Source organism: Cellulosilyticum sp. ST5 (assembly GCF_046529625.1).
Lineage (GTDB): Bacteria > Bacillota > Clostridia > Lachnospirales > Cellulosilyticaceae > Cellulosilyticum > Cellulosilyticum lentocellum.
The window spans coordinates 1,901,463-2,016,805 of the sequence record NZ_CP132338.1; the positions used below are offsets into that span (position 1 = coordinate 1,901,463).

Genomic DNA, 115,343 nt, shown 5'->3' on the forward strand with positions numbered 1-115,343 from the left:
GATTAGTCCTACGACTATAAATTTCTTAGTATTCATCATCTTGTTTTAATACAACCTCCTTTATTTTTTGTATAACCCCATCTTCATCATTACTTTTTGCCGAAAATCTTGCTATTTTCTTTAAGGATGGATGTGCATTGGCCATAGCGTAGCTATGATGAGCTTTTTGAAGCATTTCAAAGTCATTTAAGTAGTCACCAAATACCATGGTTTCCTCATAGGTGATGCCTAACTGCTGCTGAATATCTTCAATAGCTTTTCCTTTATTAACACCATTAGCCATCATATCTAACCAAATGTCTCCTGCTACACTCATTTGAGCCTTACTACGTAAATCCTCATAAGCTAAATAGCTATTATGTTCTGCGCCTTTAAAGTCGCATATTGTCACCTTTAAAATATCTCCCTCAACACTTAGCAAATCATCAATTAATTGACATTTTACATAGTATTTGTTTACTTCTCTTACAAAGTCTTCATCTGCGTTTTCTATATAGGCACCTTTGCTCGTTGCTAATACAATATAGACGTCTTCTATGGTACGTCCTTTTTCAATCAGCTGATGAGCTACTCTCCTATCTAGTGGGTGAACAGCTATTTCTTTGCCACGATAAGCAATGTAGGTACCATTTTCGGCAATGAACAACATATCATCTGATACTGCCTTAAAGTTTTCCACTAAAGTAAAATACTGTCTGCCACTAGCCGCAGCAAAAATAATATTTTTTTCTTTTAACTGCTTAAATACATTGTAGAAATTAGGCGATAGTTCTCCCCTACTATTTAGTAAAGTGCCATCCATATCTGTTGCGATTAGCTTAATCATGTTGTCCTCCTGGCTCTTATAGATGTATCCACTCATTTACATTATACAAGTAGATATACTTATGGGCAACTGTTAACTTTGTAATATCAGATAACGCTAAACTATATAGTTCAAGTTGTTTAATATATTTTTCCTTTATCCTTTGAATGCTGAGTTCCTTTTGTTCTTTATCCACATAGTCTGTTTTATAATCAATTAAAGTAATGCCTTCTTCATCAATGTAAAAACTATCAATAACGCCTTGAATTAAAATTTCTTCTCCTTCAGGATAAGCTTCGTTTACCAACTTCGCATTAGCCAAATAAATAAAGGCTTTTTCCTTTTCTACATATTGTGCTCTTCTCATTTTCTTAACTATCTCAGAATTAGCCATTTCTGCAAGGCGTTTACTACTAACCACCTCTAGTACTTCAGCCGAGAGTTGATGAGAATTCACTAGATGCATAAGTTCTTCCTCTATAGCTGCCACTTCTGTGAATTTAAGAAAATCTAGATGCTCAAACACACTATGAATCAGTGTCCCCCTCTTAGCTCCCTTTAGTTCCTCTTGTCCTTTGATAAAGCTTGGTACTGGCACCTCTTCTTCTACTGGATATAAATTCACTTCATACACTTCATCGTCTATAAGTTGACCCATTGCCTCTCTTTTAATTTCTGAAACAGATACTTTTGTAGGTAATAATACCGCTTCTTCATGAGTGTATTCACTATTTAAGCGATTGAAGATGATTTCTTTATAAGGTCCATAGATCTTTTCTGTATCCCATTCTTCTAACAAATCTCTTTTTTCTTCAATACCTTGCTCTCTACTAGTCTGTAAATCACCTAATTCTTCTTTACTCCATACACGTAGTTGCCATTTACCACGTCCTTCAAATAAATAAGGTGGTGCTTCATGAGTCAGTAGCCTTAAATCTTCTAAATCGCTGTGGGCATATAAGCTTAAACCAATCCAATTTAAATATGAGCCCCCACGTTTAACGCCTAATGGTAAAATAGCTGCTTCTTCTCTACTTGCATATAAGCTCCATTTATAAGCAGCATCTTGGACATCACTAAGTGTTCCTGTAACAAATAATTTTTCTTTAGCACGCGTTAGAGCCACATAAAGCACACGCATTTCTTCAGAAATATTCTCAGAAAGAATTTGATTTTTAATAGCCATTTTAGGAATCGTAGGATATTTGACATACTTACTAGTATCTAAATAATCTGGCGCTAAGCCTAACTCATTATGAAGTAACACAGGTTTCATCATATCATTGTTATTAAAGCGCTTTCCAGTATCACATAAAAAAACGACACTAAACTCTAGACCCTTACTTTTATGAATACTCATAATTTGAACTAAATTCTCATTTTCACCAACTAATTTTGCCTCAGCCAAGCCATCTGGTGTTTGTGCTAGTTGATCTAAATATTGTATAAACCCAAATAACTTACCATTTTGACTATTTTCATAGGCCTCTGCATATTTTTTAAATAGTTCTAGATTAGCCTTTTTCTTAGCTCCTGTTGGCAACATAGCCACATAACGATAATACCCGGTTTCCACATAAAGCCTTGCTAGTAGTTCTTCTAGACTTAATTCACTACTCATATTGCGGTAGTTATTTAGCATGCTCATAAAACGATTTAACAAAGGATTATCTTGGCAGGTTTCTAAATACTTTAAGAGTGCTTCATAAAAACAACCGGTTTCTGCTGCTTTTCGAATGTAAACGAGTTCATCTAAGCTCACACCTACAATAGGTGATCGTAGTACCGTAATCAAAGGGATGTCCTGTAAAGGATTATCAATAATCTTTAACAAACTCATCATTGTTTGAATTTCCAGTGCATCAAAGAAGTTCCCACCAATATCTGCGTAAGCTCCTATCCCCTTTTGCATTAATGCATTTTCAAAGATGCCTGCCTTTTCTTTAGTTGCTCTTAATAAAATGACGATATCTTTTGCTTCTACCTTACGATAGGCCCCTAATGCCTTATCAAAAATATGGGTTGGATTACCTTCTCCTTTAAGGAGCTGATCTACTAAATTAGCCACTAGCATGGCTTCACATTCCACATTCTTTAAATCCTCAAGCCCCGTTTCTTCTGTATTTTCTGGTTCTTTGGTTTCTAAAATGTGTACTTCAATCGCTTCTGATAAAGCTCCTTCTGCTAAAGACTCTGGGTTTCCTTCTTCATAATGATTGCCTACCTTTAGCTCAGCATATTCATCATATTCAAGTTCTCCTACCCTGACACTCATCACTTGCTGAAATAAGTCATTAACACCTTGAAGAATATTATCCCTACTTCTGAAATTCTGAGATAAATCAATACATACGTTATTACCTTTAGTAGATGAAGTCACCTGATGCTTTTCCCAGCTTCCGTACTTTTCCGAAAAAATAAGGGGATTGGCTAATCTAAAGCGATAAATACTTTGTTTCATATCGCCTACCATAAAACGTGTTGGTCCTTCTTCTTTATTAGCCTCAGCTACTGCTTTCAATAAAGTTTCCTGTACTGTATTACTATCTTGATACTCATCAATATAAATCTCTTTGTAAAAACTACTTAGTTCTTTAGCTACATCCGTATAGCTGACCTCTACTAATTCCCCTGCTTCATTAAAAATAGGTTCTACTAAAAGTTGAAGACAAAAATGCTCTAAGTCATTATAGTCTACAACTCCTGCATTTTGCTTTTCTAATTGGTAGCGTTCTTCAAAGGCTTCAATAAGCTTTACTAAAGTAGCCATGAGATCTCCTAACCGAGGTAACTGTGCCATTAAAAGAGGATCTTCAATAAATGCTAAATCATCTTGTAAGCCCTTAATGACTTCTTTACCTAAGTCACGATAGGCTTTTACACGCTCCTTTAAAGCTACATCACATTCTTGCTTTTTTCTTGAAAGGGCAATAAAATGAGTATTTTTAATGCATCTAATCAGTTCTTCTAGTGACATCTCCTGGTGAATATCTTTAATCTCAGCTAAATCACTATGAATAGCTTCTAGGTAAAGCTCTGGTCCATTAGGCTTTTCACATAACGCTATGGCTTTATCATAAATAATGCGTACATCTTGTAATTGACTTAATAAATGGGTACGAATACTTTCTGACCAAGGCATTTCATTTAAACTAGTATACACTGTTTTTAAACGCGACACTTGGTTATGAAGCCATACCTTTGGAAAAGGTGTACTTTTAGAGAATGTAGAAATATCCAAAATCAAGTTTTTTAAACCGTCTAAGCCTTGTACATCCCCATAAACTTCTGCTAATGCCATAAAGTCAGATGCACCGTCTTCAAGACATTCCTCTAAAAGTTCATCTAGCAGTTCCCTTTTCATCACATCTAGCTCTGCTTGTGTACCTACTTTGATATTAGGGTCAATATCCAAGCGATTAAAATACGCTTTAATTGTTTTTAAACAAAATGAATGAATCGTTGAAATTGAAGCCTGTGGCACCAAGGCCATTTGACGTTCAATATAATCTATCTTCTTTAGATTTTCTTCATTTAGATTTTCTTGAAGACCATTCATATAATCCGAAAGCTTTTGCAAGATACGTTCCTTCATTTCTCCTGCTGCAGCACTAGTGAAGGTTACAATTAAAAAGCGATCAATTTCTATAGGTACTTCTTGCTCACTTCCAATGATACGCTTCATGACACGCTCTGTTAAAACTGCTGTTTTTCCTGAACCTGCTGCTGCTGAAACTAAAATATTGGCTTCTCTTTGATCAATAGCTGCCTGCTGTGCTGGTGTCCATGCCATTTATAAGCCCTCCTTCTCTAGTTTTTCCCATATTTCCTCTTTACTTAGTTGTTCTAAGGTATCATAACAGTTATCTACTTGTTCTTCACTGAACTGACAAATGGTATGATAAATGCAATATTCACAAGGGTTTTTACCTTTTAAGCGGTAGGGTTTAGCACTTACTTTACCTTCTAATAATTCTTGTCCTAATCCTCTAATCGTGTCAATAATATGATTTTCCAGTAGCTTAAACTGTTCTGGGGTAGCCACTGAAGAGCCTTTTTTAATACTACCATCTTTATTTAAACTAACGGGAATCGTACTGCCTGTCCCTGACTTATCAAGAGCAGCAATAATTTCTGGTTCATCTAATGCTAAACCAGAAAGTTTAAATTGCTTTAAGCTACTTTCTTGAAGCTGCACTTCATCCATTCCTACTTTGTAGCTTACATAAGGATTATTAATGTGGAAGTAGAAAACCCCACCTGCTTCATAACTATGATGTTTCTTTAAATAAGCATCTAGATATAACAGCAATTGAAGCTGTAAACCATAATATACTTCTAATAAATTAAAGTTCTTTTGCCCTGATTTGTAATCTAAGATTTTAATATATTGCTGATTGTCATCTTTATAATACACATCTACACGATCAATTTGCCCAGTCACTAGAATGGTTCTTACTTCATCAATAGCAATTTCAATTGGAGGAAAGCCCTTACCTTCTCCAAAATTAATTTCATAACCCATAGGTTCGAATTCACCATTTTTGAGATGAGCTGTTAAAGCATGAATTGCCCTAGAAGTCATTTTTTCTACCTTAGCTGCTGTAAACTGAAAACGTCCCGTTTCTCTCTGGGCTTCATTTACTTGCTCTACCGCATAAGCTGTAGCCTTTTTCACCCCTTGCTGCATTTCTTCCCTGGTGGCTTTAGTCCAAGTAGTATTCATTAAGCTGAGTTCTTTAGGATATTGCTCTAAAGCTGCATGAAATAGTGTTCCTACCTTGGCTCTATCAAAACGGAATAAACGGCGCTCTTCTGCTTTAATCCCATAACGCATAAAATAGCAACAAGCACATTGCCTAAAAGTTTCTAGCTTAGAAATACTAGTATCTAACTTATTGCCATAAAGCAAATGTGTTGTTTCTTCTTGTAAATAGTGCTGTTGATTTGTATAAAATAAATAATCGGTTAATCCCTTTAGGCGGTCTTTCCACTCGTCTTTAGTCGCATACCAACTCACTAAGTCTTTCCAGGCTTCTTCTTCTAATCTACCTTCTACGTATTCCCTCAGTAAATTCCCTACATAACCAAAAGTAGGCAGAGGACGATAGATTTGACTTAGAAAATCTCCTTGTAAAGGTTTTGGTGTTTCACCAAATAACTTTTTCAGTTTGTAATAAACGAGAGAAGTTCTTAGAGGCTTACCATTTTCATCAGCCATGGCTGCACTTACAAAAAGCTTTTCCGTAGCTCTTGTTAGCATCGAATAAATACTAAACTGTCCGCCATAAAGAGGCTGGTCAATAATTAGCTCATTTAATCGTCCTTTTGGTCCTTTATCTTCCTTACACATCTGACTAAGAGAAGCTTTATCCATATCCGAAAAAATAGGCGTCGTTTCATCTACTTTAGGAATAACCCCTTCATTGGTTCCTAGTATAAAGCACGCTTTTAAACGAGGAAGTCTCGTCCTATCTACAGACCCAATTAACACTTGGTCTTGTGCTGGTGGAATAACTCCCATTTTCACATAAGAAAAGCTCGTTTCTAAAATACGGCGATAGGTCATTAGATTAAGTTCTTCTTCACCTAAAATATCTACTAAGCGCTCGAAAACTTCCATGATTTTTCCCCATATTTGGGTGTTTTCAATCTCTAATAAACGATTACCTTCTGCTTTATGTTTGGCAATGATTTCATTTAACTTGCTATAAGCACCAATATCTTCTAAAAAGCCATATAAAGCTTTTGTAAGATCTACAACCTTGTTTTTACCCGATGATTTAGTCATTTGAATAGTCATTTCGAGTTTTTGAATAGGTCCTAAAATAGCTTCTCTTGTAATATTAATACGTTCCTGTTTCTCTTCATCTTTTTGGTCAAATCCCCAAGGCTGTGCCCATTTTTTCTTACCCTTAATCCCATAGGCTAATAAATAATTTTCTAATAGATCTATCTCTTCAATTGAGATAGGGAGTATTTGTGTTCTTAAAAGTCCCATAATACTTTTATAGCTGTAATTAGAGGTTAATACTTCTAAAACACCTTCTAAAGCTGCTACTAAACTATTAGTATGAATATTTCTTTTCATATCTAAGAAATAAGGAATTTCATATTCTTTAAAAGCCCCCTCTAATAAAGTCTTATAATCTGCTAAGTCACCTACAATAACTGCCATATCATGATAACGATAGCCCTCTTCCATCACTAAAGTCACAATCTGCTTAGCTACTTGTTCTACTTCTTCTGCTCTAGAACCATAGGTCTGCAGATAAATAGCTTCATTTCCTTTTTCATAAGGGTTAGCATAAGGTTTTAAGTACTGCCCCTCCAAATAAGCCAGAGCTTCATTTTTTTCTCCTGCGCCTTTAACATAGTTCACTTCATAAGCTAAATGCTGTTCTTCACAAATGCCCATAAGTTTTTGTAGCATTTGAATACTTTCATAAAAAGGATAGCTATTTCTTACCTTGTCTGTTCTCGTGTAAGGTTTATCCATAGGTAAAGTAATAGTTAATCCCTTTACCTTCTTCATTAACTCTTTAATGATAAGCAATTGGTTATACGTAAAGCCATAAAAGCCATCAATCCAAAGCCATGCTTTTTCTAGTTTCTTACTTTTCATGATGCTACTTGCTAGTAGCGTCATATTTTTTTCAATGGTCACAAACTGATTTCCCAAATAATCTTCGAAGGCTTCATAAAGCATATGAATGTCTGTTAATTTACTTTTAAATAATAAGGTTGCCTCCTTATTTTCTATAAGTTCGCCTAATTGCTCCTTACTCACACCTGCTTGTTCTAAAACTGTAATAAAACGGTTAATAGCTTCAATAAAACCTGTATTATTCATATTTTTTTTGTAGAAAATAATCTCTTTTTTATGTGCTTCAATCACACGTTTTAAAATAATCATACGTTCTAAATCTTCAATAACAGCCACTTCAGCTTTTCCTACTTCTTTAAACACTTCTCTAGCTAACGTATTAAAACTAATAACCTCCGCTCTTAAGAGACCTGGATAAAGCCTTTTGGCCAAGTCTTTTTGTGTCTGTAAGTTGAATTGTTCTGGCACTAATAAAAGTAGTGGATCAAAACTTTCTTCTTTTAAAGCTGTTTCTATAGCTTCATAACAATAAGTAGTCTTTCCTGCACCCGAACGACCTACAATAAATTGTACTTTCTTCATTTGTTCACCCCTTTTTTCTATTATTAGTTTATCTCTATGTGAATGTTTTATGATATCTATTCTATCCCTGCTTATTTTATCATAGTTTTGCTAAACAGCGATACCAATTTACTGACATAAGCGCTTTCTAAGTTCTTCGATTTCATCTATACGTACATAAGGGTAAACACTTTCCATGCCATCTAATAAATTAAGTGCATCATCTAGATATTTGATGCTTCCCTTAGAACATCCAATGACTTCTAGCTCTAATAAAGCAATTTCAATTAGAAATTTCGTTTTCTCCACAATATAATCCTCATATGTGCCATAAACATATTTATCAAATCGAAAAGCTTCTTTTTCATTTGAAATTGCTTTAAATAATAAATAGGCCTGTTCTTTATTCCCCTCTTCTTTTAAATGTCTAGCCAAATTTAGCCTTGCATACCAATTAGCTGATATTTCTGCCACCATAAGTTCACCTCCTTGACTTTGTCTGCTTAATATAACTGTCTTATCATTTATATTTTTATGACTACTATAGTTTCCTCACTAAAATACAGCTACTTTCTACAAGTAGCTGCTTCATACATCATAGTATGTTAAACTCAGCAAATGTTTCCTTTTTATATTTAATAGCAAATAAATATCATGGTATTTCTTACTAAATATAACAAAAAAGTTAATGCCTAACGACATTAACTCTTTTGTTTATAAAACACCCTTTTCAATTCTTTGTTTTAAATCTATTATTTTTTCCTCTATTATTCTTGCTGTTAAAACAAAGGCTTCATCCTCTTTACCCGAAGGATCTTCTAAACCCCAATCTTCTAAATGCTTACAAGGTAAGTTAGGACAGCTCACGTTACATCCCATTGTAATGACTATATCTACTTCCGGAATATCACTTAATAATTTACTCTTTTGAGTTTCATTCATATCGATATGATATAAATCCTCTATAATTCTTACTGCATCTTGATTAATTTGTGGTCTAAGTTCTGTGCCAGCTGAATAACTTTCAAATACTTCTGCTGCCAAGTGTTTTCCTAAAGCTTCTGCCATTTGAGAGCGGCAAGAATTATGCACACAGATAAAAGCTACTTTAGGTTTATTCATTATTATTTCCTCCCTTATAGCAAGTTATTAAATCTCTTGCTCTTTTAATTTTCCCTGATAATGTTTATAACAAAAATATAAAATACTCCCCTTAAGTAAAGTGGAAATAGAAATACTCCACCAAATACCTTCAAGGCCTAAAGGTATAACCAATAACCATGCCATTGGCAACCTAAGAGCAGTAAAAAGGATACTTATTGTAGCTGGGATTTGTGGTTTTTGAATGCCCGTAAACCAACCATTGGAGACCATTTCTATAGCATTAAAAAGCTGGGAATAAGCAATAATTTGCAGATAAACAGATGTCATTTGAATAGTAGTAGCATCTTTTACAAAGATGTTTGCCATAGGTATTGCAAATATCATAAATAGTGTAGTTGTTAATACTGCATAACTTATACTTAAACCAATAGCTACTTGATACCCTTTTTTAATCCGCTTATAATAATGAGCTCCATAATTTTGACCAGTAAAACTAGCTACTGCACCATTCAACCCTCCTGTTACCATATAGGTGACTGATTCGATTTGAAGCCCTATCTTTTGAGCAGCTATAGCTTCCGGACCAAATTTTGCAATCAGTTTAGCTAGCAGAATATTAATAAGGGTAAACAAAATCCTTTGAAAAGCCACAGCCCAACCTAGATTTACAATAGCTTTTATACGTTCACTGTGAAAGGCCTTTTTCCAGTGAAACTCAAACCACTTACCACCTATCTTCATATAAAGAAAAAACATAATCATTTGTGCTATTAAAGTGGCTAATGCAGCTCCTAATACCCCCCATTTAAAACTATAAATAAAAATAGGATCTAATATCATATTGAGCACAATACCTACTATACTAATTTGAAGAGCACTTTTTGTCTGCCCGAGGCTACTAAAAATTCTAGAAAAAGTAGCATTAAAAAAAGCAAAAAATAACATAGGCGCGCTTCCCAACAAGTAACCATAAGCTTGTTTTTCAATGACCTGATCTCCTATGCCTAAAAAGCCTATTAAATAAGGCCCTACAAATACTAGAAATAAAGCATACATGCCTCCTATCAATAAATTTAAAAGCATGCTTGTTTGTATATATTCTTTTGCTTCTATTTCTTTGTTTTCTCCAATACTGTAAGCAACCTTAATCCCAGTTCCTATAACAATACAAGCATTAATAGCATAACCTAAACCAACAAAAAAACTAGAGGAACCTACACTAGCTACTGCATCCTTGCCTAAACCTCCTACCCAAAACATATCTACTATATTATAAGCAAATTGCAATAACGAACTTCCCATAATAGGAATGGCTAATGCTAATAAAACGCGAACAACACTTCCCTTTGTTAAATCAACTTTCTTCACAGTGTCACCCATTTCATATAGATAATTATCTATATGTATTTTAATTGATTTTAATAATACCGTCAATAGATAAGAAGGGTACTTCTCTACTATATTCATCTATCAGTATCACAAATAAATTACTTAAAATAAAAAAGCTACCTTTATTAGTAGCTTTTAGATCATCTCTTTAAAATAATCACTTAATGCTCCCAGTGTTTTAGTATTAAGTGAATAATGCATCCATTTACCCTCACGTCTTGCTATAACCAAATCACATTCACATAATAATCTCATATGATGAGATAAAGTAGGTTGTGTAATTTGAAACCTTTCAAGTAAGTGACATGCACACATTTCTCCATCCTTTAACATCTCTAAAATCATCACACGATTACTATCAGAAAGTGCTTTAAAAAGCTGTGCTTTTTCTCTACATTCTTGATTCATACGAAACACCTTCCTCTTCTTGTTTCAGTATAAAATCTCCTTTAAAAGTTGTCAACTTGACTTCGTCTTTCCATTAGAATGGTGTTATGCCAATCACCTTTTTGATCTCTTGCAATTTTCTCTCTATAACCAACTTGCCTAAAACCACACTTTTGATGCAAAGCCAAACTAGCCTTATTTTCTTCAATAATACTAGATTGTAAGGTCCATATACCTTCTTGCTCTGAAAGTTGAATTAATTCATTTAAAAGCTTAGTGGCTACACCTTTTCTTTGAGCATTTTGCACTATGTAAATACTTAGTTCTGCTACACCTTTATAAACACATCTACTTGAAGTGGGTGACAAAGCTACCCAGCCAACAACTTCTTCATCAACCACTGCCACTAATCTTCCTGTAGTAAGATGCGCAGCATTCCAAACTTCATAACTCGGAACTTCTGTTTGAAAAGTAGCAATTCCTGAGCTTATCCCCTGTTCATAAATACACCTTACATTAGGCCAATCTTTTTCTGTCATACATCTCATCATTACTGTCATCTCTAATCTCCTTCACGAACTGATTATCGTACTTTTTCTATTATAAAATGGTCAATTTCTATCATTAATTTCTCTACACGCCTTGTTAACTCATCCGCCCCCTGAGAAACATTATTAATAAGTTGATTTTGATTTTTAGTAGCAAGAACGACTGCTTGTGTATTTGTGCTACTAGCTTGAGATATGTCATTAATATTTTGGATAGCATAAAGTACATGAGAAGTTCCTTCTGTCACTTGTTCATTAACTGATTTAACTGCTTCAAATTCTGTAGATACTTCTTTAATATCATTTAAAATAGCTTCAAAGCTTGTACCTGCTTCACTGGCAAAAGTTAATCCCTTTTTTACAGCTACAGTATTTTCGTCCATAGCTGCTGTTGCCTCATTAATTTCCTCATTAATTTCTGTTATAATTTGACTAATTCTAGCAGTAGCATCTGCTGATTGAGTAGCTAAATTTCTAATTTCATCAGCCACCACTGAGAAACCTTTTCCTGCTTCTCCTGCCCTAGCTGCTTCTATGGCTGCATTTAACGCTAATAAATTAGTTTGAGAAGCTATACTTGTAATGAGTGTAATAATATCCTGAATCCTAGATGACTTATCACTTAATAGCTGAATTTGACTTGAAGTACTTTGAACTTTTTGATCAATTGTCGCCATTTGTTCAATGACTGTTTGAAGAATTTGATTACCTTCTTTAGCATGCCTTAACGTACGATTTGATGAAGCTGTTATACTTTGAATACTATCTGCCACTTCTGCTACATCTGTATGCATATGTTCTGTCATTTGTGCTGTTTCAGATGTAAGCTGAGTTTGTTCCTCGCTTCCAGCCACCATAGCTTCCATGGAACTAGCAATAGCCACTGTAGCCGTTTGTGTGGCTATTGCTGCTTCATTAAGCTTTGATGATAAATCCAGTAATCTTCTAGCTTGATGTCCCGTAGCAGCCACTAATTGATTTAAATGGGCTCTCATCATTTCTAGAGTCTGAGCTATTGTTCCTATTTCATCATTATGTTTTAAAAGAATAGGATCTAGTGATTTACTAAAATCACCTGTTTCCATGCATCTACATGAATCAATCAATTGTTTAAAATGTTTAAACAATACGGTGCAGTATAAAAATAAACAAAGACATACAAATATCCCTGTAACCGTATACCCTATACCTTGTCCAATTTTTATGGTCTTCATAATCTCAGCTAATTGTGTTTCTGTACTTAACGTATCATTTTGCAAAATTTGAGTGATTCTAGGCTTTAATTCCTGAGTTGTTCTAATAGCAGATATAGAAAAACTTATAATCACTAAAATAAATGTAATCACCATTACTTTACTTCTAAATGAGATATGCTTCATTATTTATGCCCCCTAATATCAACCACTTTTTTTGTATTTTAAAATAATTCTATCAAATCACTGCTTAAATGTCCATGTTTGTATGGATTTAGTAAAAGATTTTACTCTTTAATTAAATCCTTCTTTAATCTTTGACCTACAATAAATTAAAATAACAAAGGAAGTTATAAACGTATACCTATACATTTATAACTTCCTTTGTTATTTTATCTATTATTATAATACGCGTTTTGCACCAATATATGGTTTTCCACCGCTTGGGAATACATTACTGATACAAATACCCGTTCTTTCATCATTAGCATGAATCACCTGCCCACCACCAATATAAATGGCAACATGCGATACATGTCCGTTATAACCGTAGAATACTAGGTCACCTTTTTGTAGTGAATCACTGCTTACATAATAACCATTATTAGCATATTGCGCACTTGAGCTTCTGTTTAAGCTAATGCCAAAGTTTCTCATAATTTGAGAAGTGAAGCCTGAACAATCTACCCCATTAGTTAAGCTATTTCCACCATAGACGTATGGATTACCTAAGAACTGCTTTGCATAAGCTACAACTGCATCACCTGTACCTGAGCCTGAGCTTGTGTAATTTTGATTACTTGAGTTACTTGAAGACCCACTATTACTTGAAGCACCATTGTTACTTGAAGTACTTCCATTGTTAGAACTACTGTTATCGGTTTCTACCATAATAGCTTGTGCTTCTTCTTGGGTTACTGTCATACGTTCAATTTCTGTTAAACGTTTATTAGGCAAATAGCTTAAGAAGTCTACTTCTGTGCTATTTTTAACGTAGTCCTTACTTACGTAACCTTCAAATCCTTCTTGACTTACTTTATACCAATCTCCTACACTATAGCTTACAGAAATTTCATCTCCATTTGAAAAGCTACCAATTACTTTTCCATTCTCTGTAGAAGGATAATCTCTTACATTTAAACCGCCATTGACATTGACTACTGCTAGTACTCTATGTACATTGATATACTCAGCTTTAACATAAGCTCTTGAATCGTCCTCTAAAATCAATTTTAACCAATCGCCCTCTTCGCATACAATCTCAACTGGTTCACCAAGTCCGACTTGTTTTACAATGCTAGCTTCTAATTTAGCACCATCTCTTACATTAAGTGTTTGTGTTGCTACTGTTCCGTAAGCTTGGCCATAAGCTAAACTAGGCACCATTATTGCTGCAACGCTAACTAGTGTACTCAATACTACCTTTTTTAATCTCATGCTTTAATCCTCCTCGATTGACTATGTTCGACTATATTAACGATAACCTTATCGCATTTTACAATTTATTAAGTAATTGTTACAAAAGTATTATAAAAAACTTTTAAGTTTTTGTCAAGTTATCGTCCTTATTAATCTTATAAAATCTGGTATTTTGTAAAATACTTAACATTATAAAGGGACTATCCTCATGATAGTCCCTTTATTAATCATTTTTATTTGTCATCATTTTTAAAGCTTCATTTTGACATTTAATAAAATAAGCTAATTCATAACGTGAGCTAGGTGCTGTTTCATAAACACAATACATAGGATCCATTAATTCTAATATAGATGCAGCTAATGGATGATCAAAAGGTACATGTCCATCTAAAGCATTAATATGCTTTTTTAAAATCATTAATTGTTGCTTTTTATCTTTTGCTTTTTGATATTGCTCTAATAAGTAATGATGATTTCGTCCCATATAAAATTTGGGAAGCGCCTTATTTAAATGAACCGCCTTAATCCACCTTTTTGTTTCGCCTAGTTGAGTAATCACCTTTTTTATATATTCATAAGCTTGCTTCTCATTTCCAATAGTAGCATTAGTTAATGTTAAGTGTGAAACATCTACTAAATACCCTTTATTTTTATACTGAACCCCCTCAATAAACCACTGTGTGAGTTCTGGATTTAAGTAGGTAAGCCCAGGCCACCATAAGTTTTCAAATAAAAGCATAGGCCCATCTTCCTCAGCTTCAAAAACAGCGTTAACAAGTTCTAAGGTAGCTTCCATTACTTCTTGGTCCGTATAATCGAACTGCCAGGTAAAGGAATCTTCAGGCAATACATGGCTTACATGAAAAACCATGTATTTAGCTCCTAGTGCTTTAGCACGCCGATACTGTTTTTTATAACTTTCAATGAGTACTGCTGGTTCTAAGCCTCCATAATAACTTTTAATAGCTTCTTCATCTTCAAATAATTGTTGTAACTTTACTTGATCTTGTCTCCAAAAATCTAGCCACATCGGATAAAAACTCAAGTGAACACCTTCTACAATACCCGCTGGTATTTGCTCTAACGGATAGTCTAAGGTCAATCCAACCTCTATACCATCCATACGATTTTTTTCAATAAACCCCTTTATCTGTTCCCAGTCTTTATCAAACAAGTCTAATTGTTTAGAAGTGGTTGATAAATGAAATAATCTTTTCATATGTGCCCACTTTCATTTATTTTAATCGGCAAATCCCTGGCTTAGTAGCCGTTTTAATCATTGTTCTGAGTATTGATAATTGATCATCTGTCAGGTTATGTTTTGGTATAATTTGTGCACTCACTTTATTCACATAAAATCTAAAGTCATACTTTGTTTCCACAATATTCACAAACAAATCCCAAGACATTTCTTCAGATGCTTCTCCAATATCTAGCAGTATATGTTTCTCTGAAAAAACATACTTCACACCATAAGCAAAAGCTGGCATCTGCATTTGAGAAGCTGTAACCTGCCATACTCGCCAAGGAATGAGTACAAAAATCAAAATAGGTACTAACAGCAGGGTGATATTTTTAGAAATAAAAATATCTAGTCTTTCAGTTGTTGTACACATTTTATAAAAGAAGAAAATAAGGACTGCTAAGCCTATCCCCAGTACAATATCATTGACTATATTTTTTATAGCCACAGATGTGTTATAACGTAAAACATCTTTAAATTTAAACTTCACATCCAGTGATAAACTGTTTTCTTGTTGTTTTTCCACTTATTTTGCCTCCAGTCTTTTGTAATAGTGCTATTATATCATTATTTGTCTTTTAATACCATAAAAAAGAGCCAACACCAAGTTGTTAGCTCTTTCAAATACTTATTTTAAAGTTGTGCCTAGGAAAGCTGCTCCAATGATCCCCGCATCATTTCCTAAAGTTGCTGCTGTTATTTTGGTTTTAAGGCTTAAACCACCATACATTTCTTCTTGAACATATTTTGTAACAGGATTTGTAAGGTATTCTTTTTGTGCACTCATACCTCCACCTAAAACAATCATACTTGGTTCTAAAACATTAATAATATTGGTTATACCACATGCAATATATTTGAAATAGGTTTCAAGTACTCGCTCTGCGGTTTCATCTCCTGCTTGTGCTGCATCAAATACAACTTTAGCATTAATATTTTCTATTAAACCTTCTTTTGCTAAACTTATTAATTTGCTATCTGGGTAAAGGTGTGCAGCTGCTTTTGCTTGACGAATGAGAGCTGTTGCAGAAGCATATTGCTCAAAGCAACCTTTTCTACCACAACCACAAGGTTCTCCATCACCAAAACGAATGACTTGATGTCCGATTTCTCCCGCTCCAAAGAAGCTACCTCTATTGATTTTCCCTTCTGAAACAAGTCCACCACCTACACCTGTTCCAAGTGTCACAACTACTACATTATCTTCTCCTTGAGCTGCACCACAAATAACTTCACCTAATGCTGCTGCATTAGCATCATTTTCTACATATACGTCTGTTTGAATATATTTTTGAATTTCTTTTCTAACATCAACATGATTAAAGTTAAGATTGCTTGAAGATAAAATAACACCTTCTTCTGGTGACGCAATTCCTGGACTACCAATTCCAATTGAATGGATATCCTTTTCTGTAATTCCTTGTCTTTTTAAAACTTCAAGACATAACATTGCCATATCTTTTAAAACTTCCTCTGCACTTCTTTCTCTACCTGTAGGACCACTTATACTGTGTAAAATATGATAGTTTTCATCTACTAAACCAACTTTAATGGTTGTCCCACCTAAATCCACTCCTAAATAATACATGATGTATCCTCCCTTAACTCTTTAGCTATTAAAACTGACCTTTCTGCAAATTATTCATGACACGGTCATTAAGTGCCTCAGCCGCATTATAACCCATTTTCTTTTGTCTAAAGTTAATAGCTGCTGTTTCACAAATAATGGCCACGTTTCTACCTGGACGAATAGGTATTGCATTGGTTACTACTTTAATACCCATAATATCAGTATATTCATTAGTTAGTCCTAAACGGTCATACTGTTTATTTTGATCCCATGCTTCAAGACGTACAATCAAATCGATATTTTTCATTTCTTTAACAGAACCTACACCAAAGATTTGTTTGATATCTACAATTCCGATTCCCCTTACTTCGATAAAGTGTCTGATAACTTCTGGTGCTGAACCTAATAAAGTATTGGCGGATACCTTTTTGATTTCTACTGCATCATCTGCTACTAAACGATGACCACGTCTAATCAGTTCTAGTGCTGTTTCACTCTTTCCAATACCACTTTCACCTGTGATTAAAACACCTTCACCATAGATATCTACTAATACACCATGCATCGATAAACGTGGTGCTAATTCTACATGAAGCCATCTATTTGCTTCAGCTAGAAAAGTGGTTGTTGGTAAATCTGTTTTAAAAATAGGAATACCGTTTTCTTCTGCGCATTGTAATAAGTATGGAAATGGTTCAATTTCTTCACGACAAATAACAATACAAGGAATATCTTTATAATCTAATAAGCGTTTAATTCTCTTATTACGCTCTTCTTCTTCGATTTTTTCAAGATAGGTATATTCAACCTTTCCTATGATTTGTAGACGTGTAGAATCAAAGTAGTCAAAAAAACCTGCTAATTGTAAAGCGGGCCTATTGACGTCACATTGCGTGATTCTACGTTCTTTGTAATCTACTTGTGGTGTAAGATTTTCTAATTTGAGTTGTTCTCTGAGTTGTGCTACTGTTACAAAATACATGCTTTTTCCTCCTTGGCACACATTAACCCTTCTAGTATAACATTTTCTCCCTTTTTTTCCTATCAGCTTTATTGCCTAATTCCTATGGAAATAATTATATATATTGCTTGCAACATCTGCAGGGATACCAGGAACTTGTTCAATGTCACTAAGACTAGCCTGTCTTAAGTGCTCTATGCTTTTAAAATGTTTCAAGATAATTTTTTTTCGTTCTTTTCCTACACCCTTAATCTCATCCAATAAGGATTGTACTTGAGCTTTACTACGAAGCTTTTTGTGATATTCTATAGAGAAGCGATGAACTTCATCTTGTAAACGTGTAATTAATTTAAAACCTTCACTACCACTAGGTAGTACAATTTCTTCACCTTGGAAAAGAAGTCCTCTCGTTCTATGGCGATCATCTTTAACCATACCACAAACTGGTATAGCTAACCCATACTTCTCAAGCATTTTTTCAGCTACGCTTACTTGGCCCTTTCCACCATCCATCATCAATAGATCTGGCATCTTACTGAAACTGTTTTCCTCTTGCTCTTCTTTAAGGCGATTGAATCGCCTGTCTAATACTTCTTCTAAACTACCATAATCATTAGGACCCTGTATACTTTTAATTTTAAACTTTCGATAATCACTTTTCTTAGGTTTGCCACCTTCAAAAACTACCATGCCACCTACAGATTGTACTCCTTGTGTATTAGAAATATCGTAAGCCTCCATACGATACGGCAGTTTTTCTAATCCAATAGCTTCTTGAAGCTGAGCTAAAGCCCCTTCAGTACGCTCTTGTTCCTTTTTCATCTGATCTCCAAATTGCCCTAATGTTAATTCAGCATTCTTGCTTGCCAGCTCCATTAAACCATGTTTAGTACCTTTAACAGGTGTAATCAGTTGTACTTTACTTCCTTTCTTCTCTGCTAAATAGCTTTCTAACACTTCCTTTTCATTCGGTATCCTTTCGATAACAATCTCTTTTGGAATAAAGGTTGCATTAGCATAAAACTGCACGATAAAATCACGAAAAACTTCTTCTATGACCTCATCTTCTGTATCTTTTAAATAAAAATGTTCTCTTCCCACCATTTTACCTTTCCTTACAAAGTAAACCTGCACTAAGGTATCTTGTGGACTTTTTGCAAAAGCAATAACATCTTGGTCTAACATACTACTCATTGTAGCATTTTGCTTTTGTTCTAATTTCATAACTGCTTGTATTTGATCTCTTAGCTGGGCTGCCTTTTCAAATTGCAAACTTTCTGAAGCAACTAACATATCTGCTTGAAGCTTTTTAATAACTTCTTTATACTTACCATTTAAGAAACTGATGACTTCCTCAATCATTTCACCATAAGCTTGTTCATCAATAAGTCCAGTACAAGGTGCATTACATTTACCAATATGATAATTGAGGCAAGCTCGTTCTTTCCCTATGTCTTTTGGCAAGTTACGTGTGCAAGTACGTAACGGCCAGGTATTTTTAATAATGTCAACAACCTCCCACATAGCTGTAGCGTCTGTGTAAGGGCCAAAATACTTAGCACCATCCTTTTTCATTTGCCTTACAACGCGCATGCGAGGAAAAGCATCTTGCGTATTTATTTTAATATAGGGATACTGTTTATCATCCTTTAATCGAATATTGTACTTAGGATCATACTTTTTGATTAAATTACATTCTAATACAAGTGCTTCTACTTCTGAACGTGTAATAATATATTCAAAGCTCACAATATGCTGCACCATCTTCTTAACTTTAATAGAATGGTTCTTTGAACTTTGAAAATATTGTCTCACACGATTTTTTAGATTAATGGCTTTTCCTACATAAATAATTTGTCCTAAATCGTTTTTCATCAAATAAACGCCTGGTTTTTCAGGCAGTCGTTTCAGCTCATCTTCTATAACAAACATATCTGCCTCCTTCTTGCTAGTCTTTACTTGTCTTAAGATTATTATAGCATATTCTGTTTTATTACCATATTATTTCAGTTTAGTTAAAATAGTATTTTTATACTCGTATTCATTGATATTTTGAGGTATATTGTTTATACTTAGTTTGACGTTAATTAATAAATTCTTTATTTACAGGAGGACTATTATGAAAATAAGTAATAATTACAAAAAATTATGTTTAGTACTTGGTTTAAGCACCGTTTTCAGTGCAGGCATTGTAGATGCAGCTAACTATACAAAAACCTTAAAAGCTACCTACAGAAATATTCAAGTAAGCTATAATGGCGTAGTTAAATCTATTTCTGAAGAGCCATTTGCTATTGATGGTACTACTTATGTACCACTTCGTGCAGTTAGCCAAATATTAGGTGCCGATGTAAATTGGGATGGAACTAATAATCTGGTTAAAATCACTAATACAGCTACAACAGATAACTCTTCACAAGTTACTTCATTACAACAACAACTAGCTACTGCCAATTACAATCTTGCTTTAGCACAACGTGAAGTTGAAACTTTAAAAGCAGAACTTGCTAATTATAAACAAGATACCTCTACTGGGTCTGATATTTCCACTTCTGCTCTTAATAAAACGCTTGCTAGCATTCAAGAAACTTTTGGTACAGAAAATCGTATTGATTGGACATTCGACTTAACACAAAATTCTAGTGGAAAATTAGAATTAGAAATCTCATATGATTCAAGAAATGATGAGTCAAGATTTAATCGTTTAAGCTCTAGTGAATTAAGACTCTTCACACAAGATATTTGTGTTGCTATTCGTAAAAATCATTCGGATATCGAAATTGTAGGTTCTATTACAGACAGTCGCTCTGATTGGGATAAAGCAACTTTTACATACTCTAAAACCAATAAAATTAGTTTCAGCTTAATGTCAGATAATTACTATGATACAGCTAGAGACCTTTCTCGTTACTATACTAGCTTTAGTAATATAGCTTATACAACCTCAACTGAAAATGGTAAATTTACTTTACCTATTGACAGTATTGAATTAGCTACTGGTTCTAGATCTTTATTATTTACTGTAAAAGTAAAACTTTCAACTGTAGATCTTCAAACAAAATGGAAAGGCATCCAAACTAATGATACAGTTATCGAAGATGATCTTTACGATATGCAAATTGATATTGAAAAAGAGTATGACGGTGTAGACGTAGAAGGCCAAGTTGTTGATACAACTACTGGTAATATCATTGCAACTATTGATACAAATGGCCGTTTCTCTTATAGATAATCTGCCTTTTAGTAATTAAGCACACTGATATTTACAGGTTTAACTATTTTTTCTTAGCCAAAAAGGTATTAAAGCAAATTTGCTTTAATACCTTTTTTATGTTTGTCTATAGATTTTCCTATTTATTTTAGTATTTTCTTTAAAAATTGGCCGGTATACGACCCTTCCTTTTTAGCTACTTGTTCAGGTGTTCCCTGGGCTATAATCTGACCGCCTCTAGTGCCTCCTTCGGGCCCTAAATCAATGATATAATCTGCTGTTTTAATGACCTCTAGGTTATGTTCAATAACAACCACACTATTACCACCTTCTACAAGTCTGTCTAAAATACCTACTAATTTATGAACATCAGCAAAATGTAAACCTGTTGTTGGTTCATCCAAAATGTAAATTGTTTTTCCTGTACTACGCTTACTAAGTTCTGTAGCTAATTTAACACGTTGCGCCTCTCCTCCTGATAAAGTCGTAGAAGGTTGTCCCAAACGAATATAACCAAGTCCCACATCTACAATGGTTTGGAGCTTACGTGAAATTGTAGGAATATTTTCAAAGAACTTAAGTGCTTCTTCCACTGTCATATTTAAAACTTCTGCAATAGATTTATCTTTGTATTTAACCTCTAGGGTTTCACGATTGTAACGTTTGCCTTTACAAGCTTCACAGGGCACATATACATCAGGTAAAAAGTGCATTTCAATCTTAATCATCCCATCACCTTGACAGGCTTCACAACGTCCACCTTTGACATTAAAACTAAAACGTCCTTTTTGATAACCTTTCATCTTAGCTTCATTAGTTTGAGCAAATAAATCTCTGATTTGATCAAATACACCTGTATAAGTAGCTGGATTAGAACGTGGCGTACGCCCGATAGGTGACTGGTCAATACTAATGACTTTATCTAAGTATTCTATACCTTTTAGGTCCTTATGCTGACCTGGCTTTAAACGTGCACCGTTTAAATCTCTAGCTAAACGTTTTAATAAAATCTCATTAATAAGTGAACTTTTTCCTGAACCAGATACCCCCGTAATACAAGTTAAGGTGCCTAATGGCAGTTTTAAGGTTACATTTTTTAAATTATTAGCCGCTGCACCTGTTAAAGTTAAACTATGACCATTTCCCTTTCTTCTTACTTCGGGAATCTCAATACATTTACGCCCACTTAAATACGCACCTGTCTCAGATTTTTCACAAGCTAAAATCGTACCAATAGGCCCAGAAGCAATAATCTCTCCACCATGCTCCCCCGCACCAGGACCAATATCAACAATCCAATCTGCTGCATACATAGTATCTTCATCGTGTTCTACGACAATTAAAGTATTTCCTAAGTCTCTCAGCTTAATTAATGTTTGAATGAGCTTATCATTATCTCTTTGATGAAGACCAATACTTGGTTCGTCCAAAATATAAAGCACGCCTACTAAACCAGATCCAATCTGGGTAGCTAAACGAATACGTTGTGCTTCTCCTCCTGAAAGAGTCCCTGAAGCACGCGCTAGATTTAAATAATCAAGTCCCACATCTACTAAAAACCCTAAACGCGCTTTAATTTCTTTAAAAATTAGTTCCCCTATTTTATTTTGGCGCTCTGTTAACTGAAGAGTATCAAAAAATATTTTTAACTCCCCTACAGCTAGATGCGTTAAATCGTCAATATTCTTATCTGCTATCGTTACAGCTAAAGACTCTGGTTTTAGCCTTGCTCCCTTACATACACTACAAGGAATACTTGTCATTAAGCTCTCATACTCCTGTTTAGCTGATTCTGAACTGGTTTCATTATATCGCTTTTTAGTGTTGGCAAGTACACCTTCAAAGGCGTATTCATACTCTTTTGTGCCATATTCCCCTGAAAAAACAAACTTAATTTTTTCCTTGCCTGTCCCATATAAAATCACATGTTGTACCTTTTCTGGTAATTCTTCAAATGGGGTATCTAGGTCAAAGTTATACTTTTTAATCAAAGCAGACATAAGGGCATATGCATAACTACTTGGATTACCTATTGATCCCCAACCGACTACAGCAATAGCGCCTTGCCTTAGGCTTAAACTCGGATTAGGAACAACCAATTCTGGATCCACCTCTAAATGTTCACCTAAACCAGTACAGGCAGGACATGCTCCTTGAGGATTGTTAAAAGAAAAGGATCTTGGTTCTAGTTCTTCAATGCTGATATTACAATCTGGACAAGCAAAACTTTCACTAAATCGCATTTCTTTTCCATCTACAATATCTACTAACATGAGCCCACCTGAAAGCTTCATAACTGTCTCTATAGAATCCGTTAAACGTTTTTCAATACCTTGCTTAATCACTAATCGATCCACAATGACATCAATGGTATGTTTTTTATTTTTGTCTAAATTAATTTCTTCCTCTGATAAGTCATACATCTCTCCATCAATACGTGCACGTATAAAACCTTGTTTACGAGCATTTTCGAGTACCTTCTCATGAAGTCCTTTACGTGCTCTCACAACTGGAGCAAGAAGTTGCACCTTTGTTCTTTCTTCAAGTCCCATAAGGACATCTACCATTTGGTCTATGGTTTGTTTTTTAATTTCTTTGCCACATTTAGGACAATGTGGAATTCCTACTCTTGCATAAAGCAAACGTAGGTAATCATAGATTTCTGTTACTGTCCCTACCGTAGAACGCGGATTTTTACTTGTTGTTTTTTGATCAATTGAAATGGCTGGTGAAAGGCCTGATATACTTTCTACATCTGGCTTTTCCATCTGACCTAAAAACTGTCTTGCATAAGCAGATAAAGATTCTACATAGCGTCTTTGACCTTCTGCATAAATTGTATCAAATGCCAACGAGGATTTACCCGAACCACTTAATCCTGTAAATACAATAAACTGATCACGTTCTAATTCTAAATCTACATTTTTTAAATTGTGCTCTTTGGCACCTTTAATGACAATTTTATTTTTCATAAATTCCCCTTCTCTTATCCTTAGTTTCTTATGGCTTATTATATCATGCAATATTTATTTTTTCAAACATCTGTTCGATTGTTTTTTCTTTTAATTAGTTTTAATAGAAAAACCCCTTTCTATACTCCTATTTTATTCCGATATATAGGTATGTTAATTGATGGTAATTTTTATTTTAGTCTTGTTTTTTTAGTCAAATTCCCTTAGACTAATTTTGTAATAATTATGTAACATTTTGTAACAATTAGTCATCATTACAAATGGAAAGAGGTTTTACTATGAAACACAAAAAACTTACTATTTTATGTCTCTCATTTTTACTTTTATGTTCTTCGCTATTTGCAGCTTCATCTATTCCTATTTATATAGAAGGTAAAGTAATTAACAGTTCTAGTACCCCAGCTTATATTTCTAGTACCCAAAGAACAATGATTCCAGTGCGTGCAGTGGGCGAAGTTCTAGGCCTTCAAGTAGATTGGCAGTCACCAGAGGTTATCTTAACTGGAAAACATCAATCCACACAAAAAATGCTTACTGTTCGTATCAATTCTAAAACACAAAGTTTATGGGTAAATGGCAAATTGCTAACTCAGTGTATTGAAATTAAAGATGGTCGTAGCTACATAACTTTAAGAGTTTTAGCAGAAGCTTTTGGTTATAGCGTAGACTGGAAAAACAAAAGTGTTTATATTACCAAACCTCTTACACCTCCAGTTACAAATAAACCTGAAGTAAATGAACCTACTACAAATACGCAAACAAGCTTTGAAGATCAGGTTTTAGCCCTTGTTAATAAAGAACGTATTGCTGTTGGTCTTACTTCCCTTACAATGGATGAAAGCCTTAGAAATGTAGCACGCATTAAATCAACGGATATGCGTACTAATGGTTACTTTAGTCATACAAGTCCAACTTACGGCTCCCCTTTTGATATGATGAAACAATTTGGTATCAGCTATACAGCTGCTGGTGAAAATATTGCTCAGGGCTATGCTACACCAGAAGCAGTTGTCGAAGGTTGGATGAACAGCTCAGGTCACCGTGCTAATATTTTAAGTAGCAATTTCACACACATTGGTATTGGTTACGATAATAATGGCCATTATTGGACACAAATGTTTATCAAGAAATAATATACTATTGGATTAATAAAGAAAAAAGCATTTGTATAAATACTTTTTTATCTCAAAAATAAATTAAAGAGGTAGAATCTTCGTTCTACCTCTTTAATTTATTTTTGATTAGCTATAAAGTTACGAATTTGTTCTAATAACATAGAAAGTGCTACTGAGTTAAAGCCACCTTCTGGAATAATGACATCGGCACGCTTTTTAGTTGGGTCTACAAAACGCTCATGCATTGGTTTAACCGTTCCAATATATTGATTAATAACTGAATCTAAGTCTCTTCCTCTTTCTTTTACATCACGTAAAAGTCTTCTAATAATACGTAAATCTGCATCAGTATCTACAAATACTTTGATATCCATTAAGTCACAAAGTTCTTGACTCTCAAAAATAAGAATACCTTCAACAATAATAACTTTTCTAGGTTGTACTTCCATAACTTCTTCTAAACGTGTATGTTCTACAAATGAATAAACTGGGTGTGAAATAGGCTCACCCTGTTTGAGTCTACGTACATGTTCAATTAAAAGATCTGTATCAAACGCATTAGGATGATCGTAATTCAATTTTGTACGCTCCTCATATGTTAAGTGCGCATTAGATTTATAGTAATAATCATGAGATAAAACGACAACATCATCATTAAACGCTTCTTTTATTTTTTGGGTTAAAGTTGTTTTTCCAGAACCCGTTCCACCTGCAATACCTATGATTAAAATTTCTTTCATAGTATCCTCCATCTAGTCACATTCTGTTTGCTTGGCTCATAGCCACTATATTTCATCATAACATAGTGATCTATACTTGGCTAGGATTTCATCTAAAAAACTAGATGGAATATATTATAAACATATAAAATACATATGAAATTGTTTTAATAAACTTATAGTATGCTATAAAGGAGTTTGAAAATGATTAAAATTGTTACAGACAGTACGTCTTACATTCCTGAACAAGAACGTTTAAAATATGATATTTCTATTGTTTCCTTAGGTGTACACTTAAATGACCAAGTATTAAGGGAAGTAGATATCAAAAATGAAACCTTTTATGAAGAAATGGCTAAATCTCCTGAAATTCCTACTTCTTCTCAACCTACTCCTGGTGAAATGTATGACACCTTCGAAAATTTAATTAAACAAGGGAATAGTATTGTAGCTATTTTTCTTTCTTCGGAAATGAGTGGTACCTACGCTAGTGCACATTCTACTAAAGATATGATTATAGAAAAATACCCTCATGCAGAAATAGAAATTTTAGACTCTCGCACAAACTGTATGCAACTTGGTTTTACTGCACTTGAAGCTGCTAAAGCTGCTTCAGAAGGTAAAAACATAAGCGAAGTAGTTGCTGCTGCTCAAGCAGTTATTAATCATAGCCGCTTTCTATTCACCCCCGACACCCTTACTTATCTAAAAAAAGGAGGTCGCATTGGGGGGGCTGCTGCTTTATTGGGAACGTTATTGCAAATCAAACCTATCTTAACCGTTAAAGATGGACAAACCTCTGTTTTTACTAAAGTTCGTACTAAGAAAAAAGCTATTGATGCTATTATTCAAGGTTTTATGAGTGATTTAGCTGAATGCGATTTAGGTGATGTCATTGTTCATCATATCAATTGTGAAGAAGAAGGATTAGCATTAGCTAAAGTACTAGAAAACCAATTAGGCCGTAAAATCCAAATTCAATCTATTGGCCCTGTTATTGGCCTTCATGTTGGTCCTGGTAGCATCGGTCTTGCTTATTTTACTAAATAAACTAATATAGTGGAATTCCTTATATCTTCATTAGGTGAGGAATTCCTGCATTTATTGCTTCTAACGTCTAGTATATCGTTAAGCCTTTTTTGACATAAAAGTGAAAACTATATTAATACCAAGTTTTATTCAAAAGTTTTCAAGTCACTTAATTGCATTGTATTACTTTACTTATCTGATATCATTAGTTAATTTGCATCAATACTATTTTTGATACAGTCTTTTAAATACCTCTAGAGCCATTTTCTCTTTAGGTTCAAATGTCTCTGTACTTACATATTTTTTCAAGCTATAGTAAAGCCATTTTGCTGATATGCTATCTTGTAAGTAATCCAGTTCAGCGGTGCAAACTAAAAGTTTCCCTTCACCTATCTTGACTTCAAAAATCAATCCTAGCATATGATTTCTCTCAAAATTATCTATTGTTTGTACTATAGGTGCCGAAATTATACCATCTAATATAGTAGAATTAGATCTACTCACTATATCAAACCATTGAGGTGTCGTATAAAATTCACTCGGGAAATACTTCAATGCTGGATGTTTATAATCAATTAATAAACCCATGGTACCAATAGGTACTGGTTTACCCACACTCTCAGAAATAGACCTAAACATGGGATAATTCCAGAAATTCGTACAATAGGTCCCCTCTATTGAATGAGTATTGTTCTTTATTTCAGGTAAGTACAGTACTCGTTTTCCTACTTGCAATGCTTCACACGCCTTCTCTAAACTTGTAGTAACAATCTCATCTTCATTATTAATCTCTTCCATTAAGCTAGGATAAACCCACAATGTATAGCTATTTTGTATATCCGTGTTATCAATCTCTATTGTTAACGTTATTGCTCTCGGTTCTAGAGTGTTTGGGAATTGAATGGCCAACTCATATAACACCGTATGCCCTATTGCAATCTCTCCTATTGTAACTATTTCTGTATAAATTTCCTCTTCTTGACTAAGTAATTTGATTTTCAGTCTTGCATCATGAACTATTTCAAGTCTAAAATACGCTATTTCTATAGTACTTTTAAAAACTTCATTTAATTCACAAACATAACTGGGAAACTTAGCCATGAGAACTGCATCTGAACAAAAACTTTTCCACTTTTCTGGCGTTATAAGCCCTTTGCTTTCCATAAAAGCATCTAGCATACCTACTAATGCGGTGCCTTGACCTGTAAAATCTTGTAAATCTAATATTTGAAAGCCTGCTAATTCATGACTACGAAAAGCTGTCTCTATTTCATTTTTGTAGCATGCTGCTGCCAATTTCCCCGATGCCTTAAAATAAGCGTCTGCCCTATGTAACATACCTGACTTACTAAGCCTTTTCTCAAATACTTGCAAATTCCGAGGTTCTAATACCCCTTTATACTTCTGAATTTCTTTAAAATTGGGAAACACTTCATATTGTCCAATTTCATGAGCGATCACTGGTACATTGGGAATAAGCTCTTCTGATTCTATCAAATCAACCGTTTTTATACCTGTACCATATTGGATTTCTATAGAGCCTTCTTTATTTTTTGAATGAAATACCCCCATTGTAGGACGTATCTTATCATCATAACAATGTGTTGTGTTCGGCGGCTGCACTTGAATATGTCCTTGTGGTGCGTCGCACATAGCATATGAACCTCTAAACAATCTATCTTCTGAAAATCTAACACCACAGAAAAAATCATCATTTTCTAGAATACAAGGCGAAAATTGAAAGTTATTACATCCTTGTGTATAAAGATGTCTATTATCATAGTTTTTATAAGCTCCAAGAATATCGTTGAGTACCTCTTTATTACCCCATAGTTCATTTCCTAATGACATCATTACAAAAGAGGGATGGTCTCCAAATTCATCTAAAATTCTATATCCCTCATTAACTAAATACTGATGCATCTCTTCATCATGCTGCTCATCTAATGGTGAAGTTATTGTTCCCCAGAATGGTAACTCCGGTTCCATATAAATACCTAGTTGGTCTGCTGCAGTAAAAGCAGCCTTTGGTGGACAGCATGTATGAAAACGATAATGATTAATCCCATACAACTTAGCAGTTTGCATTACTTGTAACCAACTCTCCACATCCGTAGGAGCATAGCCAGTCAGTGGGAAAATAAGACCATCATGCTTTCCTCTGAGAAAAGTATCATTTCCGTTTATAGTAAATCTATTTTTCTCAGCTTTAAACTCTCGTAATCCAAAGCGATATTCACTTCTATCTATACACTCACCTTGTTTTTCTATTTCTATAACTAAAGAATATACTTTAGGGGTATATTCACTCCATAAAATCGCTTTTTCTCCTAGATAGTATAACCAGTCAAGCCGTTCATCTTTTATCTTCATTTTTTGTTTTTCAAAAGTCTCTTTTTCATCTATTACATACGCACAAAGCACCATCTCATTATTGTCCTTGAGGGTGTCTTTTATCTTAAGATCACCTTTTATCCTTACGGATTTAGTATGAATGTCTGTATATAGTTTTATATTTGACAAGTATACATCATCATAAATGATTAGACTTATCTCACCTGTTATACCATTCCAATTCGTTTGCGTATCGGGAGAGGTCATATGCCCTCCCTTTGTAGGATAAGCTGTATTATCAGTCATTATAGTTATCTTATGATGAGTTCTAATAATGTATTTGCTCAACTCATAAATATGTTTTGAACAAAGACCATTACAGTTTCCTACATATTGATCATCTATCCATACATGTGAAATTCTTGTGCGTTCTAATGTTAATTTTATCGTCCTATTGAGATACTGCTTAGGTATTATTATTTCCTTTGCATACCATGCATATCCCTCAAATAAGTAAGGGTCAGTTAGATAACCTACATTTTCTTCCAGATTATACTCTCCCTTTTTGGCTTCTGAAGTTGTTGTAGGTAGTGCCATTTCATCTTTTAAATTTCTCGAAAAATAGCACTCATCAATTCCCTTCATCTGCTGATCTAATTCGAATTGCCACTTCCCTTTTAAATCAATTTTTTCTAACATAAGTCCTCCTCATTTCATTTCTAGAGTTACTTAAAATAATTACGGGTAATTATTATTTCTTCTTCTAAGTGAATATTTCTAGAAGAACCTCCTACTTGTATCATAAATGCACCATCTTCTACCTTAAAACACTTATCTTCAACACTATAAAAACTAAACGCTTCTTCATTTAAAACAAAGTGTATTTTATGTACTTCTTCCGGCTTAAGATTTATCTTTTCAAAAGCTTTTAATTCATGTAAAGGACGTTCTACACTTGCTTCTACATCAACTATATAAAGCTGAACCACTTCTGCACCTTCTAAATTTCCTATGTTTTTTATACTAGCTTCTACAATAACTGATAACTCATTTTCTTTCTCTAATAATTGTACTTTTAAATCATCATATAAGAATTCCGTATAAGATAATCCATATCCAAATGGGAATAGAATGTCTGTACAATACGTATCGTAATAACGATAACCTACCATGATTTCTTCTTTATATGCCACAACATCCTTTTTCCCAAATTCTCCAATAAAATGTGCTGGGCACTGTATTTCTTTTTTTATGAATGTTTCTGGAAGCTTACCAGAGGGATTGACTTCTCCCCATAATATTTCCGCTAATGCAGTACCACCTTCCATTCCTGCATAATAACTCCACACAATAGAATCAGCTTGTTCTATCCATGGCATTTCTACTGGGGCTCCTGCATAAATCACTACTATTGTATGAGGATTAGCTTCTAAAACTGCCTGAATTAATGCATCTTGCTCATAAGGTAATCTCATATGCTCTCTGTCAAGTCCCTCTACATCATAATCATGATTAAGTCCACCAATTAAAATAACCACTTCTACTTCTTTAGCAAGTGCTACCGCTTTTTCTCTCAGTTGATTTTGAATCTGCTTCCTTCTTTCTTCAATTCTATCTTCCGAATTACCTCCTATATTCTCTCTTGTAATATCTGCTATTTCCAAAGACTTGTCATAGATACTAGTTGCTTGCCAGTTTTGATCACTCTCTTCACATTTTTTAGGAATATAGTATCCCTCAGCAAAAACAACTTCTGTATTTCCACCTAATATCTTTTTGATTCCCATAAGTGGAGATATCTCATAGAGTGCTTTAACCTCTGCACTTCCCCCTCCATTAGAATGAATTTGAACTGCATTTTGTCCAATGACAGCTATTTTCTTTAATCCTTTTTTCTTAAGTGGTAGTTCATTGTTATCATTTTTTAACAAAATAACAGATTCTCTTACTACTTCCAATACAGCTTCTTGATGTGTTTTTGTATTGTAAGTTCCAGCCTTTCTTTCTTCCACTTGATCTCCAATCATATGAAGGCGTAGCATCATTCTAAGGATATTTCTAACTTTATTATCGATGCATAATTCATCAATTTCTCCAGATTTCACTTTTTCCAGTAATGGCTTAGACAAACAATAGTCATCAAAATCATTAGTTATATTCATTTCCACATCTAAAGAACATTCTGCTGCTGCTTGGGTGTTATGAACTGCTCCCCAGTCAGATACAATCGTTCCATCATACCCCCATTGTTCACGCAAAACTTCATCTAGCAGTTTTCCATTTTCACAACAATGTTTACCATTAAGTAGATTATATGCACCCATTAGTGAATAGGTATTTGCTCTTTTAACAGCATCTTTAAATGCGGGATAATAAATTTCTTGCAATGTCCTTTCATCAACCAATGTATCTACCCATAATCTTTGCGTTTCTTGAGAATTAGCAGCAAAGTGTTTTACGCAAGCTGCCACATCATATTTTTGAATACCTCTAATCATAGGTACTGTAAGTTCTTTAACCAGATAAGGATCCTCACTCATATACTCAAAATTTCTCCCACATAAGGGGCTCCTTTTTATATTAATACCAGGTGCCAATATAATATCTTTTCCTCTGCCTCTGGCTTCTTCACCTAACACCTCTCCTGCTTTACCTGCTAGTTCTCGGTTCCAAGTAGCCGCAATAGCACTATTACTTGGTAAATAAGTGACATAATCATCTGTATTTCCAATAGCTCTCCACTCTGTATCTGCAAATTCCATACGAACGCCCATAGGACCATCTGACATTTTAAGTGGTGGAATACCAAGTCTTTCTACACCCTTTGTTCTAAATAAACTTGCACCATGAATCATTCCAATCTTTTCTTCTAATGTTAGTTTCTCTAACAACTTGTTTATTAACCTTGTATCTTTCTCACTCATAAGATATGAATTCCTTCCCAATTCTCATATGTATTGTTTGTAAAATAAGCTCATATACCTATCGCTCTCATATGTATTTAAAATTATGTTACTACATAGTTTGCTTATTTAATACATGAATTTTTCTATAAACAACACTTTACTTTTCTTACTATTTCCCCTGCCATTTCTACTTATATTAACTTATTTCTATAAAAAAAAATAATACTTCTTTGATGATTTTGCATATGAATATCATCAAAGAAGTATTAAAATCTTTATCATTAAATCCCGCTATTATACCTAAAATGGTGGTTATGCCATGAATCCCTATCACTTACACAACCACCACTTCTTCTTATTATTAAATTCATTCAACCACTATTTTAAATAAGCTTGCTTAAGCTTAATTAAGACATCTCTTAACTCGGCGGCTTTTTCAAATTGTAATTCAGTCGCCGCTTTCTTCATATCTTTCTCAACTTTTTTCATAGTCTTTTCTAATTCTTCTTTACTCATAGACTCTGGATCTTTTTCGGCTAGCAAGCCTTTTTCCTTGTCTGCTGTCTTAGTGGCAATGATAAGGTCTCTAATTTTTTTCTTAATCGTTTTAGGCACAATGCCATGAGCCTCATTATATTCTTCTTGGATTTGTCTTCTTCTAGCTGTTTCTGAAATAGCATTTTTCATAGATTTGGTCACTTGATCCGCATACATAATAACCCTACCATTAGCATTACGTGCTGCACGTCCTATAGTCTGAATCAGGGAAGTTTCTGAACGTAAAAAGCCTTCTTTATCTGCATCTAAAATAGCGATTAAAGATACCTCTGGAATATCTAAGCCTTCTCTTAAAAGGTTAATTCCCACTAATACATCAAATACATCCATACGTAAATCTCTAATAATTTCAATCCGCTCTAGCGTATCAATATCTGAGTGAAGGTACTTAATTTTAACACCTAATTCACCCATGTAAGTTGTTAAGTCTTCTGCCATACGCTTGGTAAGTGTAGTAATCATGACTTTCTCACCTTTAGCCACAATTTGATTGATTTCTCCTAATAAATCATCAATCTGTCCTTTAACAGGTCTTAACTCAATCACTGGATCTAAAAGTCCTGTTGGTCGAATAAGCTGCTCGGCAATGGCAAGTGAATGTTCTAATTCGTATTGAGCAGGTGTAGCTGAAACAAATAATAACTGATTAATCTTACTTTCAAATTCATCGAATTTAAGAGGCCTATTATCAAGAGCCGATGGTAGTCTAAAACCATAGTCTACCAATACGGTTTTTCTAGCTCTGTCTCCATTATACATAGCCCTTACCTGTGGAATAGTCATATGAGATTCATCAATAATCATTAAAAAGTCTTTAGGGAAATAGTCTAGTAAGGTAAAGGGGGTTTCTCCTTCTTCCCTACCGGATAAATGCCTTGAATAGTTTTCTACCCCTGAACAATAGCCCATTTCTCTTAACATTTCCATATCAAACTGAGTACGTTGTGAAAGGCGCTGTGCTTCTAAAAGCTTATCTTCTTCTTTAAATTCTTTCAGTCTTTCTTCTAATTCTTTTTCAATACGCTGCAAAGCTACTTCCATTTTTTCACTTGAAATAGCATAAAAAGAAGCCGGGAAAATGACCACATGTTCCCTATAGCCAAAAACACTACCTGTCAGAGGGTCTATCTCTGCTATACGATCAATTTCATCTCCAAAAAACTCAATTCTAATGGCTTTCTCAGACATTCCAGCAGGAATAATCTCTACTGTATCTCCTCGCACACGAAAACTTGCTCTAACGAAATCCATATCATTACGTGTATATTGAATCTGTATCAGCTTTCTTAATACATCATCTCTATCCATTTCCATTCCCGTACGAATGGATAAAACTTGCTCAGAATAATCGATAGGGTCTCCTAAACCATAAATACAAGATACACTGGCTATGACAATAACATCCTCTCGTTCGCATAAAGCAGCTGTTGCCGAGTGACGTAATTTATCTATTTCCTCATTAACGCTTGAGTCTTTCTCGATATACGTATCACTAGAAGGAACATACGCTTCTGGCTGATAATAATCGTAATAAGACACAAAGTATTCTACTGCATTATTGGGAAAGAACTCCTTGAACTCACTGTAGAGCTGTGCTGCTAATGTTTTGTTATGTGCTAAAATTAACGTTGGCTTTTGTACCTTTTCTATGATATTAGCCATAGTAAATGTTTTACCTGACCCTGTTACTCCTAATAAAGTTTGATACTTATGCCCTTCATTAATACTTGTTACAAGCTCATTAATGGCCTGGGGCTGATCTCCTGTGGGTTTAAATTCAGAAACAATCTCAAATTTGCTCATTTTTCCCCTCTTTTCTTGTGGTTTAGGCTTATTGTATCACTAGTTTTTCTTTCATTCAATGAGTCGAACAAAAGTTTGGTGTTTTTTATTATATACTTTGCTATTAATAATAAAAGAGCTATCCAGGATAGCTCTTTTATACTTCTTTCATTATTTCGGATAAAAGCTCGAACAACAAGTGTCATCGCAGTTGCATGCATTGTAGCCGCTTACATCAATAGAATCAGCTGCACAATTGCAATTATTATTGTGAGTACAGTTAGTTGCTTCACAGCCCACATTCATTTGAACAGTTGGCTCCTGACTTACTGCATTTCTAGCACCACCTTGATCTTCATAAAAATTAGAACAACAAGTATTTTCAGAATGCTGAGCCGCATTACCTGCTACCTTAATTTCACCTCTACAGCAACATTGCTCTGAGTTATGGGCACAATTTTGTGCGCTACATCTTAATTGTGGCATATTAAGCCTCCTTATTTACTGATTTTCTTACTTAGTTTATCCTCGTCTAGAAAATCTATTCTAATAAAGTAAAAGTAAGCCTAACATCATTCCTAAAATAGTAGCAATGGTTGTCATACGACCATTCCATATTTTCTTAGATTCAGGCAAAAGTTCTTCACATATAATATAAAGAATAATACCTGCTGCAATGCCTAATCCAGTACTTACTAAATTTTCACTCATACTACTTAAAACAAAACCACCTACGGCACCAATCCCCATACATATACCTAATCCCATTGCAATAAATAACATTTTAGATAACTGTATTCCACCTTGTTTAAATGGAATAGATAGTGCAATTCCTTCTGGCACACTATGTAATGCTAAAATCAGTGTAAAATGAAAGATGGATTCGTTATCCACATTGCTAATGGTTCCTAAAGCAAAACCTTCTGGCAAGTTATGCAAAGCAATACCAACTGCTAGAATAAGTCCCATTTTGCTTAAAGGACTGTTTTTTTTACCTAGCCGTTTTTGAATTTCTGGTACAAAATCATCTAGTAGAGTCCCTAATAAGACACCCATTATAATCCCTACAAATACTAAATCAATCCTACCTTTTTCTAAAGCTTCTGGTAAAATATCAAAACAAATCATAGCTAACATTAAACCTGATGTTCCACCAAAAAGCATACCTATTAAACGTTCGTTTTTAATGTGAAATAAATAGAGTAATAGAATCCCAAAGCTAAGACCACCACCCTCTGCTAATAGCCCTAAAGTGCCAACTCTCACTAATTCCATAGCTTATCCCCCTTATATGCAAAAGGGGATTATCTTCCTTATACCCTACTAGATAATCCCTCTAAAATCATTTTATGGAACAAGCTCTTATTTAGAACTACTATTTTTTATTCTTCTATTCTTTGTACACCTATACCAATTAATCCTGGTCCTGTATGTACAACAAGTGCAGGTGTAATTTGCCCTTCTACCATGATTTGAATATTAGGTAGTACTGCTTTAAGCTCTGAAACAATCTTATCAGCTTCTTCCTTTGCACCACCATGCATGACCGTTAAATTATAACGTTTATACTTCTTAGCAAATGCCTCTGCTAGCTCTGTTGCTTTCTTTAAAGACTTATTTCTTCCTCTTACTTTTGTAACAGTATAATAAATGCCATCTTCATTACAAGATATAATAGGTTTAAGATCAAATGCTGTTCCTAGTAGAGAGGCTACAAGACCTATTCTGCCTCCCTTTTGTAAATATTCCAAAGTTGAAACGCAGAAAAATAACTTCGTATGTTCTACATTCTCCATTAAACGCCTACAAACCTCTTCATAGCTCAAACCTTGGTCTAAAAGCTGTCCCGCTAATATAGCACTAAAACCAGCACCTATCCCAATATTTTTAGTATCAATCACTGTGATAGTAAGTCCCTCAAATTCTCTAGCAACACTCGATACCATACTCCATGTATTACTTAAGCCACTAGAAATCGTGACAGCAATCACATGAGTATAACCATCATCTTTAATTTGTTTAAAAGTATTCATTACTGTCTCTGGGCTAGGTAAAGAGGTTGTAGGTATTTCATCATTAAAGCGTTCATATACTTCTTCCGGAGTAATATTCACTCCATCATAATATTCCCCTTCTTTGTAAATAATCATAAGTGGCATAACATATATATGATAACGTTCTTGATATTCTTTTGGTACATCTGTACATGAGTCAACTAAAAGTGCGATTTTATTCATAGCTCCTCCTCTAATTCTAAAAATAATTTTATCTAGTTTTTAATACTATATTAAATTATATTACTTATAATGTCAAACCATTTTTAATACAATTGACATTGTTTTAGTTTTATGATAAATTCATCCTATTAGGGAGGCTGGATTAATAATGGATTTTGAAACTTCTGATCTAGTTCAGGATATGATTCTTTTTCATTGTCCTCGTTCTAGCGAATTACCACATCTTGATCTTTATATGGATCAAGTTATCAGTTTTATTAACGAAACCTTAAACTGTTGCTATCTAGATGCAGATGATAAAATTTTGACACCTGCCATGATTAACAATTATGTGAAACAGGGTATTGTTTCTCCATCTAAGAACAAAAAATATACAACACATCATTTAATGTATTTAATTGTAGTTTGTGTGTTTAAAAAAATGCTTAGTATTCCTGAGATTTGCGCTTTAATCCGCATTCAAATTCAAACTTATCCAATAGAGGTAGCATATGATTATTTTTGTGTTGAATTAGAAAATGCTTTAAGGAATACCTTTTTGCAAAAAGAAGCGCTCATGCCCGTTGTTGCTACTAAAGAAACTGACCAAACACGTCTTTTACGTAGTACAGTTTTAGCTTTTGCTAATAAACTTTATATCCAAAAATTCATTCAATATCATGAACAATATATAATTACAGAAAAAAATGAGTGCTAACCTTGTTTGAGGTAAGCACTCATTTCTATTTTATTCGGTGATATCTACTGGCATAGCCACACTTTTTACATAATGATTCCACGGCCGTTCTCTCCGAAAACCCTTTATAAAGAGCTGTTGCTCTGGGGCTATTAATAATATCTTCTAAAGATGTTTCAAAAATATTCCCCAAGTTAATATGACCTTCACTATCTAAACAGCAAGGTACTACTGTTCCATCTACTAAAATACCTATTTGGTCTCTAAGTCCATAACAAAAAACCTCATCTCCCAAATGCTCTTTGTCTTGATCTGGCCACTCAAATTTCTTCGCCATATTTAAATAAACTTGTTTTCTTAATTTAATACCGTTTTTTTGTTTTAAAGCTTCTTTAATATCTATTTCAGCTTCTAGACCATTTTGAAGCTTATCTAAAATATGTTGGTTGAGCTCATTTTTACCTTTTAATAATTCATCATCCATGTTCCATAAACGGATACTACAAATAACCCTAGTAGATGCTATCATCCTTAATATAAACTGAATAACTGTATCTAAATACTCATCTATATTTCTTACTTGTTTATTTCCCTCAAAGCTATGAAGTGAAATGTTAATTTGTCTTAAAGCAGGTGATGCTAAAAGAATATTTTCAACCTTCTTTAATAAAGTACCATTAGTGGTCAAATTGACTTTAAGCCCTGCTTGCCTACTTAGCTCTAAATAAGTCCTTAATTCTGGATGAGTAGTTGGCTCTCCCATTAAATGCAAATAAATATAGTCTGTATAGGGTTTAATAGTCTTTAAAATATGTTGAAACTCTTCTACTTCATTATATTTTAAAGTTCTCTTTGTTTTAGGACAAAAATCACAGCTTAGGTTACAACTATTTGTAATTTCTATATAAACCTTTTTAAAGCGCTTCATATTCGCCTCCTTTGTTTTAATCTCCCCGTAATATCTTATTGTAGTCTTTTTATACTGAACTGAAAAGACCTTAAAATGATTTACTTGAATAAATTTCCAAATATAATATAACCTCTTCTCCTTAGCCTCCTTATTAACAATAGATCATTTTTTCTACTCAATAAAAAAAGTCTCTATAAATAAGAGACTTTTTTTATGTCAATGATCCTTTTTAATAGCTTTATGCTTTTCTAGATTGTTTAAGTATACCACTTACTACATCTGAATCATGACCTTTTCTATACGCTTTTCTTTTATTTCTTGAATTCTAAAAGTTAAGCCGTCATAAACAATGGGTTCCTTAGGAATTTCTTCCGGAATATAACCCAATGCATCTACAAGTAGACCACTTAAGGTTTCATAATTTTCGCAAGCCATTTCTAAATTTAATTTATCATTTAAATCTTTAATAGCTATCATACCAGATACTAAGTAGGTATTTTCTCCTTTTTGCTGAATAACTGGTTCTTCTTCATCATACTCGTCTTCAATATCACCCATTACTTCTTCAATTAGGTCTTCAATAGAAACAATACCTGAAAAACCGCCGTATTCATCAATTAAAACTGCTAGATGTCTTTTACTTCTCTGCATTTCTTTAAATAACTTATTAATATGCTTTGTTTCTGGAACAAAATAAGGCTCTCTTAAAATGCTCCTTATATCTATATGTTCAAAACCACTCTTTTTAGCTTCTATTATTAAATCTTTCATATACAAGATACCAACAATATGATCAATATCACCTTCATATACAGGAATACGCGAATAACGCTCTTGCAATAATTCGTCTAAATAGCTCTCAAGTGGCATTTCACTATTAATTAAGTAAACTTCTGTTCTTGGTGTCATGACTTCATTCGCTAGCTTAGCTTCTAATTTAAAAATACTATTTATCATTTTATTCTCTGTTTCATTAATAACACCTGTAGCATGTCCTTGTTCTACTAAAGAACTAATTTCTGCTCTAGACAGAGTTTCTCCACCCTCTGATTGCTCCATGCCAACTAATTTAACAAGTAAATGAGTGGAACCTGAAAGTAACTTAATAAAAGGCCTTGCTACTTTAGACATGAATACTATAGGCCTTACAGTAAATCTGGCAACTGCCTCTGCATTTTGTAATGCAATTTTTTTAGGAAACAATTCCCCTAGCACTAAGGTGATATATGACAAAATAATAGTCACACCTATTAATGCTATTTCTTCTCCATATGAGATACCAAGTCCTGTTAAATAGCCTCCTAAACTTTCTGATATACCTGTAGCAGCTGATGCACTACTAAAGAAACCTGCTAAAGTAATTCCCACTTGAATAGTCGATAATACTTTTGTCGGCTCTTCAATTAAATCTAATAATAACTTTGCTTTTTTATCCCCTTTTTCTGCTTGTAAACTAATACGGCTCTTATTTAAGGATACCATGGCCATTTCTGCGGCGGCAAAAAAAGCATTTAATAAAATAAGAATACCAATTAATATAAACTGTGAAGTCATATAAAGGGACTCCGGGTCACTATCCATAACTACCTCCTAAAATTTTAATACATATATATTACAGCATATCCCTACGATAGTGAAGCATTTTTTAATGAAATTTAGACTTTTTAACAAAATCTTTATACTCATTTTTGAAAATGAATAACATATAAAAAGTGTATTAAGCTAATATATAGCTTAATACACTTTCACATAAATGGTTGAGGAACACACCTATGCTAGCTATTTTAAGGTTCCATACCTTCAATCAAAGTTCCCTTATAGTATATAGCAACACCATTATTATAAGAGAAATCATTACTTTGATCATAATTTGACCAGTCAGATTTAGTTACACGAGCTTGTAAAAGGAATTTACCATTGGTTACAAATGGGATACGGCTTGTTGGTTTAATAGAAATATAAAATTCGCCATTACCTAAATCCACAACCTTTTTATCTAAATCAGAGTTTAAAGTAACATACCATGGAGATACATTCATTTGAAGCGCACTATGATCACACCAAATCGTTTGTGACAGTGTTGTTTGCTCTGTGAAGTAATAACGAATCTCAAATTGTGATAAATCCATTTCTTCACCTGTATTGGTTACTTCTAAATTCATATTGACGCTGTTTCCTATGGCCGCAGTTTTGTTCTGTGTGACTTTAACCGTTTGTGTTACTTCCTTAACGGGTAATTTTACTTTAACAGCTACTTTTTCTGAAACTGCAACTTCACCCTTAGCATTAGTAGCTTTGGCTACAACATAATAGGTTTTTAATTCTTCCGATGAACTTACTGTATCCGTAGGAACCCAATTTACATCATTACCTGTTCCTACAAGCTTATCATCAACATAAAATGCTATAGTTGCCGTTTCTTCATTTTTAACTTCTGCACTTAATGGAATACTTGTACCTGATACACTACAATCAAATACTTCTCCACTTTGTGGACTCACTACATTTACAGTCATCTTTTCTACTACAGGTAATTTAACTTGAATGATTACAGGTTCAGATGTCTTAGTCTTACCTGCCGAATCTGTCGCTTTCGCTACTATCGTATAATCAACTAAACCATCTGCATTAGTCGTTGTACCTGATGGTAAGAAACTTACTTCATTACCTTTCCCCATACTTGTACCATCTACAAAAAATTCAACCGTATAAGTATTAGCATTTTCAACAGTAGCAGCTAATGGTATAGGTGAATAACTTGTACTACAATCAAAGACATCACCTGCGCTAGGTGTAGTAACTGATACTTTCATTTCTTTGACATCTGAATTCACAAATAAAGAAGCTGGTAATTCATCTCTTGTTAAAACATAACTATGATCATAGTATTTCTTTAACATATCTAAACTTGTATATTGTTCTGTATAATCATAAGATCCTACCCAAGGCACAACAAATTCTCCTCCCCAAGTACAATTCCATAACCAAGGTATACCATCCGCTACTAAAGTATCAGGATCCATCAGCACACCGTTTTCAGACATTGTAATAATTTTATTCATTTCTGTATAATCATAAGCTTTTAAAAACCCATTGCTTTGTGAATCATAGTCTTTCTTATTGGCATAAATATCTTCGCCAATAATATCCACATATTCATCACCTGGGTACCAATCTTTATCTTGTGCATTCCAAACCCATATTAAATTATTAATGCCATGGTAGTTTGTTAATCTGTCATACATTAATGTCCATAATTCTTTGTAATTATCAGCACCTGCTGCTCCCCACCAGAACCAACCACCTGATGCTTCGTGTAAAGGTCTCCAAAGTATAGGTACATTAGCTTCTTGAAGTTTTTTAAGTTCTACCGCAATTGCATCAATATCTCTTATGAGAGTTATGTACTCTTCTGAATTATGATTAGACATTGCTTTACCTAAATCATAAGTTGTATTCTTAGTATAGAAACCGCCCCACTTCTTATCTTCATCTGTAGAAGCTCCTATAGGAGATTGCCAGTGCCAACAAAAAGTAACTAATCCTCCTTGCTTCCACCACTCAATGGCTTTTTCTGTATCCTGTCCTTTATTACATCCTAAAGCAACTCGTGATGGAGAATAATCGCTAAAATCTAACCCAATAATAGCAGGATATTTTTTAGTTTGATTATAAATCGCATCAATTTCTGTATATTTGGTGGTATAAGCAAATTGACCGGATAAAATATTTTCACCATAAATACTTGTCAGATATGTCATTAATTTTTTAGTAGCTTCTGTGGCATTAGGATTAATGAGTTCATCTGATACATCTGTATTAATATTAATGGCTCCAGCTTCTTCTAACTCAATGTAATCGAAAAGTGTCCATCCCCAAAATCTCGAAATACGTATTTTATTTTCACCTGCATTTAACTTAATGGCGCCCACATTCATAAGCTCAAATGCATTATTAGATGTAAAAAGTCCACTAAAGGATTGTCCACCATTAACAGTAATTGTTTCTTGTTTCTCACCATAAGGTGCACAGTAGTTAACATACAAGTTATAACGACCTGCTTTAGGGACAGTAACAGTAAACTCTATATAGGCATCAGATGTATCCATACCTGCTACATATCCATCTCCAGAATAACCTTTGTAGCTATTATCCCCTAATCCTACATTATGAAGCGTTGCTTCTTCTGCTTCATATTTAATCTTATCGTCTGTAGCTGCATAAAGAGGTACTATTCCATTAATCCCCATCATTATAGCTAATGCCATTGAAAACTTTTTCATTTTCATAACTTTTCTCCTCTCTTTCTTCCTCATACGCTATTTTTCTTGTTTTAATTTAGATAAAGACCCTATCTCATACTTCTTTTCTCATTATAACTGAACTCTTTTGCTCCATCTTGCAAAATGTCCCATATGTCATTTATACTTGTATAATATGTAAAAGTAGACTTATACCAACAAAAAAGAACATTACTATTAACAGTAATGTTCTTTTTTGTTAGTTATTCATTTGTAACTGCTTTTAATTTATCTGTTTGGTCTACTGTTGTTAAAGTAGAAATAATTTCTTCTAAGTCACCATCTAGAACTTGCTCTAATTTATGAAGTGTCAAACCTACACGATGGTCTGTTACACGCCCTTGCGGGAAGTTATAAGTTCTAATACGTTCACTACGGTCTCCTGTGCCCACTAAGCTTTTCTTCTCTGCCGCCATTTCAGCATGTGCTTTAGCTTGCTCTAAGTCGAAAAGTCTTGTACGAAGAATTTTAAGTGCTTTTTCTTTATTCTTAAGCTGAGATTTTTCATCTTGACAGTAAACCATAAGTCCTGTTGGTACGTGAAGTGCACGTACAGCAGAGTCTGTAGTATTAACGCATTGTCCACCATTTCCTGAAGCTCTACATACATCAATACGTACATCATTCATATCCAATTGTACATCTAGTTCTTCTGCTTCTGGCATAACAGCTACAGTTACTGTTGAAGTATGAATACGTCCACCTGACTCAGTTGCAGGGATACGTTGGACACGATGTACACCACTTTCGTATTTTAGTTTAGAATAAGCACCTTGCCCTTTGACCATGAAAATAACTTCTTTAAAACCACCAATTCCATTTTCATTTAAAGACATAAGTTCTGTCTTCCAACGATGGCTTTCTGCATAATAGCAATACATACGATACAGCTCTGCTGCAAATAGCGCTGCTTCATCACCACCAGCACCACCACGGATTTCCATAATGACATTTTTGTCATCATTAGGATCCTTTGGTAAAAGTAAAAGCTTAATTTCATTTTCAAGAGGCTCTACACGTTTTTTGTTTTCTGCAAGCTCCTCTTTAACAAGTTCTCTAAAATCATCATCTAAGTTATCATCTAGCATCATGAGTGCTTCATCAATTGCTTCTAAAGTTGCTTTATATTCTTCATATTTCTCAACGATTTCTTTTAAATCACTATGCTCTTTCATAAGCTTTTGCCATCTCTCTTGATCTGCAATAACTTCTGGTTGACTAATCTGGTCTCCGATGATGTGATATTTATCTACTAATTCTTGTAATTGATCAAACATAGTACACCTCTTTTTTATTGATTGATTACTTTTTATATCCTTAAATTATTTATCTATTAATTCATAAACCATCTTGCTGTAATGACGCGGTCATTACCAGACAAATCTGGTAAGAGTTTAACATCGCTATAACCTTCTTCTTTGAGTATAGTTGTTACCGCTTTACCTTGATTATATCCTATTTCATAAGCAATAACGCCACCCTTTTTTAAATAGCTTTTAGCTGCTTTTGATATGCGTTTATAAAAACTTAAACCATCACCCTCATCTGTTAAAGCCTCACGTGGTTCATGACCTATGACTTCTATCATTAATGTCTCTACCTCTTCCTTTGAGATATAGGGTGGATTAGAGACAATTAAATCTACCTTTTCTTCTTCGGCATAATTCTCTAAGACGTCACTCTTTAAAGTATATATACGCTTTTCTAAATCATGCTTTTGAATATTATGTCTGGCTACCTTTAATGCTTCTTCTGAAATATCAATAGCACACATGGTTAGTTCTTTAATATAATAAGCTAGTGTTATGCTAATACACCCGCTTCCTGTACCTATATCTATTCCTCTCTTAAAAGAAAAAGTCTTATTTTGCTCTAATAATTCTTCTATCAAAGTCTCAGTATCTTGTCTAGGAATAAGTACATGCTCATTGACCTGAAATTCTAATCCCATAAATTCTTGAGTACCAGTAAGTTGTTGAAGTGGAATGCCACTACTACGCTTTTCAATAAGTGATTTATAAATCTGCTGCATTCCCTCATCTAACCTCTTTTGCCTTTCTAGTAACAGCTGTGTTTCATTAAAAGCCAAAACATATTTCATTAAAAGCTTTGCATCTATAGCACTATCTGGCCTACCTTTTTCATCTAGAATTTCCTCGCCCCACTTCATCCATTCAAAAATAGATTGTGGGTTACATAGGCTCATGTTTAAAAACTCCTTTTACAGCTGCAATAGCTACTTCAATTTGTTTATCATCTGGTTCAGCTGTTGTAAACTCTCTTTGAAGCCACATACCTGGCTTACTTAGTAAATTAGCCAATTTATTTTCAGGCTTTAATCTAGCCCATCTAATAAATTCATAAGAAATACCTGCAATAACAGGCAACATGCCAATACGAATAACGGTTCTTATCCATACACTTTCTGTTGTAAAAACACTATACACGAGAATACTCACAATCATTACTACAAAAAGAAAGCTGGTTCCACAGCTTTTATGTAGTCTTGTACAACCTTTTACATTTTCCACATTAAGTTCTTTATCTTGTTCTAAGCAGTTAATGCATTTATGCTCTGCTCCATGATATTCAAAGGTACGTCTAATATCTCTCATTTTGCTAACAAGTTTCATATACCCTAAAAATAATGTAATACGAATGGCACCTTCAATTAAGTTTTGTACCACTAAGCTAATATCAATAAAACGCTTAAGTAATGCACTTAAAAGCATAGGTAATACCATAAATAATCCGATAGATAGTGCAAAAGAAAGCACCATCACAAGTGCCATGATGATCTTCTCACCTTTTTCACCTAATTTATTGGATAACCATATTTCAAACTTACTAGGAGTCTCCTCAACTTCTTCATCACCATAAAGTTCTGCTGAATAGTTCAGGGTTTTTACTCCTAAAATAAGGGATTCTATAAAAACTGCTACCCCTCTTAAAAGAGGCCATTTAAAAATCTTTACACGCTCCATAATGCTTGTTGATTTTTTAGAATCTACAACAATGTCACCGTCGGCTTTTCTTACAGCTACTGCATAATAGCTTTTTCCTTTCATCATAACGCCTTCTAATACAGCTTGACCACCAATATTTACTTTCGCCATCACCTTACCTCCTTATCCTAAAATATCTTTCTATTTATATTGCATTCTCTATTATACATGAATACCTGTGATTTTTAAATAAACAGAGTTCTTATTTCCGATAGTCATTTTCGATTTAAAATTCAGAAATCTTTATTCCTAGACGTAGTAACCTTTACTCTTATCTGAAAAAATAGTGTATGATGGATACTAGTTACTGGATAAAGAAAAAAAGGGTTGAGACCATCCTCTCAACCCTTGATCGTGATATTTACATACCGAATTTTTTGTTGAATTTATCAATTCTACCTTTAGCTGCTGCTGCTCTTTGTTTACCTGTATAGAATGGATGACATTTTGAACATACTTCAACGTTGATAGATTCTTTTGTTGAACGTGTTTCAATAACAGTCCCACAACCGTTGCAAGTAACAGTTACTGCTTCATATTTTGGTTGGATTTCTTTATTCACTAAAATTCACCTCTTTCATGACACTGTTCTATGTTAATTTTAACTCTAGCAATTTTGTGACAACATGGGTATTATATCATGTCCCATATCTGTTTGCAAGTAGCTTACCTATAATTCACCGGAAATTTACGTACTTTTTTTCATGCGTTCTACAAATTCTTTGTTACTTGTATAACGTAGCATAGAATTAATAAGATTCTCCATTACCTCTGATGTATGATTACGACTTAAATCTTTACGAATATTATAAACCACATTCATTTCATCAGATGTTAAAAGTAAATCATCACGGCGTGTTCCTGATTTGTAGATATCAATAGCAGGAAAAATACGTCTTTCTGATAAAGAACGATCTAGTACAAGTTCCATATTACCTGTTCCTTTAAACTCTTCGAAAATGACATCATCCATTTTACTTCCTGTTTCTACTAAAGCTGTACCTAAAATCGTTAAGCTACCACCATTTTCAATCTTTCTAGCTGCTCCAAAGAATTTTTTTGGCATATGAAGCGCTGCAGGATCAAGTCCACCTGAAAGTGTTCTTCCACTTGGTGGAATGGTTAAATTATAAGCTCTTGCCATACGTGTAATACTATCTAATAAAATGACTAAATCTTTTCCTTGCTCCACCATTCTTTTAGCACGTTCTAATACCATTTCCATAACTTGTTTATGATGTTCTGGTGGTTCATCAAAGGTAGACGCAATTACTTCTACATCTTTTCCTTGAATAGAACGCCTAATATCCGTTACCTCTTCCGGCCTTTCATCTATTAGGAGTACAATCAAGGATACATCTGGATGATTGTAGGTAATCGCATTAGCGATTTGCTTAAGCAAAATGGTTTTACCTGCTTTAGGTGGTGCTACTATAAGCCCTCTTTGCCCTTTTCCTATAGGTGCCATTAAATCAATAATACGCGTAGATAGAATATCTGACTCTACTTCTAATTGAAGTCTCTCTTTAGGAAATACAGGTGTAAGTGTTTCAAAGTTAGGGCGATACTTAGCCTTTTCAGGCCTGTCCCCATTCACTTTATGCACATACAATAAAGCCCCTGCTTTCTCGCCTTCTTTAGGCTTTCTCATATCTCCTTCTATCCAATCACCCGTTTTTAAATTAAAACGCCTGATTTGAGAAATTGAAACATAAATATCATTTTCACCGCGCATAAAGTTTTGAGATCTTAAGAAGCCATAGCCATCTGCCATAATCTCCAAAATACCTGCTCCTGTCATACGATCACTTTTTGATAAGTGGGTAACCTCATTGTTATCTTGAGTCAGCATGGGTTCTTCTGTTTCTTCTGTCGGTATTATCTGCTCTTCTATAATCTCTTCGACGATCACTTCTTCTGGCTCAACAAAAGAGGAGTTATTATTATTTAAGCTAGCCACTAACTCACTTTTGCGCATTTTATTTATATTTTTCATGCCTAGCTCCTTAGCCTTTGTTCGAAGCTGAACTAAGGTCATTTCTTCCCAATCACTCATTCGTTAATAACTCCTTTGATTTAACTATTTATCACTTTTCTTCTTAGTGTATCATATCCCTAGGTTTTTTTTCAAGCACACCCTGAAAAAAGTGATTAACAAAAAGCTTGCTCAAGCTATAAGCAAGCTTTTAGATACTTGTTTTCTATTTGCTGCGCTGTAATAGGACGATCCCAGAAGAACCCTTGACCCATCTCACAACCTAAAGTACTCATTACATAAAGTTGTTCTTCACTTTCAATCCCCTCTGCTATGGTATGTAAATTAAAGGTCTTGGCAATCGCAATAATAGCTTCTACAATTGCTCTATCCTCGGCATTTTCTACTATTTCTCTAATAAAAGAAATATCAATTTTTAAATGGTCAAACATAAACTTTTTTAAATATCCAATTGAAGCATATCCTGTGCCAAAATCATCAATAGAAATAGCGAACCCATAGTTCTTAAGTTCTTCAATAATCAATTGAGCAATCCCAATATCCTCCATAACCATCGTCTCTGTAATTTCTAGTACAATATATCGTGGTGGAATACCATAGCTTTCTAAAACCTTTTTAATATTTTTAGCTAAATGAGGATTTTTAAATTGTAGCGCTGATAAATTAACAGATACGGGAACAACATTATAGCCGCGTTCAAGCCATTCCTTTAACTGATGACATACTTTATCTAATACTTTCATCCCTACTTTTTCAATCAAGTTCATCTTCTCTAAAGCACCGATAAAGCTAGCTGGAGAAACGATCTCTCCATTTCTTTTTTTTCTTCTAAGCAGTGCCTCCATACCTACTAAGTTTTCACTAGCTAATTCTACAAAAGGCTGATAATAAACTATAAACTCATCATTTTGTACTGCTAATTGAAGTTCCTTTTCAAAGAAAAAGCTATTTTTCACTTCTTCTTGTATTCCTTTTGTATAAAAGGTATATGTTGTATAACCTAATTCCTTTTTAGCTTTAGCTAAAGCAATTTGTGCTTGTTCAATAACTTGATAACCTAATAGTGAACTATCTGTATAAAGAGATACTCCTGCTCTAAATTCAACGTACATGGAGCTGTTATGAATCTTGATAGGCTCTTCCATAGCTACTTGTAATAGTTGAAGAAATTCCGCCACTTGCTGCTCGCTGCTAATCTCTTGTTGGATAATAGTAAAGCTATTACCACTATATCTAAAGATTTCTTGATGATTATTAAGATGCTCTTTAATACGTTTTCCTACCTCTTTTATAATACGATCACCAATATTCATCCCATATACATTATTAATTTCGCCTACCCCTTTAATGTCAATAATAATAACTGCAAATTGTGTATGATTGCTTTTTGACTTTTTGACTTGTTTCAACGTACTTTCAATAAAAACTTTTTGATTAGGATAATGTGTTAAAGGGTCAAAATAATTTGCCTTATATACCTCTTCCTTTAACTGCTCTGTGTTAGTAATGTCTTTGGATAAACAAACATAATATTCTAGCCCCTTTTCATCCCAGATAGTCGTTAAAGTATTCGCAAGATAGATACGTTTATTTCCTTTCACGAATCGATTGGTGACAAACTCGAAGCGTTCCCCATTATATATAAAGTTTTGTATATGCTGTAAAGTTACATCATCGGATAAATCTATACCTACAAACATACACATATCATCACCTAATACTTTATCCTTATCACTATTGCATGCCAAATAGACCGTTTGATTGGCATAAATAATCTTACCATATTTATCTCCAATAATAACCCAATCTTCAATTTCTCCAATAACTTTCTCTAATATTTCTGCTAAAACAGCTTTATTAACTTCTTGTGTCTGCCCCATACTTCACCTCGCTATACAATCACAACATTAATATTATAATATTTTAAATAATTATAGCATGTTTTATATTAACAGAATAGTTTTTATTATGCTTTAACTAAAAATTTAACGATTAATAAAGGAGGTGTTGTAGTTATATTTACAACCCTCCTTTATTAATCATCAAATCTTTATTTATCATTAAATTTTTTTAATTTATTTTTTACTAAAATAATAATTTCTTGCTTCTCTTTATTAGTCATCAGTTCCATTCCCTCCCACACATGGCTAATGGGATAAATATGAAATTCTCCTTTGTGAATAGCTTCTATAATTTCTTCTCTTAATAGTAAATCCTTAATGTTTTGCTTTGGAATAATGACTCCCTCATTTCCCTTTAGACCTCTTTGTTGACACACTTTAAAAAATCCCTCTATTTTTTCATTAACGCCACCAATAGGCTGTATCTCTCCAAATTGATTAATAGAACCTGTAGTTGCTAAACTTTGCTTAATAGGAAGTTCTGCTAAACTTGATAATACACCATATAACTCCGCACTTGATGCACTATCACCGTCTATCTGTCCATAACTCTGCTCAAAGCAAATATTACAACTTAAAGATAGGGGAATATCTTGAGCAAATTCATACCCCAAAAAACCTGTTATAATATGAATACCTTTGGTATGAATAGCACCACTTAATTCAGCTTGCTTTTCTATATCTACAATACCTTGCTTTCCTCTATAAGTGGTTACTGTAATCTTGATTGGCCTCCCAAAGCTATATTTTAGTACATGATAAACTGCCAAACCATTGACTTGACCTATTCGTTCTCCTTCTGTAGTAATTAAATACGACTCATCTTTAAATTGTTCATCTATTTTTTCTTGTATTTTTAGAGAATAATTATTGTGACTTTTTAGTGCCATTTGTATACACTTATCATCAATAGATTCTTGCGCATATAGGGTTGCCTCTCTTAAGATATCCACTAAACTATCAATGTCACTTGGTAACTTAGTTATAGTTTCCTGCTGTCTATTTCCATATTCTACAAGTTTGAGTATTCCTTCAATCGTTACTTTTGGTAAGTGTTCTTTTCTACACACATAGCTAATGGCGCCTGCTAATTTTTTAATAGTTTCTATATCACTAGATAATTCTGATTCAAAATAAGCATGCACTTTAAACAACTTTTTAAAATCATCATCCGCCTCATATAGCATATGATAAAGTTCTTCGCTTCCTAATAAAACAACCTTAACATTAGCCCAGGTAGCCTCAGGTCTTATAGGATTGGATAATGCAATATTTAACTCTTCATTTCCTTCCACACGTATCTTCTCTGTTTTTAATGCTCTTTTTAAGCTAATCCACATGTTAGGATTCTCAACTAACCTTTGCATATGCAAAACTAAATAACCTCCGTTAGCATAGTGAAGTAGACCTGCTCTTATTTGCGAAAAATCACTATGAACTGTGTTAAGCTCTGTATCAAATAGCAAGCGTCCTGTTAGGTTAAGGTGTGGCCACTCATCATCTACAATTACAGGAGCACCATTTATATTCTCTTGAGAGACAATTAGGTTAAACACATACTTCTTTGTTAATTTATCTATCCCATTCCCCCCCAGCCAAGGAAACATTTCTTTAAGACTATCTTTCTCTTCATCCTCTGTACCACTTATTAATTCCAGATGTCCTAGTAAGTCTTCGGCAATTCCATTAAAATAACTTATAAGCTTTGGAGTATCCCCATACCTCTCTTGTAAATATTTAATTAATCTTCCTATCTCTTGTAATACAATTTCTTGATTAATATCTTTAAAAAGCTGCAGATATTTTTCTTCTTCTTCTTCAATATTCTTATTGATAGATTCAGCCGCTTCATAAAGCTTTTCTAGCTTAGCTTGAATTTGTTCTTTTTCTTCTATCGATAAATTACTATACTCACTTTTTGAAATAGGCTTTCCTTCTTCATCTTTAGGCGTAAAATAGATCCCTTCATTAGTAGTCTTTACCAACATATAATGGCTATCAGCTAGTTCATTCAATGCCATCATTTGCTCACTTTTATACTTTTCAAATGCATCTACTAAAATTTCTCTTTTTTTCTCAGTTTCAGGAGTTTTAAGCTTTTTAGGTAGTTCTTCGATAATAAAAGCTATCATTTCTTGTATATCATCTTTTAATTGCCATGCTACCTCAGCTTTGAGTTCAATTAAACAAGGCTCCTCTGGATTAGAAAAATTATGAACATACCCCATAGCAAGAGGGATACTTTTTTGCTTAGCTACTTTTTGAAGTTCCTCTTTAATTGCTCGTTCTTTTTCCTCACTATCTGCACCACAAATATAAAGATTAAATCCCTTAGCTTCAATCTGAAGTGCTTTTTGAATCATCTGCAGGGCATTTTCCTGACCAATAACTGTCTCACAAGGTTTAACTTCATCTGTTGTAAGAAAAGAAAAATCAGAAGGTTGGTATAAACGTTTTAGTTCATGCCACTTTAGCTCTTTACTGCTGTTCATATAATCCCCCCCTGCTATTACTATATTCATCGGGGCCTATATTATTTCGCACTTATTACATTATTTTATTTTTTTTCTGTAAATTTGACAATTAAGCAAAAATAGAGGGGATATCCCCTCTATTTTCTAAGCTGCTTATTTATTTGCTCTAACTAGTTATCCCAGTAACTTGCTGGTATAAATCCTAAAAGTACTGGTGCGGAAGAACCATTTGGTAACATATACTCAATTGTTTTAGTTTCTCCTGCCTTAATTGTTCCTAACGAAACTGCTTTTGCTGTATTACTATAGATATTACCTACCGTTGGTATATTATAGACACCCATATTCTGCCACTCAATAGCGCCTCTAAACATATCTGCTCTCGGATTAAGGATAATACCTGTATCTTCTTTAGCCGTAATAGTAATATAATAAGACACCCCAAAATTCCCCTTGTTTTGAGCAGGTTCATTAGATAGAGCATCATAACCTTTTACCCATTCTTCTTCTCCTGTCCCAATGAGTAGCTTTTCTGGTATACTTCCGTCTAATACTATCGAATAGTTAATCCCAGTTGTGTCAAAGGTTCCTCTAGGATGTACTTCCTTTAAAAAAAGTTCCATTCCATCCATACTACTAAGAGTACTCCCTGCTGATACTGAAGCAATAGTAAAAGTAACATCTCCTGTTGTGTTAACATCCATTAGCCCAGATATACAACTTCCTTTAATCCATTTTGTACCTGAATCATAAATATATTGCTTTTCGCCTGGAGCTAATGTTATTGTTTCTGTACCACTTCCTGTCAAATAATCATTTAACATCTTTTGACCTAAATATAAAATATCATTTACAGGTCCTCTAATCGTTTTATTACTTAAATTAACTGTAACAGGTACAGCTGTTTTGTTTTCAGCTACTATAACAAGGCGTTTATTACCACCCATAGTACTCATTTCACTAAAATTATTAATATGATGTAATAATATTCTACCTGCCCCTTTTATGCTATCTCTATAAAGAATACCTTCTCTAGATACGACCTCAGGGGAGTCACTCATTAACATGGTACCGGGTACGGTTGTTTTATTTAGTACCTCTATATCTTTATAATCACGATAATTAAATCCTTGGTAATTATCAATAATGTCTCCTACATGTCCCTCTGTAAAACGAAAAGCTAATTCCTTCTTAACTACTTCATCTGTAATATGTACACTTGTTTCTACTAATTCACTTCTATTACCATAAGCATCATCTAATTGGAGACTAATAATGTAAGTTCCTTCTGTAAATAAAGCATCTGGCTTACCTAAAATAGCTTTTGATACAGGTTCACCTTCTTTACGATAAGTCCATTTTTGATTTGTAATAGCTTCCCAATCCTCATTGTTATAAAAGAACTGATAACTAATATCTTCACCTTGTGCATACTCTTTTTTTTCTGTACCTAAATAGGTAATAACTGGGGCTTCATTAGGTAAAATAGTAATTTCTTGATAAGTCCAATCACTCCAAAGCCCATATTGATCTTGCACTTGAAGGCCTATAGTATAAACACCAGCTCTAGGTGTCTTAAACATATTACTTAATTCTTTATTGGTTAGTGTTTTTTCTCCTACTACACTCCATAATTTATCTACTAATTTATGCCCATCGGGATCATAACTAGTACTTGTAGCACTTACAACTTGGCCTGCTACATAGCTAGGCTTTGAAAAGGTAAAGCCTGCTATAGGTTTTGTATTAGGCCCTTTGTCTGGTCCAGTTAATGTAATCATCTTAGTGGCTTTATCATAGGTAATACTTATATTAAAATGATCGCTCATAAATCTAAGTGGCAATAAAGTTGAACCATTTTTTACGATAGGTGGTGCATCTAGATTAACAGCTACCCCATCTACCAGAGCAGTAGTTTGACCAATCGTCACCACAATTTCTTTGCCTTCTTTGGTTACTGTAATGGTTCCCTTTTCCGGCTCCCATTTAAGCTCTGCTTGTAGTACTTGATCTACAATAAATCTAAGCGGCAAATAAGTCCTTCCTTCTATAGCAATAGGTGCGGTGTTTAAAGTATATGGATTGCCATTTACAGTAGCAGTATTCTTATCTAAAGTAAGTACAATCTGATCACCTTTAATGTAGCTTGGTTGTTCTGGTTCTTCACTTGGTAAGCTAGGTTCTTCAGTAGGCTGTGGACTAGCTTCTTGTTCTGGTGTTATTTCCTGTTCTGTTAATACTTCTAACTGATTTTCTTCATTAGTATTTTCAGTTGCAGTAATCGTTTGTGGAACTGTTATAGTCGTTTCTGCTCCCCATACTACATTGTTACTTAACAATAAGCTTACTGCAACTATTAAACAATTTAACTTTCTTTTCATAGCAAACTCCTTTATTTTCTAGTTTTTATCTTGTAACCTTCTTGTTTTCTTTCGCATATTATTTTGGACTTTATTCATTATAGCATAAATCATTAACTTTTTAATTTTTATGCTTGTCTGTTGTGAAACTGTAATCTATCTGTAATACAATAAAGACAAATAAAAAGGGAAGTATCATTCCTTGATATTTAATGTAAGAAATGATATTTCCCTTTAAAATTTATATTGCATAATAATGGCATCTTCAATAGGTTGCTGATAATAATTTTTTCTTATAGCGATTTGATGAAATCCAAACTTTTCATATAATCCTTTAGCAGCCACATTACTGACCCTTGCTTCTAGGTGTACTATTGTCAGCCTTTTTTGCTTAGCTATTTGCAATAATGCTTCTAAAATAGCTTCCCCTATACCTTGCCTTCGATAATCACCATCTACTGCAATATTAGTTATTTCGCCTTCATCCATAACACACCATAGACCACCATAACCTATAATCTGCCCATCTATTTCTGCTATCTGATATTCAGCTAAAGGATTACTTAATTCTTTTGTCAGCGCTTCGAATGACCAAGGTATACTAAAACACGCCTTTGATAAATCGTAAATAGCTTTAACATCCTCTATAGTCATGTTTCTAACATTTACGTTTTTCACGTTCTTCTTTCTCTCTTTCAGCTTGAGATTTACGTAAGTACATAGGAACAAATTCTGAAGCATCTACTACTTCACCCTTTTTAAAATACGTCCCAGCTACTTCTGCTAGAGTACTTGCATGTTGTAGATTTAAAAATGCAGGTGCAAAAAGTGCTCTTTCACCTAGAACTTCTTTGATTTTCTGAGCATAAGTATCAACACCATCACCCAAGAAAATGATTTTGTCCATTTTTTGCTTTAGTTCTTCTAAATGTTCATCCATATCACAAGCCTTATACTCAGTAAGTTTTATAAGTTCCTCTGCTTCCCACTTATACAAGGCTGTATAAACTTGATTTCGTCTAGCATCCATAATAGGACAGATAAGATGCTGGGTATGTGTCATATTATGTGCTATAACATCTAGGGTTGGTATTCCTATAATAGGTAAATCTAAAGCCAACGCTAGTGCTTTTGCAGTTGTCACGCCTATTCTCAATCCGGTAAATGATCCTGGGCCACTTGTTACAGCAACAGCATCTAAAGTCTCTAAATCTATCTCAAGTAATGTTCTCATATGCTCTAGCATAGGCATGATCGTTTGTGAATGAGTCAATTTATCACAAATATAGTACTCCCCTACTAAACGATCTTCTTTAATATAAGCAACACTTCCTGCAATGCCTGATGCATCTATTGCTAACAAATTCATACGCCACCTACCTTATTGTTATTTTTCTATAATCAAAACCTTTTTCTAAGTCTTTCTCTATATCAATCCAAATAGCTTCTTTAGGAATGACATCAGATACATTATTAGCCCATTCCACTAAACATACTCCTTGTCCATAGAAGTAATCCTCATATCCTATCATTTCAAGTTCATCTGGATCTTCTATACGGTACATATCAAAATGATAGAGTGGTTTTTCTCCATCATAAACTTGTACAATAGTAAAAGTAGGGCTTGTAATGGGTTCTGTAATACCTAATCCTTCTGCGAAGCCTTTTGAAAAAACAGTTTTACCTACACCCAAATCTCCTATTAAACAATAAATTGCTCCCTTTTTACTTGCTACTGCTAATTCATAACCAATATCAAAGGTTTGTTTTTCACTATTACTTTCATAAACTGTCATGATTTTTTTCCTCTCTCAACGTGTCACACTTCATCATTTTAATACGGCTTACTTAAACTTTCAACACCTAGCAAGAAATATTAACTAATAAATGATAAGAGAAATATAAAAAGAAGCCACATCAGAAGATTAAATCTCTTCATGTAGCTTCTTTTTGTGTCTGTATTCTTTAACTCAATGACTATCCGCGTATATGGTAACCGAAATGCTTAATAACAGGTTGTAAGCCTTTTACAATAATAATACTTACAACAGATACAACACTACCTTTTAGTAAGTTAAAAGGAATGAAAGAATAAAGAATAAGAGTTCCTTTATCTACTATACCTGAATAAATAGCATTTCCCATACCAATAATAGCATCCATTGGCATAAATAACTTTGCATACATAGGAATTGTAATAAAATAATTCACTATAGCACCTGCTAGAGTCAAGCCAATGATTCCTATACAAATACCTATAGTAATGGTCTTGAAATCCCTTTTTTTCATAACCATCAATGAAAGAGGTAAAATGTAGCCTAAAGACACAACCATATTAGCTAATTCTCCTGCATAAGCCGTATTAGTTTGGAAAAGGACTACTTTCAAAATATTTTTTAAGATAACAATAACGAAACCTGCTAATGGATGAATCGTTAATACCCCAATAATGGCTGGCACTTCACTAAAATCTAGTTCTAAAAAACTAGGGAAAATCATAGGGAGCTTAAGTGCACCAAATTGCATTAACAGCACTGCTATAACTGATAATAGTGCCATCCTCATCATATTTTGTGTGGTAAATAGTTTCTTTTCATTTTGCATATTGATATGCCTCCTAATACTATGTAGTTTTAGCAATAAAAAAGCAACCCATTCTTCTTTTGGGTTGCTATAATTCTTACCATTAAAATACACTTTAATAGGTAGATCTTATAACTCTTCTACCATCCAGACTTTACTGTCGGTCTTGGAATTTCACCAAGTCAGTGCACCATAAGATGCAGTCGCGGACTATCACCGCCGGTAGGGAATTTCACCCTGCCCCGAAGAATTGTGTTACCTTTTATTTACTTGCATAAATATTAACATACTTTTTTTGTTTTTACAAGTTAGGATTTCATGCTTAATGCAATTTTATTTTTAATAGTGTCTACAGATAAAATAGATACCTCGACAATATCTCCTACTTTAACCACTTCTAAAGGATGTTTGATAAATTTATTACTCATTTGAGAAATATGCACTAAACCATCTTGATGCACACCAATATCAATAAATGCACCAAAATCTACAATATTACGTACTGTTCCTTTTAACTTCATACCTTCCTTTAAATCCTTGATTTCTAAGATTTCACTATGAAGAATAGGTTTTGGCATATCTTCGCGAGGATCACGTCCAGGCTTTTCTAATTCTTTAATAATATCTTGTAGCGTAGGTACACCTGTACCTAATTGCTCTGCTAAAATTTCAATATTACCAACTTTCTCATGTAGATTTTTAAAATTTCTGGCTTTTAATTCATCTTTTCCATATCCAACTACTTTAAGTAATTCCTCTGCCACTGCATAAGATTCTGGATGAACTCCTGTAGCATCTAAAAAGTTTTTTCCATTAGTAATACGAAGGAAACCTGCACATTGTTCAAACACTTTAGGACCTAGCCCTTTTACTTTCTTAATCTCACTACGGCTTTTAAAAGCTCCTACTTCTTCTCTATAAGCAATAATATTCTGTGAAACAGTTTTCTTAATGCCTGCTACATATTGCAATAAGGAAGCTGAAGCTGTATTAATATCCACACCTACTTCATTTACTGCACTTTCTACTACGCCACCTAAGGACTCCTCTAGACGTTTTTGATTCATATCATGTTGGTATTGACCCACACCTATTGCTTTAGGATCAATCTTAACGAGTTCAGCCAATGGGTCTTGAAGTCTTCTAGCAATAGATACTGCACTTCTTACGCCTACATCATCATTAGGAAACTCCTCAGTTGCTAAAGCTGATGCAGAATAAACAGATGCACCTGCTTCATTAACAATAACATAATGAATCGTTTCATTTATTTCTTTTAACATATCAGCTACGAACTTTTCTGTTTCTCTAGAAGCAGTACCATTACCAATAGATAAAAGATCAACCTTATATTTTTTAATTAAATCCTTTAATACCACCTTAGCTTCTTCTGTTTTATTTTGAGGTGCTGTAGGAAATACAACTGTCTTATCTAGTTTCTTTCCCGTCTCATCTACAACAGCTATTTTACATCCTGTTCTAAAAGCTGGGTCTATCCCCATTACTTGATGTCCCTTAATAGGGGCTTGCATTAAAAGTTGATAAAGATTTTTCTTAAATACCTCTAATGCACCATCTTCTGCTTTTGCTGTTAGCTCATTTCTAATATCACGTTCAATTGCTGGTGCAATGAGTCTCTTATAACTATCTTGAAGCATTTCTTCTAATAATAGATGCGTTGTACTTTCCTTTATAATGACTTGATGTTCTAAATAAGTCATGATTTCTTCTACTGGTGCTTCTATTTTAACGGTCAGTACCTTTTCTTTTTCTCCTCGATTAATAGCTAAGATACGATGTCCTGGCATATTACTTAACTTTTCATTATAGTCATAGTACATATCATAAACAGTTTGTTCTTTTTCATCTTTAGCTTTAGTCACTATAAGACCTTTGCTAAAAGTTGCTTTTCTAATATATCCTCTTAAGTCTGCACGATCAGATATTTCTTCAGCTAAGATGTCTTTTGCACCTTCTAAGGCCGCCTTCACATCACCTACGCCTTTTTCTTCATCTATATAATCTTTTGCTATAGTCTCAATATCTGATACTTGTTGCATTTTTATCAATTCTGCTAAAGGTTCTAATCCTCTTTCTTTAGCAATTGTGGCTCTTGTACGTTTCTTCGGACGATAAGGTAAATATAAATCTTCTACCTCTGTAGCTGTAGTAGCCATTTCGATAGCTTGTCTTAATTCTACTGTCAGCTTTCCTTGCTCCTCTATACTTTTAAGTACTTGCTCTTTACGTGCTAACAGGTTTTGCAAGTAGGTATAGCGTTCTCCAAATTGACGAAGTATCTCATCATTAAGTCCCCCTGTTAACTCCTTTCTATATCGTGCAATAAAAGGAATTGTGTTTCCTTCATCAATGAGCTTAATCGTATTTTCTACTTGTGTTCTCTTAATTTGCAATTCATCTTGCAAAATCTGTACAATGTTCATTTTAACTATTCTCCTTACTTTTCCTTGTTGTTACCTTATCCTACCATAAAACAATTTTAAAATATAGTCTACTCTATAACATAATGAGACTTAATAGTGCCTATTAAGTCATCTATATTGTTTTCTTCTAATATCACTTCTTCTACTTCTTTGAGCCTACTTTTTCTTATATATAAGGTAAGTTCCATTGCTTCATCTTCTCTTCTAACTTTAATATGACTCTCATGTAATTTAAGTATATAGTAAAATAATTCTACTGCCATGATACTATCAGCATTATACGTTTCAACTTCATCCTGATGTATGATGTACTCTTCAATAGATCCCACTTGTGAATGAGATAACTTAATTTGTATCTCATCCTCTAATAAATCCTTCATTTCTATATAAATTTCACCCTTATCTTTTCTCGTCTTAAATGTAGCATAAATCAAATACATCATTATTTGCTGAAAAAGCTGTTTATCCACCTGATTATAAATTTCTTCTTGCTCGGGATTAAAAATAAGATTTGCATCTGCATATTCTTTAGAATAGGCCTCTACTACATTTTCCACAAGTGCTACAAGGTTATACTTGTTATAAATAACTTCGATATAACCGCCTCGCAATTTATGAATATCTATCATATTTCTTATGATTCTCATTGTCTCATTGCAGTACCTTCTCATTTCTTTTAAATCTTCCATAACTTCTTTTTGATTTCCGAAATCCAATCTTAATAAGTCAGTAGCGCTATTAATCACATTAATAGGTGTTTTTAGCTCATGGGATAAGTTTACAATCATATCACGATAATACGCATTGTCATTAAGGCTGTACTCAGCTTTACTTAAGTTAGTTACCTTTTCTCTCCATGGCTCTTTCCAGCAAGCTAAATAAGCACATTTTAAAATATAATAATACTCCATAGTACCAAGTAATATAAAGGGTGGTAATAATAAGGTATCTTGGCTTATATATTGATAGGACATCATGAAATGGTTGATTACTTTGCAAATTAAAAAAAGGAAAAAGGCCTGATAACTCTTAGATTTATATCTATCTTTATATAAAACAACTATGATTAAGCAGAAAATACCAATAAGTATCATAAGTCCTTCTAAAATCACCTTGCCTCCTATGTAGCTTGTAGATTGCCCTACAATTGGGAATATAAAGCCGGAGAAAGTAACAACACAAAAGCCTAAACTTATTAATATGACACACCCTATTGCACCTATACGCTTAAATAACCATATATAGCAAACACAAATACACCATAAATCCAGTAAGTTTAATTGTATTCTTGCATTTATAGCATTAAAAGGAACATTAATTTCTAATAATAGGGTTACAAATATAAAAATAATGACCATATTCTTATAAATAGCTGTAACAGAAATAATTTTTAATATATTAATCTTGTTCTTTTGTTGATTAGTAATCAAATACGCTCCCATACTAAGAGTCGTTCCTATAATGCCAAATACGAATTGAAAAAAATATATACTACTCGTACTGAAACATACTTTTATCACTACATAAAGTAGAGCAACTGCCAACCATTCAATCATCATTTCCTTATGGGTTTCATTCATTTTTTAACTCCCCTATTGTTACATACCTAAATCGGAAAATTCTACTTCTATTTTCTTTTGTAGGACTTTTTCATCTGCTTTAAGTGCTTTATAGGCTTCTATCTTATTACTATCACAAATTGGTAAGCTAATACTTACTAAAGTTCCTTTATTTTCTGTACTAAGAATCTTAATCTCACCTCTATGTATCTCAATAATTGATTTGACTATAGCTAATCCTAATCCACTTCCCTCTTGTATTCTAGCAAGCCCCGAATCCCCTCGCTCAAAGCGATTAAAAATAGTTTGAAGTTTTTCTTTTGGAATACCAATCCCTGTATCTTTAACACATAAAAAAGCTCTTTGTCTTTTTTCAGTTACATAAACTTGAATACTTCCTTTTTGTTTATTATACTTAATGGCATTCGATATAAGATTAAGCACAACACGTTCTATAGCTTCACAGTCTATATCACAATAAATGGGATGTTTATTCATTTTATATTCTAACGTAATCCCTAGTCGTTCCATATAAGGCTCTATGGATGCAATGATTATTTCTACTAGCTCTGAAAGATTAGTTATTTGAAGACAAATACTAACCTTTCCTTTTTCAATATTATTTAAGTCTAATATGTTTTTACTAAGTTTTGTTAATCTATTACAGTTGTTTGAGATTTTTTCTACATATCTAATATTAGGATAGCAAGTTCCTGATTCTAATTTTATCTTTAGCTGCTGAGCTTTTGCATTAATCTTCTTTACTTCTTTCTCAATAATATTAGCAGATTTAATAAGTAATTGATTTTCAAAATCCTCTTCATCTAATTGTTCTTTCTTGATATCTATACCTTGATCCATTTCTTTCCATACTATAGTCAGTGTGATATGCTCAATAAAATTCAGAATACAAATATAACATATAACAGAAGCTATTTGTCCTACCACAAAACTTATTAAAGATCCGTTTATACTAAATACAATTAATAAGCCATGAGATATCACTTGTAAGGTCATAAATACACACCAATAATACTTAAATATTTGAACATGAGATTTAACCTTATTAATACAAACTATGTTCCCTAATATAAGTATTAATAAACTAAAAACATGTGCAACAATACTAAGACTTTCATATCTATATTGACGCACTAAAAAATCTATTGGTGTATACTCAGAAAATAAATAAATACACATTATGCTAATCAATAACACTTCATATTTTATCCATTTGATCATTTGAACTTTTGATGTAATGAACAATACACAAATAAGAACCCATAGAATCTCAGATAAACTAATAATCCATCTCATTTTTAAATATTTTATATTGTGTTGCCAGTTAACGCCATTATTATATAAATCTAAAGAAATAATCATTGCGAAAATAAGTAAAAAATAACTAATCGCCAAATAGCTTGGTCTAAAGTTTTCTGCTGTATCTAAATTATTCAATGCTACAATTAACATACTTGTAGCAAAGATAATTTTCAAAAAATCGCAAGTATATTTAGTAAGTAATACACTTTGTTCATATGAAATTTGTAATTTTGTAATGCCTATTAAGTAAACAAACCCTACAGCAATAATACTTATAATTTCTAGATTTTTTTTCAAATCTATTCCCCTCTTTATCCTCAAACTATACATCTTATTTATTTCTATAACTGTAATTTTATTATATATTAACATTATTCTTTATTTTTTACAATTTTTATATATTTTTTCTTATACACCTTAATCTATCTATAGGCTCTACCACCACAAAAATATAAAAGGTAATCGCTCTATTCTCTGTATATATTGAGCAATTACCTTTTATACTAATATTTCAATTCTTCATTAATCCAGACTTTAGCACCTTCATTATCTGCTTGTAACATCTGTACCTGCCAATTTTGTTCTAAAGTTCCTAAGTAACTCACCATTTCTCTTCTAAAATCCACTACGTTTTTTACTACTGCAATTAAAGTAGGTCCTGCCCCACTTAAAAATGTTCCTTTTGCTCCATAACATTTAGCTTGTTGTAGTATTTCTTCCATATGTGGAATAAGTGACATACGGTAAGGTTCATGTAAACGGTCTTCCATGGCTAAATCAAGATTATCCATATCACCTGTTAACATTGAAGCTGTTAATAAAGCAGCCCTTGATGCATTAAATACAGCATCTTTTAAACTCACTGTGGTAGGTAATACACCTCTAGCTAATTCTGTAGAAAGTGTAAACTCAGGGATCATAACAGCAAAATGTAAGTTTTCTGCCACTCTAGCCTTAACATATTTCATATCCTTTTCATTCATTGCACCAATAGTCATTCCACCTAATAAAGCAGGAGTTGTATTATCTGGATGTCCCTCTATCTGAGCTGCCATTTGTACTAGTTCTTCTTTTGAAAAGAAGCTATGGCTAACTGCATTAGCAATATGTAGTCCTGCTACAATACATGCAGCGCTACTCCCTAAACCTCTTGTATGAGGAATACTATCTTGTTGAATAATGCGTAGTCCAGGTACTGGTTTCTGAATACTTTTGTAAAAATGACAAATTGTTTTATAAATCAAATTATCTTCATTCGTTGGAATGGCAGGGTTACCATCTTGAATAATAATTTCTAAACCCTCTTTTATTTCCTCTGCATAAACAATGTTATACATAGTTAATGCCATCCCAATACTATCAAATCCCGGTCCCATATTAGCTGTGGTAGCCGGTACTTTTACCTTAATCATCCTCTCACCCATTTCTCTTGTTGATTATCTTTTTTGTATATCAATGGTTCATCCTCTATTAAATGTAAATGTGACAAAAGGAGGGTACTACGCTTTAGTAGCACCTTCCTTTTCTCTTTTACCTTATAATCAAATAATCATTTTTATTTATTTATTTATTAGTCAGCTAAGTTAAAGATGTCATGAATAGCGTTCATTGCTTTGTGCATATCTTTTTTATCAATTAATACTGATATTTTAATTTCAGAAGTAGAAATCATATGGATATTAATATTAGAATTAAACATAGCTTCAAACATTTTAGCTGCAACACCTGAGTTAGATGCCATACCTGCTCCTACAACAGATACTTTAGCTACATTTTCATTATAATCCACACGTTCAATACCCCAACGTTCTTTGTTATCATCAATAACTTTTTGTGCATCAGCCAAGGTTGTCTCTGCTATTGTAAAAGAAATATCCTTTGATTTATCACGACCGATAGATTGTAGAATAATATCTACATTGATTCCTTTTTTAGCTAATGTAGCAAATATATCAAAAGCTTTTCCTGGTGTGTCTTTAATACCAATTAAAGATACACGTGCAATTTCATCATCACCAGCAACACCACTAATTAACATTCTCTCCACTTTACATACCTCCTTGACTACTGTTCCTTCTGCCTTAGTTAAACTTGATCTTACTACTAATTCTACATTATATTTTTTAGCAAGCTCTACAGAGCGATTGTGCAGTACTTTTGCTCCTAATGAAGCTAACTCTAGCATTTCATTATATGTAATTTCATTTAATTTTCTTGCATTTTTAACAACTCTTGGATCAGCTGTATAAACACCATCTACATCTGTATAAATCTCACATTTATCAGCATGAAGTGCTGCTGCTATAGCTACGGCTGTTGTATCTGAACCACCTCTACCAAGTGTTGTAATGTCATCAAAGCGATTAACACCTTGGAAGCCTGTTACAACAACAATATTCTTGAGATCTAATTCCCTTTGAATACGGTCTGGTTTAATTTTCTTAAATCTTGCATTACTATAAATAGATGTGGTTGTCATCCCTACTTGATGTGCATTTAATGACACACATGGATAACCAAGTTCACCAAGAGCCATACACATAAGCGCTACAGATTGCTGCTCACCAGTTGCAAGGAGCATATCCATCTCTCTCTTACTTGGATTTTTACTAATTTCTTTTGCTTTAGCAATTAAATCATCTGTTGTATCTCCTTGAGCGGAAAGTACAACAACGACTTGATTGCCTGCTTTGTAGGTTTCTGCAATTCTTCTAGCCACATTAAAAACTCTTTCAGGGTTAGCCACAGAGCTACCACCAAATTTTTGTACGATTAACACAATGCTTCCTCCTCTAATAATCCTTCTATAATAAGCCTAATCATCCTAAGAATTGATCCATTAAAGTATAACCTTCTTCAATATCAGCACCTGTCGTTGCCGCAAATTCTTCGGTATACTGATTAGCTTTATTAACTATGCCATTACCACTTTCATAAATCATATAGGGAACAGGATCTCCTGTATGTGTTCTTAAACGAAGTGGTGTAGGATGATCTGGCAAAACTAAGATCTTATAAGCTTCACCTGAAGCATCTAAAGCTGCTTTAATAGGCTTTATGATTTTTTCATCAATAAGTTCAATAGCTTTAACCTTATTATCCATTTCATTACGATGGCCACATTCGTCTGGTCCCTCTAAATGTACATAAACATAATCTTTATTATCTTCTATAAGCCATTTAATAGCTGCATCTGCTTTACCTTTATAGTTGGTATGAACATTACCTGTAGCACCTTCTACATCAATAGATGTCATGCCAGCACCAATACCAATCCCCTTAATAAGATCGACAGCTGAAATAACAGCTCCCTCTACATGATATTTTTCTTCAAAAAGTGGTAATCTAGGCTTAATTCCTTCTCCCCAAATCCAAATACTATTTGCTGGACGAAGACCTTTAGCTTTACGTGCTATATTCACTGGATGATCTTTTAAGATATCATAACTTTTTTTCATCAAGTCCCAAATTTCTTCGGCATGATCACCTTGTGGCTTATAGTCTCTAATACATTTTTCTAGAATATCATGTGGCGGTGTAAGCTGAACCTCTCTACTCCCCTTATCCCAAACTAAAAGATGTCTATAACTTACACCAGGATAGAACTTACAAGCTTCATTTCCTAATGCTTCTTCTACTGCTGCTATAAGTTCACTTGCTTCTTCTGTTGTAATTTCATCGGCACTATGGTCTAAAATGATTTTATTTTCATATTCTTCTTCTTCACTTAAGGTCACCACATTGGTTCTAAAAGTAACATCTGACTCTTTTAAGCTTACACCCATGCTTAAAGCCTCTAATGGACTACGTCCAAAATAATACTTTTGTGGATTATAACCTAGTACACTTAAGTTGGCTGTGTCACTACCTTTAGCACAACCTTCTGGAATAGTATGTACCATTCCAATTGTACTTCTTACTGCTATTTCATCAATCGTTGGTGTTTTGGCATATGCAAGTGGTGTAAGTCCATTTAAAGCTTCAATAGGCTCATCTGCCATACCATCCATTAAGATTACTGCGTATTTCAACTCTTTCATCCCCTTATTTTTCAGTGCGTACTTTACTCATAATCGTTAAATCACTTAGTTTACCTAGGCGTTTTGCAAATTCTCCCTCAGTCATTACTTCTGTTATAAAAGCATATTCTCCTGAGAGTGCTTCTACCGGCTGAATCTCTTTAAATGCTTCTTTTACTTTATTTTCAGCTAATCCATCTTCATCTTGTACTCTTATAAAATAGCTTACTTTCACTTCATCTTTATCTTTAAGGTCAATCTTTTCTCTACTCCAAAAAGTAATAATATTGGTACCTGAATGTTTTGCTGCATCTACAATATCAGCTACTACCGCACTAGCTGTTGGTAATTTACCTGCTCCCTTACCATAGAACATCACATCACCAATAACATTACCTTTAACAAAAATAGCATTGAACACATCATTCACCATAGCAAGTGGATGTTCCTTTGAAATCATCATAGGCGATACCCTTGCAAATACACTACCATCTTGTTTTTGACAAGTTGCCAAAAGCTTAATCACACAGTTCATTTTTTCTGCATAAATCATATCTTCACTACTAATTTGTGTAATGCCTTCTGTTGGAATATCTTCAAAGCTTACATGTTCACCAAAGGCAAGAGATGCTAAAATAGCAATCTTACGACAAGCATCGTATCCTTCTACATCTGCTGCTGGATTTTTTTCTGCATAACCAAGTTCTTGGGCTTCCTTTAATACCGATTCAAAGCTTCTACCTTCATTCTTCATTTTTGTTAAAATAAAGTTTGTTGTTCCATTTAAAATCCCTGTAATTTCATATATCTCATCTGCTGTTAAACTTTGGTTAAGGGGTCTAATAATAGGAATACCACCACCTACACTCGCTTCAAATAAAAAATTCACCTTATTCTTTCTAGCAATTTCTAAAAGCTCGGCCCCATGAAGCGCTACTAACTCTTTATTGGAAGTCACATAACTTTTTCCTTTTAAAAGACTGGATTTCGCAAAGGTATACGCTGGTTCTACTCCTCCCATAGCCTCTGCTACAATCTCAATCTCATCATCTTCTAAGATTGTACTAAAATCATGAACAATCAATTCATTAATGGCTTCTCCTGGAAATTCTCTTAAATCTAATACATATTTGATATCGATAGCTTTTCCTGCTCTTTTTTCGATACTCTCTTTATTAGAATTAATAACTTCTACAACGCCACTCCCTACGGTTCCATAACCTAATAAAGCTATCTTCATTGCTTTCCCTCCCATTTATTTTCTAGTTTACTCTAGAGCTACTCTCTTGCTAATATTTGTATCTCTTTAACGCCATTTAGGTTTCCTAACCCACGAAGTAAATCATCAATTGTCATATTCATTCCGGCTGTTTGGATACATAGATTAATGATGGCAATACCATTCATTGGTAACATTTGATTAATCGTAAGGACATTTCCTCCTGCACCAGCAATATAGTTGAGGACATCTGAGAGCCTTCCTGCTTCATCTTGTAAATGAATAAGTACAGTAATTGCCTCACTTTTTCCTTTGTCATAAAATGGAAAAATGGCATCCTTATATTTATAGAAAGAGCTTCTGCTAATACCTATTTGCTCAGTAGCTTCTTGCACAGTTAACATTTTATCATTCTCTAATAAGTTTTTAACTTCTACTACCTTCAGAAAAACCTCTGGCAATACACTACGGTTAATCACATAAAAAGGATGCTTTTCTTTCATACTATTCTCCTTGTTTGCTTCTCGTGAACATTTGTTTATTTGCTACACACTATATCATACACTTTTAGTATTTACAATATAAAACTTAACTTTTATAAAATATTATATATATTTGCATAATAATTAAGATGATTTCATAAAAATTTATATCTTTTTTTATAGAAAAAACAGACAAGCCTCTTGACTTGTCTGTTTATGTCTATTTTAGTAAGTTTCGTTTAATCCTTGAGCATAGTAATTTTGGATACAATTATAAACTGCCGTTGCATATTTTTGTTCAAAACCAGCTGATAGCATCATTTGCCTATCTGATTCATTTGTTAAAAATCCTATTTCAATTAAGATAGCTGGATAATTCGTATATCTTGTTACAACAAAGGTATTATCTTTAACACCACGATTTCTTGTACCAAAAGTATTAATCAGGGCTTTTTGTACCATTTCTGCAAATATCTTATTTCGTGTATCTGCTTTAGCAGTATAATAAGTTTCTGTTCCACTAGCACTTGCATTATTATTTACAGAATTAACATGTATACTTATAAACAAATCTGGCTGAATTTCATTAGCTACTACTGCACGCTCCATAGGTGTTAAGAAGGTATCCCCCTCTCGAATCATATATACCTTAATACTTGAATCATTGGCAATTTCTTTTTGAAGCTGCAAAGCTAAACGTAATGTAATATCCTTTTCTTGAAGTGAGCCATAGGTTGTCCCTGGATCATCTTTGCCATGTCCCGCATCTACTACTACAATTTTACCGTACTTCTCTTTTGGCTTTACACATTGTAAGTAAATTTTATTATCATATTCATAGACATTTAAAGCTTTAATAGTGGCTGTTGTTAAAGTAATTTCAGTACTACTTGATTGTTTAACCTCTATTTTTTTTACTGCACTATTCGTATCTTCCCATATCCCAGCCTCATAAAAATCTATGTAGGCTGTTGGTAAAGTGATTTTAATTTGTCTTTGTATGTAATTATCTTGCACCGTGATACTCTCCACTGTTAAACCTGGGGCTTTTTCTAAGATAAGTGCATTTAAACTTGAATCATAAGTCATATTCTTAAAACTTAAATTTGGCTCTGGTGTTTCTTCTGGTAACTCTTCTGATGTTCCTTCTTCTGGCATCTCACTCTCTTCAGGTGGTACAACTACAGGTGGCGCCACGACTATGGGCTCTTCTATCATAATGGTTTTTGTTGCATCTATCCACTGTACCTTAAAACCTAAGGCTTCACTAATAAAGCGTAGTGGGATCATTACCTTGTCATTAATAAGTTTCGCTGGCATATTAGCCACTTTAATTTCACCATCTACCCAAACTTCTGTACTATCAATGGTTAAAACAATAAGTTGTTCACCTTTTGTAATATAAACACTTTTTTCTGCAGACTTCCAAAGTACTTCTGCTCCCATCTTCGCAAATACTTCTCTGGCTGGCACTAAAGTATTTCCTTCTATTTGTATAGGAGGCATCACTGTTGTAATCGTTAATTCGCCATTAATATAGAGAGAAATAGGAACTAATTCATATAAATGTGTTTCTCCATCATAAATAAGTTGCATTTTTTCTGCATATACTACTTGATATGACAAGCATATCATAATTGCTATTAAGAACGCTGTCATCCATTTACGTTTCATTATTTCTTCTACCCCCATAGTTGTATTTTTCATTATTTATATTATAACAGAAATTTACACTTTCACCATAAAAGATAGCTATTATTTTATTTTTCATGTTAAATTTTAATTTTTTAGGATAAGACAAGCTTAGTTTGCAAAAGCTTTATATAGTGAATACATTAAAAAATTATGGTGGTGTAAAATATGAAAAAGAAATCTTTTGCTATCGCACTTTGTACAGTTATGTGTATGGGCATACTTGCTGGTTGCGGAAATTCAAATCAAACAACTGAGTCTACATCAAAATTCCAAATGTTAGATACTGACCTTAAAGTAGGTATGGTTACTGATGCCGGTACTATTGATGACCGTTCTTTCAACCAAGGTACTTGGGAAGGCATCAAATACACAGTTAAAAATTCAAAATATCTTAGACCGGCTGGTGTAACAGATGCTGATTATGAAGCTAGTATTGCAAACCTTTATGATGGTGGCTTCAAATTTATCGTTACACCAGGCTTCAAAATCGAAAGAGCTATTGCAATTTCTCAAGAAAAATATCCAGATGCAAAATTTGTTATCTTAGATGGGTCCCCTAGAGATGCTGAAGGTAATATTGTAGTAGGAGATAATACTGTATCAATCCTTTTTGCTGAACACGAAGCAGGTTTCTTAGCAGGTGTTGCTGCTGCAGTACAAATGAAAGAATCTGAATTCGGCTTTATTGGGGGTATGCAAGCTCCAGCGGTTGAAAAATTCAACTGGGGTTTCCAACAAGGTGTTAAATACGCTAATGAAAATTTAGGAACAAACATTTCTATTAAAGAAGACAATGTGATTTATCAAGGTTCTTTCGATGATAAAGCAGGTGGACAACAAATCGCTGCTCAAATGTATGATCGAGGTGTAAAAGTAATCTTTACTGCTGCAGGTGGTACTGGTGTAGGTGTTATCACTGAAGCTAAAAGTAGGGCAACAAAAGGTGATACATCTGTATTCGTTATTGGTGTAGATAGTGACCAATACAAAGATGGTGTTTATGACACTGCAAACAATGGATCTATTATTCTTACTTCAGCTATGAAATATATTGACCAAGCGACTCATGACATCATCAAATCAGAGGTTGAAGGTCAATTTCCAGGTGGTCAAACACTTACTTTCTCTGTTCAAAATGATGGTGTAGGTATTCCAGCTGAAAATCCTAATTTTAGTGAAGATACTATGAAAACAGTAAACGATGTATACACTAAAATTAAAACAGGCGAAATCACTGTCATGGACTCAAATGATGGTTCTCTTATTAAATAGTTTTTAGCTTTTATACAGAATAGATTTACTTTTATGTTAACTTTTATTTTCAGAATAGGACAAGCTTCGTTTGCAAACTTTTTGTATATCATTCTGCTAAGTATTACCAATAATTATGTTCTTTATTATGAATTTTTTTAATAAAACAATATAAATATCAAGCATTGTAATTACTATCCAAATTGACTATTATATATAGGATGTACTCATTTATGTAAACATTGTTGGGGCACATACATGAGCACATTAAAAAATTATTGGTGGTGTAAAACATGAAAAAGAAATTTTTTGCTATCGCACTTTGTACAGTTATGTCTATGGGCATACTTGCTGGTTGCGGAAATTCAAATCAAACAACTGAGTCTACATCAAAATTCCAAATGTTAGATACTGACCTTAAAGTAGGTATGGTTACTGATGCCGGTACTATTGATGACCGTTCTTTCAACCAAGGTACTTGGGAAGGAATCAAAGACACCGTTAAAAATTCAAAATATCTTAAACCGGCTGGCGTAACAGATGCTGATTATGAAACTGGTATTGCTAACCTTTATGATGGTGACTTTAAATTCATCGTTACACCAGGTTACAAATTTGAAAGAGCTGTGGCTACTTCTCAAGAAAAATATCCAGATGCAAAATTTGTTATCTTAGATGGTTCTCCTAGAGATGCCGACGGAAATACTGTAGTAGCTGATAATACTGTTGCTATCTACTTTGCTGAACATGAATCAGGTTTCTTAGCAGGTGTTGCTGCTGCAGTACAAATGAAAGAATCTGAATTCGGCTTCATTGGGGGCATGCAGCTTCCAGCGGTTGAAAAATTCAACTGGGGTTTCCAACAAGGTGTTAAATACGCTAACGAAAATTTAGGAACAAACATTTCTATTAAAGAAGAAAACGTGATTTACCAAGGTTCTTTTGATGACAAAGCAGGTGGCCAACAAATTGCTGCTCAAATGTATGATCGAGGTGTAAAAGTAATCTTTACTGCTGCAGGCGGTACTGGTGTAGGTGCTATCACTGAAGCTAAAAGTAGAGCAGCAAAAGGTGATACATCTGTATTCGTTATTGGTGTAGATAGTGACCAATACAAAGATGGTGTTTATGACACTGCAAACAATGCATCTGTTATTCTTACTTCAGCTATGAAATATATCGATCAAGCAACTTATGACATGATTAAAGCAGAGGTTGAAGGTCAATTTCCAGGTGGTGAAACACTTACTTTCTCTGTTCAAAATGATGGTGTAGGTATTCCAGCTGAAAATCCTAATTTAAGTGAAGATACCATTAAAACGGTAAATGATGTATACTCTAAAATTAAAGCAGGTGAAGTTACTGTCATAGACACAAATGACGGCTCTCTTATTAAATAATTTTAGGTACTGACAACTTACAATCAATTGGGATTCCATGTAACTTACAGCTATGACGTAAGGAAAAAGACGGAGCTTCCGTCTTTTTTTTATAAACCCTTATAAATCAGTGGTATTGTTACATAATATAATAAAGGAGGCGAAAATATGGATTATGTAGTAGAAATGTTAGGCATTAGAAAAGAATTTCCAGGTATTGTAGCGAATGATGATATTACACTTCAGCTGAAACGTGGCGAAGTACATGCCCTCCTTGGTGAAAATGGTGCTGGAAAATCCACTTTGATGGGTATGCTTTTCGGAATGTATCAGCCTGATAAAGGCTCAATCAAAATGAATGGTAAAGAGGTGAAGATTTCTAACCCCAACATTGCCAATGATCTTGGTATAGGAATGGTTCATCAGCATTTTAAATTAGTTCATAATTTTACGACAACAGAAAATATCATTTTAGGGATTGAACCTAAAAAAGGACTATCTATTGATATTAAATCTGCTGCTACACGTGTGGCAGAGCTTTCTGAGTGCTATGGCTTAAATGTAGACCCTTACGCTAAAATTGAAGATATTTCTGTTGGTATGCAACAACGTGTTGAAATCTTGAAGATGCTTTATCGTAATGCAGATGTACTTATCTTTGATGAACCTACTGCAGTACTTACACCACAAGAAATCTCAGACTTAATAAAGATTATGGAAAATCTTATTAAGCAAGGTAAATCTATTATCTTAATTACTCACAAACTTAAAGAAATCAAAGCCATTGCAGATCGCTGTACGGTTATTCGCCGCGGTAAATATATCGGAACAGTAGATGTTAAAGCTACTTCTGAAGCAGAAATGGCTAAAATGATGGTAGGACGCCCTGTTACTTTTAAAGTAGAAAAAATACCTAGTAAACCTGCTGAAACCATTTTAAAAATTAATCATCTTTCTGTACTTAATAACAAAAAAGTTTTAGGTTTAAAAGACTTTTCTCTTGAAGTAAAAGCTGGTGAAATTGTAGGAATTGCTGGTGTAGAAGGAAACGGACAAACGGAATTAGTAGAGGCCATTACAGGACTTCGTAAAATTGAACAGGGGCAAATCTCTATAGGAAGTACAGATATTACACGTTTTTCAATTCGTAAACGTACTTTATCTGGTATAGGCCATATTCCTGAAGACCGTCATAAACATGGTCTTGTTCTAGATTATACCATCGAAGATAATATGGTCTTACAAGTTTATTTTGAAAAAGAATTCTCCAAAGGTGGTTTTTTAAATCGATCAGCTATTCATAATTATGCCGAAAAAATCATTAAAGCTTTCGATGTACGCTCTGGTGAAGGTGGTGCTTCTATAGCACGCTCTCTCTCTGGTGGTAATCAACAAAAAGCTGTTATTGGACGTGAAATGGAGCGTAATCCAAAGCTTCTTATTGCTGTTCAACCTACCAGGGGACTTGATGTAGGCTCTATTGAATATATTCATAAAAGATTAATTGAACATCGAGATAAAGGCTTTGCTGTACTTCTCGTTTCATTAGAATTAGATGAAGTTATGAATGTATCAGATCGTATTGCCATCGTAAATAACGGTAACTTAGTTGGTATAGTTGATGCTGCTTCAACTAACGAAAACGAAATAGGCCTTATGATGGCTGGTGTAGAAGGAGGACATAAACATGAATAAGAAAGGGCTTATCTCAATCATTGCTATGGTCTTAGGCCTTTTAGCAGGTGCTCTCTTAATGTTTGCGACTGGCCATAATGCCTTTGAAGGTTTCTTATATCTTATTCAAGGGGGAACAAAAAGTATCGAGCGTATTGGTAATACTATTGCCACTGCTACTCCGCTTGTTTTGACAGGGCTATCTGTTGCCTTTGCTTTTAGAACAGGTTTATTTAACATTGGTACTCCGGGACAAATGCTATTTGGTGGCTTTTGTGCTACCATAGTTGGACAAGCAGGTTTAAATCTCCCAAGACCGATTTACCTCTTAGTCATTATTTTAGTTGCTCTTATTGGTGGTGCTTTATGGGCTTTTATTCCAGGTCTTTTAAAAGCTATTTTTAATGTACATGAAGTTGTTTCATGTATTATGATGAACTGGATTGCTTATTGGATTATTTATTATGGCGTTCAGCTTTGGTTCCCTAATGGTTCTAAAACTACTGAATCACTACCTTTAGCAAATGCTTTAACCCTTCGTTCAACCTGGCTTTCAGATTTATTTGGAGGTTCTTATATTAACTTAGGCATCATTGTAGCTATTGTTGCTACACTTATTATTGCTTTAATTCTTAATAAAACAACCTTTGGTTATGAATTAAAAGCTGTAGGCTTTAATAAACACGCTGCTGAATATGCAGGTATTTCTGTAAACAAAAGCATTATTTACTCTTTAATGATTGCAGGTGGCCTTGCTGGTCTTGCGGGATTAACACAATATGCAGGTGTAGCTACTAATATGCAAATTGGTATTATGCCTTCTCAAGGTTTTGATGGTATTGCTGTTTCACTCCTTGGTGCCAATACCCCTATTGGTGCATTTTTCTCCGCATTATTCTTTGGTTTACTTTATGCAGGCCGTGGCTTCATGAGTGTTATGACAGATGTGCCGCCAGAAATTGCCGATACGATTATCGCTACTATTATTTACTTTGCTGCTACAAGTGTTTTAGTAGAGCGTTTCTTAAACAAAGTAAAACCTAAAAAAGGTTCAAAAAATACCTCGAATATTCAAACTGAAACAAAGGATAAATTGAATAATTCTTTGATTCCAGATAGTGTGAAAGAATCAGATAACGGACATGATAGTATTGGTCTCTTGCCACCTAATGATTCTAATGCTAATCAGAAAGGAGATGAATAATCATGTGGCAAATAATAGAACAAATTTTTCCTTATGCCATTGCCTTTACCATTCCCCTTTTAATTGTTGCTTTAGGTGGGCTTTTTTGTGAACGTAGTGGGATTGTTAATATCGGTCTAGAAGGACTTATGATTATTGGCTCTTTTGCTGGTGGCATAACTATTTCTTTATTACAAAATCGTTTTGGTACAGCCACTTGGACTATTTATGTTGGACTTTTAGTAGCTATTATAGCCGGTGCTATTTTTTCTTTACTACATGCTTTTGCAAGTATTAATTTACAAGCAGATCAAACCATTAGTGGTACAGCTATTAATATGATTGCTGCTGGTCTTACTATTTTCTTAGCTAGAAATATAACTGGTAGTGGAAACATTGTCTTAACTGTTGGTTTAGCAAAACAAAATGTAAAAGTACTTTCTAGTATTCCAATTCTGGGGCCTCTTTTCTTTACCAATAGCTATTCTACAACTTGGTTAGTACTCCTAATCTTAGCCGTTTTCACTTATCTTCTTTATAAAACCTCTTTTGGATTACGTTTACGTGCTTGTGGTGAGCATCCTCATGCTGCTGATGCAGCTGGTATTAATGTAAGCCGTATGCGTTATTTAGGTGTTATTATTTCTGGTGCTTTTGCAGGTCTTGGTGGTGGTATTTACCTTGTTACTTTTGCAGGAGAATTCAATGGTAGTGTATCTGGTTTAGGCTTCTTAGCTATTGCAGCTTTAATCTTCGGACAATGGAAGCCTTTAGGTGTCCTTGCTGCTACCCTTTTCTTTGGTTTTGCAAGTACTGTTTCCAATGTATCACAGGTTATTCCTGGGCTAGCTACTATTCCACCTGTTCTTCTTAAGATTTTCCCATATGTCATCACACTTATTGCTTTAATTATTTTCTCTAAAACAACTAGAGCACCAAAAGCAGCGGGAGAACCTTTTGATCCTGGTAAACGCTAAATAAAAAACCAGCATCATTATGCTGGTTTTTTATTATTTAAATAATCTACATACCTTTAGCTTTTTTAGTACATGCCTTCATTGCTTCAAATATAGTGCTACGCAGTCCTTTTTCTTCTAATACGCGTACAGCTTCAATTGTAGTTCCTCCTGGAGAACAGACCATATCTTTTAATTCTCCTGGGTGTTTTCCAGTCTCTAATACCATTTTTGCACTTCCTAAAACAGCTTGTGCCGCAAATTCATAGGCTTGCTTTCTAGGCATACCATCTGCAACGGCAGCATCCGCCATAGCCTCTATAAACATAAATACATAAGCTGGAGAGCTACCACTTACTGAAACCACTACATCCATTAAATGTTCATCTACTACTTCTACTTTACCAAAGCCTTCTAGTATTTTACAAATATAACGTAATTCATCCTCTGTCACTTCTTTGTTCTTGCATACTGCTGTAATACCTTCTCCTACCAGAGCAGGTGTATTAGGCATTGTACGTACGAGCTTAAGTGTTTTTCCAAATAAATGCTCTAAACGCTCTATAGTTTGTCCTGGTGCAATAGTAACTATAATTTGATGTGATTGCACTCCATCCTTAATCTCTTCAATAACACTTCCATAATACTGTGGTTTTACTGCTAAAACAATTACGTCTGCTTGTTTTGCTACAATTTTATTATCTGTTGTAGTGCTAATTCCTAAACTATCTTCTATAGCTTTTAAGCAAGCTTCACTTGCATCTGACGCAATGATTTCTTCTTTATTAAAAATACCATTTGCCAAAATACCGCCTAGCATAGCTTTAGCCATATTACCTGCTCCAATAAACCCTATTTTCATTTCATTTTCTCCTATCTTTTATTCTCTATTTTAGTCTTTCACTTTTATATTGTCTACCTGTAAAATATTTATTTCTTATATCTCAAGTTCAGCACGATCTGTAACACAAATACTTAGCTCATCCTGTAAATTAATTTTGTATCCAGATTGCTTATTGGTTTCCTCTATCACTCTAACAAGTGGCCTCTTAATATCTTTAGCATAATTTTTCTCAACAATAGCCATTTGTCCTGTATTTAACTTGACTATAGATCCTACTGGATAATAAGCAAAAGTACCTTCAATAATACTTCTAATCTTAGAGTTAATCGGCTCTGTTTGAGCTACAGCAAATACCTCATTAATAGGTAATCCCTGTCTATAGCAACGATCTGATATAAGTGCATGATACAAATCACATGCGCCAACTATTTTAGCTCCAATATGTAAGTCTGTACCTTTTCCTAAAGGATAACCAGAACCATCTTCTCTTTCATGATGACATAGGACTGCTAATTTAGTTACAGCATTAAACTCTGCTCTGTCTTTGATCATTTTATAACCAATCTCTGTATGTGTTTTGATTAAATTATATTCCTCTGATGTTAATTTATCTGGCTTATTTAAAATATCCTTTGGTAAAATCATCTTACCAATATCATGAATTAAAGCCCCCATAACAATCTGCTCTTTCAAATAGAGGTTAAGCCCAAGCTTATTGCATACCAATGTAGTCAAAATAGCTACTGCTATGCAATGTTCATACGTATACTGATCATTCACCTTTAAATCTTGCAGCTCACAAATAAGTTCTTTTTGCTGGATTTCTTCAATTAATAAACTAGATACTTCCTTTAAACAACCAATGTCCACTTGTAAATTCTCTTGTAGTTTTTCAAACTCTTGCTGAATATCTTTTCCTATTTTTCTTCGAATTTGAGGGGAGATAATTTCTATAGGCTCTATTCCTTTAGATAATTCATCTTCTATATAAACTTCAAAAATATTTCGTTCTAACAACTTTTGCTTAAAAACTTCTCTGAAATGTGTATCTTCTCTTAATAATAGGCCACCATCATAGCTAATAATGTCCCTTGCTATAATATCACCATTTTTTAATCTTTTTGTTGGTACCAATCTCATAGGTCCACCTCAGTCCTGCCTAGTTTACTCATTTATTTATCTTTAAATTATACCATAATTTACTAATTAGTCCAACAAAACAACGTCATTTGAAAGCTTTTTATTGCCTTTCAAATGACGTTTATTCTATCACAATTTAGTATTTACTTTTTCTTTTAGTTGAGCTCGTTTTATACGAAGTTGCTTTTTCTTTACCCTTTTCTTTCTTTCCTTGGCCTACATTATTTTTAGATTTTGAATTGCTATTATACTTATTTTTAGTATTATTTTTTGAACCCTTAAAGTTTCCTTTTGCTTGTGAGCTTTCTTTAGGCCTAATCAAACATTTTGGGCCATACCCTATCAAGTCTTCTCTACCTGCTTCTACTAAAGCTTCATAAACAATCTCATACTTTTTAGGGTTACGATATTGTAAAAGTGCACGTTGCATTGCTTTTTCTCTTTTTGTTTTAGGCACATAAACAGGTTTTAGCGTTCTAGGGTCAATTCCTGTATAAAACATAGCTGTTGATAATGTTCCTGGTGTTGGATAAAAATCTTGAACTTGCTCTGGTTGATAATGAATATCTCTTAAATATTCAGCCAGTTCTATGGCATCTTGCAAACGGCTACCTGGATGGCTAGACATCAGATAAGGAATAATATACTGCTTTTTGCCTAACCTTTTATTAATGGCATAAAACTTATCACAAAAATCATCAAATATTTTACCTGAAGGTTTACCCATATAAGCTAATACTTCTTTTGAAATATGCTCTGGTGCCACCTTAAGTTGCCCACTTACATGATGTTCCACTAACTCTTCGAAAAACTTATCATTGTTTTTATCAGCCATGACATAATCATAACGAATACCTGAACGAATAAAAGCCTTTTTGACACCTGGAATGTTTCTCACCTTGCGTAATAGTTGTAAATATTCTTCATGGTCCTTATGCATAGCTTTACATGGACCGGGTGTTAAACATTGCTTATTTTTGCAGGCACCGTGTTCTAATTGCTTTGAACAAGCTGGCCCTCTAAAGTTAGCTGTAGGTCCTCCCACATCATGAATATAGCCTTTAAAATCTGGCATATGTGTAATAGCTTCTGCTTCTTCTACAATGGATTCCTGACTTCTACTAGTTACAACTCTTCCTTGATGAAGCGTAATGGCACAAAATGAACAGTTACCAAAACAGCCTCTTGAGCTTACTAAGCTAAACTTAACTTCTTCAATGGCTGGAACACCACCCTCTTTTTCATAAATAGGATGATAGTTCTTCATATAAGGTAAAGCATAAACTTCATCTAACTCTTCTCTTACAAGTGGCTTTTCTGGTTTGTTTTGGACCACATATTTCCCATTATGCTCTTGTACTAAGGTTACTCCCCTAGCATGATCTTGCTCGTCTTCTTGCATTTTATAGGCCATAGCATATTTAATCTTGTCTTCGCAAACCTCTTTATAAGAAGGAAGTAATTTGTAATCATAAACTTCTTCTAGGCTATCTACCATATAGCAGGTTCCATCTAAATAGCGAATATATTTTGCTGCTAACCCATCATTAAGAGCTTCCGCCACTTTAACAATTTGCTTCTCACTCATGCCATAAACAAGAAGATCGGCACCACTATCTACTAAAATTGATTTACGTACCTTATCACTCCAATAATCATAATGTGCAAAACGTCTTAAGCTAGCTTCAATACCACCTATAACAATATCTACATCTTTATAAGCTTCCCTAATTTTATTACAATACACAATAGTAGAACGGTCTGGTCGTAATCCCATCTTACCCCCTGGTGAATACATATCCTTTTCACGAAGGCGTTTGCTTACTGTGTAGTGATTGACCATTGGGTCCATATTGCCCCCATTTACTAAAAAAGCTAATCTAGGTTTCCCTAGTTTCATAAAGTCAGCTGTATCCTTCCAATTAGGTTGCGCAATAATGCCTACTTTATATCCAGCATGTTCTAATACTCTAGAAATAATTGCCGTTCCAAAGCTATGATGATCTATATAAGCATCAGCTGTTACAAGTACAAAATCGCATTGCTCCCAGCCTCTTTTTTCCATATCTTCTTTGCTAATAGGTAAGAAGTCTTTTTCTGTCATTAATTCACCTACTTTTGATTAATTTTTATCAGTTTACCCTTGATTATAACACTATAATCAGCTAACCGCCAGCTAGGGTTGACATTTTCCACCTATTTCTTCTTTATTTAGTGAATAACGTATTTTTTTGAGGCCTTTGTGCATACTACTTTTATGTTATTAAAAAACTGATTCTTTTTTAATTGGAATAGGAGTATGATAAACAATGACAACTTTTCGTATCCTCTTTTTTTATTTTATTGTTTATAGCTTTTTAGGTTGGATTATTGAGGGCTTATTTAACCTCAGTAAAAATGGTAAATTTACAAAACCTAATTTCTTAAAGCTTCCTTTAAAACCTATGTATGGCTTTGCCTCTACTTTACTTGTCATGTTAGCCCCTCTTATCCCTATGTGGTTATTTGTTCCTTTATGTTTTATTATTCCTTCATTTATTGAATATCTATCTGCATATCTTCTAGATAAGTTTCTTGATTTGCGGTATTGGAATTATGAGCACAAATCTTATCAGTTTCACGGATATGTTTGCTTAGAATTCTCTTGTTACTGGCTTCTTCTCTCTCTTCTTCTTATTTTCTTTGTTCAGCCATATATCTTAACTTTATATATGCTTGTTGCTAAAGCCTGGGGCTTTGTAGCTGTATTTATATTTCTTATAGTCCTATGGGACTTTGTAACCACACTATTAAAAAACACGCATCGTTGTAAGAATATGCTCTCTTAGCAAACTAAGTATTTTCTATGATTGATGGGGTGCACGGAAGTTGCACCTCTAATGCATCTTCATTGATTTCATATTCTAAAGAACTAAAGGTCAATAAATCTTTCAAATTAACCCTCGTTATTCCTGCTTCTAATTCATAATAAATTTTGATTTTTGTTCCATCTTCTAAGTAGCCTACTCCTATTCCCTCTTTCTCTTTTAGTTGAATTACATTTTGTACATTAGGTATTTGCCACTCACAAGCATTTTCTACATAATGATATTGGGTTATAATTCCTAGTTCATCTAGATAACATAATGGTACTAAAATTTCGCCTTGCTTCATAAGTACTGTTTTTGCACCTTCTAATGGCACTTCTTGTTCATTAACAATCAGCTTTAACGGGATTGCTTCTGGTAATATAGCTATAGCTTGTTTTCCTAAGCTATTATATCTATTATTCACTACTGTTCTTAAAAATTTCTTTTCCTTTCCTGAGTATGGATCATTCATATAAATCCATTTATCATCATAGCCTACGATTACTAATGCATGTTCATTATTAGGCCACCAAAAAGTTTCTCCTGTTTCTAAAAGCCAACTTTGCGTATAACTAACATTAGCCATATTAATAGTAGCCCATATCATAACAGGCCGACCTTCTTTTACTACTTCTAAAAGCTGTTCCAAACTTTTTCCTCTTAAATCTTGACTTCTTCCAGGTAAATAGTTTTCTATAACCTTTAGAATCGGTTCAGCATATACACCATAACTATGACGAGAATACGGATTACCTATAAAGCCTTCATTAGGATGTCCTCCTCGTTTTTTACCTTGATTATAATGAGGCAATGATATCTTAGGTAAGACATCTGCGACCTCCTGCTTACTTACAACTAATCCACTATGATTAAAAATCATGGTTAATGCTGTGGCTTCACAGCCTGTAGGTAATTGAGGATACTGGCAAATAATCGGTACCCCTTTTAACCTCATTTGATTCATTTCCATTTTTTCTTTTCCATAAGTAACAATAGCTATACTACATAAAATGCCAATTAGGAATGTTTTAAATAAAGTCTCTGAAAACTTTTTTAACATGTCTTTCTCCTCTTTTTTCCATATTTTAACATTTATACTATAGCACATTTTTTCCATTTTTTGTAATTTTTTTAACAAAAAAAGAAGCTAGTAAGCATTTCTATGCTCATTAGCTTCCTTTTTATACTAATCTTTAATAAATTCTTGTAAAATCATATAAGCCTTTATATCCATTTTTTCATTACCTTGAAGAAGTTCTTTTGCTTTTTCTTTTGAAACAAGTATAGGTGTGATATCCTCATCAGCTTCTAAATAATCTTTAGAAATTTGTCCACTACAAGTGCCATAAACCAATGCTACAGATTCTTCACTCATTCCTGGTGATAAATAGGTACATGCTCTACTTTTCTCTTTATCTACCTGAGCAAGTGTAAGACCTGTTTCTTCTTTAAGTTCTCTTACTGCAGCTTCCATTGGTTTCTCATTTGCATCAATAAGACCAGCTGGTAACTCATAAATATAATCATTAAGCGGTACTCTAAACTGACGTATTAACACCAATTCCTTAGTTTCCTCATGATGTACTACTAGAATAACAGCATCAACGTGTTCTTCCTCTTGTTTGAAGTACTGTCCACTTAATGTATCATAATCTTTACGCGATGCAATAATCCAATGTTTTTCTTCACCTAACTTATTCTCATATTGGCAATCATATAAATTTAAAAAAGAAGTCTTTACCAATTGGGTCAGTTTTTGTAGTTTTACAGTTTTCATAAGCTGCTCCTTGTATCTTATTGCATACGGTCCTCAAATTTTTCAATTTTAGCTGCTTTTGTCCACTCTTCTAGTTTTGCATTATAGTAAGCATTTTTTTGTTCATTTTCTAAAGTTGTTGTAATTTGTGCTTTAACATCTTCTAATGGTTTTACCTCTTTATCTTTAATACCTTCTACTTTGATAAAGTGATAACCAAAACTACTTTTTACTGCCTTAGAAATTTCTCCTTCTTTAACCTCTTTTGCTCCTGCTAAAAAGGCTGTATCATAATTAGGTTGCTCATATTGTACAAAACCTAAATCCTCCACAACATACATATTTGTGTCAATACCATCTGCTGTATATTTAGTTTTTAACTCATCAAAAGTTGTACCATCCGTAATTTCCTTTTCAATCGTCTTAACAGCTTCATCACATTTCTTTTTATAATCATCTGTATCTGTATCTGCTACCTTTACAAGTATGTGCTCCATATTAGCACCTGCGCCTGTAGTAAAAGAGTCTATATTTTCATCATAATATTTTTTGACATCTTCATCAGTAACTTTAATTTCGCCTTCTTGCATTTTCTCTTGTACTTTTGATAATGCTTCATCTTCTTTGATTTGAGCTTTATATGTTTCTGTTGTAAAGCCATTAGCTTTAATAACTTCTTGTACTTGTTCTTCACCATAAGTACTTACTAGGTCACTGTAAATTTTCTCTACTTCTTCATCTGTACAAGTAATATTTAATTCTTTTGCTTTTTGTTTAAGAAGTTCTCTGTTAATAAGCCCTGTTAATAAACCTGGTTTTTGTTGTTTTAAGAAAGTTAACATCTCTTCACTTTCTCCATAATAAGATTGATACTCAGCTACCATACTATTATATACTTTATCTAAATCGCCTTGAAGAATTTCTACACCATTAACAGTAGCAAGTACTGTTTTAGCTGCCTCACTATCTGTACCTGCTGTTTCATTTGTTCCTGCTGTAGCCTTAGTATCTTCTGTTTTCTTTTCTCCACAAGCCACCATACTCACACTAAGCATCGCTACTAAACCACACATCATTAGTTTTTTTACTATTTTCATCTTTATTGGCCTCACTAACTTTTTATTATTTTCTTTTTACTATTCTAACATAAGTATTATTGCTTTTCCATGTTTTCAAAAGCAACTACTATATTATAATACAGTGTTGTAAATATGTCATGTGTATAAAACCTGTTAAAAAAAGTTATTCTATAGGTAACAACAACCTATGACTAATCTATTTAAAGGAGCTTATACAATGAATGCTTCAATTTTAATTGCAAGCCTAATTTTTATTATCGTTATTCTTTGCATCATGTCGGAAAAAGTTAATCGTACTTTAGCTGCTATGGGGGGTGCTATGGCAATGGTACTAACAGGTATTTTACCAGCTGATGCTGTCTCTAGTACAATTGACTTTAATACTATAGGCGTCTTAATAGGTATGATGCTAGTTGTCTCTACTATAAAAAATTCTGGATTTTTCGAGTACTTAGCCATCTATACTGCTAAACTTGTTAAAGGTGATGCTTGGAAAATACTTATTGGCTTTGCTATTATTACTGCTATTTTATCAGCTATTTTAGATAATGTGACTACCGTTTTACTTATCGGCCCGATGACCTTAGTTATTACTCAAATATTAAAAATTAATCCGATCCCCTTTCTTGTCACAGAAATTATTGCTTCTAATATAGGTGGTACCTCTACGCTTATTGGTGATCCTCCCAATATTATGATTGGTAGCGCTGCAGGATTAGGCTTTCTAGATTTTGTAGTCAATCTAGGCCCTATTATTATTGTTATTCTCGTAATCACCTTAGCTTTACTTTATTTCATTTATCGTAAACAATTAGTCGTCAAAAAAGAACAAAAAGAAGAAATCATGGCATTAGATGAAAAAAAAGCCATTACAAACCATCCTTTACTTATAAAAAGTATTATTGTTATTTTTCTTATTCTTCTTGGTTTTATTTTTCATGAAAACATTGGCATATCTTCCAGTATTGTAGCACTAACAGGTGCTACTCTTATCTTACTCATCAGTGGGCAAGATATCGAGGAAATCTTCTCCAGCATTGAATGGCCTACTATTGCTTTCTTTGCCGGACTTTTTGTCCTTGTAGGTGGCCTTGAAGCTGTAGGAATTATAGAAAATATAGCCAATTACTTATTACGTATTACTGCTGGCCATCCTACTTTAACCGTTATTTCACTTCTTTGGCTTTCTGCCATTGTCTCTGGCTTTTTAGACAATATTCCTTTTGTAGCAACACTCATTCCACTAGTCCTTACCATGGGTAAAGGCGGGGTTAATACTTGGCCCCTTTGGTGGGCTATTTCTCTAGGCGCATGCCTAGGTGGCAATGGTACCTTAATAGGTGCTTCTGCCAACTTGGTTCTAGCCAACATTGGTGCCCGCAATGGTCATAAAATTTCCTTTAAATATTACTTGAAAATTGGATTTCCTTTAATGATTATTTCTATTGTTGTTTCTACCCTCTATCTTCTAATCTTTTATGTATAATCTTACTTTAACTTACTATTATAGAAAGAAGGCAACCTAATGGATCTTAGTGTCAATGCAACAACGGGCGATATGCTTTTAGTTCCTTTAAAACAACTGGGTGCTACGGATATCATAGATATTAATAGCCGCCTCTATTATATCAAATTTAAACTTAAAAAGAATATTACGGTCTCTTATGTATATAATATTAACGCAAAAAGTAAGTATTTTCTACAGCGTATTTCCCCCTATCCTCTCCCAAAGGGACTTTTTACAAACCATGATGAAATTATAGACTTTATTAAGCGTGATATTCGTAAATTCAAAACTGCATGTAATAGTTCTAATTTTGAGCTCTTTTTAGGGATTACTAATACGCTAGGTTATGTCTCTAGTGATATAGAATCTTTGTTTTTAAATTATAATATTCCAAAAGAACAACTTGATCAATTTTATCATCAACTTCATCAATTAAGCGACTTAGTTCATCAAATGAAAGCTAAAAGTACTCATATCATATTAAAGGATTAACGAAAAAAAGCTATTGCATGGGGTTATGGAACTGTCTCCATACGCCTTACGCAACAGCCTTTTTAGTGAATCTCTATTATATATGTTTAAGATGCTTTAAGGAAAAATCCAAAATTGGAGAAGAATGAGTCAATGCGCCACAAGAGACATAGTCTACACCTGCAGCTGCAATAGCTTTTAAACGCTCTTTATTGACATTACCAGAACATTCTGTCTGAGCTCTATCTCCTATAAGTACCACTGCTTGCTTCATAGTTTCTATATCCATATTATCTAGCATAATAATATCTGCTCCTGCTTCTAGAGCTTCTTTCACCATGTCTAAATTTTCCACTTCCACTTCTATTTTACGTACAAAAGGTGCATATGCTTTGCAAGCTTTAACTGCAGCTGTAATACTACCTGCTGCCCCTATATGATTATCTTTAATAAGTACACCATCTGTTAGATTAAAGCGATGGTTAGTTCCTCCCCCTACTTTAACTGCATACTTTTCAAATACCCTCATACCTGGCGTCGTTTTTCTCGTATCAAGTAACGTCGTCTTTGTACCTTTTAATTCCTCAACCAATTCATGAGTAAAGCTAGCTATACCACTCATACGTTGTAAATAATTTAAGGCTGTACGTTCTCCGGAAAGTAGTACTCTAATATCACCTCTTATACTAGCAATAATCTCTCCTTTTTTAACTTCATTCCCATCTTTATAACTTGTTTGCATCTCAATATTTCCTATTAATTCAAAGGTACGTCTAAAAACACTAAGGCCTGCTAATATGCCATCCTCCTTACAAATAAGTTGTACTTCTCCCTGTTGCTTCTCTTTCATAATTGCCATAGTCGTTACATCTTCGCTGGTGATATCTTCTTTGATTGCATTTAATATATGCTCATCCACATTTATATTGTTTATGAAACCATCTAACATAAAAATTTTCATCCTTTCTTTTGATTGCTTCTAATAAAAGAGTCTCGTAATTTGCTTTTATCTCTTCTATAGATTCCTCAATGATAGGAATACCTATAGGCCCTTTGGACAAAAACATATCACTTGCTTTTATATCGAGTGCAACCTTTTTAGCAAATACTAATCCTTCCAAAAGTGAATTACTTGCTAGACGATTAGCTCCATGTACCCCTGTACGGCTTGTTTCTCCAACTGCATATAAATGTTTAAGTGATGTTCTTCCCCTAAGGTCAACTGCAATACCACCCATAAAATAGTGTTGAGCTGGTGTAACAGGAATATCCTCTTTGGTCAAATCATACCCTTCTTCTTTACAAGCCTCATATATATTAGGAAAGCGCTTTTTAATATATTCTCCATCTAAGTGCTTCACACTTAAGTACACATGATCTGTTTGAAATTTAAGCATTTCTTCGCTTACTCTAGCTGATACAATATCTCTTGGCAATAACTCATCTACAAAACGTTCTCCTTTAGGATTGAGCAAATACGCACCTTCTCCTCGTACAGCCTCAGAGATTAAAAAGCGTTTCCCTTGTTTTTGACTATAGAGGGTTGTAGGATGAATCTGGATGTAGTGAATATCTGCTACTTGTACCTGATGTTTTAATGCAATAGCTACTCCATCACCTGTTAGATGTGAAAAATTGGTGCTTGCTTTAAAAACACCCCCTATACCACCTGTAGCAAGTACAATATCCTTGGCATAAACGGCATGATAACTTCCTTTATAATAGACCATTACCCCATATGCTGTTTTATTATTTTTAATCAAATCTACTAGTGTACATTGTTCTAATAGCTCGATATTAGCTCTTTGTTTAACGGCAGCTAAAAGTTTACTTGTAATTTCTTTTCCTGTTACATCTTTGTGATGTAAAATGCGATTCGTGCTGTGTGCTGCTTCTTTTGTGTAAACGAGTTCACCTTTTTCCTTGTCAAAATCTACACCTAAAGCAATTAACTCATTAATGATTTCTCTAGATTCTCGAATCATGGTTTCTACAGCTGTTCTATCATTTTCATATTTTCCTGCTTTTAAGGTATCTTCTACATAACTTTCAAAATCCCCCGCATCTTTTAAAACACAAATGCCCCCTTGTGCTAAAAAAGAGTTACTTTCTTCTAATTGACCTTTGGTAATCATTAAGATGTTTACAGTCTCAGGTAAATGAAGTGCACAAAATAATCCTGAAACACCTGTCCCTACAATGACTACATCATATGCTTGTTTCATTTTATTTTGCCAATTGATGCATCTTACTAAGAGCACCTTCTGCCTTTCTTCTCATTTCTTCGTCTAATTCAATAGGATGCTTTAATGTATCTAGGGCATGGTAGACATCCTCTAAACTAATGCGTTTCATATTAGGACAAAATTGTCTGTGACCTACGGCATAAAATTGCTTGTGAGGATTTTTCTTTTTAAGTTCATATAGAATACCCATTTCAGTCCCAATAATAAATTTCTCAGCAGGGTCATGAGTAGCGTAATCAATAATACCTGAAGTGCTTCCTACATAATCTGCTAATTCTGTAATGACTTTAGGGCACTCTGGATGAACTAGAACCTTGGCCTCTGGTTGCGCAGCCATAGCAGTCTTTAAACTTTCTACTGTAATACTTGTATGTACATGACAAAAACCATCATTAAAAATGAAATTTTTTTCTGGTAATTGCTCAGCAATATAACGACCTAAATGTTCATCTGGTATAAAGAAAATATTTTTTTCGGGTAGCTGACCCACAATCTCTAAAGCATTAGAGGAAGTGACGATCACATCGGCTTCTGCTTTAATCTCTGTGGTTGAGTTAATATAGCATACAACCGCTAAATCTTTATAAGCCGCTCGCATTTCTCTAATCTTTTCTATTTCTATCATATGAGCCATTGGGCAATCAGCATGCTCCTCTGCCATAACTACCTGTTTATAAGGATTAAGAATCTTAGCACTTTCCCCCATAAATCTAACACCGCAAAAGATAATCAGTTGTTCTGGTCTATCCATGCATACTTTGCTTAAATAATAAGAATCTCCTACGTAATCTGCTATTTCTTGCACGGAATCATCTACATAATAATGTGCTACAATAAGTGCATTTTTTTGTTTTTTTAAAGACCTAATTTGCTCTATTGTATTAACTACATTCATTTTCTCGCCTCACTTATCAAGTTATACTTTATTTAATATAACATCATCCTCTTAAATAATCAATACATGTGTAAAGACACCTACTAAGTCATTTTGTTGAATTCAAATTTCTTCCTATTTAATGTTATTAATCTCATAGCATGGTACTAAATAAAAAAGAGCTGTTGTATTAACAAATAAAATTGCTAATACAACAGCTCTCTATCATTAATTTAAGCTTACCACTGAACCTTGGTACTTCTCTGCAATAAAGTCTTTTACTTCCTTGCTTCCTAAAGCTTCAATAAGTGCTTTAATATCTTCTCTATTTTCGTCGCCTTCACGTACAGCTAAAATATTAGCATAAGTTTGGGCCATTAAAGAATCTGCTGCCTCTTTTGCTAGAGCATCCTCTTCTACATTAAGTCCACCTTGAATAGCATAATTACCATTAATAACTGCAAAATCCACATCTTGAAGTGTACGTACAAGCTGAGCTGCTTCAATTTCTACTATTTCAATGTTACGAGGATTTGAAGTAATATCTGTTTTAGTTGCTGCTAAACCTGCTGACTCATCTACAGTAATGATACCTAAATCTTGAAGAAGCATTAAAGCTCTTGCCTCATTAGTTGTATCATTGGGTACCGCAATTTTAGCTCCATCTTTGATATCATCTATACTAGATGATTTTCCTGGATAAATGCCAAATGGCTCATAGTGGACAGCTGCTACTGATACAAGATGTGTACCATTCTTACTATTAAAATCATCTAAATAAGGTTTATGTTGAAAATAATTAGCATCTAATTCTTTATTTTCAAGTGTTAGGTTAGGCTGCACATAATCTGAAAACTCCTTAATTTCAAGATCATAGCCTTTTTCTTTCAAAATAGGTTTTGCTACTGCTAGAATCTCTGCGTGTGGTGATGTAGATGCTCCTACAACAATTTTATTACTTGCTTCACTTTTGCCACAACCTGCAAGAAGTGAAAGTGATAATACAGCTACCAAACTTAAAGTTAATAATTTTTTCATTTTATTTCCCCCTGGTTTTCATTAAGATTTATTTTCTTTTATCTTGCTTTGTTGCTATTTTCATACCTATACCTTGAATACATTGAACGATAATGACTAATAAGATTACCGTTACTAACATCACTTCTGTTTGATAACGATAAAAGCCATAACGAATGGCAATATCTCCAAGACCACCACCACTTGTAAAGCCAGCCATTGCTGAATAGCCTAAAATAGTTGTAGCTGTAATAGAAGCACCTATCCATAAAGAAGGTTTCGTTTCAGGTAACATCACTTTCCAGATAATTTGAAAAGGTGTAGCTCCCATAGAAAGAGCTGCTTCGATAATGCCGTGATCTAATTCTTTAATAGAAGACTCTACCATTCGCCCGATAAAAGGGGCTGCTGCTACAACTAAAGGTACAACAGTTGCTGTTGACCCTATAGTGGTTCCCACCACCCATCTTGTAAAAGGTTGAATAAAAATAAGTAGAATCAAGAAAGGTACTGAGCGTGTTATATTGACTATCACATTTAAAATGCTGTTAAGCCATTTACTAGGCAATAAATTTCCTTTTTCTGTAACAACTAAGGCTATACCCAAAGGTAAACCTATCATATAAGCTAATAAAGTAGAAAATAAGGTCATGTATAAGGTCTCGAATATCCCTATTGTAATGGTTTTAATCATTTCAACATCCCACATTTTACATAACCTCCTCTACAATTAGTTCTCTTTGTCTTAAGTAATCTAAGACACGCATTGCTTGACTTGTATCCTCTGGCAATTGAAGTACCATTTGTCCCATTGCTTTATCTCCTACCTGTTTCATATCTGCATAGATAATATTGACATGAGCCTTACACTCTAAAATCATACTTGCTATAGCTGGATCATAAGCTGAACTGCCATCAAAAATAATGCGTGCACATTTCGTGCCTATGTACTGACTAGGTGGCATGCCATTTGGATAAACGAGTTGCTGCCCTACTTGACTTTGAGGATGAGTGAACACTTCTTCTACTGTTCCAACCTCTACAATTTGACTATCTGCAATAATGGCAACATGAGAACAAATCTCCTCTACAACCTTCATTTCGTGGGTAATAATAACAATGGTAATACCAAACTTCTGATTAATTTCTTTTAGCAATGCTAAAATAGATTGAGTTGTACTTGGGTCTAAGGCCGATGTGGCTTCATCACATAAAAGCACCTTAGGATTAGTAGCTAATGCCCTAGCAATGGCTACTCTTTGCTTCTGCCCTCCTGAAAGCTGTGAAGGATATGATTTCGCTTTATCACTTAACCCAACTACCGCTAATAACTCTTTAGCTTTTTCTCTTGCTTCTTTTTTCTTCATACCTGCAATTTCTAATGGAAAACAAACATTATCTTCTGCTGTACGTTGCATCAACAAATTAAATTGTTGAAAAATCATACTCATAGACTGCCTGGCTTTCCTAAATTCTACCGCACTTAATGTACCTAAATCTTTTCCATCAAAGTATACTTTACCTTTGGTTGGCTCTTCTAGATAATTAATACATCTTACGAGGGTACTTTTTCCAGCGCCACTCATACCAATGATGCCATAAATGTCTCCTTTATAAATATCTAAGTTAACATCTTTTAATGCCGTGAATGTTCCTTGATCTACTGAATAGGTTTTACTTAAATTCTGTAAAGATATAATTGGCTGATTGAATACTTTCTCCATTTTTTCCTCCTTCTAGAAACAAAGTAAACCTCTCTTATTTTTAATGATCACTAAAAATAAGAGAGGTTTACTTTGCTTTGATTCATCCGCCCTTATCTTCCAGAACCTTAGGTTCTGCAGGAATTAGCACCTTTCACTTAAGTGTGGTTGCTGAGGTATCCTAGGGCCTGTTCCCTCCACCTCTCTAGATAAGCTTTTCTATTGATACTTAGTATAATCATGTTAATTTGAAAAGTCAAGAAATAATTTCTATTTTTTTCTAATCATCTTTAATTTGCTTTCTACTAATGCTAATACTTCTAACGCATCTTCCCTGCGGCTTACTACATCATAGCGATCCATATCAATGACTACAACTTCACTGGCATGATAATGACTCATCACCCATTCATCATATCCTTCCCATAGTTGTCTATAATAAGCTTCAAGCTGTGCATCTAATTCATAGCTTCTACCACGTTTCATAATACGCGATAGCACTGTTTCAAATGATCCCTTTAAATAAATCATTAAATCAGGTGCTTTCTTAGGAAGTTCCTTTAACTCTTGCATCATATTATCTAACAAACGATCATACATTTGAAATTCTAAATCCGAGATTCTTCCTAGGTCATTATTAACTTTAGCAAAATACCAATCTTCATAAATACTACGATCAAGTACGTTATTATCATGATACAATGCACTTTTAATACTTCTAAAACGTGTATCTAAAAAATGTAATTGTAATAAAAAGGGATATCTTTTCTTTTCTATTTCTTCTTCACTTGAAGTATAAAAAAGAGGTAAAATTGGATTATTATCTACACTTTCATAAAATACTTCCGTTCCAAAATGCTCTCCTAAAAGCTCTGCAACACTGGTTTTTCCCAGACCTATCATCCCACCAACAACTAGCAACATTCTTCACCTATCCTTCTCACTTATCTCAAAACAACTTCTTCTATCATAAGTGTTTACATAATCATTGTCAATTGATTGATAGGCATGTTTCATTTGGACTTATTTTCATAACATTATAGACTTACTTTTAAAATCATAACCTTCTGCTATTGCTAAATCACCTATCATCTATTTACAATTCTTTATTATCTATTATCATGTGATTACATCAAAAAACTGTGTTTAAAAGCTCTCACTTTTAAACACAGTTTTCTATCTTACTTCCAATCTTTCAAAATGTTGATATTACTTGCTTCATAAACTGTATCACGCCTAAAGTTACCAGTTTCTTCATCATAAACACAATCAAATGTCATCATACCTGCTCCAGCTTTATACTGAACTAATACATGTACTCTTTCATAATCGTTATAATCTATATAAACTAAATATTCTAAGCCGCCTAATTGAATATAACTTTTTTCAAATAACGGATAAATATCATCACCTTTTTTGACAACTAAGGTCCAAACTTGGCCATCATCTAAAAAATAACTGCCATCATCCGTTATTTCTCCTTGACAGTAGACCTCAATGGTTTCATTGCTACCATCTAAATCAAAATCTACATCAAAACTACTAAAACGATTTAAACCTTCTAAATATGTAGCATCTTGAATAGGTGTAATCATTTCGCCTGAATGGGGCATCCCCATATCATCTGTTTCAAGCTTTAGATATTCAATACCTTCATGACCATTTTTCCCATCTTCAGCTATAACATAGTCAATACTTTTATTTTTGTAGGTCACTGTAATCATAATCTGCGGAATACCTTCTGGTCTTACAGCATACAGAAGTAGACCATAACCTTCTGGTGTTCCTTCTTTTGCATATAAGGTATCTTTTGCAATAAAGCGTTCACCTGTATACTCTACTTTGCTAATTGTAATTTTTGAACCGTTATATTTGGGTATAATCATTAGATTATCTTTTGTATCCATCTGTTTATAGGTTTCTACCTGAGGTAAGCTATTGATGGCTTCCTGATCTGGCGCATTAATAACTAGCCCTAGTTCAGTAATATTGTTATTATATTTTTCAAAAGCGCTATTATAGCTACTTTCTGTTGTTTCTGCTGTGGCGGTAGGTGACGGGCTTTCAATTTCCTGTGTTGGCTTTGGCCCATTCTCCCCATTACAACCTACTAAAAATGTACTTACAATTAAACTCATAATGAGAAAAACTGCCCATTTTCTTTGCTGTCTCATTGTCCATCTCCCTTCCTGTTATTGCGACTTTATATACTTCCTCTTATTGAATCTTACCACTAATCCTAGGTTTATTCAACACTATTCTAGTCAATATGCCTATCCCCTATGAAAATCAGCACTTTTTCTAATCATAAATAACTTTTTATCTCTTAGAAAAAACTCATTACACACCCCATAATACCACCAAGTAAAGCGCCTAACCATACTAGCCTATTAAGTTCTTTATTCATAATCTCAAGAATTAAATTTTCCATTTCTAAAGTATCAAATGCCATAATGCGTTCTTCTATCATCTGAGCTAAATCTAACTTTTCAAGAGCAGTACTAAGCCCATTTCTTACCAAACCTTCATAAGATTTAATGACTACTTTTTTGATGATGTCTCTATAGGGATCTAGCTTGGTTACCCAATCTCCCACCGAGGTTTCTTTCAGGTTATTACTTTCCTCCTCTACAGCTTGTCTTATAATTCCTTCTGCTTCATCTACAATCATTTGAGAAATAGCCGGTTCAATCTTATCACCTAGACTATCTAACATTTGGTCTTTTACTAGAAAACTCATAGGTCCTAATAAGTGGCTTAATGCACCACCTTTTAACGTTCCTATTAATTTATCTACAATAATCTTGCCTAGTTCCATATTAACAACCTTTGTGTAAATAAGAGAAGTGGCATTTTCTTCGGCTTCGCATAATAAAAAAATAGCCCTTTCTTTACCCAAAAATTCGTTTCCTATTTCTCCTAATTTTTTGTCATTAGCTTGGTACGTGTCAATATAGTAGTCTACCTTTTCTTCTAATCTCTCATATATTTCTGGTTTTAATAGTGCTTTTCTAAATACTTCTTCATTTAAAAGCTCTCTACTCACTACTCTTCCTATACTTTTGGCAAGACGTTTTTTTTCTTTTGGAATAACTCCTGGCGTAAAAGGTAGTGTATAACCTCCTATAGTAATTGGATTTAATGGTCTAAATAACATCTTAATGGCAATACCATTTGTAATATAACCAATAATAGCACCTACTAAAGGGCCTAACAAAAAGTTCCAGTTCATCTCTTTCTCATCCTTTCCCTATGTATCTTTCATAAGCCTGTTGATTCTAACTTATTTTCTTACTTATTTCTAGTATTTCCCTTTTATTTACGACTCATACTTTATTTATCAATTAGTTTGTTTATACCATAGATTTATTAAAATTTCATGAAAATAAAGTGTAAAATAAAAGAGAAAGTATTCCCTCTATAAAGAATACTTTCTCTTTTATTTACTAATCTAATTTAACACACTAGGATGCTACAAAAATCTAAAGCTCTCTACAATACTTTCATAAATAGCCTGGGCCCATTTGTTTGTAAAGGCCGTACTATTAAGCAAAGCTGCTTCTGCTGAGTTACTAATAAATCCTGTTTCAATCAGTATTGCTGGCATATTGCTTGTACGTAAAACATATAAGTCTGAACGTGCTTTAATCCCCCTATTAATCATGCCACATTTATTAACTAAAGCGTTTTGTACAATTTGAGCCACTTGTTTTCCTCTTGTATCTGTAGTACTAGGGAAGTACAGTGTTTCCGATCCTCTAATCGAAGCTGAAGCTGAATTATTATGAATACTTACAAATAAATCCGCCTCGATATCATTCGCTAAAGTTGTTCTAAATTGGAGCGTCGGATAAACATCTGTTTCTCTTGTCATATAAACTTTAATTTGTGAATCGGCCTCTAATAACTTATAAAGTGCCATGGCTTGCTTATAGTTAATCCCTTTTTCTGTTATACCATTACCTACTGCTCCACTATCAGAACCACCATGACCTGCATCTAACACAACAATTTGATTATACTTTTCCTTTGGTCTAACCATTTGTAATGAAATTTTCCCATCTGATTCATAGAAATTATACGCATATACCTTTTGGGTTACTACTGTGATTTTAGTTGTTCCATTAGTAGCAACTTGTATTTTATTAATTCTTGTATCATTAATAACCATGTTATTATTTTTGAGGACACTGCTATAATCTTTGCCAAGATCAAATACTAACGTCTTATTACGATAATCATCTGTAACTTTAATAGCATTCTTATTTAAGCCAGGTATGTTAAAAAGTTGAATGGTAGGCTTATCGCCTGATACATATACTAAACTGTCTGTAACCTCTTCTACTGGAGGCACTTCTGTATAAGCAGATAAAGTAAGCGTTGCTCCTTGATAATCGCTAGTTAACTGGTAATCCACTTTTCCCTTAAGCCAAATACTACCTTTAACTTGATTGTCTTCACCGTTAATAGTTACCTTGTCAATATAGCGGCCATTTAATTGTGTCCAATTAATAGCTGTCTCTATTGTTGTATGCGGAACTGTAAAGTTTAATAGATTTTCTTTTTCATTATAATCTAGAATAATTTGATCTTTACTTAAGCCTTTATAATATAAAGTATCTGCCCCATTCTTTTGCATATATTTAATTTGTTCAATCTTTTGATTACTAAGCTGAATCATAATGCTACTTCTATCTTCACTGAACCCTGCCTTTACTAAAGCGCCTGATTTTAAATCCAGTACAACACGCGTTGTATTAGTTGTAAATTGACTAGTTCTAATATTTTTAATATAAGTATTATTAATAGGAGAAATAGTGTTACTTAATTGACTTTTACTATTTCCTATATCAATAATCACTTTGCCTGCTTGTAACTCTATTTTTGCATTTGAAATAGGTGAAGCTGCGCTAATAAAAGTCGTATGTTGACCATTATTTTCATTCACTGATACTTCCATTACCTTCGTTTGACTGTATGATGCAGAAGGAAGCTTAATTTGGTGCTTGTTAGACGTCCCTATGTATTCTTCATTAGATATACTTGGCTTTTCCTCTTCTACTGGCGGTTCTTCTTCCACTGGTGGTTTTTCTTCTTCCGTTGGCGGTGATGTTGGTTCTGTAATAGATACCTGACGGTTGCTGCCATTCCAATCTACAATAAATCCTAGTTGCTCACTAATAAAACGAACTGGAATCATTACTTTATCATTAATAATCTTAGCTGGTACATCTAAGCTCACCGTTTTACCATTTAACCAGACTTCCTTCTGATTAACTGTTAAAAGCATGGTCGTATCCTTATATGCCACTGTTACTTGTTTTGCTTTTGCATCCCAGCTTACCTTAGCCCCCATTGGTGTAAATACTTCTCTAGCTGGTACTAACACCCTTCCTTCTAGTTGAATCGGATCCATTGTTGTTGCTATTTTATTGCCATTCACATAAAGTGATATAGCTGGTAAATTATATTCATGTGCCTTACCATCATATACAATAGTAGCAGCTGTCGTTGGCACTGCATTCGTGCAGAATAAAGTCGCTGCAAGTAGCATTATACCTAATTTTTTACTCATGATGTCACTCCTCCTTAATGAAAATACTTTTAGGTCACTGTAATTCTCTTCCATTATAACAAAAGCAGAGAAATATTACAAAGTTTTTTCATCAAAAAGTTAAGTTTTTCAACGTTTTTTAATGCATTTGTTTTCTATCTGTAACATTTGTTTAACATTTTTAATATTTAATTAATCCGAACAAATATACTAATCTATTAATTTTAAATTATTAATATCTAAATGATAAATAACATCCTTCCTCTCTACAATAATATTAATTTTTTTTCTGAGTACTTCATCCTGATTAATTTTACTAATTAGCTCTCTTGTGGGATTAATGGCATAAGGATGTCCTACCATACTTAACATCGTTAAATCTCCTGCCGTATCTCCATATGCGTAGCTTTTACTTAAGTCTATATCATACTTTTCCACCATTTCTAAAATAGCTTTTCTTTTGCTAACTGCATCCCACATCGGTACAATTGAGCCATTATAATAACCTTTTTCATCTAATTCATAAATGGTTCCTCTGTAATCATCCATCTCATATTTCTTAGACATTTCCTTAACTAGTTCACTAGGAGAACCTGAAATGGCAATAACCTTATTTTTTTCTTTTTGGTGCCATTTAATTTGCTGTCTTGAAAAAGTATACACACGCTCTCCTTTTTGCTGAATAACACGTCTTGCTACATAAGCCATTTGTTCAGCATTTAAGCCTTTTACTGCTTCTTTATAGATATCTACCATCTTTAAAAGATACGTATCATAGTCACCTACTCGCTTATCCCAATTCATATAAGCTGGCCTTACCTCACTATACCATTGACTGCCATCAATGTATTCATAGTTAATCATCTTCTTAAATACTTCTGTTATAAGACCTTCTCGATAAATCGTCCCATCAATATCGAAAAATGCTGCTGCAATCATATTTTCACTCCTTTATATTAACTATTATTTGCATATCTTCTTTTTATATATTATCATATTTACAAAACATTTATTATTTTTAACATTCAACTTCAATTATTAAAGATGCATTTGAAAAACAATGAAGAAAGAAAAAGTGATTATTGTTAACTCAAATACCGCTTAACTTTTATTCTTCATTATTTATTTCATATACTAAAACTATATCAGAAAGGAAGGAACCTATGGCTTCTTTGTCTTCTACATCATTTTATGAACTTATTTATTATTTTTTTATATATAGTACTTTAGGTTGGCTTATGGAAACAACACTTAATTCTGTTAAACATAAAACATTTATTAATCGTGGCTTTTTAACTGGTTTTTACTGTCCTATTTACGGGGTGGGTATGTGTAGTATCTATTTATTTTGTACTCCTTTTGCTAATAATCCTTTTTTAGTTTTTATAGTTGGTTTAGTAGTTGCTACCTCGATCGAATATTTAACCGGTATGATTATGGAGAAACTCTTTCATGCTTCATGGTGGGATTATAGCCATTTTAAATGTAATCTAAACGGTAAAATATGTCTTCGTATTTCAATTGCTTGGGGCATACTTGCTCTTGTATTTACCTGTTATATTCAGCCTTTTTTTGTAATATTAGTTGGAAAAATCCCTAAAATACCTGGAACAATTGTACTTTGTATTTTAATCACCCTTTTTACAGTAGATTGTATTTTTAGTACGTATTCAGCCTTTAAGCTTAGCACTAGAATGCCTTCTTTGGCTTTATTACGTAATGAACTCTCTACTATATTAGAACAAAGCAAACTCTACACCACAGCTGAAGAATTAAAGAAATGGACTGAAACCTACAAATCTAATGTATCGGTTTCTTACATTATGGAAAAACTTCGACTACAACTAACGGAAGCTAGTGATTCATCTTCTGAAAAATTACGTCAAGCTATTTCAGCTTTACACAAAAAGTATACAGATCAAATTAATAAATACAGTTTAGGTGAAAAACGTTTACTTAAAGCATTCCCTAGGCTCTCCTTATCTAAACTCAAAAAAATCAATACTAAAAAAGAATCTACTCGTTCTAGAAAGGAAGATTTGTAATGAGACTTAATGATGATGAAACCTCCTACTTTAAAACGACCTTAGAAGAATTTATTACATCACCGTATATTCATCAAATGAAAGGTTATACCCAGCATGGTCATACCTCCTGCCTAGATCACAGCTTATTAGTGGCCTACTATAGTTATTACCTTGCTCGTCGCCTCCATTTAAGTACAGACTATAAAAGTATTATTCGTGGCGCTTTACTTCATGACTTTTTCCTTTATGACTGGCATGAAAAAGGTGACCGTAAAGGTCTCCATGGTTTTACACATCCTAAAGCTGCTCTTGCTAATGCAGAAAAGTATTTTTTGCTTAACGACAAAGAAAAAGATATTATATTAAAACATATGTGGCCTTTAACGATTAAGCCACCTCGCTACAAAGAAGCTTATATTGTAAGTCTAGCTGATAAATGCTGCTCTACTATGGAAACTCTTAAAAAAGCTCCTTCTTCACGCTCTTTAAACTTGCAATTCTACTAAAGTTATTCTTGCTTAGTTTCATTTATACAAAAAGAGTTACGATTTATCTATCGTAACTCTTTTTTATTATCAAATTTCATTCTTTCAATTGTTTTAATTGATTTAATTGATTTAATTTATTGATTTAAAATTTTTGTATTAAACTAATACACACTAGTCGGATTAATAGGTGTTCCATTTTTTCTCACCTCAAAATGAAGATGGTTACCTGTAGAATCTCCTGTAGAACCTACCCCTGCAATGTTTTGTCCTTGTGAAACATAAGCTCCCACATTCACATATAAGCTACTACAGTGTGCATAATAAGTTTGATAGCCATTACCATGATCTATAATAATAAGTTTACCATAGCCACCATTATTATAGCCTGAATAAATAACTTGTCCTGCTGCTGACGCATAAATAGGTGTACCTGCTGATGCTGCATAATCTATTCCTTTGTGGAAGCTTCCCCATCTTGAACCATAACCAGATGAAACTCTTCCTGCACCTTTTAATGGATGAATAAATTTCCCTGAAGAAGTACTTGGTTTACTACTGCTTCCACTGTTACTTGAATTATTAGAACTACTTGAACTATTACTTGAACTACTTGAACTACTTCCACTATTGGTAGTTGGTTTAGTAACTACTGGTCTTTCTTTTGTTCCATAAGCAATGACTTTCGTTTTAGGTTCTTTTAATACTTTCTCAGAAATAGTTTGACGACTCACTTCCACACCATTCACCTTTGTTACTTCTACTGTAAGTTCTTTTAGTCCATCATTTCCTTCTTGATATATTTTAGTCTCATCTTTATATAAGTCAGAGAACTCAACATATTCTATTTCACCTGGGATAAGTTCTTTAAAAGTAGCTTCTTCTACTGTAGAAATAGATAAAATAGGTTTAGGTACTTCTAATTGAATAACATCCCCTATTTGCATTCTCGTTTCATCTACAATTTGAGAATTAAGTTCTAAAATTCTCTCCATGGTTGTCCCATGCTTAACTGCAATATCCCATATATTATCGCCTTCTTTTAATTCATAAGTAATGGTCTCATAACGCTTATCTAATAATACTTCTTTTGCTTTTTCTGCTGATAAAATCTCACTTTGATCAACATAAACATTGCGTACTGTTACTTCTTCATTAAAATCCAAACCATGCATTGTACGTTGAATCTTTTGACCTTCTTGCTTTTCAGTTTCTTCCGTTTCTTCTGCATTTTCTTCGACTTGAATGTTTCCTACAGATACTTTATTAGTTACCTCTTCTTGTGGCAATGCATCTGCTACTTCTACCTTTTCTATTTCTTGATTATTTGTAGTTGTTGTTACTTCAGTCGATTCTGTATTAGGCGACTGTGTAACTTGTGCTTCTGCTCTATTTTCTTCCTCAGCTCTTTCACCTTGACTAACTTCTGTTTCTCCTGATGTTTCAGTTTCTACAGTTGCAACTTCTAATGTTAACTGTCCTTTAGCTGGTAAATAAGCTTTAGCGATTTCTGTTAAGATTGTTTCTGCTGCACTTTGGCTATCTATAACCGCATAGCTGTTTCCGTCTACAAGTATTTCATATGCCTCTACACCATAGCTAATATTTTCACTTAAAGCTTTGACTAATTCATCATAAGTATTCATTTCTGATGCCTTACTATGTATGGGCTCTAATTCAAGGGTTTCATTAACTGCTATGTCTACCCCTATATCTTTCTTAAGCGATGTTACAAGTTCTTCATAAGCTGCTGTAGCTTGTTCTTTTTCTTTTACGACAGCCACTACCTCACCATTTACAGAAAGTGCATAAGCATTTTTTCTAGTATTATACCAAAGTAAGCTTCCACCCACCAAAGTAATGACTACACCACCTATAATCATTTTATTTACTTTTTTATTATTTTTAATCTGTTCCACAAAGGACGGCATATTGCTCACCTTCTCTTACTTTTAATTTGAGTTCTAGCTATATCAAGCTATCTCTGCCATTTTATCTTATAAATGTTACGTAAATATTAACTAACGATTAACTAACATTATGTATTACTGGTAATTTATTCAAATACAAAAAAGCATTGCCATTATTGACAATGCTTTTTTATCACTCAACCTTAACTACTATCTATTTTTCCCCATTTAATCTCGTAAGCACTTCTTCCTTAAAAAACGTTCTAGCCGTAGCTCCTGACACACTATAAATATCCCCCTGATCAATCTGTACTGATACAGCCTCAGTGCAGTGACCTAAACAAAATACTGCTTTTAATTCCACTTGTTCAAAAACTTGATATTCCTCTATAAGTTGTTGAAAAGCGCTGATCACATTATAGGACCCTTTAATATGGCAAGCACTTCCTATACAAATTTTTAGTTCCATAACTTACTCCTTTCCTATGTAATCCACATGTAATAACTGATGTACCTTTCCCTTCAAAACGCCCGAATAAAGAGATATAATAAGAGGATTTTCCTCAGAACGCTTAATACTACTTAAACGATCGGCTTCATAAAGTCCTTTCCCACGTATAGCTTTTTCTTCATTTCTGGCAAATGGCTGACCAGCTCCTCCCACACAACCCGTTGGGCAAGCCATTACTTCTACAAAGTCATAATGCTTTTCTCCTGATTTCATAGCTATAATCAAATCTTCTGCATTTTTAAGTCCACTTACAATGGCCACCTTTAAATAGTTCTCTCCAAAAGGTATCTCTGCTTCCTTTACACCTGCCATGCCTCTTACACCGTTAAAAGCAATACTACGTAAGCTAGTTGTTGATTTGTCATCAGCTAGACGACGAATAACTGCTTCTGTTACCCCACCTGTTACACCGAAAATAACACCTGCACCACTACTTACACCAAAAGGCATATCTACAGCTTCCGGCTCTAACTCATTAAAGACAATACCGGATTCTTTTACCATTTGAATAAGTTCTCTAGTTGTAAGTACATAATCCACATCTGGAATGCCATCACGCTTCAGTTCATCTCTTGCAGCTTCTTCCTTTTTAGCTGTACAAGGCATCACTGCTACAACAATAACCTTACGCCTAGAATGACTATAATGTTCCTTCAAAACAGCTCCAAACATCTCCATAGGTGAACGGCAAGAAGAAACTTGACTGATGAGCTCTGGATGATTGTTCTCTACATACTTTACCCATGCTGGACAACAGGAAGTAAAAAGTGGCAATGCATCTTTTTTTTCTATACGTTCTAAGAGTTCATTGGCTTCTTCTAATACAGTCAAATCTGCTCCTGTCGTTGTATCAAAAATTTCATCAAAGCCCATACGTCTTAAAGCAGCAATAATTTTTCCCATAACATTATGCCCATTTTCTTCACCTAAAGATTGGTCAATGCCCACTCTTACAGCTGGTGCTATTTGAACAATCACCTTAGTTTCTGGATCACTTATTACATTCCAAATAGCCTGTGTATCATTTTTCACAACGATAGCTCCAGTTGGACATACTGCCGCGCATTGGCCACAGCTCACACATTTAGATTCACTAATAGGCTTATGAAAGGCTGTACTAATACGCATATTGGTACCTCTATGAGCAAAATCGATGGCACCAATATTTTGCATCTCATCACACATTCTAACACAATCGCCACATAAAATACACTTACTTTCATCACGTACAATGGCTCTAGAAGAAGTATCTAATGGCACTTCTTTTTTACTATTTTTAAAACGAACTTGATTAATGCCAAATCGCATAGCAAGTTCTTGAAGTTTACAGCCTCCATTCTTTTCACAAGTCGTACAGTCTCTACAATGATTGGCTAAAATAAGCTCTAATATCATTTTACGATATTTTCTAAGTCTAGGTGTATTTGTGTAAATCTCCATTCCTGCTTTAGGTGGTGTAGAGCAGGATGCTTCTATTCCCCCCCACTGATTCTCTATCATACATAAACGGCAGGCACCGTATACGGAAAGCTCTGAATAATAACAGAAGGTAGGCAGCTCGATTCCTGCTTTTCTAATTAATTCTAATATATTTTTCTCTCCATTAATTTCTACAGGCATGCCATCTATTAACATAAACTGTCCACTCATCTTTAATCCTCCTTCACTGCTTTAAATGCACAAGCCCCGATGCAGGCACCACATTTAATACATTTCTTTTCATCAATTTTAAATGGTTCCTTAATTTGTCCTAAAATCGCCCCTACAGGACAGCTTCTTGCGCATTTTGAACAGCCCTTACAAAGTACTTCATCAATATAAATCTGACGAAGCTTTTGACATGTTTTAGATGGACATTTTTTATCTACAATATGCGCTAGATATTCACCTTTAAACTTCTTAATCGTACTTACCACCGGAAAAGCAGCTGTTTTTCCTAGCCCACAAAGTGCTGTAGAAGAAATCGTATCTGCTAATTCTAAAAGCTGGTCTAAGTCATCCTCTTCTCCTCCACCTACTACGATACGCTCTAGAATCTCTAGCATACGTTTAGTTCCCTCTCTACAGGGTACACATTTGCCGCAAGATTCATTTTGAGTAAAGTTCATAAAGAAACGTGCCACTTCTACCATACAAGTATTTTCATCCATAACTACTAGACCACCTGAGCCAATCATAGCACCAGCCTTCTTTAAAGAATCGAAATCTAGTGGTAAATCTAAATCATCACTGGTTAAGCAACCTCCTGATGGCCCTCCAATTTGAACAGCTTTAAAATTAGCACCATCTCTCATACCACCACCAATATCAAAAATGACTTCTCTTAAGGTGGTTCCCATAGGCACTTCTATAAGTCCTGTATTTTCAATATTACCTGTTAAAGCAAAAGCCTTAGTTCCAGGACTCTTCTCTGGTCCTATTCCTTTATACCAGTCAGCCCCATTCAAAATAATCAGTGGCACATTAGCAAAGGTTTCTACGTTATTAAGTACAGTAGGTTTCTCAAATAAACCTTGTTCAACTGTTCGTGGTGGCTTCACACGAGGCATCCCACGTTTTCCTTCAATTGAAGCGGTTAACGCGCTACCTTCACCACAAACAAAAGCCCCCGCTCCTCTATTAATCTTAATATCAAAGCTAAAGTCTGTTCCTAAAATATGCTCACCTAATAAACCATACTCCCTGGCCTCATCAATTGCTTTTCTTAAACGACTAATAGCCAATGGATATTCTGCCCTCACATAAATATATCCTTCTCTTGCCTTACAAGCTTTAGCTGCAATCATCATACCTTCTAACATACGATGAGGGTCACCTTCCATAATACTTCTATCCATAAAAGCACCTGGATCTCCTTCATCTCCATTACATACAACATATTTCGTAGGTTCTACTTGACGTCTTACCTGTGTCCATTTTCTACCAGCAGGAAAACCACCACCACCTCTACCTCGTAAATTGGATTCTGTAATTTCATGAATGATGCCTTCATCATCCCTATCAAATAAAGCCTTTTCTAAGGCTTCATAGCCCCCTACAGCTAAATATTCTTTTATAGATGTAGCATCAATATGCCCACAATGCTCTAAAACAAGCCTTGTCTGTTTTTTATAAAAAGGAATTTCTGCTTGGGTTTTATAGCCCTTACCATCCTTTTTATAAATAAGACGTTCAATACACTGACCTTTTTTAATCGTTTCTTCTATAATCTCTTTACAATCCTCTACCTTTACTTTTATGTATAAGTAACCCCATGGCTCTATTCGAAGTAGAGGTCCCATTTCACAAAAGCCATGACAACCACTTTTTTTCATACCAATTGAAGAGTCATGTGGTTCTTCTTCTAAATTCACACTACAATTAAGTCCTTCTTCTTTCATTAACCTTAGCATTTCTTCATAAATCTCTAAAGAGCCACTTGCAATGCAACCTGTTCCTGAACAAACTAAGATTTTTATTTTTTCTAACTCAAGTGCTTCCTTGCAAGCTATCCTCATTTGCACTAAATCTGCTCTATCTTTTAGCATCTTAGTCTTCCTCCCTTAGTTCAGATAATAAAGCTTTTGCTTTTTCCGGTGTCATACTACCATAAACCTTATCATTAATGGTCATAACGGGAGCAAGTCCACAAGCACCTAAACAAGAAACCGTTTCTACTGTAAATAATAAATCATCTGTCGTTACCTTTTCTTCTGATAAACTTAAGGTTTCTCTTAAGGCATTTAAAATAGGAATTGATTTTCTAACATGGCAGGCTGTACCATCGCATATCTTAATAACATACTTTCCTTTAGGTTCTAATGAAAAATTTTCATAAAAAGTAGCTACACCATAAATTTTGGCAGTACTCATCCCTAATTTTTCTGATAAATAAGGAAAAACCTCTTCTGGTATGTAGCGATAAATCTCTTGAATATCTTGTAAAATACTAATAATACTACTTGGCTCTAACCCATTTCTTTCAAGTATCTGATCTAGTTCATGCCACTTAATAACTTCTCCCATAATTGCCTCCTTATTTTAACTGGTGCTCTAACTTGAAATTTATGTTAATTTATTAACAATAATCATTATTCAGATTACTACTTTGTTAATATCTTGTCAATATGACTTGCAAATTATTTAGAATTATCACAATAAAAAACACTATCTTTCAGCATATTTAACATACTGTAAGATAGTGTTTTTTCATTGTATAGACTTATTGCCTGTTTTTCACTTGATTATCCCATAAAATCATGTTGCCATTCTTCATTAAACTGATAATAATTAGCTGGACGATGTCCTCTTTTTTGTATGATTTCTGTTTTCTTTACCATTGGAGCAATTTTTCTTCTAAAGTTAGCTTTCAAAAGTTTTTTATCCAAAATAACTTCATATACCTTTTGAAGTTCACTTAAAGTAAAGTATTCAGGTAAAAGTGTAAATGCTAAAGGTGTATATTCAATTTTATTTTTAAGACGTTCTAAACCTTTGTCGATTAATTTATAGTGGTCAAATGCCAAACCATCTTCATAACCATCTAGCTTCTCATATCTAGTGGTTTTTACAGGATAAGGCGTCTTTGACTCGTATACTTCTTTAATTTGATAGCCTATCTTTATGGCGCCACCATCTGATTCTAAAGTAAGCTCATAGGTTTCTACAAAGGCATAGCCCTGTTTTCCACTAAAAGTAGGTTTTTTCTTAACACTAAACCAGCTTACTTCATCTGTTGTACGATGTGCACTTGGTTTCAATTTTGATTCGTCTACCAATGCCATATAGGAAGTAGAAATAACTCTGGTTCTAGGGTCCCTTTCTACTTCTTCTTGATCTTCCCCTAAGGTATAAAGCTGTTCTAGATAAATATCCGTTACATTCGTTTCATCTTTAATTTTACGATAAGCAGCTTCCCTTAAGCCTTCTTTCATGCCTACAAATCCACCAGGAAGCGCCCAATTTCCTAGAAAAGGATGCTCACCTCTTTTTACTAGAAGTACTCTTAGTTCTTTTTCTGGCAGTTTCCTAATATCAGTATTTTCCTTATCTCCTACTGTAAGCAACAACATATCTACAGTTACAGAAGGCTTCTCATATTTAGCTAAATCATAGCTTTGTAAAAATTCTTGCTCCGTTAATCCATTTTTATCTCTTAGGAGTTCCATTCACTCACCACTTTTCTACTTAGTATCATTTTATACTATCAATTTATTTTATCACTTATTATATCATATTGAGAAGATTTTTTACTAAAAATCAATGGATTTATTACTTTTTAACTTTACTTTTATAACAAATAGGCTTCTTTTATTTCTATTTCATAACATTTCCACTTGACTATATTGTAAAACTAGCTAGTTCACGCTAAACTATAGCTTGGAGGTGCGCATCAACTATGAAATTACGACAACGTCTTGTCACACAATGTGCTGTTTTGTTATTATCTACAACTTTATTAGGTCAGATTACTTTAGGAGCAACCTTTAATCCCATAGAAAATCAAACTTTAACAAGTGAAAACCTTAAAACCGATACAACGATTTTAGATTATACGAATTTAAATGTGGAAGGACTTCTTTTACCTAAAGAGCTTTTTATTTTAGAAGGCACCAATACAACTGTAGAGAACTATACTATTTTTAATAAAAATGCCTTTTTATCTCAATTTTCCAACTATAATTTAAACGTTGTATCATCTTATGGGATAGCTTCAGAAGACTCTTGGTCTTTTAAAACAGGTTCATTAAATGAATATCCTTTAAATAAACGTTTTGATTTAAACTTTTATCTAAGTAATGATACAACTCTTGCAGAACAAAATGTTTCTGTTGAATTGGTAGATACCTCGAACACAACCCCTGTAAGGCTGCTTGCTATTGGTGACAGTTTAACTAGAGCTGGTATTTATTTAAATCAAGTTGAAAAGAAACTTCCTAATGTCAAAGTATTGGGAACAAGAGTTTATGAAACAGACGGTATCTCTGCCAGAGAAGGCCGTGGCGGTTGGACCTTAAATCGTTATTTTACTGCCATTAATTCCTCTGAGCTAGATAGTCCATTTATGTTTCCTACAACTATTGATGGGGCTCGCTATAAAGGTAACACCCGTGATTGGAAAAATATTTGCTACACCGACTCTACTAATCCTATTTATGCTGGTTTCCAAACAATCGCTAGAGATTGGAAAAGTAAAGGTCCTTACCTTTATGATATGAATGGTTATTATAAGTATCCTTTAAAAGGTGACGTCATGGTAGATCCTAGCCGTCCTAAAGGAAGCGAATGGATTGAATGGACAGGCACTAGTTGGGAATCTATGGCCATTCAGCCTACAACCTTTGAATTTAGCTTTTCAAAATATATGGAACGCTTTGCAGCTGCTTATACCGAAGGTGCTCCTACTCATGTGAGTATTCTTCTAGGTGCCAATGATTTTGGTTATAATAACGCTCTAGAGGATATGGAGGGGTATATACGTAAGCTTAATCAAATGATCGCTTCTATTAAGGCCTATGATCCTCATATTAAGATTATTCTTTGTACCCCTACGCCAGCACCAAATACAGAAATTGTTACAGATAGTCATCAAGCTTTCTATAACAAATACGATCGCAATATGAAAATTGCCACCTATTATCTACTAAAAACCTATGATAATGAACAAAGCAAACAACAAGGTATTTATATTGCCCCTATGCATCTTACCTTAGATACAACTAACGGCTTTGATTATAAGGAAACTACTGAAACCATCGATGGTGCTACAATACCTGTGATTAAAGCTTCTAATGGTATTCATCCTAATAATAGCTATGGGCAATTACAAATGGGTGACACACTAGCTGCTGTTATCCAAAAATATCGTTAACTAAGATGATAAGCCATTCATAATAAAAATGGGTACTGAATACTTCAGCACCCATTTTTATTTTAAGCATTTAAATAATTACTCACAATTTCGCAATCATCTAGATGCCACTTCTGATTACCTATCAATTGATAAGTTTCATGTCCCTTACCAGCAATAACTACTGCATCTCCTTCTTCAGCTTCTGCTAATGCCGCCACAATAGCCAATTTGCGATTCTTAATCATTTCATATCTTCCCTTAACTTCCAAGATACCTTTTTCTATGTCCGCCATAATCTGCTCTGGTTTTTCATTTCTTGGATTATCAGAGGTGATAATGGTTAAGTCACTATAGGCTCCAGCCATAGTCCCCATTTCAGCTCTTTTACTGGTATCTCTATCTCCCCCACATCCAAAGACCACAGTAAGCTTCCCTGAAATTAAATCTTTTGTCGTTTGTAAAAGTTGTTTTAAACTATCAGGCGAATGTGCATAATCTACTACTACTAAAACACCCTTGGTATTAGGAATGATTTGAAAACGCCCAGGTACTTCATTAATCCAATGAAGTGCCTCTAGAATGTTAGTTAATTCATATCCCAAACTCACAAGAGTAGCAATTGTTGCTAGTGCATTATACACACTAAAACGTCCTGGTACTGGAAAGTTAACCGAATATTGCTTTCCTAAATAGATTAGCTTAAAGTCTACACCGGTTAATCCTTGATGAATCTGCTCAGCCTTAAAATCTGCTTTTTTATCAATGCCATAGGTAATTACCTTACAGTGACCTTCTTGTTTAATTTTTTCCGCCATCAGATCATCTTGATTAACAACACCTATTCGGCAATTTTTAAAAAGCTTTAACTTAGCGGCCCCGTATGCTTCCATCGTACCATGTTCTTCTAAATGAGCCTGAGTTAAATTCGTAAAAACCCCTACTTGATAGGCCATCTCATAAACTCTATTTTGAGCTAAAGCTGAAGAGGTTACTTCCATCACACCATAGGTTGCCCCCTTATCTAACATCTCTTTTAAGCTAGCCTGTAGTTCAATGGCATCCGGTGTTGTGGGATTAATTTTTTTAGTCTTTAGCTTTTCTCCCTCTAGCGTATTACGGATTGTTCCAATAACACCTGTTTTCTCACCTAAAGTACTTAAAACCTGTGCAATAAAATGGGTAATCGAAGTTTTTCCATTAGTTCCTGTTACACCTATCATTTTTAAAGCTTCACCGGGTTTTTCATAATAATTTTGGGCGATAATAGACATCGCTTTACGGCTATCATCTACTTGAATAATGGTTATTTTTTCAGGTACTTGATCAATCTCATGTTCAATCATTAAAATAGTTGCCCCTTGTTTAATTGCTTCTTGTGCGAAACAATGACGATCTACATTTCTATTCTTAACACAAATAAATAAAGCGCCTTCTACCATGGTTCTTGTATCCCATGCTATGTGCTTTACCTCGTGCTCTATCTTTCCTTGTAGTACTTTATAATCCACACCCGCTAATAAATCCACTAATTTTTTCCCTATCATTATAGGTCACCTCCCTAGTATTTACTTAATTGTATGCTACTTTTTTCATATTATCTCTGCAAAAAATGCTTCTTACTATGTAAAAAGTGCTATAATAAAGCAAACTTATACAAGGAGGTTATTATGAATAATACAGAAGACGGCTTAAATAAACGCAAAGGTTATTTGCATCAGGATTATTTATTTTTTCATTTAAGGGATCAGGAAAGTCAAACTTTCTCTATGCATTATCATGATTTCCATAAACTCATCCTCTTTATAGAAGGTTCTGTCACGTATTGTATAGAAGGAAAATATTATCATTTGCGCCCTGGTGATTTACTATTAGTTCCTAACAATGCTCTACATAAACCACTTATTCACCATGAACAACCCTATGAACGTATTGTTTTATGGCTTAATCCTCATTTACATATAGTCTCAGAAGATTGTATGCAGTGTTTTTATACATCCTGCGACCAATCACATTTATTACGTCTTACTACTAAAAATCAAAAACACTTTCGCCACTTATTAGAACAGCTAGAAACTTCTCAAAAAGATAACCTCTTCGCCCATGAGTTATTAGAAACTGTTCACTTAACCCAGCTGCTTATCTGGCTTAATCGTTACATCTTAGAAGCAAATCATTCAGTAACTTCACCTGATATTGTCTATCATCCGCGTATTACTCAACTTATTGACTACATTAATATCAATTTAGAAAAACCTCTTCCTATTAGTGAATTAGCTACTACCTTTTATCTGAGCAAACACTATTTAATGCATTTTTTTAAAACAGAAACCGGATATAGCTTACATCAGTATATACAAAAAAAGCGTCTTATTAAGGCTTCTCATCTCCTTCAAGATGGTATACCTCCTTCTGAAGTTTATATAAGTTGTGGCTTTACAGACTATAGTCAATTTGCTAGGGCTTTTAAGAAGGAGTTTCATACCACTCCCAAAGCCTATTTACTACAATATAAAAACTAGAAGAGATGCTGCAAATGAGCAATCCCTCTTCTAGTTTTTCTTCTTTATAATGAAAGGAGATTTTACTCTTTTCCATTCCAGCAGTAAGTACAAAGCTTGCAAGGTTTGATACCTACAGATTCAATCATGTCATCTAATCTATGAAATCTAAGAGAAGTAAACTTCAATTGTCTACAAATGGTATCTATCATCTCTTTATAACTTTGACTATCTGGATTAGCATAATCCTCTAGCATTTCTTCAGCTTTATCTCCTTCTCTTTCTAATATGATTCTTCTTGTAATTAAATCTAACTCTGAATTAGAACGAGAGAAATTTAAATACTTACAGCCAAATAATAAAGGCGGACAAGCTGGACGAATATGTACTTCTTTTGCGCCACTTTCATATAGTAGCTCTGTTGTTTCTCTCAGCTGAGTACCACGTACAATAGAGTCATCAATTAATAATAAGCTTTTATCCTTAATTAATGCATCTACTGGAATAAGTTTCATACGTGCAATGAGATTACGTTGATTTTGACTAGTTGGCATAAATGACCTTGCCCATGTTGGGGTATATTTAATAAATGGCCTTGCAAAAGGAATACCTGAAGCATTGGCATATCCAATGGCATGGGCAGTTCCTGAGTCTGGCACACCTGCTACTATATCTGGTGTTACATGATCCCTTTTAGCTAACATTTTACCACAATCGTAACGCATTTTCTCAACATTTATCCCCTCATATGTAGAAGTAGGATAGCCATAATAAATCCATAAGAAGGTACAAATTTTCATTTCTTCTTTCGCCGGGCTGACGGTCTCCATCCCTTCTGGTGTGACATAGACAATCTCAGCAGGCCCTAATTCGTATTGGGTTTTATAGCCTAAATTAATATAAGCAAAGCTCTCAAAGGCAACACAATAGCCTTCCTCTTTTTTTCCTATTGATAAAGGTGTTCTGCCATAGAGGTCTCTGGCTGCGTATAAACCTTCCTTAGTCATCACAATCAAAGTCATAGATCCTTTGATACATTCTTGAACATATTGAATCCCTTCCACAATGGTATCTTTATGATTCATTAAAGCAGCTACAAGTTCTGTTGGATTAATATTGCCCCCACTCATTTCTAAAAAGTGTGTATTACCATTTTGAAAGGTCTTTTCCACAAGCTCTTCCGTATTATTAATCTTTCCAACCGTTGTAATCGCAAAACTCCCTAAATGCGATTGTACTAATAAAGGCTGAGGCTCAGTATCTGAAATACATCCAATGCCAATATTTCCTGATAGTTCTTCTACATCTTTTTCGAACTTTGTACGAAAGGGTGAATTTTGAATGTTATGGATTGAACGGTTAAAGCCTTTTTCCCCATAAACAGCCATCCCTCCTCTTCTAGTACCTAAGTGTGAATGATAATCTGTTCCAAAAAATAAATCTAAGACACAATCTTTTTTTAATGCTACTCCAAAAATTCCACCCATTTGATATCTCCCTGTTAAACATTATTTTATAATTGTATATATTTTATTATACACATTTTCGAACAATAAAACAAGTTTACATATCATCGTTCGGATTTTGCAAGTGATTTTATTTTAATTTTAACTATCGCCCTATCTATTCTATGCCTTTACTCAGGAAGCTGAGGGGCTATCCTAAAGATAAGGTGTAGTAGTAGTAGCTTATGAATAAGCTATACTAGTTTGAGCACAAAAAAAAGCTTATTTTTGTATAAGCTTTCTTTTTATACTTTTATATTTACCCTACTAACGTTTAGCTCTAATAATATTTTTGCTACTCATATAAGTTGCTATAAAGTAGCCACCATACACCACTAAAATAACAGCTGCTGCAAGAAATAAATTATTAGTTAGCTCATATCCTCCAAAAATACTAATCACATCACTTCCTACTTTTAAACCTACAATCGAATGAATAACCGCTAAAACAAGAGGCATTATAAAATAAATACTTATTTGCATAAATAAAGCTTTATTAACCATGCCTTCTTCTGCCCCTAATTTTCTAAGCAGTTCATAACGTTCACTATTGTCTGCCGCTTCTGAAAGCTGTTGAAGCGCTAAAATAGCTGCACAAGCTAAAAGAAATACCATACCAATATAAATCGTTAAGTAAGTTACCATGGCTGATAGCCCTGCACTATTCTCATAAATACCTATTCGTGTCATCAGCAAAGAATACGGTCTCCCTTCACTGGTTGGATATAGCTTATAAATGGCTGTATTAAATAGTTTTTCTTGTTCCTGTGCATTTCCTGGGTAATTAACATTCAGTATCCTAATATAAATGTCTCCCCCTTCTACAAATTGATCCGGTACAATTAGTGTTCCTACATTCATAGCCATATTTTGATTTTCATAAGTAGTAGTAAGTACTTCCTTGGTAGCTGCTTTTAATAGCTTGCCATTCATTGTTAATTGCCCTTTATTTATTAAAAACTGTTTGAGATAAGGCTTGGTTTGACCATAGTTACAGTTCATCACAAATTCATCTTCTTTTAGCTCAATAGGACTTAGACCTTGCATCTCTAAGGCTTTGTTATAGTCTGTAGCACTCATCACATAAAAAGGCTGTTCCTTAGTATACTCCCAAGCTTCCATTGCAGCTAGTTCCTCTATATCCCCTAAAAGGTCTTCCCATGTTACTTCTGTACGATAAAGGATAAGCTCTGAAGACTCCTTAACTAGCTCCTTAAAAGGAAAACCTGTTTTTTCCAGGCTTGCTTGAATACCCTCCTTTAAACCTAGCTCTCCTTTATAAGCACTATAAGCCTCAAAGGTAGCATCAAAGGGCGTTAAAGTTTCTAACTCCCCATTAAATGCTCTTGCTACTGAAAAGCCACTAGCTAAGCCTGCTATGGTTAAAAAGAGCATGATACAGATGACTGACATTGATACAAAAGCAGTGTTAATTTTATGATTAAGCTGTCTTAAGACAAATAAATTTAGTCCCTTAAAATAAACAGACTTACTTGTTTCCACTAAACGAATTAAGAAGCCTCCTAATGATACAAAGAAAAGAAGGGTTCCAACAATCCCCAATACAATAGAACAAATAAACTGCTCGTTGATACGCATTAAGCCATTTTCTAAAATAAGATAATACGCTACGCCTAAACTCATAACTGCTAAAATAAATAAAATTACTGAAACGCCTATACGCTTTACTCGTAGGCGTTCATTTTTTTTGCCGGAATAAATTAGTTCGATCAACTTACACTTAGAAATAGTCATGGTATTAAAAATCATAATAATAATGTATATGATACTAAAATAGCAAATCGTCTTTAAAAAAGCCCCTTTAGAAAAAATGAATACAAAAGCTTTTAAATTAGCTTCAAAAAGCTTAGCCGTTACGACAGATAAAGCCTGTGAGGCAAAAATACCTACTAATAATCCTGTACCCAAAGAAAACAAACCAATAATAAAGGTCTCTAAAATCAGCATTCTAGAAACAGTCCCTCTATTCATTCCTAGTGTGAGATATAAACCTAGTTCCTTTTTTCTTCTTTTAATTAAAAATTTATTGGCATATACCATTAAAAATCCTAGGACTACTGAAATAAAAATAGATACATAACCTATACTTACTGATAAAAGCTCTAAGATTTCTTTTTGAGAACTGGAGATATTCAGCATAACTTCTTGGCTGTCAATGGCGTTAAAAATATAAAAAATACAAACACTTAAACTTAAGGTCAAAAAATAAACTAAATAATCTTTTATGCTTTTTTTCACATTACTAATCGCTAACTTAAAAAACATTGCTTAAGTCACCCCCTAGTAACGTCACAATCTCAATGATTTGATTAAAGAAGTCTTTTCTACTACGGTTACCGCGATGAATTTCATTAAAAATCTTTCCATCTTTAATAAATAAAATACGACTGCAATAGCTAGCTGTAAAAGCATCATGAGTAACCATTAAAATAGTCGCTTGTAATTCTTTATTCAGTTTTTCAAAGCTCTCAAGA

91 protein-coding genes and 2 riboswitches (2 of these 93 cut by a window edge) are annotated in these 115,343 nt (G+C 33.9%); of the genes, 16 read left to right on the plus strand and 75 right to left on the minus strand.

Annotation, left to right across the window (positions count from 1 at the left end; all coding sequences use genetic code 11):
- From QTL86_RS09360 to uvrC, 16 genes are all read right to left on the minus strand, one after another.
- Positions 1-39 carry the beginning of a hypothetical protein gene (locus QTL86_RS09360; protein ID WP_410497060.1) on the minus strand. The gene continues 624 nt to the left of window position 1, outside the view, so the window shows 39 of its 663 coding nt (coding positions 1-39); it begins with the start codon at positions 37-39; the stop codon falls past the left edge of the window.
- Positions 26-826, minus strand: a complete 801-nt coding sequence (locus tag QTL86_RS09365; protein ID WP_127066305.1) for an HAD family hydrolase — start codon at positions 824-826, stop codon at positions 26-28. The genes QTL86_RS09360 and QTL86_RS09365 overlap by 14 nt, the downstream gene beginning before the upstream one ends.
- A 16-nt stretch (positions 827-842) precedes the next feature.
- On the minus strand, positions 843-4,598 hold the full coding sequence (gene addA, locus QTL86_RS09370; RefSeq protein ID WP_410497061.1) for a helicase-exonuclease AddAB subunit AddA: 3,756 nt from the start codon (positions 4,596-4,598) through the stop codon (positions 843-845).
- On the minus strand, positions 4,599-7,994 hold the full coding sequence (locus tag QTL86_RS09375) for a PD-(D/E)XK nuclease family protein (RefSeq protein ID WP_410497062.1): 3,396 nt from the start codon (positions 7,992-7,994) through the stop codon (positions 4,599-4,601).
- A gap of 108 nt (positions 7,995-8,102) precedes the next feature.
- Positions 8,103-8,450, minus strand: a complete 348-nt coding sequence (locus QTL86_RS09380) for a hypothetical protein (RefSeq protein WP_127066302.1) — start codon at positions 8,448-8,450, stop codon at positions 8,103-8,105.
- 237 nt (positions 8,451-8,687) lie between these two features.
- Complete coding sequence (locus QTL86_RS09385) at positions 8,688-9,095, minus strand: arsenate reductase ArsC (protein ID WP_410497063.1); 408 nt, start codon at positions 9,093-9,095, stop codon at positions 8,688-8,690.
- A gap of 27 nt (positions 9,096-9,122) precedes the next feature.
- Positions 9,123-10,445: an MATE family efflux transporter gene (locus QTL86_RS09390; protein ID WP_410497064.1), complete on the minus strand. Its 1,323-nt coding sequence runs from the start codon at positions 10,443-10,445 to the stop codon at positions 9,123-9,125.
- 156 nt (positions 10,446-10,601) lie between these two features.
- Positions 10,602-10,874, minus strand: coding sequence for an ArsR/SmtB family transcription factor (locus tag QTL86_RS09395; protein ID WP_127066299.1), 273 nt, complete (start codon positions 10,872-10,874; stop codon positions 10,602-10,604).
- A 41-nt stretch (positions 10,875-10,915) separates the two neighbouring features.
- Positions 10,916-11,413, minus strand: coding sequence for a GNAT family N-acetyltransferase (locus QTL86_RS09400; protein ID WP_013656675.1), 498 nt, complete (start codon positions 11,411-11,413; stop codon positions 10,916-10,918).
- 23 nt (positions 11,414-11,436) lie between these two features.
- Positions 11,437-12,780, minus strand: a complete 1,344-nt coding sequence (locus QTL86_RS09405; RefSeq protein ID WP_410497065.1) for a methyl-accepting chemotaxis protein — start codon at positions 12,778-12,780, stop codon at positions 11,437-11,439.
- A gap of 216 nt (positions 12,781-12,996) precedes the next feature.
- Positions 12,997-14,031, minus strand: coding sequence for a C40 family peptidase (locus QTL86_RS09410; protein WP_127066297.1), 1,035 nt, complete (start codon positions 14,029-14,031; stop codon positions 12,997-12,999).
- A gap of 205 nt (positions 14,032-14,236) precedes the next feature.
- On the minus strand, positions 14,237-15,232 hold the full coding sequence (locus QTL86_RS09415; RefSeq protein WP_127066296.1) for a TIM barrel protein: 996 nt from the start codon (positions 15,230-15,232) through the stop codon (positions 14,237-14,239).
- 16 nt (positions 15,233-15,248) lie between these two features.
- Complete coding sequence (locus tag QTL86_RS09420; RefSeq protein ID WP_127066295.1) at positions 15,249-15,782, minus strand: YcxB family protein; 534 nt, start codon at positions 15,780-15,782, stop codon at positions 15,249-15,251.
- Positions 15,783-15,884: 102 nt separating this feature from the next.
- Entirely contained in the window at positions 15,885-16,844 is a 960-nt protein-coding gene (locus QTL86_RS09425; RefSeq protein WP_013656670.1) for an ROK family protein, read from the minus strand.
- Positions 16,845-16,872: 28 nt separating this feature from the next.
- Positions 16,873-17,808, minus strand: a complete 936-nt coding sequence (gene hprK / locus QTL86_RS09430) for an HPr(Ser) kinase/phosphatase (RefSeq protein WP_013656669.1) — start codon at positions 17,806-17,808, stop codon at positions 16,873-16,875.
- A gap of 75 nt (positions 17,809-17,883) precedes the next feature.
- Positions 17,884-19,719, minus strand: coding sequence for an excinuclease ABC subunit UvrC (gene uvrC / locus QTL86_RS09435; RefSeq protein WP_127066294.1), 1,836 nt, complete (start codon positions 19,717-19,719; stop codon positions 17,884-17,886).
- Between the two features lie 187 nt (positions 19,720-19,906).
- Between uvrC and QTL86_RS09440 the strand changes: the two genes are divergently transcribed.
- Positions 19,907-21,019 carry a stalk domain-containing protein gene (locus QTL86_RS09440; protein WP_410497066.1) on the plus strand — a complete coding sequence of 371 codons (1,113 nt, stop codon included), beginning with the start codon at positions 19,907-19,909 and terminating at the stop codon, positions 21,017-21,019.
- Between the two features lie 122 nt (positions 21,020-21,141).
- On the opposite strand, the gene uvrA is transcribed toward QTL86_RS09440, so the two are convergent.
- Positions 21,142-23,970, minus strand: coding sequence for an excinuclease ABC subunit UvrA (gene uvrA, locus QTL86_RS09445; RefSeq protein WP_127066292.1), 2,829 nt, complete (start codon positions 23,968-23,970; stop codon positions 21,142-21,144).
- 278 nt (positions 23,971-24,248) lie between these two features.
- Between uvrA and QTL86_RS09450 the strand changes: the two genes are divergently transcribed.
- Positions 24,249-25,103, plus strand: a complete 855-nt coding sequence (locus QTL86_RS09450) for a CAP domain-containing protein (protein WP_190283297.1) — start codon at positions 24,249-24,251, stop codon at positions 25,101-25,103.
- Between the two features lie 98 nt (positions 25,104-25,201).
- Here the strand turns inward: QTL86_RS09450 and udk are convergent, their stop codons facing one another.
- Positions 25,202-25,825 carry a uridine kinase gene (udk, locus tag QTL86_RS09455; protein ID WP_127066291.1) on the minus strand — a complete coding sequence of 208 codons (624 nt, stop codon included), beginning with the start codon at positions 25,823-25,825 and terminating at the stop codon, positions 25,202-25,204.
- A gap of 183 nt (positions 25,826-26,008) precedes the next feature.
- On the opposite strand from udk, the gene QTL86_RS09460 reads away from it, so the two are divergent.
- Positions 26,009-26,854: a DegV family protein gene (locus QTL86_RS09460; RefSeq protein ID WP_127066290.1), complete on the plus strand. Its 846-nt coding sequence runs from the start codon at positions 26,009-26,011 to the stop codon at positions 26,852-26,854.
- A 204-nt stretch (positions 26,855-27,058) separates the two neighbouring features.
- Here QTL86_RS09460 and QTL86_RS09465 read toward each other — a convergent pair whose 3' ends face one another.
- The 6 genes from QTL86_RS09465 to QTL86_RS09490 form a co-directional block, all read right to left on the minus strand.
- The gene (locus tag QTL86_RS09465; RefSeq protein WP_410497067.1) at positions 27,059-29,866 is read right to left on the minus strand and encodes a sugar-binding domain-containing protein; all 2,808 of its coding nucleotides are present in this window, start codon (positions 29,864-29,866) and stop codon (positions 27,059-27,061) included.
- Positions 29,867-29,892: 26 nt separating this feature from the next.
- On the minus strand, positions 29,893-32,091 hold the full coding sequence (locus QTL86_RS09470; protein ID WP_127066288.1) for a beta-glucosidase: 2,199 nt from the start codon (positions 32,089-32,091) through the stop codon (positions 29,893-29,895).
- Positions 32,092-32,451: 360 nt separating this feature from the next.
- Positions 32,452-34,434, minus strand: coding sequence for an excinuclease ABC subunit UvrB (gene uvrB / locus QTL86_RS09475; protein ID WP_127066287.1), 1,983 nt, complete (start codon positions 34,432-34,434; stop codon positions 32,452-32,454).
- Between the two features lie 150 nt (positions 34,435-34,584).
- Positions 34,585-34,899, minus strand: a complete 315-nt coding sequence (locus QTL86_RS09480) for a DUF1540 domain-containing protein (protein ID WP_127066286.1) — start codon at positions 34,897-34,899, stop codon at positions 34,585-34,587.
- Positions 34,900-34,959: 60 nt separating this feature from the next.
- Positions 34,960-35,688: a ZIP family metal transporter gene (locus QTL86_RS09485; protein ID WP_013656658.1), complete on the minus strand. Its 729-nt coding sequence runs from the start codon at positions 35,686-35,688 to the stop codon at positions 34,960-34,962.
- Positions 35,689-35,795: 107 nt separating this feature from the next.
- Positions 35,796-36,650: a DegV family protein gene (locus tag QTL86_RS09490; RefSeq protein WP_127066285.1), complete on the minus strand. Its 855-nt coding sequence runs from the start codon at positions 36,648-36,650 to the stop codon at positions 35,796-35,798.
- Positions 36,651-36,798: 148 nt separating this feature from the next.
- On the opposite strand from QTL86_RS09490, the gene QTL86_RS09495 reads away from it, so the two are divergent.
- Entirely contained in the window at positions 36,799-37,347 is a 549-nt protein-coding gene (locus QTL86_RS09495; protein ID WP_127066284.1) for a DUF1836 domain-containing protein, read from the plus strand.
- A gap of 25 nt (positions 37,348-37,372) precedes the next feature.
- Here the strand turns inward: QTL86_RS09495 and QTL86_RS09500 are convergent, their stop codons facing one another.
- From QTL86_RS09500 to QTL86_RS09615, 24 genes are all read right to left on the minus strand, one after another.
- Entirely contained in the window at positions 37,373-38,254 is an 882-nt protein-coding gene (locus tag QTL86_RS09500; RefSeq protein ID WP_127066283.1) for a radical SAM/SPASM domain-containing protein, read from the minus strand.
- Between the two features lie 255 nt (positions 38,255-38,509).
- Entirely contained in the window at positions 38,510-39,817 is a 1,308-nt protein-coding gene (locus QTL86_RS09505) for a hemolysin family protein (RefSeq protein WP_127066282.1), read from the minus strand.
- Between the two features lie 203 nt (positions 39,818-40,020).
- A complete protein-coding gene (locus tag QTL86_RS09510) occupies positions 40,021-42,525 on the minus strand; it encodes a glycosyl hydrolase (RefSeq protein WP_410497068.1) in 2,505 nt (834 codons plus the stop codon).
- Between the two features lie 215 nt (positions 42,526-42,740).
- A complete protein-coding gene (gene prfA / locus QTL86_RS09515) occupies positions 42,741-43,814 on the minus strand; it encodes a peptide chain release factor 1 (protein ID WP_013656652.1) in 1,074 nt (357 codons plus the stop codon).
- Between the two features lie 56 nt (positions 43,815-43,870).
- Positions 43,871-44,743, minus strand: a complete 873-nt coding sequence (prmC, locus tag QTL86_RS09520) for a peptide chain release factor N(5)-glutamine methyltransferase (RefSeq protein ID WP_127066280.1) — start codon at positions 44,741-44,743, stop codon at positions 43,871-43,873.
- Positions 44,730-45,653, minus strand: coding sequence for a DUF1385 domain-containing protein (locus QTL86_RS09525; RefSeq protein WP_410497069.1), 924 nt, complete (start codon positions 45,651-45,653; stop codon positions 44,730-44,732). Before QTL86_RS09525 ends, prmC begins: the two co-directional genes overlap by 14 nt.
- Before the next feature lie 250 nt (positions 45,654-45,903).
- Positions 45,904-46,104 carry a 50S ribosomal protein L31 gene (rpmE, locus tag QTL86_RS09530; RefSeq protein WP_013656649.1) on the minus strand — a complete coding sequence of 67 codons (201 nt, stop codon included), beginning with the start codon at positions 46,102-46,104 and terminating at the stop codon, positions 45,904-45,906.
- Between the two features lie 126 nt (positions 46,105-46,230).
- Positions 46,231-47,598 (minus strand): transcription termination factor Rho, encoded by a 1,368-nt coding sequence (gene rho, locus QTL86_RS09535; RefSeq protein WP_127066278.1) that lies wholly within the window; start codon positions 47,596-47,598, stop codon positions 46,231-46,233.
- A gap of 116 nt (positions 47,599-47,714) precedes the next feature.
- A complete protein-coding gene (locus QTL86_RS09540; RefSeq protein ID WP_410497070.1) occupies positions 47,715-49,418 on the minus strand; it encodes an EAL domain-containing protein in 1,704 nt (567 codons plus the stop codon).
- A gap of 170 nt (positions 49,419-49,588) precedes the next feature.
- Complete coding sequence (locus QTL86_RS09545; RefSeq protein ID WP_190283575.1) at positions 49,589-51,931, minus strand: ATP-binding protein; 2,343 nt, start codon at positions 51,929-51,931, stop codon at positions 49,589-49,591.
- A 152-nt stretch (positions 51,932-52,083) separates the two neighbouring features.
- Positions 52,084-54,294 carry a copper amine oxidase N-terminal domain-containing protein gene (locus QTL86_RS09550; RefSeq protein ID WP_410497071.1) on the minus strand — a complete coding sequence of 737 codons (2,211 nt, stop codon included), beginning with the start codon at positions 54,292-54,294 and terminating at the stop codon, positions 52,084-52,086.
- Between the two features lie 213 nt (positions 54,295-54,507).
- Complete coding sequence (gene rimI, locus QTL86_RS09555; protein ID WP_410497072.1) at positions 54,508-54,951, minus strand: ribosomal protein S18-alanine N-acetyltransferase; 444 nt, start codon at positions 54,949-54,951, stop codon at positions 54,508-54,510.
- Positions 54,932-55,642: a tRNA (adenosine(37)-N6)-threonylcarbamoyltransferase complex dimerization subunit type 1 TsaB gene (gene tsaB / locus QTL86_RS09560; protein ID WP_127066274.1), complete on the minus strand. Its 711-nt coding sequence runs from the start codon at positions 55,640-55,642 to the stop codon at positions 54,932-54,934. Before tsaB ends, rimI begins: the two co-directional genes overlap by 20 nt.
- A gap of 7 nt (positions 55,643-55,649) precedes the next feature.
- Positions 55,650-56,069 carry a tRNA (adenosine(37)-N6)-threonylcarbamoyltransferase complex ATPase subunit type 1 TsaE gene (tsaE, locus tag QTL86_RS09565; protein ID WP_127066273.1) on the minus strand — a complete coding sequence of 140 codons (420 nt, stop codon included), beginning with the start codon at positions 56,067-56,069 and terminating at the stop codon, positions 55,650-55,652.
- Between the two features lie 181 nt (positions 56,070-56,250).
- The gene (locus QTL86_RS09570; RefSeq protein ID WP_127066272.1) at positions 56,251-56,877 is read right to left on the minus strand and encodes an ECF transporter S component; all 627 of its coding nucleotides are present in this window, start codon (positions 56,875-56,877) and stop codon (positions 56,251-56,253) included.
- A gap of 110 nt (positions 56,878-56,987) precedes the next feature.
- A riboswitch (FMN riboswitch) is annotated at positions 56,988-57,110 on the minus strand.
- A 54-nt stretch (positions 57,111-57,164) separates the two neighbouring features.
- Positions 57,165-59,300: a Tex family protein gene (locus tag QTL86_RS09575; RefSeq protein WP_127066271.1), complete on the minus strand. Its 2,136-nt coding sequence runs from the start codon at positions 59,298-59,300 to the stop codon at positions 57,165-57,167.
- A 68-nt stretch (positions 59,301-59,368) separates the two neighbouring features.
- Positions 59,369-60,880, minus strand: coding sequence for a sensor histidine kinase (locus QTL86_RS09580; protein WP_127066270.1), 1,512 nt, complete (start codon positions 60,878-60,880; stop codon positions 59,369-59,371).
- Between the two features lie 18 nt (positions 60,881-60,898).
- Positions 60,899-62,479: an ATP-binding protein gene (locus QTL86_RS09585; protein WP_190283574.1), complete on the minus strand. Its 1,581-nt coding sequence runs from the start codon at positions 62,477-62,479 to the stop codon at positions 60,899-60,901.
- Positions 62,480-62,685: 206 nt separating this feature from the next.
- A complete protein-coding gene (gene thrB / locus QTL86_RS09590) occupies positions 62,686-63,594 on the minus strand; it encodes a homoserine kinase (protein ID WP_127066268.1) in 909 nt (302 codons plus the stop codon).
- A 158-nt stretch (positions 63,595-63,752) separates the two neighbouring features.
- Entirely contained in the window at positions 63,753-64,961 is a 1,209-nt protein-coding gene (locus QTL86_RS09595) for an aspartate kinase (protein WP_127066267.1), read from the minus strand.
- A gap of 40 nt (positions 64,962-65,001) precedes the next feature.
- On the minus strand, positions 65,002-66,213 hold the full coding sequence (locus tag QTL86_RS09600; protein ID WP_127066266.1) for a cofactor-independent phosphoglycerate mutase: 1,212 nt from the start codon (positions 66,211-66,213) through the stop codon (positions 65,002-65,004).
- A gap of 13 nt (positions 66,214-66,226) precedes the next feature.
- On the minus strand, positions 66,227-67,441 hold the full coding sequence (locus QTL86_RS09605) for a homoserine dehydrogenase (RefSeq protein WP_127066265.1): 1,215 nt from the start codon (positions 67,439-67,441) through the stop codon (positions 66,227-66,229).
- Between the two features lie 38 nt (positions 67,442-67,479).
- The gene (locus QTL86_RS09610) at positions 67,480-67,923 is read right to left on the minus strand and encodes an ACT domain-containing protein (protein ID WP_013656632.1); all 444 of its coding nucleotides are present in this window, start codon (positions 67,921-67,923) and stop codon (positions 67,480-67,482) included.
- A 204-nt stretch (positions 67,924-68,127) separates the two neighbouring features.
- Complete coding sequence (locus QTL86_RS09615; protein ID WP_127066264.1) at positions 68,128-69,609, minus strand: N-acetylmuramoyl-L-alanine amidase; 1,482 nt, start codon at positions 69,607-69,609, stop codon at positions 68,128-68,130.
- 153 nt (positions 69,610-69,762) lie between these two features.
- On the opposite strand from QTL86_RS09615, the gene QTL86_RS09620 reads away from it, so the two are divergent.
- The 5 genes from QTL86_RS09620 (at position 69,763) to QTL86_RS09640 (ending at position 76,061) form a co-directional block, all read left to right on the plus strand.
- Positions 69,763-70,869, plus strand: a complete 1,107-nt coding sequence (locus QTL86_RS09620; protein ID WP_410497073.1) for a BMP family lipoprotein — start codon at positions 69,763-69,765, stop codon at positions 70,867-70,869.
- 272 nt (positions 70,870-71,141) lie between these two features.
- Positions 71,142-72,248, plus strand: coding sequence for a BMP family lipoprotein (locus tag QTL86_RS09625; RefSeq protein WP_410497074.1), 1,107 nt, complete (start codon positions 71,142-71,144; stop codon positions 72,246-72,248).
- Positions 72,249-72,395: 147 nt separating this feature from the next.
- Positions 72,396-73,922, plus strand: coding sequence for an ABC transporter ATP-binding protein (locus tag QTL86_RS09630; protein ID WP_410497075.1), 1,527 nt, complete (start codon positions 72,396-72,398; stop codon positions 73,920-73,922).
- Positions 73,915-75,105: an ABC transporter permease gene (locus tag QTL86_RS09635; RefSeq protein WP_127066260.1), complete on the plus strand. Its 1,191-nt coding sequence runs from the start codon at positions 73,915-73,917 to the stop codon at positions 75,103-75,105. Before QTL86_RS09630 ends, QTL86_RS09635 begins: the two co-directional genes overlap by 8 nt.
- A 2-nt stretch (positions 75,106-75,107) precedes the next feature.
- A complete protein-coding gene (locus tag QTL86_RS09640) occupies positions 75,108-76,061 on the plus strand; it encodes an ABC transporter permease (RefSeq protein ID WP_013656626.1) in 954 nt (317 codons plus the stop codon).
- A 46-nt stretch (positions 76,062-76,107) separates the two neighbouring features.
- Here the strand turns inward: QTL86_RS09640 and proC are convergent, their stop codons facing one another.
- From proC to QTL86_RS09655, 3 genes are all read right to left on the minus strand, one after another.
- On the minus strand, positions 76,108-76,902 hold the full coding sequence (gene proC / locus QTL86_RS09645; RefSeq protein WP_013656625.1) for a pyrroline-5-carboxylate reductase: 795 nt from the start codon (positions 76,900-76,902) through the stop codon (positions 76,108-76,110).
- Positions 76,903-76,977: 75 nt separating this feature from the next.
- The gene (locus QTL86_RS09650; protein ID WP_127066259.1) at positions 76,978-78,024 is read right to left on the minus strand and encodes an HD-GYP domain-containing protein; all 1,047 of its coding nucleotides are present in this window, start codon (positions 78,022-78,024) and stop codon (positions 76,978-76,980) included.
- 136 nt (positions 78,025-78,160) lie between these two features.
- Positions 78,161-80,128 carry a YgiQ family radical SAM protein gene (locus QTL86_RS09655; protein WP_410497076.1) on the minus strand — a complete coding sequence of 656 codons (1,968 nt, stop codon included), beginning with the start codon at positions 80,126-80,128 and terminating at the stop codon, positions 78,161-78,163.
- Positions 80,129-80,333: 205 nt separating this feature from the next.
- Here QTL86_RS09655 and QTL86_RS09660 point away from each other — a divergent pair, with 205 nt between their 5' ends.
- On the plus strand, positions 80,334-80,852 hold the full coding sequence (locus tag QTL86_RS09660; RefSeq protein WP_127066257.1) for a putative ABC transporter permease: 519 nt from the start codon (positions 80,334-80,336) through the stop codon (positions 80,850-80,852).
- Between the two features lie 4 nt (positions 80,853-80,856).
- On the opposite strand, the gene QTL86_RS09665 is transcribed toward QTL86_RS09660, so the two are convergent.
- The 3 genes from QTL86_RS09665 to QTL86_RS09675 form a co-directional block, all read right to left on the minus strand.
- Positions 80,857-81,933 carry a C39 family peptidase gene (locus QTL86_RS09665; protein WP_190283572.1) on the minus strand — a complete coding sequence of 359 codons (1,077 nt, stop codon included), beginning with the start codon at positions 81,931-81,933 and terminating at the stop codon, positions 80,857-80,859.
- Between the two features lie 126 nt (positions 81,934-82,059).
- Positions 82,060-82,650 carry an NUDIX hydrolase gene (locus QTL86_RS09670; protein ID WP_127066255.1) on the minus strand — a complete coding sequence of 197 codons (591 nt, stop codon included), beginning with the start codon at positions 82,648-82,650 and terminating at the stop codon, positions 82,060-82,062.
- 17 nt (positions 82,651-82,667) lie between these two features.
- Positions 82,668-83,726: a peptidyl-prolyl cis-trans isomerase gene (locus QTL86_RS09675; RefSeq protein WP_127066254.1), complete on the minus strand. Its 1,059-nt coding sequence runs from the start codon at positions 83,724-83,726 to the stop codon at positions 82,668-82,670.
- 199 nt (positions 83,727-83,925) lie between these two features.
- Here QTL86_RS09675 and QTL86_RS09680 point away from each other — a divergent pair, with 199 nt between their 5' ends.
- The gene (locus tag QTL86_RS09680) at positions 83,926-85,194 is read left to right on the plus strand and encodes an ArsB/NhaD family transporter (protein ID WP_410497077.1); all 1,269 of its coding nucleotides are present in this window, start codon (positions 83,926-83,928) and stop codon (positions 85,192-85,194) included.
- Between the two features lie 39 nt (positions 85,195-85,233).
- Positions 85,234-85,707, plus strand: a complete 474-nt coding sequence (locus QTL86_RS09685) for a hypothetical protein (protein ID WP_013656617.1) — start codon at positions 85,234-85,236, stop codon at positions 85,705-85,707.
- Between the two features lie 76 nt (positions 85,708-85,783).
- Here QTL86_RS09685 and nadC read toward each other — a convergent pair whose 3' ends face one another.
- The 11 genes from nadC to QTL86_RS09740 form a co-directional block, all read right to left on the minus strand.
- On the minus strand, positions 85,784-86,635 hold the full coding sequence (nadC, locus tag QTL86_RS09690; protein WP_127066252.1) for a carboxylating nicotinate-nucleotide diphosphorylase: 852 nt from the start codon (positions 86,633-86,635) through the stop codon (positions 85,784-85,786).
- Positions 86,598-87,911 carry an L-aspartate oxidase gene (locus tag QTL86_RS09695; protein ID WP_410497078.1) on the minus strand — a complete coding sequence of 438 codons (1,314 nt, stop codon included), beginning with the start codon at positions 87,909-87,911 and terminating at the stop codon, positions 86,598-86,600. Before QTL86_RS09695 ends, nadC begins: the two co-directional genes overlap by 38 nt.
- A 1-nt stretch (position 87,912) precedes the next feature.
- The gene (nadA, locus tag QTL86_RS09700; RefSeq protein WP_410497079.1) at positions 87,913-88,827 is read right to left on the minus strand and encodes a quinolinate synthase NadA; all 915 of its coding nucleotides are present in this window, start codon (positions 88,825-88,827) and stop codon (positions 87,913-87,915) included.
- A 207-nt stretch (positions 88,828-89,034) separates the two neighbouring features.
- Positions 89,035-89,844 carry a MetQ/NlpA family ABC transporter substrate-binding protein gene (locus tag QTL86_RS09705; RefSeq protein WP_127066250.1) on the minus strand — a complete coding sequence of 270 codons (810 nt, stop codon included), beginning with the start codon at positions 89,842-89,844 and terminating at the stop codon, positions 89,035-89,037.
- A gap of 28 nt (positions 89,845-89,872) precedes the next feature.
- Positions 89,873-90,532, minus strand: a complete 660-nt coding sequence (locus QTL86_RS09710) for a methionine ABC transporter permease (RefSeq protein WP_127066249.1) — start codon at positions 90,530-90,532, stop codon at positions 89,873-89,875.
- Between the two features lies 1 nt (position 90,533).
- Positions 90,534-91,547 (minus strand): methionine ABC transporter ATP-binding protein, encoded by a 1,014-nt coding sequence (locus QTL86_RS09715; protein WP_013656611.1) that lies wholly within the window; start codon positions 91,545-91,547, stop codon positions 90,534-90,536.
- 89 nt (positions 91,548-91,636) lie between these two features.
- Positions 91,637-91,742, minus strand: a riboswitch (SAM riboswitch).
- Positions 91,743-91,796: 54 nt separating this feature from the next.
- Positions 91,797-92,450, minus strand: coding sequence for a deoxynucleoside kinase (locus QTL86_RS09720; protein WP_013656610.1), 654 nt, complete (start codon positions 92,448-92,450; stop codon positions 91,797-91,799).
- Between the two features lie 257 nt (positions 92,451-92,707).
- Positions 92,708-93,700, minus strand: a complete 993-nt coding sequence (locus QTL86_RS09725) for a hypothetical protein (RefSeq protein WP_013656609.1) — start codon at positions 93,698-93,700, stop codon at positions 92,708-92,710.
- A gap of 152 nt (positions 93,701-93,852) precedes the next feature.
- Complete coding sequence (locus tag QTL86_RS09730) at positions 93,853-94,758, minus strand: DUF445 domain-containing protein (RefSeq protein WP_127066248.1); 906 nt, start codon at positions 94,756-94,758, stop codon at positions 93,853-93,855.
- Positions 94,759-94,998: 240 nt separating this feature from the next.
- A complete protein-coding gene (locus QTL86_RS09735; RefSeq protein WP_410497080.1) occupies positions 94,999-97,101 on the minus strand; it encodes an N-acetylmuramoyl-L-alanine amidase in 2,103 nt (700 codons plus the stop codon).
- 189 nt (positions 97,102-97,290) lie between these two features.
- Complete coding sequence (locus QTL86_RS09740) at positions 97,291-98,019, minus strand: HAD-IB family hydrolase (protein WP_127066246.1); 729 nt, start codon at positions 98,017-98,019, stop codon at positions 97,291-97,293.
- 224 nt (positions 98,020-98,243) lie between these two features.
- Here QTL86_RS09740 and QTL86_RS09745 point away from each other — a divergent pair, with 224 nt between their 5' ends.
- Together QTL86_RS09745 and QTL86_RS09750 are read left to right on the plus strand one after the other, a co-directional pair.
- A complete protein-coding gene (locus tag QTL86_RS09745; protein ID WP_410497081.1) occupies positions 98,244-99,125 on the plus strand; it encodes a putative ABC transporter permease in 882 nt (293 codons plus the stop codon).
- The gene (locus QTL86_RS09750) at positions 99,125-99,613 is read left to right on the plus strand and encodes an HD domain-containing protein (RefSeq protein ID WP_127066244.1); all 489 of its coding nucleotides are present in this window, start codon (positions 99,125-99,127) and stop codon (positions 99,611-99,613) included. Before QTL86_RS09745 ends, QTL86_RS09750 begins: the two co-directional genes overlap by 1 nt.
- Before the next feature lie 143 nt (positions 99,614-99,756).
- Here QTL86_RS09750 and QTL86_RS09755 read toward each other — a convergent pair whose 3' ends face one another.
- From QTL86_RS09755 to QTL86_RS09780, 6 genes are all read right to left on the minus strand, one after another.
- Complete coding sequence (locus tag QTL86_RS09755) at positions 99,757-101,511, minus strand: peptidoglycan DD-metalloendopeptidase family protein (RefSeq protein WP_410497082.1); 1,755 nt, start codon at positions 101,509-101,511, stop codon at positions 99,757-99,759.
- A gap of 205 nt (positions 101,512-101,716) precedes the next feature.
- Positions 101,717-101,971 (minus strand): (2Fe-2S) ferredoxin domain-containing protein, encoded by a 255-nt coding sequence (locus QTL86_RS09760; protein WP_013656602.1) that lies wholly within the window; start codon positions 101,969-101,971, stop codon positions 101,717-101,719.
- Between the two features lie 3 nt (positions 101,972-101,974).
- A complete protein-coding gene (locus tag QTL86_RS09765) occupies positions 101,975-103,663 on the minus strand; it encodes a [FeFe] hydrogenase, group A (protein ID WP_410497083.1) in 1,689 nt (562 codons plus the stop codon).
- Positions 103,664-103,665: 2 nt separating this feature from the next.
- Complete coding sequence (locus tag QTL86_RS09770; RefSeq protein ID WP_410497084.1) at positions 103,666-105,540, minus strand: NADH-ubiquinone oxidoreductase-F iron-sulfur binding region domain-containing protein; 1,875 nt, start codon at positions 105,538-105,540, stop codon at positions 103,666-103,668.
- Between the two features lies 1 nt (position 105,541).
- The gene (locus QTL86_RS09775) at positions 105,542-106,018 is read right to left on the minus strand and encodes a complex I 24 kDa subunit family protein (protein ID WP_127066240.1); all 477 of its coding nucleotides are present in this window, start codon (positions 106,016-106,018) and stop codon (positions 105,542-105,544) included.
- Between the two features lie 218 nt (positions 106,019-106,236).
- Positions 106,237-107,160: an NrtR DNA-binding winged helix domain-containing protein gene (locus tag QTL86_RS09780; RefSeq protein WP_410497085.1), complete on the minus strand. Its 924-nt coding sequence runs from the start codon at positions 107,158-107,160 to the stop codon at positions 106,237-106,239.
- 230 nt (positions 107,161-107,390) lie between these two features.
- On the opposite strand from QTL86_RS09780, the gene QTL86_RS09785 reads away from it, so the two are divergent.
- Positions 107,391-108,863, plus strand: a complete 1,473-nt coding sequence (locus QTL86_RS09785) for an SGNH/GDSL hydrolase family protein (RefSeq protein ID WP_127066238.1) — start codon at positions 107,391-107,393, stop codon at positions 108,861-108,863.
- 62 nt (positions 108,864-108,925) lie between these two features.
- On the opposite strand, the gene QTL86_RS09790 is transcribed toward QTL86_RS09785, so the two are convergent.
- A complete protein-coding gene (locus QTL86_RS09790; RefSeq protein WP_410497086.1) occupies positions 108,926-110,389 on the minus strand; it encodes a UDP-N-acetylmuramoyl-L-alanyl-D-glutamate--2,6-diaminopimelate ligase in 1,464 nt (487 codons plus the stop codon).
- Positions 110,390-110,512: 123 nt separating this feature from the next.
- Here QTL86_RS09790 and QTL86_RS09795 point away from each other — a divergent pair, with 123 nt between their 5' ends.
- Positions 110,513-111,364 carry a helix-turn-helix domain-containing protein gene (locus QTL86_RS09795; RefSeq protein WP_410497087.1) on the plus strand — a complete coding sequence of 284 codons (852 nt, stop codon included), beginning with the start codon at positions 110,513-110,515 and terminating at the stop codon, positions 111,362-111,364.
- Between the two features lie 62 nt (positions 111,365-111,426).
- On the opposite strand, the gene QTL86_RS09800 is transcribed toward QTL86_RS09795, so the two are convergent.
- The 3 genes from QTL86_RS09800 to QTL86_RS09810 form a co-directional block, all read right to left on the minus strand.
- Positions 111,427-112,830: an amidophosphoribosyltransferase gene (locus QTL86_RS09800; RefSeq protein ID WP_410497088.1), complete on the minus strand. Its 1,404-nt coding sequence runs from the start codon at positions 112,828-112,830 to the stop codon at positions 111,427-111,429.
- Positions 112,831-113,115: 285 nt separating this feature from the next.
- Positions 113,116-115,134, minus strand: coding sequence for an FtsX-like permease family protein (locus QTL86_RS09805; protein WP_410497089.1), 2,019 nt, complete (start codon positions 115,132-115,134; stop codon positions 113,116-113,118).
- Positions 115,124-115,343, minus strand: the final stretch of a protein-coding gene (locus QTL86_RS09810) for an ABC transporter ATP-binding protein (RefSeq protein WP_127066233.1). 548 nt of this gene lie beyond the right edge of the window; the window shows 220 of its 768 coding nt (coding positions 549-768); the start codon falls outside the window, past its right edge — the gene reads right to left on this strand; its stop codon occupies positions 115,124-115,126. Before QTL86_RS09810 ends, QTL86_RS09805 begins: the two co-directional genes overlap by 11 nt.

What these genes read in the sequence shown, in the direction of transcription:
- QTL86_RS09730 (WP_127066248.1), bottom strand. Translation starts at nt 94,758, where the DNA reads ATGAACTGGAACTTTTTGTTAGGCCCTTTAGTAGGTGCTATTATTGGT.
- QTL86_RS09735 (WP_410497080.1), bottom strand. Translation starts at nt 97,101, where the DNA reads ATGAGTAAAAAATTAGGTATAATGCTACTTGCAGCGACTTTATTCTGC.
- QTL86_RS09505 (WP_127066282.1), bottom strand. Translation starts at nt 39,817, where the DNA reads ATGGATAGTGACCCGGAGTCCCTTTATATGACTTCACAGTTTATATTA.
- thrB (WP_127066268.1), bottom strand. Translation starts at nt 63,594, where the DNA reads ATGATTAAGGTAAAAGTACCGGCTACCACAGCTAATATGGGACCGGGA.
- QTL86_RS09770 (WP_410497084.1), bottom strand. Translation starts at nt 105,540, where the DNA reads ATGCTAAAAGATAGAGCAGATTTAGTGCAAATGAGGATAGCTTGCAAG.
- QTL86_RS09640 (WP_013656626.1), top strand. Translation starts at nt 75,108, where the DNA reads ATGTGGCAAATAATAGAACAAATTTTTCCTTATGCCATTGCCTTTACC.
- QTL86_RS09380 (WP_127066302.1), bottom strand. Translation starts at nt 8,450, where the DNA reads ATGGTGGCAGAAATATCAGCTAATTGGTATGCAAGGCTAAATTTGGCT.
- QTL86_RS09805 (WP_410497089.1), bottom strand. Translation starts at nt 115,134, where the DNA reads ATGTTTTTTAAGTTAGCGATTAGTAATGTGAAAAAAAGCATAAAAGAT.
- QTL86_RS09400 (WP_013656675.1), bottom strand. Translation starts at nt 11,413, where the DNA reads ATGACAGTAATGATGAGATGTATGACAGAAAAAGATTGGCCTAATGTA.
- QTL86_RS09580 (WP_127066270.1), bottom strand. Translation starts at nt 60,880, where the DNA reads ATGAATGAAACCCATAAGGAAATGATGATTGAATGGTTGGCAGTTGCT.
- QTL86_RS09405 (WP_410497065.1), bottom strand. Translation starts at nt 12,780, where the DNA reads ATGAAGCATATCTCATTTAGAAGTAAAGTAATGGTGATTACATTTATT.
- QTL86_RS09410 (WP_127066297.1), bottom strand. Translation starts at nt 14,031, where the DNA reads ATGAGATTAAAAAAGGTAGTATTGAGTACACTAGTTAGCGTTGCAGCA.
- QTL86_RS09775 (WP_127066240.1), bottom strand. Translation starts at nt 106,018, where the DNA reads ATGGGAGAAGTTATTAAGTGGCATGAACTAGATCAGATACTTGAAAGA.
- QTL86_RS09685 (WP_013656617.1), top strand. Translation starts at nt 85,234, where the DNA reads ATGGATCTTAGTGTCAATGCAACAACGGGCGATATGCTTTTAGTTCCT.
- QTL86_RS09605 (WP_127066265.1), bottom strand. Translation starts at nt 67,441, where the DNA reads ATGAAGATAGCTTTATTAGGTTATGGAACCGTAGGGAGTGGCGTTGTA.
- QTL86_RS09610 (WP_013656632.1), bottom strand. Translation starts at nt 67,923, where the DNA reads ATGAAAGAAAAGCATCCTTTTTATGTGATTAACCGTAGTGTATTGCCA.
- QTL86_RS09615 (WP_127066264.1), bottom strand. Translation starts at nt 69,609, where the DNA reads ATGAAAAATACAACTATGGGGGTAGAAGAAATAATGAAACGTAAATGG.
- prfA (WP_013656652.1), bottom strand. Translation starts at nt 43,814, where the DNA reads ATGTTTGATCAATTACAAGAATTAGTAGATAAATATCACATCATCGGA.
- QTL86_RS09795 (WP_410497087.1), top strand. Translation starts at nt 110,513, where the DNA reads ATGAATAATACAGAAGACGGCTTAAATAAACGCAAAGGTTATTTGCAT.
- QTL86_RS09670 (WP_127066255.1), bottom strand. Translation starts at nt 82,650, where the DNA reads ATGAAAACTGTAAAACTACAAAAACTGACCCAATTGGTAAAGACTTCT.
- QTL86_RS09365 (WP_127066305.1), bottom strand. Translation starts at nt 826, where the DNA reads ATGATTAAGCTAATCGCAACAGATATGGATGGCACTTTACTAAATAGT.
- QTL86_RS09375 (WP_410497062.1), bottom strand. Translation starts at nt 7,994, where the DNA reads ATGAAGAAAGTACAATTTATTGTAGGTCGTTCGGGTGCAGGAAAGACT.
- QTL86_RS09740 (WP_127066246.1), bottom strand. Translation starts at nt 98,019, where the DNA reads ATGATTGCAGCAGCATTTTTCGATATTGATGGGACGATTTATCGAGAA.
- QTL86_RS09635 (WP_127066260.1), top strand. Translation starts at nt 73,915, where the DNA reads ATGAATAAGAAAGGGCTTATCTCAATCATTGCTATGGTCTTAGGCCTT.
- addA (WP_410497061.1), bottom strand. Translation starts at nt 4,598, where the DNA reads ATGGCATGGACACCAGCACAGCAGGCAGCTATTGATCAAAGAGAAGCC.
- QTL86_RS09545 (WP_190283575.1), bottom strand. Translation starts at nt 51,931, where the DNA reads ATGAACAGCAGTAAAGAGCTAAAGTGGCATGAACTAAAACGTTTATAC.
- QTL86_RS09705 (WP_127066250.1), bottom strand. Translation starts at nt 89,844, where the DNA reads ATGAAAAAATTATTAACTTTAAGTTTGGTAGCTGTATTATCACTTTCA.
- QTL86_RS09630 (WP_410497075.1), top strand. Translation starts at nt 72,396, where the DNA reads ATGGATTATGTAGTAGAAATGTTAGGCATTAGAAAAGAATTTCCAGGT.
- QTL86_RS09800 (WP_410497088.1), bottom strand. Translation starts at nt 112,830, where the DNA reads ATGGGTGGAATTTTTGGAGTAGCATTAAAAAAAGATTGTGTCTTAGAT.
- QTL86_RS09470 (WP_127066288.1), bottom strand. Translation starts at nt 32,091, where the DNA reads ATGAGTGAGAAAGATACAAGGTTAATAAACAAGTTGTTAGAGAAACTA.
- QTL86_RS09660 (WP_127066257.1), top strand. Translation starts at nt 80,334, where the DNA reads ATGACAACTTTTCGTATCCTCTTTTTTTATTTTATTGTTTATAGCTTT.
- QTL86_RS09790 (WP_410497086.1), bottom strand. Translation starts at nt 110,389, where the DNA reads ATGATAGGGAAAAAATTAGTGGATTTATTAGCGGGTGTGGATTATAAA.
- QTL86_RS09760 (WP_013656602.1), bottom strand. Translation starts at nt 101,971, where the DNA reads ATGGAACTAAAAATTTGTATAGGAAGTGCTTGCCATATTAAAGGGTCC.
- QTL86_RS09485 (WP_013656658.1), bottom strand. Translation starts at nt 35,688, where the DNA reads ATGGAATTAGTGAGAGTTGGCACTTTAGGGCTATTAGCAGAGGGTGGT.
- QTL86_RS09680 (WP_410497077.1), top strand. Translation starts at nt 83,926, where the DNA reads ATGAATGCTTCAATTTTAATTGCAAGCCTAATTTTTATTATCGTTATT.
- nadA (WP_410497079.1), bottom strand. Translation starts at nt 88,827, where the DNA reads ATGAATGTAGTTAATACAATAGAGCAAATTAGGTCTTTAAAAAAACAA.
- prmC (WP_127066280.1), bottom strand. Translation starts at nt 44,743, where the DNA reads ATGAGCCTATGTAACCCACAATCTATTTTTGAATGGATGAAGTGGGGC.
- QTL86_RS09620 (WP_410497073.1), top strand. Translation starts at nt 69,763, where the DNA reads ATGAAAAAGAAATCTTTTGCTATCGCACTTTGTACAGTTATGTGTATG.
- QTL86_RS09665 (WP_190283572.1), bottom strand. Translation starts at nt 81,933, where the DNA reads ATGTTAAAAAAGTTTTCAGAGACTTTATTTAAAACATTCCTAATTGGC.
- QTL86_RS09415 (WP_127066296.1), bottom strand. Translation starts at nt 15,232, where the DNA reads ATGAAAAGATTATTTCATTTATCAACCACTTCTAAACAATTAGACTTG.
- QTL86_RS09425 (WP_013656670.1), bottom strand. Translation starts at nt 16,844, where the DNA reads ATGTATTATTTAGGAGTGGATTTAGGTGGGACAACCATTAAAGTTGGT.
- QTL86_RS09525 (WP_410497069.1), bottom strand. Translation starts at nt 45,653, where the DNA reads ATGGCGAAAGTAAATATTGGTGGTCAAGCTGTATTAGAAGGCGTTATG.
- udk (WP_127066291.1), bottom strand. Translation starts at nt 25,825, where the DNA reads ATGAAAGAAATTTTAATCATAGGTATTGCAGGTGGAACGGGTTCTGGA.
- QTL86_RS09655 (WP_410497076.1), bottom strand. Translation starts at nt 80,128, where the DNA reads ATGACAGAAAAAGACTTCTTACCTATTAGCAAAGAAGATATGGAAAAA.
- tsaE (WP_127066273.1), bottom strand. Translation starts at nt 56,069, where the DNA reads ATGACAGTTTATGAAAGTAATAGTGAAAAACAAACCTTTGATATTGGT.
- tsaB (WP_127066274.1), bottom strand. Translation starts at nt 55,642, where the DNA reads ATGAATTTGTTAGCAATAGATGCATCAGGCATTGCAGGAAGTGTTGCT.
- uvrC (WP_127066294.1), bottom strand. Translation starts at nt 19,719, where the DNA reads ATGTTTGTTATAGAAGATGAGCTGAAACGACTGCCTGAAAAACCAGGC.
- QTL86_RS09450 (WP_190283297.1), top strand. Translation starts at nt 24,249, where the DNA reads ATGAAACACAAAAAACTTACTATTTTATGTCTCTCATTTTTACTTTTA.
- QTL86_RS09440 (WP_410497066.1), top strand. Translation starts at nt 19,907, where the DNA reads ATGAAAATAAGTAATAATTACAAAAAATTATGTTTAGTACTTGGTTTA.
- QTL86_RS09715 (WP_013656611.1), bottom strand. Translation starts at nt 91,547, where the DNA reads ATGGAGAAAGTATTCAATCAGCCAATTATATCTTTACAGAATTTAAGT.
- QTL86_RS09765 (WP_410497083.1), bottom strand. Translation starts at nt 103,663, where the DNA reads ATGAGTGGACAGTTTATGTTAATAGATGGCATGCCTGTAGAAATTAAT.
- QTL86_RS09510 (WP_410497068.1), bottom strand. Translation starts at nt 42,525, where the DNA reads ATGAAAATGAAAAAGTTTTCAATGGCATTAGCTATAATGATGGGGATT.
- QTL86_RS09720 (WP_013656610.1), bottom strand. Translation starts at nt 92,450, where the DNA reads ATGTTGCTAGTTGTTGGTGGGATGATAGGTCTGGGAAAAACCAGTGTT.
- rho (WP_127066278.1), bottom strand. Translation starts at nt 47,598, where the DNA reads ATGAGTGATTGGGAAGAAATGACCTTAGTTCAGCTTCGAACAAAGGCT.
- QTL86_RS09745 (WP_410497081.1), top strand. Translation starts at nt 98,244, where the DNA reads ATGGCTTCTTTGTCTTCTACATCATTTTATGAACTTATTTATTATTTT.
- uvrA (WP_127066292.1), bottom strand. Translation starts at nt 23,970, where the DNA reads ATGAAAAATAAAATTGTCATTAAAGGTGCCAAAGAGCACAATTTAAAA.
- QTL86_RS09395 (WP_127066299.1), bottom strand. Translation starts at nt 10,874, where the DNA reads ATGAATCAAGAATGTAGAGAAAAAGCACAGCTTTTTAAAGCACTTTCT.
- QTL86_RS09575 (WP_127066271.1), bottom strand. Translation starts at nt 59,300, where the DNA reads ATGAACATTGTACAGATTTTGCAAGATGAATTGCAAATTAAGAGAACA.
- proC (WP_013656625.1), bottom strand. Translation starts at nt 76,902, where the DNA reads ATGAAAATAGGGTTTATTGGAGCAGGTAATATGGCTAAAGCTATGCTA.
- QTL86_RS09385 (WP_410497063.1), bottom strand. Translation starts at nt 9,095, where the DNA reads ATGAATAAACCTAAAGTAGCTTTTATCTGTGTGCATAATTCTTGCCGC.
- QTL86_RS09785 (WP_127066238.1), top strand. Translation starts at nt 107,391, where the DNA reads ATGAAATTACGACAACGTCTTGTCACACAATGTGCTGTTTTGTTATTA.
- QTL86_RS09480 (WP_127066286.1), bottom strand. Translation starts at nt 34,899, where the DNA reads ATGCCACAATTAAGATGTAGCGCACAAAATTGTGCCCATAACTCAGAG.
- QTL86_RS09710 (WP_127066249.1), bottom strand. Translation starts at nt 90,532, where the DNA reads ATGTGGGATGTTGAAATGATTAAAACCATTACAATAGGGATATTCGAG.
- QTL86_RS09675 (WP_127066254.1), bottom strand. Translation starts at nt 83,726, where the DNA reads ATGAAAATAGTAAAAAAACTAATGATGTGTGGTTTAGTAGCGATGCTT.
- QTL86_RS09550 (WP_410497071.1), bottom strand. Translation starts at nt 54,294, where the DNA reads ATGAAAAGAAAGTTAAATTGTTTAATAGTTGCAGTAAGCTTATTGTTA.
- QTL86_RS09570 (WP_127066272.1), bottom strand. Translation starts at nt 56,877, where the DNA reads ATGCAAAATGAAAAGAAACTATTTACCACACAAAATATGATGAGGATG.
- QTL86_RS09540 (WP_410497070.1), bottom strand. Translation starts at nt 49,418, where the DNA reads ATGGGGCAGACACAAGAAGTTAATAAAGCTGTTTTAGCAGAAATATTA.
- QTL86_RS09500 (WP_127066283.1), bottom strand. Translation starts at nt 38,254, where the DNA reads ATGAAGCGCTTTAAAAAGGTTTATATAGAAATTACAAATAGTTGTAAC.
- QTL86_RS09460 (WP_127066290.1), top strand. Translation starts at nt 26,009, where the DNA reads ATGATTAAAATTGTTACAGACAGTACGTCTTACATTCCTGAACAAGAA.
- hprK (WP_013656669.1), bottom strand. Translation starts at nt 17,808, where the DNA reads ATGTATTTTGTAACAGTAGCACAACTCAGAGAACAACTCAAATTAGAA.
- QTL86_RS09650 (WP_127066259.1), bottom strand. Translation starts at nt 78,024, where the DNA reads ATGAGATTGGTACCAACAAAAAGATTAAAAAATGGTGATATTATAGCA.
- QTL86_RS09495 (WP_127066284.1), top strand. Translation starts at nt 36,799, where the DNA reads ATGGATTTTGAAACTTCTGATCTAGTTCAGGATATGATTCTTTTTCAT.
- QTL86_RS09465 (WP_410497067.1), bottom strand. Translation starts at nt 29,866, where the DNA reads ATGTTAGAAAAAATTGATTTAAAAGGGAAGTGGCAATTCGAATTAGAT.
- nadC (WP_127066252.1), bottom strand. Translation starts at nt 86,635, where the DNA reads ATGTTAGATGGTTTCATAAACAATATAAATGTGGATGAGCATATATTA.
- QTL86_RS09750 (WP_127066244.1), top strand. Translation starts at nt 99,125, where the DNA reads ATGAGACTTAATGATGATGAAACCTCCTACTTTAAAACGACCTTAGAA.
- QTL86_RS09625 (WP_410497074.1), top strand. Translation starts at nt 71,142, where the DNA reads ATGAAAAAGAAATTTTTTGCTATCGCACTTTGTACAGTTATGTCTATG.
- QTL86_RS09725 (WP_013656609.1), bottom strand. Translation starts at nt 93,700, where the DNA reads ATGAGACAGCAAAGAAAATGGGCAGTTTTTCTCATTATGAGTTTAATT.
- uvrB (WP_127066287.1), bottom strand. Translation starts at nt 34,434, where the DNA reads ATGAGCAAATTTGAGATTGTTTCTGAATTTAAACCCACAGGAGATCAG.
- QTL86_RS09695 (WP_410497078.1), bottom strand. Translation starts at nt 87,911, where the DNA reads ATGAAACAAGCATATGATGTAGTCATTGTAGGGACAGGTGTTTCAGGA.
- QTL86_RS09490 (WP_127066285.1), bottom strand. Translation starts at nt 36,650, where the DNA reads ATGAATAAAATCGCACTTTTAGTTGACTCATGTACAGATGTACCAAAA.
- QTL86_RS09780 (WP_410497085.1), bottom strand. Translation starts at nt 107,160, where the DNA reads ATGGAACTCCTAAGAGATAAAAATGGATTAACGGAGCAAGAATTTTTA.